This is a genomic window from Glutamicibacter arilaitensis Re117 (assembly GCF_000197735.1).
GTDB lineage: Bacteria > Actinomycetota > Actinomycetes > Actinomycetales > Micrococcaceae > Glutamicibacter > Glutamicibacter arilaitensis.
Window position 1 is genome coordinate 56,506 of sequence record NC_014550.1, and the last position, 113,957, is coordinate 170,462.

Below are 113,957 nucleotides of genomic sequence, written 5' to 3' on the forward strand. Positions count from 1 at the left end.
GGACCACGGCCAGGCCTGCGCCGCCGCCGGCGCGGATCGCGGCGGCATCGTCTTGGGTAATTGCGCCGATCGCTACGCAGGGCAGCTTGGCCAAGGCAGCGGCTCGCGCAAAGCCGTCCAGCCCCAGGGGAGCAGGATGGTCTTTTTTCGTCGGAGTGGCGCGGATGGCTCCTACACCGAGGTAGTCGATCACCGAGGCGACCTTGTTCGCCTGGGCCAATTGCTCATCGCTGGAAGCACTCAAGCCGATGATGCCCTCGCCGATGATCTGGCGAGCCAGCTGTACCGGCACATCTTTTTGCCCGATATGGATGCCGTTCACTGCTGCGCCAGCAGCCCGTGCCGCGAGGTAGACGTCAATGCGGTCATTGATCAGCAACTGGGCTTTGCCCTCGGTGAGCTTGGCAGCCGCGCAGGCCAGCTCGAAGAATTCCCGGGCGCTTTCATCCTTGGCGCGCAGCTGGATCCACCCGATCCCTCCGGCGACGGCGCCCTCGATAACTTCCAGGGTGCTGCGTGGGGTGCAGCTGGCAGTGTTGGCTACTAGATAAGCGCCGTAATTATGCATGGTTCAATTCCTCGTACTTCAAAGTCTTCAGTTCCCCGGGATCGGCAGCCGACAGCGCATCAAGGAAGGCAACTGCGAAGCTGCCCGGACCGGAGCTGCCAGCCAGGGCCTTTTCCGCGGCCAGGCCATAGAAACCGTGGGCTGCGATGGTGGCCTCGAACGGGTCATCGTGGACCGCAACCATCCCGGCGCAGACCGCGCCCAAGGCGCAGCCGCCACCTGTCATCCGGGTCAAGCCAATTCCGTTGGTATGCACCAAGACGGTACGCGTGGCGTCGATGATGGCGTCAGCCTGGCCGGAAATGGCCACTACGCAGTCGTGTTCCGTGGCCAGTTCGCGTCCCGCCGCCAAGGCGGCAGAAACCTCATCCAAGGCATCGACACCGCGCGAAGCAGATTGCCGGCCGGCCAGGGCCAGGATTTCCGAGGCGTTGCCGCGAATCAGGGTCGGGCGTTGCCGGACAATGCGCCGGGCAAACTCCGTGCGCACCGGAAGCGCTCCCACTGCCACTGGATCCAGGACCCAGGGGGTGCCTGCAGCGCTCGCCGACTGCACAGCTTCTTCCATGGCGGTCAGCTGTTCAGTGCTTGGAGTTCCCAAATTCACCAATACGGCTGAAGCTGCCTGCGCGAATGGGCCGGCCTCTCCGGGCAGATCCGTCATGGCCGGGGAAGCCCCGGATGCCAGCAAGACATTGGCGGTGAAATTGGATACGACGGTATTGGTCAGGCAAAAAACCAAAGGTGATTGTTGCCGGTATTTTTGGGCAACTGCATGCAAAGCCATGCGACATCCCTCCGCTAGCGTGAACTAGATCAGGTTCTACGGGTCTTATCTCAGTCGGTTGATCCGACACCCCGTGTCACTGCCATAGAGCGTACGCACAACCGGTTCCGAGGACAAGTTACTTACGCTCGCGCCGCGCCACCAAGGCCTTGAGCGTGGCCGCATCCACCTTCTGCGCGGCCGCCAGCGCCCAGAGGCGATCCACGGCGGCCAGCAGATCTTCCCTGGTGTCCACCGTCTGCGGCCGCTCGTTGACCACTGTGCCGGCCCGGCGCCGGGAGGTGATCAGCTCTTCGGCTTCCAGCTCCTTGTAGGCGCGCGCCACTGTACCGGCAGCGACGCCGAGGTCCGTGGCCAGCGCACGCACAGTAGGCAGCTTGCTCCCCGAGGGCAAATCTCCCAAGGAGATCAGTGAAGCAATCTGCGAGCGGATCTGCTCATAGGGCGGGGTAGCTGCTTGGAGGTCAACACTGATCTGCGTGCTCATGAAGTAGCTGCCGGCTGATGTTCCCGCACGAAGGCGCTACCGGGGCGCTCTAGGAAAATGACTGCTGGGACAACGAAGATGAGCAATGCAAAGAGTCCCAGCCCGGCCGGGAATCCGTAGCCAATGAGCAGCATGGCTACCACTGCACTGGTGTTAACACGCATTGAACGCAGTTCCAGGACCTTGCGGTACCAGATTTCTTCGGCCGACGAGACAGCCCAGGGAATAATTGCCCGGCGGGAGAACCAGACGAATCCAAGATGGGTTGCCAGCAACAGCAGGATCAAGCCTGCAACCATTGTCTTGCCTGGAGGCACGAAGCCCCACAAATAGTCCAGCGGCGGATCGAGCAGAAAATAGGTGCTGGTGGCAAACAGCAAGCCAGCGGCGATGTAGGACCACAAGGGCAGGGGCGCGTGGTACTTGGGTGCTGCAGACGCCTGCCGGGCCACGGTGCTGACGTAGCTGAGATAAAGCGCATTGAGAACGGCATAGCTCAAAGCCGCACCGGCAAAGATCATTAAGATCCACGTAGTTCGCTCATTGGTAGGCATCTGGAGCTCGTCATCCAGTGGCAAGAATGACCAGCCGATTGCAACGCTGAGCAAGGTGAGTGCTGCAGTTACGTATTGCAAGGTGAATAGTTGATCACGCAAACGCGAGAAGGCGGTCCGTTCCCTGGTGGTGGATTGAGCTGAGAATGTAGAGCGCGGTCCCCAGAAGAGCAACGTGAGGGCGACCGCAAGGGCGCCATAGCTAACGAACTCGTACTGTCCATCCGGCGAATTAGCCTGCGAGTAATTGACCACCGACACGGTGAAGGCCAGCAAGACGATGCCGATATTGCGCATCAAGCGGTTGAGCCAGACCGTGCGCAACGCTTGGTTGTCTTCGGCCGAGATGCCGGCCAAGGCAGGTCTTTTCAGGATAACTACGGTAATCACAGCCGCGGCCACGATGATCCCTGCCAGGGCCACGATGAATACCGGGAGCATCTGTGTGCCCGGCAACCGCCCATCATACGGACCCTCCGACGTGTATGAATAGATGCCGTCAAAATCAAAGGTCGTGAATTCCGAGGCCGGAACGCCAACGAGCCCTTCGACTTTGGACGCCGGCCACAGGGAGCCGACCGCGATCAGCAGCAAAAGCCCAACGAAAGCCCCTAGGGCCTTGGGAAATGGAGTTGTCAGGCTGCGGGCCTCTAATGAAGCGGTGCGCACTGGCTGGAGTTCCTTGGGCCAAGTGAACAAGCCGATGAGGTAAACCAGAAGAACCCAGATCCCCGGAGTGAGTGCTTCAGCGAGAGCCGAACCTGAATTGGGCTCGGTCATTGAAACGCGCCAGGTCTCGGACAAATCCCATGAGGTTGAAGCAAAGAATGCGATCAATGCGCACCAGAACGAGTGGGATCGGGCCCGGTCGATAGCTGGTGTTCCACGCCTGTGCGCCACCGAACGCAACCAAACGCAGATGATTGCGGCAACGAAAGCGATGGATATGGCGCTCGCCGAGAACTGGTTCATGGAAATCAATGTATCAACTATTTGATACATATTGAATCCTCCGGCGAATTAAACGATGAAAAATAGTCCCAGTGACGTACGCTCAAATCATGGGTCTGTTTACTTCCACTCCGTTGCCCGAACCGGTCGGTGATTCCGCACCTCCGGTGGACGAGCATCCATCGCGCATAGCAACAGTTCTGAGCCATTTGCGGCGTTCTGCGGACACGCGGATCACGCATCCGCGACGCTTCCGCCGGCAGCAGCTCAAGGCACTGGAGAAGATGCTGGAAGAGCATCTGGAAGACTTCGTCCAGGCCTTGGCCGAGGACTTGGGCAAGAGTGCCACCGAAGCCAAATTCTCCGAAATCGACGTGGTGCGCGCGGAAATAGATTTCGCCCAGCGCCACCTCGTTGAATGGATGGATTCCACCAGTGTCAAGGTTCCGCTGGCCTTGCAGCCAGCCATGGCCAAGGTCGAGCCGCGCCCGCTGGGGGTCATGCTGATTATCGGCGCCTGGAACTATCCGGTTCAGCTGGTGCTCGCACCGCTGGTCGCGGCCATTGCTGCCGGCAACGCTGCGGTCATCAAGCCATCCGAGCTGGCTCCTGCGACCTCAGGCGCCTTGGCCAAGTTCCTCCCGGTCTACCTCGACGAACGGGTTTACGCGGTAGTTGAAGGCGGCGTGGATACCTCCACCGAGTTGCTGGCCGCCCGCTGGGACCACATTTTCTACACCGGCGGCGAACGCGTGGCCAAGATCGTGGCTGCCGCGGCCGCGAAGCATCTGACGCCTACCACCTTGGAATTGGGCGGAAAATCGCCGGCCGTGGTGGAAAACGATTCGTTGGCTTCCGCGAAGCGCTTGGCTTACGCCAAGTTCATGAATGCCGGCCAGACCTGCGTGGCGCCGGATTACGTATTGAGCGTGGGCGACTCGTCTGAGCTCATCAGGCGCCTGGGCCAGGCCATCACCAGCTTCTACGGCAAGGAACCGCTCACCCATCCGGACTTTGGCCGCATCGTCAGCCGCAAGCACTTTGAGCGGCTGCTGTCGATGTTCGAGCAAGGCGAGGTGGTTTTCGGCGGCGAGTACGACGAGGATACCCTGCGCATAGCGCCGAGCATCATGCGCAATGTGGACCTCGAGGGAAGTTTGATGACCGAAGAGATTTTCGGTCCGATCCTGCCGGTGATCGAGGTGGAAACCTTCGAGGAAGCACTCGAATTCATTGCCCGGCGGCCGTCGCCGCTGGCCGCTTACCTGATGAGCGAAAGCCCGCGCCTGCAGTCGATTTTCTCTGACCGGGTGCGAGCCGGCTCCATTGTGCATAATGCTCCGTTGGCCCAGATGATCGTTCCAACCCTGCCTTTCGGCGGCGTGGGACCGAGTGGAATGGGGGCCTACCACGGCAAGCATGGTTTCGACAGGCTTTCGCAGATGCGCTCTGAACTCAACAAAACGACCGTCGTTGATACCTTGAGCGCAATATATCCTCCGTATTCATGGGCTAAGCGAAAGATCATTGATCGCTTACTGTAGCGCGGTTCATAGCGTTTTAGCTTGTCAGGGTGCTTGGATGGATAGGTTGGAAATTTTCAAGCATCAGGAGATGTAACGCATGACTGAGCCCGCACCGTCTCAGGACGGTCTGAAGCGTGGCCTCAAAGCACGCCATATGCAGATGATTGCCATTGGCGGCTCGATTGGTACCGGACTATTTGTCGCGTCCGGCGGCACCATTGCCCAAGCAGGACCCGGTGGGTCACTGGTGGCCTACGCACTGATCGGCATGATGGTGTTGCTCCTGATGCAGTCACTGGGTGAAATGAGCGCCCGGCTCCCGGTAGCCGGCTCGTTCCAGACCTACGCGTCGGTCTTCGTGAACCGCCACTTCGGCTTCGCGATCGGCTGGAACTACTGGTTCAACTGGGCCATCACCGTGGCCGCTGAACTGGTGGCTGCTGGCATCATCATGTCCTACTGGTTCCCCGATACACCGGGATGGATCTGGGCAGGGCTCTTCCTGATCCTGCTCACCGGATTGAACGCGCTGTCGGCCAAGGCCTTCGGCGAGGGCGAATACTGGCTGGCCGCGATCAAGGTCATCACCGTCGTGGTCTTCTTGATCTGCGGCGTCGCGATGATCTTCGGCATCTTGGGGGATTCAACCCCGGGATTCAGCAACTGGACCGATGGTGAAGCTCCCTTTGTGGGCGGCTGGCTGTCCATTGTCTCGGTCTTCATGATCGCTGGCTTCTCATTCCAGGGTACCGAGCTGATCGGCGTTGCCGCCGGTGAAGCCGAGAACCCGAAGCGCGATATCCCCAGGGCCATCAAGGCGATCTTCTGGCGCATCATGCTCTTCTACATCGGCGCGATCTTCGTCATCGGCATGCTGATCCCGTACCTGGATCCTTCGCTGCTGTCTTCCGAAGCCTCGGATATCACCACCTCGCCATTCACCCTGGTCTTCGAGCGTGCAGGCGTGGCCTTCGCTGCTGCGCTGATGAACGCCGTGATCCTCTCGGCCATCCTCTCGGCGGGCAACTCCGGACTATATGCCTCATCACGCATGCTTTATTCGATGGCGCTCGACGGCAAGGCACCAAAGATCTTTGCCCGCTTGAACAAGCGCGGCGTACCGATGCCGGCAATGCTCTTGACCGCCTCGGTAGGCCTCTTTGGTTTCCTGACCGCCATTGTCGGACAGGGTTCGGCCTACACGTGGCTGCTGAACGTATCCGGCCTTTCCGGCTTTATCGCCTGGATAGGTATCGCGGTGTGCCACTACAAGTTCCGCAAGGCGTATATCGCCAGCGGCCAAGACCTGGCGAACCTTCCGTACAAGGCGCCGCTGTTCCCATTGGGCCCGGTCCTAGCCTTCGTCATCCTGATCGTGGTGATCATCGGCCAGAACTACCAGGCGATCGTGGATGGAAACTTGCTGCAGATGGCTTCGAGCTACATCGGCCTGCCGATCTTCCTGCTGCTCTGGCTGGGCCACTGGCTGGCTACCCGCAAGCAGCCAGCCGTGGCCATCGATCCATGGACCGCGAAGCTGAACTAGCCAGCTAGCGCAGCATCAACAATCACCCGAGCTTCAGCCAGCACCTGCTGCAGATGCTCGGGTGATTTTGTTGATTCTGCATAGATCTTGTAGATGTCTTCTGTGCCCGATGGGCGCGCGGCAAACCATGCGTGCTCACTGGAGACCTTCAGTCCGCCAATGGCGAAGCCAGCAGCTTCCGTCACCTTGGCGGTAATCGTGTCGCCGGCCAGCTCGGTGGCGGCCACCATCGAGGCATCCAGCTTGGAGAGCAACGCCTTCTGCTCGCGATCAGCCGGCGCATCGAAGCGGTCATAGAAGCTTGCGCCATGGCGCTGGACCAGCTGCGCATGCAGCTGGCTTGGGCTCTTGCCGGTGACCGCACGGATCTCGGACGCCAGCAGAGCCAGCATCAACCCATCCTTATCGGTGCTGAACGCCTTGCCGGAGAAGTCCAGGAAGCTCGCCCCAGCGGACTCCTCACCGCAGAAAGCGACCATTCCTGAAGACAGCGGTTCAACGAAGTACTTGAACCCGACAGGCACCTCGCGCAGCGTCCGGCCGTGGGAGGCCACCACCTTGTCGATAAGCACCGACGAGACCAGGGTTTTGCCGAGCTGCGCATCTGCTGGCCAGTGCTCGCGATGGGTCAGCAGGTAGTCGATGGCCACGGCCAGGAAGTGGTTCGGATTCATCAGCCCTGCATCCGGGGTGACGATGCCGTGGCGGTCTGCATCCGCATCGTTGCCGGTGGCGATGTCGTACTTCTCGCGGTTGGCCACCAAGGAGGCCATGGCGTGGGCCGAGGAGCAGTCCATGCGGATCTTGCCATCTTTATCAAGGGTCATGAAGCCGAAGCGCGGGTCAACGGATTCGTTGACCACTTCCAGATTCAAGCCATAGCGGCGGCCGATTTCGCCCCAGTAATGCACCGAAGCTCCGCCCAGCGGGTCCGCTCCGATGGAAATGCCCGAGGCTGCGATGGCCTTGAAGTCGATGACTGCAGCCAAGTCGGTGATGTACAGCTCGCGGAAGTCGAACGGACGGGCGCTTGGCTCGCCTCGCTTGATCTGGCCGTTGGCCAATAGCTCATTGGCGCGGGCGGCAATGGGCCCGGTGATCTCGGATTCGGCCGGGCCGCCATGCGGTGGGTTGTACTTGATGCCGCCGTCGGCTGGCGGATTGTGCGAAGGCGTGATGATCAAGCCGTCTGCCTGCTCGCCGCCCTCGGCGTTATGCACCAGGATTGCATGGCTCACGGCAGGGGTGGGCGTCAGTCCGTCTTCAGCCAGCACCGTGACGCCGTTGCCTGCCAGCACCTCCAGCGCAGTGCGGTAGGCAGGCTCGGACAGTGCGTGGCTGTCCTTGCCCACGTACATCGGGCCGGTGATCCCAGCGCCGTTGCGGTAGTCCACCACAGCCTGGGTAATCGCCGCGATATGCGCTTCGTTGAAGGTGCCGTTCAGCGAGGAACCGCGGTGCCCTGAGGTGCCGAAGATGACCGCTTGTCCGGGGTTGCTGGCCGAAGGCGTGATGCTGCTGTAGGCATCGAGCACCTCCTGAAGATTAATCAGGTCGGATACGGTTGCTGGTTCTCCAGCTCGAAGGTGTGCCACAGATTGCCTTTCAGGTTGATGCGCGTAACGCGGATCCATAGAAGAATGGTGGGCAAATGAGCTATTACCCGTATCCGCAGAACCCCTATCAACGACCGCCAGAGTCCGCCAGCCTGTCGGTGGCTTCCCTGGTGCTGGGTATCTTGTCGTTGCTGGGCTTCTCTGTCATTATCCTTGTTCCGTTGGCAGGAGTCATCACAGGACACCTGGCTTATCGGCGCGAACCTGCTTCCCGCGGGCTATCGCTGGCCGGGCTGATCACCTCATGGGTCGGATTAGCCCTTGCCATCGTCATTTATGCCGCGGTGATCTGGTTCTTCTGGGCGGTATCCACAGGCTTCGGCTACGACTCGTATTACGACAACGTGACCTTCTCACAAGGGCTTCTTCGATAATCCCCGGGCATGAAAAAAGCGGTTGGTTCAAATGAACCAACCGCTTTTCGCATGATCGAACGCCTAGAGGATCGGGCCCATCAGCTTCTTCAGGGCCGGGGTAGCTGCCATCATGGCAACACCCAGGACGACAGCGGTGCCGCCCATGGCGATGAAGTACGGGATCTCGTTGCCCTCGGTGTAGTAGCCGGCCAGCACACCCGACAGGGTGGTGCCCAGCGAAACCGACAGGAAGAACAATGCGATCATCTGGGTGCCGAAAGAGGCCGGAGCCAGCTTGGTGGCAATGGCCTGGCCCACTGGCGAAAGCAGCAGCTCGGCAAAGGTGCACAGCAGCAAGATGCCCACCAGTGCCAGCAGCGGGGTCTTCACGAAGGATTCCAGCGGGATGAACAGCAAGAAGGCCGCACCCACAACTACCAATGCCAGGCCGAACTTCATCGAAGTGCGCGGCTGGCGCTTGCCCAGCTTGGTCCACAACGCGGCGAAGATGCCGGCGAAGATGATGATAAAGACCGGGTTGATCGAGGTGACCCAGCTCGGCGGCATTTCCCAGCTGCCCAAGTGGCGGTCGAGACGCTGGTCCGAGTAGGCAGCGATGAAGGTGAACTGCTGCTGGAACAGGGCCCAGAAGGCAGCCGAACCGATGTAGAACGGAATGAACGCCCAGACCTGCTTGCGCTCGGTGGCGTCAACCTTCTTGCTGCGCAGGATCAGTGCGAAGTAGATGATCGAAGCGGCGATGACCACGTAGGCGATGGTGCTTGCCAGGTTTTCCGGGGTCACGATCTTGGATACGAAAGCGGCGACGATCAGAACGATCACGGCAGCGAAGATGACCACGTAGCGCTTGCGCTCAGCGGCTGGCAGCGGGTTGCTTGGGATGCGTCCGGATTCCGGAAGGTTCTTGCGTCCCACCGCGTAGATGCCCAGGCCGATGCCCATGCCAACTGCTGCGGCAGCGAAGCCGATGTGGAAGCCGTAGGCAACCTGCAGCCAACCGGTGAGCAGTGGGCCAAGCAGGCCACCGATGTTCACGCCCATGTAGAACAGGGAGAAGCCGGCGTCGATGCGTGGATCGTCCTTGGAATACAGGGAACCGACCAGGGCCACGGCGTTGGCCTTCAGGCCGCCGGAGCCGACTGCTACGAAGATCAGGCCGATAACCAGTCCGGTGTAGCCAGGCAGAAGCGCCAGGCCGATGTGGCCGATCATGATCGCTATAGCGGAGAAGAACAGGACCCGTTCCGAACCGTACAGGCGGTCAGAGAGCCATGCGCCCAGAATGGTGGACAGGTAAACGGCGCCGCCGTAGGCGCCGACCAGGGACAGGGCCAGGGCCTGGTCCATTCCCAGGCCACCGTCGGTGACCGAGTAGTACATGTAGTAAGCCAGCAAGCCCTGCATGCCGTAGAAAGAGAAGCGTTCCCACATTTCCACGCTGAAGAGGCTTGCGAGCGCGCCGGGATGGCCGAAGAAGGTCTTCCCGGAAGCTTGGGTGCTCGTTGTTGCAGTAGACATACGTAACATTTTTCGCTTTTGTCCACCCGAGTACCTACTTATATGGGAAAGGTCACAGCTGTATCTGAGCGGCCAGCGCGAGCAGCAGCCCCTCGTCGGAGCGCGGGGAAATCAGCTGAATACTCATTGGTAACCCCTCCTTGGAGTGACCCACCGGGATGGTGATGGCAGCTACTGAGGCGACGTTCACCATCGAGGTATAGGGCGCGTACTGGCACTGCAACATATAATCCACATCGGCCGTGGATTGTGTATAGTGCCCGATGCTCGGTGGGATCGAAGCCATGGCAGGGGTAGCCACCACGTCGAAAGCGGACCACTGGCGCACGAAATCCGCCGCAATCTGCTTCAACCTCGATCCGGCCTGCAGGCTCTGTTCCAGCGAGCGGTCAGCGGCACGGCCGCGGAAGTCCCTGGCCAGCTCACCGAGCAGCGAATCATCGGAAACCGGAACGTGCTTCAGCCCATTGGTCCACACCGCCGCGAAGGTTTCAGGATAATCCTCGGCATAGTGCAGATCGGCTGGCTCGACGCGGTGGCGTTGCCCCAGGCGTTCAAGGCCCTGGGTAAAGGCGTCCCGGGCTTCGGGCGCCAGCGAAATCTCATAGACCGGTTCAAAAGGAGAATGGGTGCTGTACCCGATTTTCAAGTCGGACAGGCGCTCGGGATAGCTTCCCTGCAGCAGTGGCAGGTAATGGTCCTTGCCGCGCATGGCATCAAGCAGCAGGGCTGCATCCAAAGCATCATGGGCCAACGGGCCGGAGACTGCCAGTTTCGGGGCTCCCATGGGGTCGTTGTAGCCATCAAGGACATCGCTGGGAATGCGTCCCAATGAGGGCTTGAGTCCAACCAGTCCGCAGGCCGCCGCGGGGATGCGAACCGAACCGCCGCCATCGGATCCCGGTCCCAGCGGAATCATGCCGGCGGCAATGGCCGCGGCCTGCCCGCCGGAGGATCCGCCGGAAGAGCGCGTGGGATCCAGTGGATTACGTGATGGGGCAGCGACGAGGTTCTCCGAATAGCTGCTCAACCCGAACTCCGGAACCTGCGTCTTGCCCAGGATCACCACGCCTTCGGAGCGCAGCCGGGCCACCAGTGAATGGTCGCGTTCGGCTACCGTTGTCGGCATGGCCGCGGTGCCGTAGGTGGTGGGCATCCCGGCCACCTCGTTCAGGTCCTTGAAGGCGGTGGGCAGTCCGTGCAGGCGGCCGATTTCCCCGCGGGCATGCGCCGCATCGGCCGCGGCCGCTGCTTCCATGGCATTTTCTGCCACGTGCACGAAAGCGCCTAGGTCCGCCTGCTCTTCGATGCGCGCAAGGCAGTGCTCGGTGACCTCGCGGCTTGAACGCTCGCCGCGGGCCAATTCGTCTCGCAATTTCAGGGTGCTTGAGGGAAACATGTCTGCTTTCGACGCAGGAAATGACTAGTCTTATAAGCAAACACCCTATGTGAGAGGAATGCCAGCCATGAGCGATTTCGAAACTGTCTCGGTCAACGATGTCCCGAAGGACGCCTTCATCCTTGATGTGCGCGAAGACTTCGAATGGGAAGCCGGACGAGCTGCCGGGGCCACCCACGTTGTGCTTGGCACCCTGCCAGAGCGCGTGGGCGAGCTGGACCCGGATGTCGATACCTACGTGATTTGCCGTACCGGCGGGCGTTCTGCGCAGGCCGCAGCATGGCTGACCGGCATGGGCTACACCGCGTTCAACATCGCCGGCGGTTCCGACGCATGGCTTGAAGCGGGCCTGCCGATGGAAGCCGAGAACGGCCAGGAGCCAACCGTACGATGAGCTATGCCTATCTGGGACCTGCCGGCACTTTCACCGAGTCGGCCCTGCTGCAGGTTCCCGGGGCAGCCGATGCGCAGCGGATTCCCGCATCCAGCGTCAACGTGGCCCTGTCCATGGTGCGCGAAGGCAGCGTGGAAGCGGCGATGGTTCCGATCGAGAACTCGGTAGAGGGCGGCGTTTCAGCCACTCTGGATGCGATCGCGCAGGGCGAGGCCCTGCAGATCGTCGCCGAAATCCTCGTTCCGATCTCTTTCGTGCTTGCCGTGCGCCCTGGCATCGATTCGCTGGAGCAGATCAAGCGGATCTCCACCCACGGGCATGCCTGGGCGCAGTGCCGCCTCTGGGCCGAAGCCAACATCCCGCAAGCGGCCTTCACCCCGGCCTCATCCACGGCCGCCGGCGCCCTGGCGCTCGAAGAGGCCGAACCGCCGCATGATGCGGCGATCTGCTCTCCGCTGGTGGCCCAGGAACGCGGCCTGAAGGTGCTGGCACGCGGGGTCGAAGACAACCAGGGAGCGGTCACCCGCTTCATCCTGGTCACCCGCCCCGGAAAGATCCCGGCACCGACCAAGGTGGATAAATCCACGCTGATCCTGCCGCTGCCAGAGGACCGTCCCGGTGCGCTGATGGAAATCCTGGAACAGTTCACCGCTCGCGGAGTGAACCTTTCACGCATTGAATCGCGTCCTACCGGCCAAGGGTTGGGGCAGTACTTCTTCTCCGTGGACTTCGAGGGCCATGTGGCCGATGAACGCGTGGCTGCGGCCTTATCCGGCTTGCACCGGCTCTCCCCGGAACTGCGCTTCCTGGGTTCCTACCCGGCCGCCGAAGGTGTCGAGCCTTTTGTCGATGCGCACAATTCCGACGCGGCGTTCAGCGAAGCCCGCGATTGGGTCAAGTCGCTTCGCGAACGCCTGTAAGCAGGCAACGCAAAGGCCTGGCCGGTTTCCCTTGATTGAAGGGAAGCCGGCCAGGCCTTTTTGGTGCAGGTTACGGGGTGCGTAGGCGCAGGGCGCTCGGGTTCACCGAGACCTGCAGTTCGTTGACCTGGCCGGTAGGGTCCCCGTCAATCTGGGTGTTCATCGGCTCATCGCAGCGCAGCGACACCCCTGCGGTCTGGTAGAAGCTCATTACCGGAATCTTGTTCTTGGCGCGGAAGGCGGTCTTGAGCAGGATCCAGGTCCAGCCGGCGGCCGAGCGGGGCGAAAGGATCACCGCGTCCAGCACCCCGTCGTCGATCTTTGCGTCGGGCACGAAATCCAGGCCCTGCAGCTTGCCGCAGTTGGCGAAGAGCACCGAGCGGACCTTGCGGGTCTGCCAGTTCTCGTCATCTGCCAGCTTGAAGCTCACCTTCTTGCGCTGGCCGGGCAGCTGGCGCAGGCCGGCTTCGGAATAGGCCAGCCAGCCAACCTTGGACTTCAGTTCTTCATTGGTGTCGTCAAACAGGTCGGCATCAGTTCCCACCCCGGCGATCACCAAGAACGCGTGGTCTGCCTGCTCTCCGTCCAGCAGCTTCAGCTTCATATGCCCGACGTCGATGCGCCGGACCATTCCGCGCACGGCAACCAGGGCTGCGGTGTGCAGGTCATCGAGGGGAATATCCACGTTGCGGGCCAGCAGGTTGCCGGTGCCCAGCGGAAGGATTCCCAAGGAAGCATCGGTGCCTTCGAGCACTTCCGCCACGGCGCGGATGGTTCCATCGCCGCCGGCAGCCAGAATTGTGTCGCATTGCGCATCCAGCGCTTCGCGGGCCGCATCCTGGCCGGCATTCTCCTTGGTCGTCTCAATGATCAGGGGGGCTTCCAGGCCCGCTTCGGCGCAGACGCGCTCCACGGCTTCCTTTGCTTCCTCAGCCCCTGACTTGGAAGGATTGATGACAATGGCAACCTTGGTGGCGACTGCCTGTTCCGCTGCTTCGGGCTGCTTGACTAGCGGCTTGCTGTAGTGCGAAAGCTTGCGCACCGAATACCAACTGGTCGCCGCGGCGGCAGCTGCGGCAGCCACGGCAGAGAAAACGATCACACGATTTGTCTGCATAATGCTCTCATCGTACTCATGATTGCTACGCTTAAGATGTGATCGACCTTAAAATGCTCACCGAAAATCCGGATATGTACCGCGCCTCGCAACGCGCGCGCGGTGCCGACGAGTCGTTAATTGACCAGCTGCTGGCAGCTGACACGGCGCGTCGTGAAACCATTGCTACCTACGAGCGCCTGCGTGCCGAGCAGAATGCGTTCTCCAAGAAGGTCGGCAAGGCCAAGGGCGATGAACGCGCCGCCCTGCTTGCCGAGGTCAAGGAGCTCGCTGCTTCGGTCAAGTCTGCCCAGGCAGAGTCTGACGCGGCCGCTGCCAAGTGCACCGCACTGCAGCGCTCGATCCCGAACCTGATCATCGACGGCATCCCAGCCGGCGGCGAAGATGACTTCACTGTCGTCAAGCACGTAGGTACCGTTCGCGACTTCAAGGCCGAAGGGTTCGAGCCGCTGGACCACCTGCAGCTGGCTGAGAAGCTGGATGCCATCGATATGGAACGCGGCGCCAAGGTCTCCGGCTCGCGCTTCTACTTCCTCAAGGGCATCGGCGCCCGCTTGGAAATCGCGATGATGAACATGGCCCTGGACGTGGCCATGGAGCACGAGTTCATCCCGATGATTACCCCGACCCTGGTTCGCCCCGAAACCATGCAGGGCACCGGCTTCGATGTCGAGCACGACGACGAGATCTACAAGCTCGAGCGCGACAACATGTACCTGGTCGGCACCTCCGAGGTGGCCTTGGCCGGCTATCATGCCGATGAGATCATGGACCTGGCCGAAGGCTCGATCCGCTACGCCGGTTGGTCCTCCTGCTACCGTCGCGAGGCTGGTTCGGCCGGCAAGGACACCCGTGGCATCATCCGCGTGCACCAGTTCAACAAGCTGGAGATGTTCGTCTACACCAGCGTGGAGAACGCCGAGGCAGAGCACGCGAAGCTGCTGGCCATGGAAGAGGACATGCTTGGACGCATGGAACTTCCATACCGCGTGATCGACACCGCCGCCGGCGACCTGGGCATGAGCGCGGCTCGCAAGTTCGACTGCGAAGCTTGGGTTCCAACCCAGGACACCTTCCGCGAGCTGACCTCGACCTCCAACTGCACCACCTTCCAGGCCCGCCGCCTGAACATCCGCGAACGCGAGATCATCGACGGCAAGCCAGGAAAGACCCGTTCGGTGGCAACCCTGAACGGCACCTTGGCCACCACCCGCTGGATCGTCGCGATTCTGGAAAACCACCAGAACCCTGACGGCTCGGTCAACGTGCCCAAGGCCCTGCAGCCTTACCTTGGCGGGATCGAAGTCCTCAAGTAAATCAGGTTCCGCAAGTTGCCGGTCATCCATTGCTGATGGCCGGCAACTGCATTTAACCCGTTGTTAAGGTGTTCCTGTGCCGCGGGTCATCGCGAAATAGCGGCGGTGATGGTTAACTTGAGCCATGACAGTAATGACAAAGATCGGCAACGACGACCGACTCGATAAGCAGAAATTGATGATTTGCCTTGATGTTGACGGAACTATCGTCAACCACCAAGGACAGATGAGCCAGCGGGTACGCGATGCGGCCCGGGCAGTGGTGGAACGAGGCCACGAAGTGGTCATTTCCACCGGGCGTTCCCTCGGGGCCGCCTTGCCGGTGATGGAAGAGCTGGGCATCGACCACGGCTATGTGGTCGTGAGCAATGGCGGTGTGCTCGCCAAGGTCACCGGATCAGATATCGAAGTGATCCACCGCGAGGTCTTCGATCCTTCAGCAGCGCTCAAGGCGCTATGGAAGCAGCTGCCCAAAGCCAAGTACGCGCTGGAAAATGAGCGCGGCGAATTCCTTTCCAACGAGTCTTTTGGCGATGCCAGCTTTGGTGCCGAAACCAAGGTCGTGGATTTCGATGAATTGCTGGAGAACAAGGCCGTGCGCGTTGTCGTGTTCTCCACGGATAATACTGCCGAGGAGTTCGGCCATGCAGTGCAGGGCCTGGGCTTATCCGGGGTGACTTACTCGGTAGGCTGGACCGCTTGGCTGGATATCGCCGCCGACGGCACCACCAAGGCCAGCGGCCTGGAGCGACTGCGCGCCATCTTGAAGTTCGACCTGGCCGATTCCCTGGCCGTGGGCGATGGCCGCAACGACATTGAAATGCTCCAGTGGGCTGGCCACGGCGTGGCCATGGGCCAGGCGCCAGACGAGGTCAAGGACGCAGCGGATGCTGTGACCGAGGGCGTCGACGACGACGGTTTGGCGATCGTCCTCGAAGAACTGCTGCAGGACTAGCCTGCGGCGTGACGCCTTTTAGAGCTGGTCGGTGAATTCCAGCAACCGGGAGATGGCTGCCCGGGCGCCGAGCTCATCGTTGTAGCCCGATCGCACAATCGCGGCTGATACCGCTTGCGGGGTGATGCCCAAAATCTCGGCCACCGCCTTCTGCTGGCCGCGCACGCCCGGGGTGAGCAGATCCACTACGGACCATTCGGCTTCGGTGCGGGTGCGGATCCAATGGCCGAGCATGCGCAGCAGCCCCTCCAGCTCAGCATCCATTTCATCGGTGCCCGAGGAAACGCAGATCGGCACGCGTTCCCCGCGATGGCTGGCCGCCTCAAGGGCACCGAGCGCGCGGCGCATTGCCTTGCCTTCCACCAGGTCCGCCTCGGCTGGCACCGGCTCATACAGGCTGCCGATGCCCAGCCCGATATTGCAGAAATTCAACCGCGTCACCCGCATCAGCGCATCTACTGCGGCCTCGGGATCCTTGGGCACGCCCAGCAGCAATTGCCCGCTCACTGCGGTGAACGGGGCATGGGTGTCCACTTCGGAGAGCTGGTCCCACAATTGCTCGCTGGCGGCTGCAACATCGGTGACCGAGCGGGGCCGGGGGCTGAGCGCAACGACAAACATGTTTCCAGTATTGCGTGCAAGTCCGGGATTGTCTTGCAAATGGCGGAAGTGACGCGGCAGGTGGCAGCCCGATAGGCTGGTACCGGAAACTTTGAAGGAGCAGCGATGGCTGGTGTGCTGGAAAAAGTGGGCCAGCTGGATTCCGCCACCGCAACGCAGAATGCGCCAGAAGCAGCTGAATTCAGGGTTGCAGCCGACTACCTCGCGGCAGCGGCAAGCGCCGAAACCTTGCGTGAATTAGCACAGCTGGCGACCGCACGCGGCGAACAGGACCTGGCCAACCTGCTCCATCAGGCGGCAGGACTCCAGCTTGAAGTCGCTAGGCTCGCTGGGTTGATGGCAGGGTCACGATCGTGTACTTGAAGAAGAACTGCGTGGCCGGTCCAATCAGCAGCGCATAAGCCACGGTGCCCACGCCTACCGGCCCGCCCAGCAGCCAGCCGATGGCCAGCACGGACAGCTCGATGACCGTGCGGATCAGTCGGATGGATTTCCCGGTGCGCAGGTGCAATCCGGTCATCAGCCCATCACGCGGACCGGTCCGAAATGGCAGCCGATATACAGTGCTCCGCCCAGTCCGTTGATGATGATCGCGCCGAGCAGTACGGCGATCTGCCAGCCAAGTCCGTGGACATCTGGGATGGCCCACAAGAAGAAATCCAGTCCCAGTCCAATGACCAGCACATTGGCGATAGTTCCCAGGCCAGGCCACTGCTTCAGCGGAATCCACGCGAGCAGGACCGCGAAACCGACCAGGATCACGATGGTTCCCAGTGACAGCGGAATATGGTTGGCAAGACCCAGGTGCAGCACATCCCAGGGGTCCACGCCGAGCTGGGCGCGGATCAAAAGCGCCATAGCCAGCGCGAACAGCAGCAGGCCAATGAATAGATTGGTTAAGCGCAGCGAAAGTCTTCCGGCGCGCAGTTGCTCGAATGGGGTGAGGTTGTACAGGGTCATGATGATTCCAAGGCTATCTGTGAGCCGCGCGGCCGCGGGAATTGCGCTTGGATTTCTTTGTCACATTACTAGTCCCAGTTCAGCCATTGAGCCGGAATGCCTGTAGCAACCAAGGCAAAGGTGCCGATGAATAACGCACCTATGATGATCGAGAAGAAGATGAGCCATCGGGTCGGGTTGTTGTTCACTGGTGCACATCTCCAGTGTTCTCTGCGCTCGTTTCTTCTTGGATGGAACAGGCGCCGCGTATTGCCGCTTCCAAGGCCCGTGGCAGCTGTCCGACTTCTAGCTTGGAACGCTTACGTGCGCCGGGATCGGTTTCAGCGCCGACGGTAGCCTCGACACCGTGAGGACGAAGTGCGGGCACATGGATGAACAGCGAGGGGACTGGCTGGCGGTATGCCAGATAGGCCACGTGATTGCAGACGAATCGTCCGGCATCTGTGGAGAGTTCGGCTTTGAATCCCTCATTCAGCATCATTTTCACTGCGGCCGCAGGATTCAATGACGCTTCCAGGAAATCTGGACCTCGAGGGTCGATGGCCGCAGCGCGCGGCTGATCCCCATCGTTGTCCTGGATGCGGGCATCATCAAGGTTCGCACCTCGGGCTTCCGGAGTGATCGCATCGCGGCCGCCGGCTTCTCCGACGCAAATCAAAGCATCAGGTCGATGTTCTGCCAGCAGGTGGTCCAGTTCTTGGGCGGATCGCTTGAAAGACACCGGAAGGATCGCGGTAGTGATTCGATGATTGGATATTTGCCCTGGCAGCTGGCTGACGGCCTCCTGGCTGGCGTTGAATGAGTCTTTGCCGAAGGGCTCGAAGCCGGTGACCAGAATATGCATAGTTCCATTATGTCCCCAAACTGTCGGTGCCCGCTGGTAGACCTTTGGTGTCGGTGCAATCCAAGATTTTGGTGGGAGTCACATGGTTATCGCAGTATTGGTCCTTGTCATCTTAAATATTCTCGCAACGGTATGCATAGCATTGCTGCTGATCCGCCGGACTGCGGGCAGCGATGAGGCGCAGATTTCCGAAGCTGTTCGCTCCGCCAACGCGGAACTGCGCCAAGAGTTGGGAATCCAGCGCACCGAGCTGCGCCAGAGCATGGGGGAGGTCCGCACCGATATCGACTCCAAGCTCACTGCGATGGCCGAATCCAATGCCAACCGCCATCTGCAGGTCCAGGCGTTGCTCCAGCAGGAAATGGACAAGCTGCGTTCCGGCAACGAGGCCAAGCTGGAGAAGATGCGCGAGACCGTGGACGAGAAATTGCAGGGCACTTTGGAGAAGCGCCTGGGCGAATCATTCGAGCTGGTCAGCAAACGGCTGGAAATGGTCCAGCAAGGTCTGGGCGAGATGCAGTCGCTGGCCCAGGACGTCGGTGGGCTCAAGCGCGTGCTCACCAATGTGAAAAGCCGCGGATCCTGGGGAGAAGTGCAGCTCTCACGCCAGCTGGAAGACATCCTCACCGCGGAGCAGTATGAACAGAATGCCACCGTGGTGCCCGGCAGCCGCGAGAGCGTGGAATTCGCGGTGATCCTGCCCGGACGCGAAGCCGGGACCATCTACCTGCCCATCGATTCCAAGCTGCCGCAAGAAGACTATGAACGGCTGCTCGATGCCCAGGAATCCGGGGAGAAAACCGCCATCGATGCGGCGGCCAAGGCCCTGGATCGGGCAATTATCGAGCAGGCCAAGCTGATTTCCAGCAAATACATCGCCCCGCCATACAGCACCGATTTCGCAATCATGTACCTGCCCACCGAAGGGCTCTTCGCAGAAGTCGTGCGCAGCCCGGGGCTAGCCAGCAAGCTGCAGACCGAGCACCGGGTCTTGGTTACCGGGCCGACAACCCTGATGAGCCTGCTCAATTCCCTGCAGATGGGCTTCCGCACGCTGGCCATCGAAAAGCGCAGCAGCGAAGTGTGGCAGGTGCTTTCTGCGGCCAAGGAAGAGTTCCGCAAATACGGGGATGTCTGGGACAAGCTGGGCAAGCAGCTCTCGGCCGCGCAGAATACCGTCAGCGCGGCCGGCACCCGCACTCGCGTGTTGGAAAAGACGCTGAGGGACGTGCAAACCTCGGAAGTCTCCGCCCAGGAAGACGTACTGACCGGGTTGCTTCCCGAATCCTAGAAACGAGCGCCGCGCAGGACTACGCTTGGCGCAGCAAGCGGCCTCATCCAAAGGAGCAGCCATGTCCAAGTACCTCATTTCGTTCCCCAGCCCGGCCATGAAATTTCCGGAAAGCGATCTGGAAGCCGTTGCGCACGCAGCCCATGAAGTTCTGCGTGAAGCCAAAGCGGCAGGAGGCTGGATTTTCGGCGGCGGCATTGACGAAAGCATCGCTGCGGTCATGGTGGAATCAGACGGCACGCTCCGTGAGGGCACCTATCGGCAGACCGCGCATATCGAGGGCGGGTACGCGGTACTCGAACTGGCCAGCTATGAGCAGGCGGTTGCCTGGGCCGCGAAGTTTGCGGCAGCCTGCCGCTGCGCCCAAGAAGTCCGGGTCTTCCAGGACGACCCCGAAAATTAAAGCAATGGCGGCGACCCCGTTTCCGGGGTCACCGCCATTTTCAGCTTACGCCTAGTGGCTAGGCCTTGAAACGCTCGATGGAGCGAGCCAGCTCAGCTTCGGCAGCCTCGCGGCCTTCCCAGCCTTCAGCCTTGACCCACTTGCCCGGTTCCAGGTCCTTGTAGCGGGTGAAGAAGTGCTCGATCTCCTTGATCAGCCATTCATCGATGTCTTCAAGTTCCTTGATGTGGTCAAAGCGCTTGTCGGCAGGAACGCACAGCAGCTTGGCATCGCCACCGCCATCGTCGGTCATGTTGAATACGCCGATTGGGCGAGCTTCGACAACAACACCTGGGATCAGGTCAACACCTGGGATGTAAACCATGGCGTCCAATGGATCGCCATCTTCGCCCAAGGTATCGTCGAAGTAGCCGTAGTGGGTTGGGTACTGCATCGAGGTGAACAGCACGCGATCCAGGCGCAGGCGGTGGGTCTCGTGGTCGATCTCGTACTTGACGCGCGATCCGGTAGGGATCTCGATGGTAACGTCGTGGCTCATGAAAAGCACACTCCTAAACTAGTCTTAGGGATATCCGATAATAAGGGTATCGCCCCATTGCGCCTGATGGATAAAACTTCGAGAGGAATGTAACCATATGAACACTGCCGCCCGACGCGCGATTACGTTGGGGGTGGCGATTGTTGCCATGGTTGCAGTCATCGTCGCGATGTTGCTGGCCCCGCGATTCTTCACCGGAGAGCCCGAAGCTTCCTACATCCCGGCAAGCGCCCAGCTGGCCGAAGCGTCCCCAGTCGCCGTGCAGGATCTGGATCCCAACGCGGCACAGCCAGACCCTGCTGTGCTCACCGCATCCCTGGATGCCATCCTGGCTGACAAGTCTGATAAGACATCGTTCAACGCCCAGGTGGTGGACGTGGCCACCGGCAACGTCCTGTATGACAGGAACTCCGAAATAAATGGCACCCCGGCCTCCAGCCTGAAGGTTGTCACCGCCATTGCCGCCCTGGATGCCCTCGGCGGAGATACCCAGCTGTCCACCAGCGTGCTGCTCGACGGCGGCACCCTGGTCTTGCGTGGCGGGGGAGATGTGCTGCTGGGTGACCGCGAATCCGACCCAACGCACCCCAAGGGCTATGCCGGGTTGGCCACCCTGGCCAAGCAGGCCGCAGACGAACTCGACAAGCGCGGCATCGAAGAGGTCGAGCTGTGGCTGGATGATTCCCTGTTCGGCGACGCCCGCAACAACCCGGCCTGGGACAAATCGCTGTTCACCTCCAACAACATTGGCGAGGTCTACCCGATCGCGCACTACGCCGGGCGCGCCGGTGAAAGCACCAGCACCGCCTACCAGTCAGATGCCGCCCAGCAAGTGCGCAAGGTCTTCGCCAAAGCCCTGGCCGAACGGGTGAAGGTCACTGAAGGCGGCCGCGGCCCCTATGCCGGCGGGCAGCAGATCACCGAAGTGAAATCGGCTCCGCTGCGCGATGTCATCAAGCACATGCTGCTGGTCTCGGATAACTACATCGCCGAAACCATGGGCAGGCTGGTTGCCTTGAACCGCCAAATGCCTGCCGAGCAGGCCGGAGCAGCCGTAGCGGCTGTTGCCCAGGAGCATGGAGCCTCGGACCTGGCGCTTTTCGATACCAGCGGACTGGCGGCCAAGAACAAGATTTCCCCGGCGTCGCTGACCGCAGTACTGCGTTCGGCGGCCACCAGCAAGAAGCCGGAACTGCGCGAAGTGGTCTATTCGCTGCCGGTCGCCGGCTACAACGGCACCCTGATGAACCGTCTGGGCGGCTCCGAGACCCTGGGCCTGGTCAGGGCCAAGACCGGTTCGCTGACCGGGGTGGCCACGCTGACCGGCATGACCATGACCGAAGATGGCAGGCTGCTGGCCTTCTCCATTTTTGCCAACCAACCCAACGGAACACTCGCACCTCACAAGCCCACCATTGACTCTGCTGTCACCGCCATCCGCGGCTGTGGCTGCCGGGTCTAGAAGCCGCAGGAGAAGCAAATGAACCAGTTCGTCGATTGGAAGCTGGCGGCCAAGGCCGCAAAAACCCTGATGCCTGCCGGGCCGAAAATCCAGTCCCAGGATGCTGCCCGGATCGTGGAAGAACTGCGCATTGCCGCCGGCGAAGGACTGGTGGAAGCCGAGAAGGTTTCCAAGCTCTCCTCCTCCGCACCGTCGCAGACCCTGGTGGTGGATCGTGCCGGCTGGGCCAAGGCGGTCAGCCAGAATTTCAGCGCGATGCTCCCCGCGGCACGCCAGGAGGTTCCCGGGGCAGTGCCGCTGATTGCCGGCGCTGAACTGGGCGCAGTGCTCTCGGTGCTCGGCACCCGGGTGCTAGGCCAGTTCGACCCGTTCGTTGGACCGCGCCTGTTGCTCAACGCCCCGACCATCACGCAGATCCGCGGGGAACTGAACGTCAACGCCCGCGACTTCTACCTGTGGATCGCCACCCATGAGCAGACCCACCGATTGCAATTCGAGCACGCGCCATGGATCCCGGAGGTCATGAAGCAGACCCTGGCCGAGGCCTTTGAGCCGCTGGCCGGGAACACCAGCTCCATGCGCGATCTGGGCGAGCGCCTCAAATCCATGAAGTCCGAAGTCAGTGAACTGACCAGTATCATGTCCGTGCTGGAGGGCCACGCCATGGTGGTGATGAACGATGTCACCTCGATTCGCAGCATCAAGACCATCCGCCGCCGCTTCGAAGCCCGCGGTGAAAACCGTTCGGCGCTGGCGATCCTGCTGGGCAAGGTGCTGGGCCTGGATGCCAAGGCGCTGCAGTACAAGCGGGGAGCCAAGTTCGTGCGGCACATTGTCGACGAGATCGGCTACGAAGGCTTCAATGAAATCTTCACCGACCGCGAAATGTTCCCCTCGGCCGACGAGCTCGATCACCCAGAACGCTGGCGGGCGCGCACCCGATGACCCACGCCCTGCACGTTGCCCGTGCCGCCATCAGCGCCAGCAGCGCACCGGGGCTGAACCTGATCGGGATCTCCGGCGGCGCCGACTCGCTGGCCTTGGCCATTGCCGCCGCTACGCTGCCCGGCCGCTTCGGTGCTGTGATCGTGGACCACTCGCTGCAGGCAGGCAGTGCCCAGGCAGCGCAGCGCGCTGGGCAGCAGTGCCGCGAATTGGGCTTGAACCCGGTGCTGATCAGCGAAGTCGAGACCTCGCCCGACGAGGCCTCGGCACGCGACGCCAGATACCAGGCGTTTGACCAGGCCCTGGCCCAGTTCGATGCGGATACCTTGATGCTCGCCCATACCCGTGATGACCAGGCCGAGCAGGTGCTGCTGGGACTAGTGCGCGGATCCGGAACCCGGTCGCTGGCCGGAATGCCGGCCCAGCGCGGAGCATACCGGCGCCCGCTGCTTGAACTTTCCCGGGCGCAAACCGAAGAAATTTGCAGGCACGCTGGAATCGAGTACTGGGATGATCCAAGCAATGCGGATACCGGGTACAAGCGCAATTTGATCCGCCATCGCATTCTTCCCTTCCTGGAACAGGAACTTGGCACACACCTTCGGCAGGCTTTGGCGCGCACCGCCAACCTGGCTGCCGCCGATGCGCAGGCCCTTGACCATTGGGCCCAGAAAGCCAAGGATGAGCACGGTCTCCAGCTCCCGGAATTACGCAAGCTCCCGGTGGCGGTCAGCTCGCGAGTATTACGCCTGGGTGCCATGGAAGCGGGTGCGAAAAATGTGGGCCATGAGCGAACGGCCGCGCTGTGCGCGCTGGCTGGAATCGGCCAACCCATGTCCAAATCTGCTGGTCCGGTGCAGCTGGACGGCGCGATCAGCGCCCACAGGCGAAGATCGGTGATCGTTTTCACCACAACCGGCTAAACAACCTTCCGCTAAATGTGGCACTCTAGGTAAGTACCACACCTCTAGAATCAGGAGAATTCTCGTGGATTCCAATGCAGTCAAAGCTGATCTCACGCATGTTCTGTACACCAAGGAAGAAATCCAGGCCCGCGTGGAAGAACTCGCCGCGCAGATCGACAAGGATTACGAGGGCCGCGACATCCTCGTCGTAGGTGTGCTCAAGGGCGCGGTGATGATCATGGCTGACCTGGTCCGCGCGCTGGACTCCCACCTGACCATGGACTGGATGGCAGTGTCCTCCTACGGTTCGGGTACCCAGTCCTCCGGTGTGGTGCGCATCCTCAAGGACCTGGACTCGGATCTGATGGGCAAGCACGTGCTGATCGTCGAGGACATCATCGATTCGGGCCTGACCCTGTCGTGGCTGAAGTCCAACCTCGAATCCCGCGGCCCGGCATCGGTGGAAATCTGCGCCCTGCTGCGCAAGCCGGAGGCCGCCAAGGTGGAAATCGACGTGAAGTACGTCGGCATGGACATCCCGAACGAATTCGTCGTGGGCTACGGCCTGGACTACGCCGAAAAGTATCGCAACCTGGACTGCGTGGCCACCTTGGCTCCGCACATTTATCAGTAGGGAACTTTTCTCGCCACTAGGGCGTTGAGAAATATCGAAGGTGGCGTGACCCGGACGCCAGAGCAGTGCGTGAGGGGGATGCGCCAGGCGCGGGGCCTGGCGGATCAATGAAAACGAAGAAGCTTTTTAACAGCTGGATCATTTGGGTCCTGGTCGGCGTTGTCGCCGTAGTGTTGTTCCTGCCCATGGTCTTTGGCAATAATTCGGCCAAGGTGGACACCTCTGTGGGTCTGCACCAGCTGACCAGCGGCAATGTCACCGAAGCGAAGATGTTCGACGGTGACCAGCGAGTTGACCTGAAGCTGCGCGACGCCTTGAAGGTGGACGGCGTGGACAAGGGCACCTCGGTGAGCTTCTACTACTCCACCGCACGTGCCGAGCAGGTCGTTGACGAAATCAACAAGGCCAACCTGGGCAAGTTCACCGACCAGCCGGTAGAGAGCAATTGGCTGTTGTCGATGCTCGGAGTGATCATCCCGTTCCTGCTGATCGCAGGCATCTTCTGGTTCATCCTCGCCCGCTCCCAGGGCGGCGGCTCCAAGGTCATGCAGTTCGGCAAGTCAAAGGCCAAGCTGATCACCAAGGACATGCCGCAGGTGACCTTCAAGGATGTCGCCGGGGCCGATGAAGCCGTGGAAGAACTCCACGAAATCAAGGAATTCCTGCAGGAGCCTGCCAAGTTCCAAGCCGTCGGAGCGAAGATCCCCAAGGGCGTGCTGCTCTACGGTCCTCCGGGTACCGGCAAGACACTGCTCGCCAAGGCTGTCGCCGGCGAAGCCCAGGTGCCGTTCTACTCGATCTCCGGTTCTGACTTCGTCGAGATGTTCGTCGGCGTGGGCGCTTCGCGCGTGCGCGACCTGTTCGAACAGGCCAAGACCAACTCCCCAGCCATCATCTTCGTTGACGAGATCGACGCCGTAGGCCGCCATCGCGGTGCCGGCATCGGCGGCGGCAACGATGAGCGCGAGCAGACCCTGAACCAGCTGCTGGTTGAAATGGACGGCTTCGACGCCACCACCAACGTCATCCTGATCGCCGCGACCAACCGTCCGGACGTACTGGACCCGGCGCTGCTGCGTCCGGGCCGCTTCGACCGCCAGATCCCGGTGGAGGCACCGGATCTGAAGGGCCGCGAGCAGATCCTGCAGGTCCACGTCAAGGGCAAGCCGATGGATGCCACCGTGGATCTGAACGCCGTTGCGAAGAAGACCCCGGGCTACACCGGTGCCGATCTGGCCAACGTGCTCAACGAAGCCGCGCTGCTCACCGCCCGCTCCAACGCCAACCTGATTGACGACCGCGCACTGGATGAGGCCATTGACCGTGTCATGGCCGGCCCGCAGAAGCGCACCCGCCTGATGGACGAGCACGAGCGCAAGGTCACCGCCTACCACGAAGGCGGCCACGCACTGGTCGCCGCGGCGATGAACCAGACCGCACCGGTCACCAAGATCACCATCCTGCCGCGCGGCCGCGCGCTGGGCTACACCATGGTGGTTCCCGAGTCCGACAAGTACTCGGTGACCCGCAATGAGCTGCTGGACCAGATGGCCTACGCCATGGGCGGCCGCGTGGCCGAGGAGATCGTCTTCCATGATCCTTCCACCGGCGCCTCGAACGACATCGAGAAGGCGACTTCCACCGCTCGCAAGATGGTCACCCAATACGGCATGAGCGAAAAGGTCGGTGCCGTGCGCCTGGCCGGCTCGGCCGCCGAACAGGGCATGGGCACTGCTAGCCGCGACTTCTCCGACGAAATGGCCCACCTGGTGGACCAGGAGGTGCGCGAGCTGATCGAGCAGGCGCACAATGACGCCTACCAGGCGCTGACCGCCAACCGCCATGTGCTCGACCGCCTGGCCCTGGCCTTGCTGGAGCGCGAGACGCTGAACCAGAAGGAAATCGCCGAGATCTTCTCGGATCTGGTCAAGCGCGAGAAGCGTGAAGTCTGGTTGAGCAATGAGGCCCGCCCGGTGCACACCGAGGGTCCGATATTAAGCCCCAAGGAGCGCGCAGCTTCCTCGACCGACTAGGATCGTAGCGTGAGTGAACTACAAGAGATTGATCAGCCGCGGATCGCGGCAGCCGTGCGCGAGATCCTGGAGGCCATTGGCGAAGATCCGGACCGCGACGGCCTGGTAGACACCCCGAAACGGGTAGCCAAGGCCTACGCGGAATTCTTCGCCGGCCTGCACCAGGACGCGGCAGACCACCTGGCCACCACCTTCGACATCGAGCACGATGAGATGGTGCTGGTCAAGGACATCCCGTTCTACTCGACCTGCGAGCACCACCTGGTGCCGTTCTACGGTTCGGCGCATATCGGCTACATCCCGGGCAAGGGCGGCAAGGTCACTGGCCTGTCCAAGCTGGCCCGGCTGGTTGAGGTGTACGCCCGCCGTCCGCAGGTCCAAGAACGCCTGACCACTCAGATCGTCGACGCCCTGGTGGAGCACCTGAGCCCCTCCGGTGCCATTGTCGTCGTTGAATGCGAGCACATGTGCATGTCCATGCGCGGGGTACGCAAGCCCGGCGCGAAGACCGTGACCAGCGCGGTGCGCGGGCAGTTGCGTGAAACTGCCACCCGCGCCGAAGCCATGAGCCTGATCCTCGGAAAGTAGGAACCCCCATGTCGCTTGGAGCGATCCCGGGCACCGGCCCGAACACCAGCCCCTTGCCAGTAATCCGCAAGTCCAGCAAGAAGACCTTGGCAGACCTGCCCACCGGGCGCACCTTGGTCATGGGCATCTTGAACGTCACCGAGGACTCCTTCTCCGATGGCGGGAAGTACCTGTCCACCGATGCCGCGATCGACCAGGGGCTGAAGCTGCTGTACTCCGGCGCGGACATCATCGATGTGGGCGGGGAATCCACCCGTCCCGGTGCAAGGGACGTGGATCCGGCACTGGAAAGCGAACGCATCCTGCCGGTCATCGAAACGCTGGCCAAGGCCGGTGCGGTGATCTCCGTGGACACCATGCACGTGTCGACCGCGCGGGCGGCCATCGAAGCCGGCGCGCACATCATCAACGACGTCTCGGGCCTGACCTATGAAGAGGGCATGCCGGAGCTGATCGCAGAGACCGGTGTTCCCTACGTCCTGATGCACCGCCGCGGCACCGCACAGAACATGGTGTCCGAAGCGAACTACGCCGACGTTGTCGCCGAGGTAGTCCAGGAACTGCGCCAGCTGCGCGATGAATTCGTCGCCAAGGGCGTGGCACCCGAGCAGATCATCATCGACCCGGGACTGGGCTTTGCCAAGGATGCGCAGCACAACTGGGCATTGCTGGCCAACCTTTCGGCCATCGAGGAGCTGGGCCACCGCGTTCTGATCGGCACTAGCCGCAAGCGCTTCCTGGGCGAGCTGCTGGCCGAGGGCTCCAAGAGCCGCGAACCGCTGGCCCGCGATGCGGCCACCGCAGCGACTACCGCGCTGGGCGCCCGTGACAAGGTCTGGGCAGTGCGCGTGCACGATGTGGTGGGCAGCCGCGACGCCATTGAAGTCGTGCAGGCTTATGGATCGCATTAGCGTCTGCGGAATTTCGGCCACCGGCTACCATGGCGTATTCGACCATGAGAAACGCGATGGCCAGAAATTCATCATCGACGTGGTGCTGCATGTGGATATTTCACGTGCAGCAGCCAGCGACAACGTCCTTGACACCGTGCACTATGGCGAAGTCAGCGAACTGGTAGTCCAGCAGATCCAGTCAGGTCCGTGGGATCTGATCGAGAAGCTGGGCAGTGAAATCGCCGAGGCGATCCTCGCAGCCTACCCGAGCGTTTACACCATTGACGTCGTGGTGCATAAGCCGCAGGCACCCATCCCGGTACCGTTCACCGATGTCACCATTTCGCTGACCCGGCACCAGAAGCAGCACACCGCGATCATCGCGTTGGGCGCCAACCTGGGCGATCCGCAGGCCACCTTGGCCGCCGCGGTGCAGGAGCTGGGCGCCGATGTCGAGCTGCTCAAGGTTTCCCCGCTGGCCATCACCAAGCCGGTGGGCGGCCCGCCAGAACAGCCGGACTACACCAACCAGGTAGTCCAGGTGCGCACCGGGTTGAGCCCGCATGAACTGCTGGATCTGTGCCAGAGCATCGAAGCCAAGCACCACCGCACCCGCGAAGTGCGCTGGGAGGCGCGCACCCTGGATCTGGATCTGATCGCCTACGACCATCTGCGCATGGACGATGAGCGACTGACCCTGCCTCATCCGCGCGCCGCGATTCGCGGATTCGTCCTGGCTCCGTGGAGCTGGATGGATCCGGACGCCGTGCTCGATGGCCAATTGGTTTCCCGGCTGGCCGCTGAAGCCGCCGACACGAAGGACATCATCCGGCTATGACCAAGCTGAAGCTGCGCTGGTTGCTGTGGTGCGCGGTCCTCGGGGCCCTGGCCGGCTGGATTGCGCTGCGCCTGCTCACCGCGGCAGGCAAGTACGCGCCAGTTCTGGACTACTCTGCCCTGTACTCGTTGGGTGCAGTCTGCGCAGTGATCCTCTTCTTGGGGATTCGCGTCAAGCGTTCCAGCCAGGGCAAGTCGGACTTCGAGCCGATTGCCGCGGCCCGTACCCTGGTACTGGCCCAAGCCTCGGCCTATGCTGGTGCGGTGATCGCCGGGTGGCATGTTCCGGCCATCATCACCCTATGGCTGGCAAACGGGCTGACCCCCACACTGACCCGTGGCCTGGTGTTGACCGGAGCCGGGATTCTTATGGTGGTTATCGGGTATATTGTTCAGCATTTGTGCAAACTACCGCCGGAGGATACCGATGGCAACAGCGATTCCGTGGTCACCGAGTAATTTCACCCCTGCTCATCCGAACTATGTGAAGGTCAAGCTGACCACTTGGGCCATCACCTGGTCGCTGGTGCTGCTTGCCTCTCTGGTGCCGCTGCTGATGGCTGTGCTGGATTTGATCCACCCGCTATGGGTCACGCTGATTCCGGTGGTGCTCGTGCTGGCTCTTGCGCTGCTTCGGCTGCGCATCATCCGCCGGCAGGTGCGGGCTCTGGGCTATCTGGAACGCGAAGAGGACTTCATCGTGCGCTCAGGAGTGCTGTGGCGCAAGCAGGTTGTCATCCCCTACGGCCGCATGCAGTATGTCGAGGTCAACAGCGGACCGCTGGAGCGCCGCTACGGGCTGTGCAGGCTGACGCTGAATACCGCCGGCAGTGCTGCTACCGCCCACGTTTTCGGACTGCCCGAGGCTGAGGGCCAGGCATTGCGTGAACGCCTGGTGGCTGCGGGCGAAGAGAAAATGCTATGAGCCAGCCCGAAGAAGCGGCTGCTGCTGAGACCGGCGAATCCTGGCAGCGCGTGCACCCGGCCAGCCCTTTTGTCCATGGCTGGCTGGCCGTGGTCGGCCTGGCCTACATCTACTGGCAGAACACCGACGATCTGTCATGGTCTGAGCGTTTCACCGGAGACCGGCTGGTCTGGACCGTGGCAGGTGCAAGCATCGCGCTTCTCGTGGTGCTCATCTTCTATTTCCTTTCGTGGTACTTCACCCGCTACAAGCTCACCGGCACGCATGTGTACGTTAATGCGGGGATGCTTTTCCGCAGCCAGAAGCAGGCACGGATCGACAAGGTGCAGGGCATCGACATCGCCCAGCCGCTGGTGGCGAGACTGCTGGGCCTTGCAGAACTGCGATTCGACGTTGCAGATTCTTCCGAATCGGTGCTCAAGCTGGCATTCCTGCGCAAGGCCGAAGCGCACCAACTGCGCGTGGTCATCCTGGAACGCGCCCACGGCGCAGAGCCCGCGGCCGTGCAAGAACCGGCATCAGAGATCGCTGCCGCGCCAAGTGCCGCAGTAGGGCTGGCTCCAGCAGTACAGCCGCCGCTGATGGCCAAGGTCCCGGCGGGACGGCTGCTGGCCTCCTTGTTCTTGCAGCTGCCGGTCATCATCGGCATGCTTGCCTGCCTGGCGATGCTGATTATGTGGATCAGCGGGGTGGATGGAATTGTCGCCGGCCTGATTCCCGCTGTTTTGACCTTCGGCAGCTGGTTCTACAAGCAGCTGAACCAAGGGTGGAACTTCACCGCCAGCGCCTCGGATACCGGGATGCGCATCAGCTACGGGCTGGCGGACACGCGCCAGCACTCCATCCCCGCCGGACGCGTCCAGGCCATCTCGGTGACGGCTCCCTTCTTCTGGCGCATGCTCGGCTGGTACAAGGTGGAAGTCAATGTCCTTGGCACCAAGAGCGATGACATGGACAACCTCCAAGTGCTCCCGGTCGGGGACTTCGAAGCAGTCACCCGAATCATGGGCATCTTGCTGCCCCAGCTGGGCATCGAAAACCAGCGTGAGGTACTGGCCACTGCGGTCAGTACCGGATATGAGCATGGCTTCATCGGATCCCCCCAGCGGGCGAAGCCGCTCTCACCCGGAGCCTGGAAGCACCAGGGGTTCCTGGCCACCGATACGACGGTGATTTCCCGCTACGGCTGGCTCGCGCGCCAGGCCAGCTTCGTGCCGCATAATCGAGTGCAGGGCATGAGTTGGGTGCAGGGTCCATGGGAGCAACGACGTAAACTAGCCGGGGTCCGCCTGCACTGCGCTGGCGGAAGTGTCATCGGTTACCTGCATCAGCTCGATGCGGATGTTGCCGCAGGATTTACCCGGGCGCAAGCGCAGCGCCTGGTCGAAAGGTAGAAGTGGACGCACCACGTTTGGGAATCGGGATCATCTCCGCTGGCAAGGTCGGCACCGTGCTCGGCGCGGCGCTGGCAGCCAGCGGTCACCGGATTACCGGGATCCATGCAGTTTCCGAAGACTCGCGCGACCGTGCCGACGCGTTGCTGCCGGAAGTGGAGTTGCTCGACCCGCCAGAAATCCTGCGCCGCAGCGAACTGGTGATCTTCGCAGTCCCCGATGACGTGCTTGGCGAACTTGTCGCAGGGTTGGCCGAGGCCGGGCATATTGCCCCGGGTCAGCTGATTGCGCACACCGCCGGACGGTACGGCACCTCGATTCTGCAGCCGGCCATGGATGCCGGAGCTTTCGGTCTTGCCATTCACCCTGCCATGACGTTCACCGGCATGAGCATGGACCTGCAGCGCCTGACCGATTGTGTCTTTGCCGTCACCGCAGATGAAGCGATCCTTCCGGTGGCACAGGCCCTGGTCGTTGAGATGCGTGGTGAACCGGTGGTCATCGCCGAAGCAAACCGCGTCAGCTATCACGCGGCACTGGCCCATGCGGCCAACCATCTGAACACCATTACCGCGCAATCGGCCGACATCCTGCGTCGAATCGGCGTGGAAGATCCATCGAACACGTTGCGCGCCTTGATGTACGCGAGCCTGGATAATGCGTTGCGCTCCGGTGCCGGAGCCTTGACCGGGCCGGTAGCCCGAGGGGACAGCGGCACCGTAACCGCGCACCTGCAGGCACTGTCGCATGATCCGGCAGAGACCAATAATTCCTACCGGAGCCTGTCGCGCGCCACCGCGTTGCGGGCGGCCGCACGTGGCCTGATCTCGCAGCGCACGCTTGAAGAGCTGTTGCGAGTTCTAGAATAGAAGGGTGAAAACCCCGAAGATTGCCAAGACCCGTGCCGAACTCAAGGCTGCTATTGCAGAAGCCAACCCGGGATCACTGGGCTTTGTGCCCACCATGGGTGCCCTGCACAGCGGCCATGGTTCCCTGTTCAAGGCAGCCCGTGAAGAGAATGAAGTTGTAGTTATTTCCGTGTTCGTCAATGAACTGCAGTTCAACGACGCCACGGACTACGCGAACTACCCGCGCCAGCTCGAGGCAGATGTGCAGCTGGCCGCCGAGGCCGGGGTGGATATTGTTTTCGCTCCGGAAGCCGAAGAGATCTACCACGCCGGCCTGCCTCTGGTACGGCTTAATTCTGGTGCATTGGGCGATATGTATGAAGGAGCCTCACGACCGGGGCACTTCGATGGCATGCTGGCAGTCGTAGCCAAGCTGCTGCACCTGGCCGATCCGCGCCAGGGCCAGTACCGTGCCTACTTCGGGCAGAAGGATGCCCAGCAGCTGGCATTGATCCGCCGCATGGTCGCTGACCTTGATTATCCGGTGCAGTTGCGTTCGGTGCCGATCGTGCGCAGCGAGAAGGGGCTGGCCCTCTCCAGCCGCAACGCGTTGCTCAGCGAGGAGGAGAAGGAAGCAGCTCTGGTGCTGCACCGCTCGATCCAGCTCATTGCCGGCCGTGCCGCACGCAACGAACCCCTGTATGTCGAAGACGCCATCGGCATGTGCCAAATGGCTCCGCTGGTGGAACTGGACTACTTCGTCGTGGTCAATCCCGACACCTTGCAGGAACTAGCCTTCAACTGTCAGGACACCCCATTTACCGGCGAAGGCCTGATCCTGGTCGCGGCGAAGGTTGGCAAGGTCCGCCTGATCGACAACCAGCCGATCTAGGCGAACCGCGACGCGGCATCTGCAAGAACCTTGCGGAATCCGGCAAGCTCGGCCATCACTTCGGCCGCGCTCTGCACGGAGTCGATGAACTGCACTGCCTCACCGGCATAGACCGGAGCCATGGAAGTCCGTGCTTCGGCACGGGCTTCCTGCATTTCCAAGCGAAGCTGCTCATCGGGTGCCCATGTTGAGAGGTCCGCGTGGGTGTCGCTGAATTCGTTGCGCAGTGCCCGGCCGCCGAACTCCGGAGCCCAAGGCAGCTGCTGTGCGACATCGAAGGCGCGGGTATAGGTCGTGTCATCCAAGCCGGCCTGCTGTATCGCGTCCTTCACATTCTTGTGACCGGTTGCTTCGCTGGCTGCTAGGAATCGGGTTCCGACCCAAGCCGCGGAGGCCCCAGCGGCGAGAACGGCCGCCACTCCGCGGGCGGTGCCGATACCACCGGCGGCAATCACAGGTTTCTGCTGCTGTGCGGTGGCCAGCTGCAGCAGTGGCAATGTTCCTGCTTCATTACGGCCATGGCCTCCACCTTCGCCGCCTCGGGCAATGATGATGTCGATGTCATCAGCCATTGCTCGTTCCAGATCTGCCGCATTGCCTACTTGCATCGCAGTTAGAACGCCAGCCTCATGGGCCAGCGCTGCAGCTCGGCTGACGTCGCCGAAGCTCAGGGTGACCAAGGAAGGCCCGAAATCTAAGAAGGCTTCGAGTGGATACAGATCAGCTTCCAGCGCCCAGGCCATGAAACCGACACCCCACGGAGTGCTCAGGGATGCCACGTGCTGAACTTGCTGTTCAATCCACTCTGTCTTGGGTGCTGCCGGCGATCCAATCATGCCTACACCGCCAGCTTGGGAAACGGCGGCCGCCAAGGCACCACCAGCAGCACCGGCCATCGAGGCATTGAAGATGGGTTCGCGGTATCCAAGGAGTCTTTGCAGGTCGCTCATGTGCCCAGACTAGAACAACGAAGTGAATGTGACCTAGAGCTCGGTCCCTCAATTTGTGCGTATGGAAAAACGTGTGTATAGTTTTTATCTGTTGCCGGAACGGAAACAACACGGAATCTACCGATTGTTTACCCGGCAGCCAATCACTTTTCACTGAAGGTTTCCAGCCGATTTTGATCGGGCTGCGGATTCTGGTAAGTTGGAAAAGTTGCTCCGGAGCGAAGCAGTCATCGAAGGTCTGGTGGTTGTGGTGTCGAGAGTGTTTGTTGTTTGAGAACTCAATAGTGTGCCAAGTTTGTTGATACCGAATATTTATTTTATTTGGTGAATACATATTATTTGCTTGAGGCATTGCACCCCCGTGTGATGTGCTTGAGTGTTTTATTATTCGCCAGGACTTCATCGATTCTTCCCTTATTTTCCGAGGGGTTTCGGTGGCTTTTTATTTTTTTATGGAGAGTTTGATCCTGGCTCAGGATGAACGCTGGCGGCGTGCTTAACACATGCAAGTCGAACGATGAAGCCCAGCTTGCTGGGTGGATTAGTGGCGAACGGGTGAGTAACACGTGAGTAACCTGCCCCCGACTCTGGGATAAGCCCGGGAAACTGGGTCTAATACCGGATATTACCTCTTGCCGCATGGCAGGTGGTGGAAAGATTTATCGGTGGGGGATGGACTCGCGGCCTATCAGCTTGTTGGTGAGGTAATGGCTCACCAAGGCGACGACGGGTAGCCGGCCTGAGAGGGTGACCGGCCACACTGGGACTGAGACACGGCCCAGACTCCTACGGGAGGCAGCAGTGGGGAATATTGCACAATGGGCGAAAGCCTGATGCAGCGACGCCGCGTGAGGGATGACGGCCTTCGGGTTGTAAACCTCTTTCAGTAGGGAAGAAGCGAAAGTGACGGTACCTGCAGAAGAAGCGCCGGCTAACTACGTGCCAGCAGCCGCGGTAATACGTAGGGCGCAAGCGTTATCCGGATTTATTGGGCGTAAAGAGCTCGTAGGCGGTTTGTCGCGTCTGCCGTGAAAGTCCGAGGCTCAACCTCGGATCTGCGGTGGGTACGGGCAGACTAGAGTGATGTAGGGGAGACTGGAATTCCTGGTGTAGCGGTGAAATGCGCAGATATCAGGAGGAACACCGATGGCGAAGGCAGGTCTCTGGGCATTTACTGACGCTGAGGAGCGAAAGCATGGGGAGCGAACAGGATTAGATACCCTGGTAGTCCATGCCGTAAACGTTGGGCACTAGGTGTGGGGGACATTCCACGTTTTCCGCGCCGTAGCTAACGCATTAAGTGCCCCGCCTGGGGAGTACGGCCGCAAGGCTAAAACTCAAAGGAATTGACGGGGGCCCGCACAAGCGGCGGAGCATGCGGATTAATTCGATGCAACGCGAAGAACCTTACCAAGGCTTGACATGTGCCAGACCGCTTCAGAGATGGAGTTTCCCTTCGGGGCTGGTTCACAGGTGGTGCATGGTTGTCGTCAGCTCGTGTCGTGAGATGTTGGGTTAAGTCCCGCAACGAGCGCAACCCTCGTTCCATGTTGCCAGCACGTAGTGGTGGGGACTCATGGGAGACTGCCGGGGTCAACTCGGAGGAAGGTGGGGATGACGTCAAATCATCATGCCCCTTATGTCTTGGGCTTCACGCATGCTACAATGGCCGGTACAATGGGTTGCGATACTGTGAGGTGGAGCTAATCCCTAAAAGCCGGTCTCAGTTCGGATTGGGGTCTGCAACTCGACCCCATGAAGTCGGAGTCGCTAGTAATCGCAGATCAGCAACGCTGCGGTGAATACGTTCCCGGGCCTTGTACACACCGCCCGTCAAGTCACGAAAGTTGGTAACACCCGAAGCCGATGGCCTAACCACCTTGTGTGGGGGGAGTCGTCGAAGGTGGGACTGGCGATTGGGACTAAGTCGTAACAAGGTAGCCGTACCGGAAGGTGCGGCTGGATCACCTCCTTTCTAAGGAGCTAACCATTATTGGTTGCCCGTGTCTGTGCCCGAGTGTGGTGCAGGCGGGTTGCTCATGGGTGGAATATCAATGGACTCAGTACTGGAAAGCGTGCACGCTGGTGTCATCCCAATGTGGGTGGTGCGTTCGTGTGCGGGGTACTGGCTGTGGCTGCAGGGTGTTTGCGCATCTGCGAGTACGCGTTTGGGGAGTCTTTGGCTTCTTGGGTGCTGGAAAGCGGTGTGCGGGTGTTGTGCGGTTTGTATGGTTTGGCATGCTGTTGGGTTTTGAGGCAACAAGCCTCCGTGCCTGTGGGTTGGGTGTTGGTCGGGTTCTCCGCTTTGTGTGGGGGGGTTGGCTGGTGCGTGGCCTGTGGGTGGCGGGGTTCTTGGTGTTTCGGTGTTTGTCCTGTGTTTGCTGCAGGTGCGCTGGTGTGGTGGCGGTTTTGTGCTGTTGCCCGGGTGTGCTTGCGGGGGTGCGGGGTTGTTGTTTGGGAACTGTATAGTGAACGCGAGCATCTTGCAGATGAGATGAGCTTGGGGGTCCTTTTCCTTGGATCCTTGGGTGTTTGAGTCTTGTCTGCGTGATTTTGTTAGATTGTTTTATTGCTCAATTCTGAGAACTTTGATTTGTGTTGAAGTTTTTAAGGGCGCACGGTGGATGCCTTGGCATCAAGAGCCGATGAAGGACGTGGGAATCTGCGATAAGCCTGGTGGAGTCGATAACCGGACGTTGAGACCAGGATTTCCGAATGGGGGAACCCCGCACCATGTTATGTGGTGTGACCTGCAGCTGAATGTATAGGCTGTGTGGAGGGAACGCGGGGAAGTGAAACATCTCAGTACCCGCAGGAAGAGAAAACAATAGTGATTCCGTTAGTAGTGGCGAGCGAACGCGGATGGGGCTAAACCGGTTGGTGTGTGATAGCGGATAGGCGTTGCATCATCGGGGTTGTGGGGTTGACATGTACCAGCGCTATCTTGCTGGTGGGATGAGGTGCAGGCGTATAGGTGAATCGGTTGGAATGCCGGACCAGAGAGGGTGATAGTCCCGTAGGTGTAATGCGTGTCTGCCGTTCTAGTGTTGATACCCGAGTAGCACGGGGCCCGTGAAACCTTGTGTGAATCTGCCAGGACCACCTGGTAAGCCTGAATACTACTTGATGACCGATAGTGAATCAGTACCGTGAGGGAATGGTGAAAAGTACCCCGGGAGGGGAGTGAAATAGTACCTGAAACCGTGCGCTTACAATCCGTTAGAGCCTGGGACTTGTTCCTGGGTGATGGCGTGCCTTTTGAAGAATGAGCCTGCGAGTTAGTGTTACGTCGCGAGGTTAACCCGTGTGGGGAAGCCGTAGCGAAAGCGAGTCTGAATAGGGCGTTTGAGTGGCGTGATCTAGACCCGAAGCGAAGTGATCTACCCATGGCCAGGTTGAAGCGCGTGTAAGAGCGTGTGGAGGACCGAACCCACTTCAGTTGAAAATGGAGGGGATGAGCTGTGGGTAGGGGTGAAAGGCCAATCAAACTTCGTGATAGCTGGTTCTCCCCGAAATGCATTTAGGTGCAGCGTTGCGTGTTTCTTACTGGAGGTAGAGCTACTGGATAGGCGATGGGCCCTACAAGGTTACTGACCTTAGCCAAACTCCGAATGCCGGTAAGTGAGAGCGCAGCAGTGAGACTGTGGGGGATAAGCTTCATAGTCGAGAGGGAAACAGCCCAGAACGCCAACTAAGGCCCCTAAGCGTGTGCTAAGTGGAAAAGGATGTGGAGTTGCTGTGACAACCAGGAGGTTGGCTTAGAAGCAGCCACCCTTGAAAGAGTGCGTAATAGCTCACTGGTCAAGTGATTCCGCGCCGATAATGTAGCGGGGCTCAAGCACACCGCCGAAGTTGCGTCATTCAAATATTTGCCTGGCTTTTGTTGGGCGTTTGGATGGGTAGGGGAGCGTCGTATAGCGGGTGAAGTCGCGGTGGAAACCAGCGGTGGACGCTATACGAGTGAGAATGCAGGCATGAGTAGCGAATGACGGGTGAGAAACCCGTCCGCCGAATGATCAAGGGTTCCAGGGTTAAGCTAATCTGCCCTGGGTTAGTCGGGACCTAAGGCGAGGCCGACAGGCGTAGTCGATGGACAACGGGTTGATATTCCCGTACCGGCGAAGGACCGCCCATACCAAGCTGTGGATGCTAACCATGATGGATCATGGCTGTTGCGGCCTTCGGGCTGCTGGTTGTGTGATGTGGTGGGAACCGATGCAGTGAGGTCAGCGTATTAACAGGTGTGACGCAGGAAGGTAGCCGAGCCAGGCAATGGAATTGACCTGGTCCAAGGGTGTAGGAAGAGTGGTTGGCAAATCCGCCGCTCAGATATTCTGAGACCTGATAGGCGCCCGCTTTGGCGGGTGATTCGGTGATCCTATGCTGCCTAGAAAAGCATCGGCGCGAGGTCCAAGTCCGCCCGTACCCCAAACCGACACAGGTGATCAGGTAGAGAATACTAAGGCGATCGAGAGAATCATGGTTAAGGAACTCGGCAAAATGCCCCCGTAACTTCGGAAGAAGGGGGGCCTGCCTCGTGATCGGCTCTTGCAGCTGTGAGCGGGTGTGGGCCGCAGAGACCAGGGGGAAGCGACTGTTTACTAAAAACACAGGTCCGTGCGAAGTCGCAAGACGATGTATACGGACTGACTCCTGCCCGGTGCTGGAAGGTTAAGAGGACTGGTTAGCACTTTGGTGCGAAGCTGAGAATTTAAGCCCCAGTAAACGGCGGTGGTAACTATAACCATCCTAAGGTAGCGAAATTCCTTGTCGGGTAAGTTCCGACCTGCACGAATGGAGTAACGACTTCCCCGCTGTCTCAACCATGAACTCGGCGAAATTGCAGTACGAGTAAAGATGCTCGTTACGCGCAGCAGGACGGAAAGACCCCGAGACCTTTACTATAGTTTGGTATTGGTGTTCGGTGCAGCTTGTGTAGGATAGGTGGGAGACTGTGAAGCTTGGACGCTAGTTCAGGTGGAGTCATCGTTGAAATACCACTCTGGCTGTACCGGTCACCTAACTTCGGACCATGATCTGGTTCAGGGACAGTGCCTGATGGGTAGTTTAACTGGGGCGGTTGCCTCCTAAAATGTAACGGAGGCGCCCAAAGGTTCCCTCAGCCTGGTTGGCAATCAGGTGTCGAGTGTAAGTGCACAAGGGAGCTTGACTGTGAGAGTGACAGCTCGAGCAGGGACGAAAGTCGGGACTAGTGATCCGGCGGCACCTCGTGGAAGGGCCGTCGCTCAACGGATAAAAGGTACCTCGGGGATAACAGGCTGATCTTGCCCAAGAGTCCATATCGACGGCATGGTTTGGCACCTCGATGTCGGCTCGTCGCATCCTGGGGCTGGAGTAGGTCCCAAGGGTTGGGCTGTTCGCCCATTAAAGCGGTACGCGAGCTGGGTTTAGAACGTCGTGAGACAGTTCGGTCCCTATCCGCTGCGCGCGTTGGAAATTTGAGAAGGGCTGTCCTTAGTACGAGAGGACCGGGACGGACGAACCTCTGGTGTGTCAGTTGTACTGCCAAGTGCATCGCTGATTAGCTACGTTTGGAAGGGATAACCGCTGAAAGCATCTAAGCGGGAAGCCTGCTTCGAGATGAGATTTCCATGCACCTTGAGTGTGAGAGGCCCCCAGCTAGACCACTGGGTTGATAGGCAGGATGTGGAAGCAAGGACTAAAGACTTGTGGAGCTGACCTGTACTAATAGGCCGATGACTTTCAACACACAATATTCACAATATTTTACTGGCATGATCATTATGCTGTTCGCGTTCACTATACGGTTACGAGACAACAACCTCAAACCGAAAAATACATGGCTTTTGCATGACACCGGAAAACATGACCAAGATGATTGGTTTGTGTGCTTCGTGATTGTTACGGCGGTCATAGCGTGGGGGAAACGCCCGGTCCCATACCGAACCCGGAAGCTAAGGCCCACTGCGCCGATGGTACTGCACTCGTGAGGGTGTGGGAGAGTAGGTCACCGCCGGACTTAACTTGAGTTGAATGGTTTGAGGCCCTGGAACACAATGCGTGTTCCAGGGCCTCACCTGTTTAACCCGCAAGACAGGTTGCTGGGATGGCTTGCTGGTTGGTGGGGGTGGGCTATCAGTTTGCCCCTTGTTCTTGTTTAAGGGCTCAGTTCAGTGGGTTGCTTCGTCAGCGTCTATGCGTTGGGCGAGATTCGTGTCCTCGACGGTAAGCATTACTGCACTGTCTCTAGCGTTGAAGAGATGCATAGTGATTGTCCAGCCATTCCACTCCCAAATGCATGGAGGCTGCTGTTCATCTTCCCAGGGGTGCCTTGCAGGACCATAGAGGTTGCTTAGTGCGTTCTTTATCTGAAGAAAGCCTTGCCGCGTTTTGGCCGATTCAGGTTTTGTTGAAGTGTAGAGATGAAGCGTGACATCAAGGAAGTCTTTCCCGTATGTGCCCCACGTGCCGAGCACAGTGCTTCCAAGGCCAACGTCCAGGGGATTGATGCGTAGAGCGGATTGCTCATCGGGGTTGTCTTGGCTATTTCGCGAGATAAAACCAAGCTGAGCAAATAGTGCCTCCTGCTGGCTATCGTTCTTCGGCCTTCGGCTATCTACCAGCCTGTGGACTATGGAAATGACATCACTTGGGGCAGGGACCAATTCAAGAAGTTGGTTTTTCTCGGACATATTGAGAGCGTACCCGTTAGCGGGCCCGCAGAACGAGAGTCAACCCGGTAGCTGGTCTGTTTTCTGTAGGGTGCCGGTGGATGCAACTAGCACCCATCGGCAAGTCAGTTCTATTCCGGAGTGCTGTGGCGGAACCGGGATCGACGACACCAGATATTGTCGGCCCAATGGGGCTGGGTAGTTGCCCGCATGTCTTGCTAAGCGCCTCGGTATTTCTAGCCAGGTCGTATCCGTACGGCAGTATCTTGCCGTTCTAGTTCGATTCGGTTCGAGTTGCCCCACTCATCGCCGATATCGGTAATTTCTTGCCGAATCCTCTTTTGTGCTGGATGATAGAGAGCGAAATGTTGCTGATAGGCGAGATGCTGCCGGAAGGGGACTATCTATGAATTCTGTGTCGGAGCTCGGCGCCGAATTGCAGCGCGCTAGAAAGCAAAATGGTTTAACCCAGGAACAACTCGCCGACTTGGCTGGCATCTCTGAACGTACGCTGCGTTCAATAGAACGCGGTGCGGGCAACCCTTCCATAGATGCCGTGCTTTCCGTGGCCGACGTACTCGGCCTGAGAATCGTAGTGGCCAAATGACTCCGTCACTCCAAGAACTCAGGCTGGTTGCTCAGGCTGATGTCTATTGCAATGACAACTTGGCTGGGTACCTAACCCGGCAAGACGACGGAAGCATCGCCTTCACCTACGACCTTCACTATCTTCACGATGGCGGCTCCGCCATAGCCACATCCCTGCCGGTGGCCCGCGACGCGTACGTCGGGCCCGGTGGCGCGTTGCCTTCTTTCTTCTCAGGGCTATTACCCGAGGGGCATCGACTCACCGTTCTCAAAGATGCAACGAAGACCAGCCTCTCTGACGAGCTGACCCTCTTGATGGCTGTCGGGTCTGATACCCCCGGCAATGTCCGGGTCATTCCGTCCGGATCGAAGTTAGAGCAAACTCCTGTGGTCGCTGAGTTCAGCACTACGGAGGATCTCGACTTCTCGGTGCTCTCTAGGACTTTGGATCGCCATTCGATTCCAGGTGTTCAAGACAAGATCAGCGCGACCATGTTGACCACACCCGTCGAATTCAAGAACAGCGCATATCTGCTTAAGCTCGATCCCCGAGACCATCCACATCTGGTGCTAAACGAAGCCCTGCACCTCAAAGCAGCAAGGGCACTGAAACTCCCGGTGGCAAAGAATCAGCTGGTCATGGATTCGAAGAAGAATCCGGGGCTGCTTGTAGAGCGCTTTGACCGCATGGCCGTAGAGCCCGAGGGGCAACCGCAACGATTGCCGTTGGAAGACGCCATGCAGGTACTCAACCTTCCGCCGGCAAGCAAGTATGCAGTTAGCACGGAGCAGGTTATCCAAGCTCTAGCCCAACACTGCCAGGCGCCGGTACTGGCTAGACGAAATCTCTATATCCAATTCGCTTTCGCCTGGCTTACCGGCAACGGGGACTTGCACGGAAAGAATGTTTCGATCCTCGCAAACGAGCAAGGACAATTCGGCGTCGCGCCGATATACGACATACCCTGCACCTTGGTCTACGGTGATGACACCATGGCTCTAACTGTCGCGGGCAAAACGAAGAACCTGAAAAGGAAGCACTGGGCCGAACTTTCCGGTGAGCTGGGATTAGCGGACCGTGCAGCACAGTCGGCAAACCAACTCGCTTTGAAGGCTGCACTCACGGCAGACCTCGACGAGCTGCCCTTTGAGGGATCACCACTACGCGGCGCCCAACGGGAACTGAGGTTCCGGCGGATGGAGCTGGAATAGAAGAGAGCCGGGTATCGGCTGTCAGTCTACGAGCACGGAGAATGCGGGCCGCTGGGCATCTTGGCTCTTCTTCGCTTGCCCATGGAGCCCAGTGACCCATGAAGGGTAGACGCGAAAGCCGCGTTTCCCTGGAGCAGTCGCTGATGCGTAGACGCCCAGCTGCTCGAGGTGCTGCTGCGTGAAACGGAAGACTCCGAAGCGCCCTGATTGCTCGATGAAGACCAATGCGCCGTGCAGCTCTGCATTGGAAGCGTACGGTGCGGTGGCTCCGGTTTCATCGCGATGCCATATGGCTACGAAGCCGCCAGACTTCGTCGGCGTGGTCCTTGCGGTTCTTATTCGCCATAGTAGCTCGTCGATTTCAACGATGCCGGCTTGATAATCGCTCTGTTGTTCTTCGGGAATTACTTCGCCGTGTGTCTGCCCAGTGATGAGGCAGTAGCGGTCCAACGCTGTGTAGGTCATTCATGCCTTCCTGTGTGCTATCGGCGGTCGACGACGAACAGTAGTGATGTCATTGAGAACTATACGTTGGCCTGTATCTCAGCCACATCGCAATTGGCAGTAGCTGAAGGCGATACCTGCAGAGAATCTCGCGCAGGCATGAGTAGTGGAATGCCTGGCCAGTCTGACTGTCGTGCGCTCTGCTGTCCCTCAGTCGGCTGGATTATGCCTGTAGGCCACTCGCGTTCAGCGTCGATCCTCGCTGGGGTTATATCCGTTGCTCAGATGTACGACTGCGCAGGTAGGGCATCATTCATAGATGCGGGTGGGCGGCCACCGCGTTGCTTCGCGATTCAGAGAGTGGAATAAGGGGAGGCGTCGGGTGCATAGAGCAGAGTAGGGACTCCTTGAGCAACTCTAAACGTGCATTTGTACTTCGCTATTGGGTGGGCAACGGGGACCTAAACAACGATGCAGAAATTAAGTGTCGACGCTCACCCGCAAAAAGGAGCCACCCGATTTGCACGACCCCCCAAACCTGTGTATAGTTTTTCCTTGTCGCCGAGAACAAAACGGAAGAAATAACCGGATGTGAAACGGCAGCAAAACCCCAGAAAATCAAGGTTTTTCCACAGTCCTGTGGACAACATTTGAAAAGAATGGGAACTAAGAATACCGATTCAAATCACAAACAATGGATTTGACTTTCAGGAATTCGAAGTTATAGAATATGAATATAACGCTGGACGAAATTACCACCTGGAATGGTGGGTAAAGAACCGGTAAGTGTTTGTTGTTTGAGAACTCAATAGTGTGCCAAGTTTGTTGATACCGAATATTTATTTTATTTGGTGAATACATATTATTTGCTTGAGGCATTGCACCCCCGTGTGATGTGCTTGAGTGTTTTATTATTCGCCAGGACTTCATCGATTCTTCCCTTATTTTCCGAGGGGTTTCGGTGGCTTTTTATTTTTTTATGGAGAGTTTGATCCTGGCTCAGGATGAACGCTGGCGGCGTGCTTAACACATGCAAGTCGAACGATGAAGCCCAGCTTGCTGGGTGGATTAGTGGCGAACGGGTGAGTAACACGTGAGTAACCTGCCCCCGACTCTGGGATAAGCCCGGGAAACTGGGTCTAATACCGGATATTACCTCTTGCCGCATGGCAGGTGGTGGAAAGATTTATCGGTGGGGGATGGACTCGCGGCCTATCAGCTTGTTGGTGAGGTAATGGCTCACCAAGGCGACGACGGGTAGCCGGCCTGAGAGGGTGACCGGCCACACTGGGACTGAGACACGGCCCAGACTCCTACGGGAGGCAGCAGTGGGGAATATTGCACAATGGGCGAAAGCCTGATGCAGCGACGCCGCGTGAGGGATGACGGCCTTCGGGTTGTAAACCTCTTTCAGTAGGGAAGAAGCGAAAGTGACGGTACCTGCAGAAGAAGCGCCGGCTAACTACGTGCCAGCAGCCGCGGTAATACGTAGGGCGCAAGCGTTATCCGGATTTATTGGGCGTAAAGAGCTCGTAGGCGGTTTGTCGCGTCTGCCGTGAAAGTCCGAGGCTCAACCTCGGATCTGCGGTGGGTACGGGCAGACTAGAGTGATGTAGGGGAGACTGGAATTCCTGGTGTAGCGGTGAAATGCGCAGATATCAGGAGGAACACCGATGGCGAAGGCAGGTCTCTGGGCATTTACTGACGCTGAGGAGCGAAAGCATGGGGAGCGAACAGGATTAGATACCCTGGTAGTCCATGCCGTAAACGTTGGGCACTAGGTGTGGGGGACATTCCACGTTTTCCGCGCCGTAGCTAACGCATTAAGTGCCCCGCCTGGGGAGTACGGCCGCAAGGCTAAAACTCAAAGGAATTGACGGGGGCCCGCACAAGCGGCGGAGCATGCGGATTAATTCGATGCAACGCGAAGAACCTTACCAAGGCTTGACATGTGCCAGACCGCTTCAGAGATGGAGTTTCCCTTCGGGGCTGGTTCACAGGTGGTGCATGGTTGTCGTCAGCTCGTGTCGTGAGATGTTGGGTTAAGTCCCGCAACGAGCGCAACCCTCGTTCCATGTTGCCAGCACGTAGTGGTGGGGACTCATGGGAGACTGCCGGGGTCAACTCGGAGGAAGGTGGGGATGACGTCAAATCATCATGCCCCTTATGTCTTGGGCTTCACGCATGCTACAATGGCCGGTACAATGGGTTGCGATACTGTGAGGTGGAGCTAATCCCTAAAAGCCGGTCTCAGTTCGGATTGGGGTCTGCAACTCGACCCCATGAAGTCGGAGTCGCTAGTAATCGCAGATCAGCAACGCTGCGGTGAATACGTTCCCGGGCCTTGTACACACCGCCCGTCAAGTCACGAAAGTTGGTAACACCCGAAGCCGATGGCCTAACCACCTTGTGTGGGGGGAGTCGTCGAAGGTGGGACTGGCGATTGGGACTAAGTCGTAACAAGGTAGCCGTACCGGAAGGTGCGGCTGGATCACCTCCTTTCTAAGGAGCTAACCATTATTGGTTGCCCGTGTCTGTGCCCGAGTGTGGTGCAGGCGGGTTGCTCATGGGTGGAATATCAATGGACTCAGTACTGGAAAGCGTGCACGCTGGTGTCATCCCAATGTGGGTGGTGCGTTCGTGTGCGGGGTACTGGCTGTGGCTGCAGGGTGTTTGCGCATCTGCGAGTACGCGTTTGGGGGGTCTTTGGCTTCTTGGGTGCTGGAAAGCGGTGTGCGGGTGTTGTGCGGTTTGTATGGTTTGGCATGCTGTTGGGTTTTGAGGCAACAAGCCTCCGTGCCTGTGGGTTGGGTGTTGGTCGGGTTCTCCGCTTTGTGTGGGGGGGTTGGCTGGTGCGTGGCCTGTGGGTGGCGGGGTTCTTGGTGTTTCGGTGTTTGTCCTGTGTTTGCTGCAGGTGCGCTGGTGTGGTGGCGGTTTTGTGCTGTTGCCCGGGTGTGCTTGCGGGGGTGCGGGGTTGTTGTTTGGGAACTGTATAGTGAACGCGAGCATCTTGCAGATGAGATGAGCTTGGGGGTCCTTTTCCTTGGATTCTTGGGTGTTTGAGTCTTGTCTGCGTGATTTTGTTAGATTGTTTTATTGCTCAATTCTGAGAACTTTGATTTGTGTTGAAGTTTTTAAGGGCGCACGGTGGATGCCTTGGCATCAAGAGCCGATGAAGGACGTGGGAATCTGCGATAAGCCTGGTGCAGTCGATAACCGGACGTTGAGACCAGGATTTCCGAATGGGGGAACCCCGCACCATGTTATGTGGTGTGACCTGCAGCTGAATGTATAGGCTGTGTGGAGGGAACGCGGGGAAGTGAAACATCTCAGTACCCGCAGGAAGAGAAAACAATAGTGATTCCGTTAGTAGTGGCGAGCGAACGCGGATGGGGCTAAACCGGTTGGTGTGTGATAGCGGATAGGCGTTGCATCATCGGGGTTGTGGGGTTGACATGTACCAGCGCTATCTTGCTGGTGGGATGAGGTGCAGGCGTATAGGTGAATCGGTTGGAATGCCGGACCAGAGAGGGTGATAGTCCCGTAGGTGTAATGCGTGTCTGCCGTTCTAGTGTTGATACCCGAGTAGCACGGGGCCCGTGAAACCTTGTGTGAATCTGCCAGGACCACCTGGTAAGCCTGAATACTACTTGATGACCGATAGTGAATCAGTACCGTGAGGGAATGGTGAAAAGTACCCCGGGAGGGGAGTGAAATAGTACCTGAAACCGTGCGCTTACAATCCGTTAGAGCCTGGGACTTGTTCCTGGGTGATGGCGTGCCTTTTGAAGAATGAGCCTGCGAGTTAGTGTTACGTCGCGAGGTTAACCCGTGTGGGGAAGCCGTAGCGAAAGCGAGTCTGAATAGGGCGTTTGAGTGGCGTGATCTAGACCCGAAGCGAAGTGATCTACCCATGGCCAGGTTGAAGCGCGTGTAAGAGCGTGTGGAGGACCGAACCCACTTCAGTTGAAAATGGAGGGGATGAGCTGTGGGTAGGGGTGAAAGGCCAATCAAACTTCGTGATAGCTGGTTCTCCCCGAAATGCATTTAGGTGCAGCGTTGCGTGTTTCTTACTGGAGGTAGAGCTACTGGATAGGCGATGGGCCCTACAAGGTTACTGACCTTAGCCAAACTCCGAATGCCGGTAAGTGAGAGCGCAGCAGTGAGACTGTGGGGGATAAGCTTCATAGTCGAGAGGGAAACAGCCCAGAACGCCAACTAAGGCCCCTAAGCGTGTGCTAAGTGGAAAAGGATGTGGAGTTGCTGTGACAACCAGGAGGTTGGCTTAGAAGCAGCCACCCTTGAAAGAGTGCGTAATAGCTCACTGGTCAAGTGATTCCGCGCCGATAATGTAGCGGGGCTCAAGCACACCGCCGAAGTTGCGTCATTCAAATATTTGCCTGGCTTTTGTTGGGCGTTTGGATGGGTAGGGGAGCGTCGTATAGCGGGTGAAGTCGCGGTGGAAACCAGCGGTGGACGCTATACGAGTGAGAATGCAGGCATGAGTAGCGAATGACGGGTGAGAAACCCGTCCGCCGAATGATCAAGGGTTCCAGGGTTAAGCTAATCTGCCCTGGGTTAGTCGGGACCTAAGGCGAGGCCGACAGGCGTAGTCGATGGACAACGGGTTGATATTCCCGTACCGGCGAAGGACCGCCCATACCAAGCTGTGGATGCTAACCATGATGGATCATGGCTGTTGCGGCCTTCGGGCTGCTGGTTGTGTGATGTGGTGGGAACCGATGCAGTGAGGTCAGCGTATTAACAGGTGTGACGCAGGAAGGTAGCCGAGCCAGGCAATGGAATTGACCTGGTCCAAGGGTGTAGGAAGAGTGGTTGGCAAATCCGCCGCTCAGATATTCTGAGACCTGATAGGCGCCCGCTTTGGCGGGTGATTCGGTGATCCTATGCTGCCTAGAAAAGCATCGGCGCGAGGTCCAAGTCCGCCCGTACCCCAAACCGACACAGGTGATCAGGTAGAGAATACTAAGGCGATCGAGAGAATCATGGTTAAGGAACTCGGCAAAATGCCCCCGTAACTTCGGAAGAAGGGGGGCCTGCCTCGTGATCGGCTCTTGCAGCTGTGAGCGGGTGTGGGCCGCAGAGACCAGGGGGAAGCGACTGTTTACTAAAAACACAGGTCCGTGCGAAGTCGCAAGACGATGTATACGGACTGACTCCTGCCCGGTGCTGGAAGGTTAAGAGGACTGGTTAGCACTTTGGTGCGAAGCTGAGAATTTAAGCCCCAGTAAACGGCGGTGGTAACTATAACCATCCTAAGGTAGCGAAATTCCTTGTCGGGTAAGTTCCGACCTGCACGAATGGAGTAACGACTTCCCCGCTGTCTCAACCATGAACTCGGCGAAATTGCAGTACGAGTAAAGATGCTCGTTACGCGCAGCAGGACGGAAAGACCCCGAGACCTTTACTATAGTTTGGTATTGGTGTTCGGTGCAGCTTGTGTAGGATAGGTGGGAGACTGTGAAGCTTGGACGCTAGTTCAGGTGGAGTCATCGTTGAAATACCACTCTGGCTGTACCGGTCACCTAACTTCGGACCATGATCTGGTTCAGGGACAGTGCCTGATGGGTAGTTTAACTGGGGCGGTTGCCTCCTAAAATGTAACGGAGGCGCCCAAAGGTTCCCTCAGCCTGGTTGGCAATCAGGTGTCGAGTGTAAGTGCACAAGGGAGCTTGACTGTGAGAGTGACAGCTCGAGCAGGGACGAAAGTCGGGACTAGTGATCCGGCGGCACCTCGTGGAAGGGCCGTCGCTCAACGGATAAAAGGTACCTCGGGGATAACAGGCTGATCTTGCCCAAGAGTCCATATCGACGGCATGGTTTGGCACCTCGATGTCGGCTCGTCGCATCCTGGGGCTGGAGTAGGTCCCAAGGGTTGGGCTGTTCGCCCATTAAAGCGGTACGCGAGCTGGGTTTAGAACGTCGTGAGACAGTTCGGTCCCTATCCGCTGCGCGCGTTGGAAATTTGAGAAGGGCTGTCCTTAGTACGAGAGGACCGGGACGGACGAACCTCTGGTGTGTCAGTTGTACTGCCAAGTGCATCGCTGATTAGCTACGTTTGGAAGGGATAACCGCTGAAAGCATCTAAGCGGGAAGCCTGCTTCGAGATGAGATTTCCATGCACCTTGAGTGTGAGAGGCCCCCAGCTAGACCACTGGGTTGATAGGCAGGATGTGGAAGCAAGGACTAAAGACTTGTGGAGCTGACCTGTACTAATAGGCCGATGACTTTCAACACACAATATTCACAATATTTTACTGGCATGATCATTATGCTGTTCGCGTTCACTATACGGTTACGAGACAACAACCTCAAACCGAAAAATACATGGCTTTTGCATGACACCGGAAAACATGACCAAGATGATTGGTTTGTGTGCTTCGTGATTGTTACGGCGGTCATAGCGTGGGGGAAACGCCCGGTCCCATACCGAACCCGGAAGCTAAGGCCCACTGCGCCGATGGTACTGCACTCGTGAGGGTGTGGGAGAGTAGGTCACCGCCGGACTTAACTTGAGTTGAATGGTTTGAGGCCCTGGAACACAATGCGTGTTCCAGGGCCTCACCTGTTTAACCCGAGTATTTAAGCCGTGCGCGCATCGGCACCCCTCGCTCTTCTCATCCTCTTGGAAGTCGATATGGTGTGTAGTAGATATAACAAGATCTGCTACCTGAGGAGCCTTCCTTGACCACTGAGACGACTAGTCCACTGACGTACCGTGACGATTCAATTCGTCCCCAGGACGATCTCTACCGCCATAGCAATGGCAAGTGGTTCGAGACTGCCACCATCCCCGGGGATCAGGGAATCTACGGTTCCTTCATGGAGCTGCGAGACCAGGCGGAAGCCGCCGTCCACGAAATCATTACTGAAGCAGTGCAGAAACTGGATTCCGGCGTAGAAGTTGATCCAGCTACCAAGCGCATTGCCCAGCTCTACAGCTCGTTCATGAATGAAGCGGTAATCGAAGAGCGCGGCGCAGATCCGGTTGGTGTTTTCCTGAATACTATTTCGGATATCCAGAACAGCGAGCACCTGCTCGAGGTAAGCGGCTTCTTCCAGCGCAAGGGCATCAGCGGCTTCATGGATATCGGCGCGATGAACGATGCCGGAAACCCAGAGCGGAACCTGCTGACCTTCCTGCAGGGCGGCTTGGGGCTTCCTGACGAGTCCTACTATCGTGAAGAGCAATTTGCCGATACCGTAGCGGACTACCAAGAGCACCTGGGACGTTTGCTGTCCCTGGGCGGTATCGCAGATGCCCAGACTGCTGCAGAAATGGTTGTAGAGCTCGAGAAGGCCCTGGCCTCGCACCACTGGGACCGGGTCAAGGTTCGCGATGCCCAGGCTCGATACAACCTGATCTCAGGTGAAGAGCTTATCGAGCTGTTCCCAGGAGTGAAGACCTGGCTTGCCGGTGCCGGCATTGAACAGAATTACTACAGTGAAGTTGTCGTCTGGCAGCCAAGCTACCTCCAGGGCCTGGCTGAGCTGGTTAACGCACAGCCGCTGGATGCTTGGAAGAACTGGTTGCGTGTGCAGGTGCTGCGTTCCTTCGCCCCATTCCTATCCAGCGATTTCGTCAACGAAAACTTCTCCTTCTACTCCGCCAAGCTCGGCGGGGTTGAGCAGCTCAAGGACCGTTGGAAGCGCGGTGTTGCCTTCACCGAAGGTGCGGTCGGGGAAGACATTGGCCAGCTGTACGTAGCCAAGAATTTCCCAGCAGAGGCTAAGGACGCCATGGATGCGCTGGTCCAGCGCCTGATCGAGGCCTACCGCAACTCGATCAACGAACTGTCCTGGATGGGTCCGGAAACTATCGAGAAAGCGCTGGATAAGCTCTCGAAGTTCCGCCCGAAGATCGGCTACCCGAACCAGTGGATCGACTACAGCGCCATTGAGACCGATGAACTGGATGTCATCGCTAATCTTGCTTCGGCCAACGAATTCGAATTCGCTCGTGAGCTGAAGAAGATCGATGACGGTGTAGATCGCGAACTGTGGTTCATGTTCCCGCAGACCGTGAACGCCTACTACCACCCGCTGCTCAATGAAATCGCGTTCCCAGCAGCAATTCTTCGTCCGCCATTCTTCGATGTGAATCGCGATATCGCTTCGAACTTCGGCGGTATTGGTGCAGTTATCGGCCACGAGATCGGACATGGCTTCGATGACCAGGGCTCGCAGTTCGACGGTACCGGCCAGCTGACCAACTGGTGGACCGATGATGACCGCGCAGCATTCGAGAAGCTCACCGGCAAGCTGGTGGACCAGTACAACGCGCTCTCACCGACCGAAGCACCCGAGCATAACGTCAATGGCGCGCTGACCCTGGGCGAAAACATCGGTGACCTCGGCGGCCTGGGCATCGCTTACAAGGCCTACAAGCTCGAGCTGGCCGCGCGCAGCATCGAAGAAGATGAGGTAATCGATGGAATCACCGGAGACCAGCGCTTCTTCTACTCGTGGGCTGAATGCTGGCGCACCTTGATCCGCCCGGAAACTGCAGTAGTGCGGGTGACCACCGATCCGCACGCACCCGGAGAGTTCCGCTGCAACCAGGTTCCCAAGAACCTCGATGCCTTCCACCAGGCCTTTGGCACCAAGCCAGGCGATGGAATGTGGCTGGATCCAGCTGACCGCGTAGAAATCTGGTAAACCAGAAAATCGATGGCCCGGGCAGGTGCAAAGTTCGCTTTGGACCTGCCCGGGCTTTTGCCATGGGCCAAGATCACTGTGTAAGGCTGATCATGAAGGGCTTCAACTGTGCGCTATGAGACGTAGAATGGACTATTGTGACTTCCGAAAATAATTCCGCACAGGCCATTGATCCAAACGACCAGCGACAGGTACGTACTGATAAGCGTAACCAGCTGCTGGCCAAGGGCGAGGAAGCCTACCCGGTAGGCGTAGCTCGCACCCACTCGTTGCAGGCAATCCGCGACAAGTACGAGCACCTCGAAGCCGGCGAAGAAACCGAAGACGTTGTTGGCGTTGTCGGCCGCATCGTTTTCATGCGCAATACCGGCAAGCTCTGCTTCGCCACCTTGCAAGAAGGTGGCAAGAAGGGCGAAGGCGTGCGCCTGCAGGTCATGCTCTCGCTTGCAAACGTCGGTGAAGAGCGCCTGGCGCAGTGGAAGTCGCTCGTAGACTTGGGCGACCACGTTTTCGTGACGGGCAAGGTCATCTCCTCCCGCCGCGGCGAGCTGTCCATCATGGCTGACGCCTGGGAAATGGCATCCAAGGCCCTGCGCCCGCTGCCAGTGCTGCACGCAGATTTGAACGAAGAGACCCGTGTTCGCCAGCGCTACGCCGATCTGATCGTACGCAATGAAGCCCGCGAGATGGTGTACAAGCGTGCGGCGATCATCCGTGCAGTGCGCAATACCCTCGAAGGCCACGACTACGTCGAGGTCGAAACCCCCATGCTGCAGCTGGTTCACGGCGGCGCTTCGGCCCGTCCATTCAAGACCCACCTGAACGCCTTCGACCAGGAAATGACCATGCGCATTGCCCTGGAACTGTACCTCAAGCGTGCAGTGGTCGGCGGCGTGGACCGAGTCTTCGAAATCGGCCGCATCTTCCGCAACGAGGGCGTGGATTCAACGCACTCCCCGGAATTCACCATGCTTGAATGCTATGAGGCCTACGCCGACCAGTATGTAATGGCGCAGCGCATGCAGCAGATGATCTTGAACGCGGCAGATGCCATCGGCGCCGGCCGCACGATCGAGACCGCCAACGGCACCATCAACCTCGATGGCGAATGGCGCTGGCTCAGCGTCTACCCTGGCCTCTCCGAGGCTGTAGGCGTTGAAATCACCCCGGACACCGACGCTTCGGTGCTGCGCGAGATCGCGCAGAAGCACGAAGTGAAGATCGACCCAGCCTGGGGCGCCCAGAAGCTGGTTATTGAACTGTTCGGCGAAATCGTTGAGCCGACCTTGATCGACCCGACCTTCGTGTGCGACTACCCGCCGCTGGCACAGCCGCTGGCACGTCCACACCGCTCGAAGCCAGGAGTTATCGAAGCCTGGGACCTGATCATCGGCGGGATGGAACGCGGTACCGCCTTCTCCGAGCTGATCGACCCGGTCATCCAGCGTGAGCGCCTGACCGAGCAATCCCTGCTGGCTGCCGGCGGAGACCCAGAAGCCATGCAGCTTGACGAAGACTTCCTGCGTGCGCTGGAGTACGGTGCCCCGCCAATGGGTGGTATCGGTTTGGGCATCGACCGTTTGGTTATGCTTTTCAGCAACGCTGGTATTCGCGAAACCATTCTGTTCCCACTGTTAAAGCCGGAGGCATAATATGCCATATATTGAGGCAATCGTTCCGACAATCGGTCTTGCACTGCTTTTCTGGTACGTCATGAAGGCAATTACAAACGCGGATCGGAAAGAACGCCAAGCTGAAGCGGAAGCTGATGCGCTAATTCAAAATCATCCGGATTCTAATAATCCAGTAATCGAGAATTAGGCTTTCCTGAAAGAACCTTGTGAATACCGGTGATAATTAGAGTTTTGTGGCACTAATTGTATAAGCTTGTCGATTGAAATGGATTGCTGAACGAAATGTCAGTTAGTCCAGTGCATTCAAGCTCGGAGGAATTCCTAAATGGCACGTCAGGTTCAAATTGCCCTGATCGACGATATTGATGGTAGCGAAGCAACTGAATCGATTGCATTTAGCGTCGCTGGACAGCACTTTGAAATCGACCTGAACGACGAGCATGCTGCACAGTTCCACGCAGCTATTGAGCCGTATATTGAAGCGGCTCGTTCGTCGAAGCAGACTGCGGCGAGCGAAGCTCCAGCAATCCGCGCATGGGCGAAGGAAAACAATATCAAGGTTAACGCTCGCGGACGACTCAATGCAGAAGTTGTCGACGCCTACAACGCTGCAATGCGTAAGGGCGGGCGAAACCGCGCGAAGTAATTCGCAAGGTTTATATCAAGCCTCAAAATAAGAGCCGGCACACATTGAGTGCCGGCTCTTATTTTCTTGTCGGGACATTGCCATACATTCAATAGTTTCGTTGAAGGTTGCAATATTGGTGCGACAACTAATTCAAGTAATCAATTGCAAAATAAATACTGATTGCCTGCGCCAGCGGACCGCATCGGTTATCCCCGTGGCGAACAAGGGCGAATTGCTCGCGCTGGGTGCGTAGCATCGAGTTATTGGTAAGCAAGGAGTGTGCCGAAGATGTTTGAGAGATTTACCGACCGTGCCCGTCGAGTTGTCGTGCTCGCCCAAGAAGAGGCGCGCATGCTCAACCACAATTACATCGGCACCGAGCACCTGCTGCTCGGTCTAATCCACGAAGGTGACGGTGTTGCCGCAAAGGCACTCGAGTCGCTGAATATTTCGTTGGGTGCCGTGCGTGAGCAGGTTCAGGAGATTATCGGCAAGGGCCAGCAGGCGCCTTCCGGTCATATCCCGTTCACTCCTCGCGCCAAGAAAGTTTTGGAGCTCTCGCTGCGTGAAGCGCTGCAGCTGGGACATAACTACATTGGTACCGAGCACATCCTGCTCGGCCTGATCCGCGAAGGCGAAGGCGTCGCAGCCCAGGTTCTGGTGAAGCTGGGTGCTGACCTCGGTCGCGTGCGCCAGCAGGTCATCCAGCTGCTCTCGGGCTACCAGGGCGGCAAGGAAACTGCCTCCGCCGGCGTCAGCTCGGGCGGCCAGCAGGAGGGCACCCCAGCGGGTTCCGCCGTGCTGGACCAGTTCGGTCGAAACCTCACCGCAGCTGCCCGTGAAGGCAAGCTCGATCCGGTGATTGGCCGCGAGCACGAGATGGAACGCGTTATGCAGGTCCTCTCGCGCCGTACCAAGAACAACCCTGTTCTGATTGGTGAGCCTGGCGTTGGCAAGACCGCAGTCGTCGAAGGCTTGGCCCAGTCGATCGTGCGCGGCGATGTACCGGAAACCATCAAGGACAAGCAGCTGTACACCTTGGACCTCGGTTCACTGGTTGCAGGTTCGCGCTACCGCGGTGACTTCGAGGAACGCCTGAAGAAGGTCTTGAAGGAAATCCGTACCCGTGGCGACATCATCTTGTTCATCGATGAGATCCACACCCTGGTAGGTGCCGGTGCGGCCGAAGGCGCTATCGATGCTGCTTCGATCCTCAAGCCAATGCTGGCTCGTGGCGAACTGCAGACCATCGGTGCGACCACCTTGGACGAGTACCGCAAGAACATTGAGAAGGATGCAGCGCTCGAGCGCCGCTTCCAGCCAATCCAGGTCAAGGAGCCTTCGGTTGAGCTGACCACGCAGATCCTGCGTGGCCTGCGTGACCGCTACGAGGCGCACCACCGCGTGACCATCACTGATGGCGCGCTGCAGGCTGCCGCCACCTTGGCGCATCGCTATATCTCTGATCGCTTCCTGCCGGATAAGGCAGTGGACCTGATCGATGAGGCCGGTGCCCGACTGCGCATCCAGCGCATGACCGCTCCTCCTGCCCTGAAGGAAATGGACGAGGAAATCGCCACCGTGCGCTTGGAGAAGGAAGCTGCGATTGACGCGCAGGACTTCGAAGGTGCCGCATCGCTGCGTGACAAGGAATCCAAGCTCATCGAGGCTCGTAACGAGAAGGAGAAGTCCTGGCGCAATGGCGACATGGACGAGGTCTCCGAGGTGACCGAGGAACTCATCGCCGAAGTCTTGGCTAACTCCACCGGCATCCCGGTAGTGAAGCTGACCGAGGAAGAGTCCTCGCGACTGCTGAACATGGAAGATGAGCTGCACAAGCGCGTTATCGGCCAGGATTCAGCGATCAAGGCCATCTCCCAGGCGATCCGCCGTACCCGTGCAGGCCTGAAAGATCCGAACCGCCCAGGCGGCTCGTTCATCTTCGCCGGCCCAACCGGCGTAGGCAAGACTGAGCTGGCCAAGGCGCTGGCAGAGTTCCTGTTCGGTGAAGAAGAGGCACTGATCACCCTGGATATGTCCGAATACTCGGAGAAGCACACCGTTTCCCGTCTGTTCGGTGCCCCTCCGGGCTACGTCGGCTACGAAGAAGGCGGACAGCTGACCGAGAAGGTTCGCCGCCGTCCATTCTCCGTCGTGCTCTTCGATGAGGTCGAGAAGGCCCACGCTGACCTGTTCAACTCGTTGCTGCAGATCCTGGAAGACGGCCGCCTGACCGACTCCCAGGGCCGCGTGGTGGACTTCAAGAACACCATCATCATCATGACCACCAACCTCGGTACCCGCGACATCTCCAAGGGTGTGATGACCGGCTTCCAGTCGGCCGCGGATACCAAGACCGGTTATGAGCGCATGCAGGCCAAGGTCCAGGAAGAACTGCGTCAGCATTTCCGCCCTGAATTCTTGAACCGCGTTGATGACACCGTCGTCTTCCCGCAGCTGAACCAGGACGAGATCGAAGAGATCGTCGACTTGTTCGTCGCCCGTCTGGCCAAGCGCCTGAAGGATCGCGATATGACCATCGAGCTGACTCAGGCTGCACGCAGCCTGCTGGCACAGCGCGGCTACGACCCAGCCATGGGTGCCCGTCCGCTGCGCCGTACCATCCAGCGCGATATCGAAGATCAGCTCTCCGAGCGGATCCTCTTCGGGCAGATCGTTGCCGGACAGAAGATCACCGTGGACGTCGAAGGCGAAGGCGAGCTGCAGAAGTTCGTCTTCCACGCCGAGGGCGGCACCGGCCAGCTGGAAGGCGAGCCGGCACCGGCTGCGTTGGAAAGCTAGAGCGCTCGAAGCATATTCAATAGCCGTGGAACTGAAATAAAACAGTTCCACGGCTATTTGCTTTAAAACGGCCTTGTCATACGATTAATGCATGAAGATGCGAAGCGCAGGCCAGCAAGTAATAGCCGTTTCCATCCTCGCTGCCATGGCCTATTGGGCCCTGTACCTATTCCTGAGTCCACGGCTTCCCGACCAGCTGGTGCGCCACGTGGGCACCGAAGGCATCGGATACAGTCCGATGTGGCTGGTAGTGCTGATCATTGGTGCCGCAGCTGCTCTCAGTATCGCCATCGGCATCATTACCTACCGCGACTTCACTTCCTTGGGGCACTGGAACCCAGGGCCAAAAGCCATCGTGGTCTGCTTCCTAGCCGCTGGGTTCGGCATCCTGGGACTTGGCTCGGCGATGATCCTCACCGTCATCGGACAAGAAGCTGCGCAGCTGGGTGCCTTGCCCATCGGCATGGGACTGCTGGCACTGGTCACAGTCTTCGCGCTGTCTGCGGTGTTGCTGGCCAGGACCTTGCCGCGGGCAGAGCAAGAGGCCCTCGACCGCTAAGCGCAATCAAGGGCCTCTGTACAGGCGGAAATTAGCGGCCGACTGCCTTGGCCACCAGAGCCGAAACCTTTTCTTCTAGCTGTTCATCAAGTGCGGTGATCGCGAATGCTGTGGGCCAAAACGTGCCCTCATCCAGCTGTGCTCCGTCATTGAAACCGAAGGTCAGGTAACGGGTACCGAACTTCTTTGCATCCTGCATGAAGCAAAGGATCTTGCCGTCCAAGGCGTACGCCGGCATGCCATACCAGGTTTTCGGCTCCAGCTCTGGGGCCGTGGCGGTAATGATCCGGTGCAGCTTCTCGGCAAGAACCTTGTCATTGCCTTCGAAGGAAGCAATCTTCTCTTCAACTTCCTTGCGTGCCTGCTGCGCCTTCTCGGCCTTGGTCATGCGTTTCTTCGGTGCGCGGACCTCTTTGGCGCGCTCTTTCATGGCCGCTTTTTCAGCAGCCGAGAATCCGTCTTGCTCTGAATCGCTCATAGTTCGACTTCCTTATGCAGCTTGGTTGATGCGGACCATATTTCCAGAAGGGTCGCGGAACGCGCAATCGCGCGGACCCCACGGCTGATCCATAGGTTCCTGCAGGACTTCTGCACCCGAAGCGCTCAAAGACTCAAAGAGCCCGTCCAGATCCGTGGTGGAAAGCACCAGTGGACCGATAGCGCCCTTGGCGACCAACTCGGCCAGGGCCTGCGCATCGGCTTCGGACCGTCCTGCCCCCGGTGTTGAAAGCACCAAATTGGTGCCCGAGCCATCGGATCCGACCAAGGACACCCAGCGGAAGTCGCCGTTGGCGACATCCGAAACTACGGTGAAGCCCAGCCCGTCGCGGTAGAACAAGAGAGCCTGATCGACATCGAGCACGGACAGTGGAACAAAATTGATTGAAATGTTTGCCATGCCACCAGCTTAGAAAATCTGTGTGCGGCGCGCTTCTCCAAAACTGCTCAGAATCGTTCTGGGCGCAAAAGGAGCTTGGCAAGGCAGGCCGGCACCGCTTCGGTAGCCGAATGGTCCCGGTCTCGGTAGGAAGACGGAGTCTCACCGACGACTTCGGTGAAGCGGCTGCTGAAGGAACCCAGCGAGGTCCAGCCGACCTGCATGCAGGCATCGGTGACAGTTGCCCCAGCACGCAGCAGATGCATGGCCCGTTCGATCCGGCGGGTCAGCAAGTACGAATGCGGAGTTTCTCCGTATGCTCGTTTGAACTCGCGCGAGAAATGCGCAGGCGACATCGCGGCGCGCTGCGCCATGGCCGGAACATCCAAGGGCTCGGCGTAATGGCGGTCCATCAGATCCTTGGCCCGGCGCAAATGAGCCAGCGTTTTTAGCGTTTCGGAATTCACGGACTAAGCACGCTTCTTAGCTCGCACCACCAAGAAGATCCCCAAGAATGTGGAACACAGGTAGATCCCGGTGACGGTGATCCAGCCTGCGGTGAATCCACCGGCCGAACCCACCAGCAACCCCATGGCAGCCGGCCCCACGGTAAAGCCGCCAAATTGGCCTGCAGACACGATGCCGCTGGCACTGCCCAGGTTCTTGGCGGGGATTGCGCGCAGCAACGCGGCCATGAGCACTACCGAAACACCCAGTGCAGAGGCGCCGTGCAGCCCGACTGCCAGCCAGAGCAATGCCGGGGAATGCATTTGCTGTGCGCCCAGGAAGCTGAGCGCGCCAACCATTGCCAAAAGCGCCAACAGCAGCAACAATCGCGGTGCTGAAACGCCGCGTGACATCATTTTTCCCCAGCCGATACGGGCGCTGACGCCAATGATGCCAGCAACCGCAGCGGTCAGGCCGCCGGCGACCAAGGAGAAGTCCAGTTCACGAACCGCAAAGAGCGCCAGATAAACGTTAGTTGCCTGTACTCCGACGCCGTTGATGAAGCCGTAGCTGCTCAGCGCGATAATGACGAACCGTGTCGAGGGTGCGGCGGCGGGTGCCGGCCTGCTCTTATCCGGTTGAGGGCTTCGGGGTGCCGGGGCGGCAAGCATGGGAGTGGCGCTGACGATTCGCAGGGCAAGAATGGCCAGGATTGCCGCGAGCGCGGCACCTACCAACGAAGCCCCATGCCAGCCAATGACTGCGGCCAGCAGGGGGAATCCCAGGCTTCCCACAAGCTGGGAAACCTGCACGCCGGATTGCTTGATGCCCGTCCACGTGATTCGTTGGGCGCTGGGAACGCGTTGCACCAAAATGCGGTTGGTGACCCCGTTGGGGAAGGACTGGGCAAAACCGGCTAGGCCGGAAGCGATCAGGAGCAAAACGAAACCGGCCGGAATTGCAGCCAGGCCCAATGCCACCGCGGTGGTGCCAAAAATCAACAGGAGCAACCGGGTATCCGGCTGCTTGTCGGAGAATTTCCCGAAGGCCGCATTGCCCAGGGCCGCGCAGCCAAAGCAAACGGTTGCCAGCAGGCCGAACTGCGATTCGGTGATTCCCAAATCCCTGATGACAAGATCGCTGGTGGCGTTCAATCCGTAATTAAGCAGCGGGGCAATGCCCACTGCCGAAAGGAGGATGGCTAGCATCCCGAAACCGGGGCGTGCTGTTTTAGCTGGCATCCTCATCCTTGCTTCAAAGCGACTTCAAGGTTCAAGTTTATCTTGGTGAATCTGACCGTGGGGTGTTCCTCTTATGACATATCTAGCAGAATCTTCGATTCTGCAAACCCGCAGGCATAGGATTTAGAACGTGAACTCATATACCGTCCGCCCAGCCAAAACCAGTGATGTCCACGCAATCCGCAATCTTGTGCGCCCATTGGCCGAGGAACGAATCCTGCTGGACAAGGAAGCGGTGACCTATTACGAGTCCATCCAGGAATTCCTGGTGGCCGAAGACGCAGAAGGCAACGTTGTCGGCTGCGGTGGTTTGCACGTCATCTGGGAAGACATCGCAGAAATCCGTACCTTGGCGACCTCTGGCGAGCTGCGCGGCAAGGGCGTAGGCCATGTCCTGCTCTCTGGGTTGCTCAAGCGTGCCAAAGATGTCGGAGTCAGCCGGGTCTTCTGCCTGACCTTCGAAGTCGCTTTCTTCGAGCGCCAGGGCTTCAAGGTGATGGCTGATCAAAGCGCTGTGGATCCGGCGGTGTACCAAGAGCTCCTGCTGTCCAGAGATGAAGGCGTCGCTGAATTCTTGGACCTGGCACGCGTTAAGCCAAATACCCTGGGCAACACCCGCATGATCATCACGCTGAACTAAGGCATTTAGTCCATCTGGTCATAGCGTGCGCGGAACACGAGGTAAATCGCGTAGCAAACCAGGCCAACGCCGATGGCAATCAGTGCAACCGGGCCGAAGGGCTGATCCTGGATGGTCTTCAAAGCGCCATCGATCCCGTTGGCCTCTTTCGGGTCTCCCTGTACTGTGGCCACAATAAACAGTACGCCCAGCGTGCCCAGGACGACGCCCTTGGCCGGATAGCCGATCATTCCAGAAGTCTTGATCGCTCGTGAGACCTCCGAATGCCGTGAGCCGGAGAGATCTTTCAGGAATCTGCGGGTAACGCCCTTATAGATGTAATAACCGGCCATCACCAGCAGTCCGATGCCGATAGCAATCAGCAACGTCCGCCCCAAGCCCGACTTCATCATTTCTCCGCTGAAGCTGGTGGCAGTCTTTCCGGAATCGCTGGGCTTGCCCACCGCAAATCTTCCAAAGGTAAATCCGACAGCCAAGAAGGATACCGAAGTCGCTGCGTGCTTGATCCGTTCTCGCACCTTGTTTTCCGGCAAGAAGGCCTGCGCCAAAGACCAAAGTCCCAGCAGGAGCGCGCCGATTGCACAGACCCACAGCAAGACCATGCCAAAAGGCTGATCCGCTAAGGTTCGCATTGCGCCGCTTTGATCAGCTTCTGCTTTGCCACCGGTAGCGATAACTGCCGCGAGGATTCCCAAAGTAGCGTGCAGGACGCCGTTGGCGGCATATCCCAGCCGCGCTGCGCGTTCAAACCAAGGGTTCTTCGCGACTTGCCGAGCAGCTCCGGCCGGATCAACTGAGGAGTTCATGGGCTAAGCATAGGTAGGAGCCAGCAGATAAAGCTAGCCGATGCCATGATGTTTTGAGCCGGGGCTAGGAGGGCAGTCGAATGCCATCTTCGTCGGCGACGGCCAGCCCATCTTTCAGCAGCCCGGCCAGCGCACGTTCACGCTGTTCCAGAGGAGAACCCAGCTTTTCCAGCGCGAGGTACTTCGCATGCGATTCTTGGGCCAGATCGTTCAAAAATGAGCGCTCGGGTACGGCTTGCTCATGTTCGCGAAGGATCGCCATGATCGCGCCGCGAATCTGGCGGTCGGTGCCCTTCCACGATTGGCCCTTCGGAGTGTAGTGCGGAGCCGGCTGCCCAGCAGCAATCCATGCGCACTGCTCAAAGACCGGGCACTGCTCGCACTTGGGACTGCGTGCGGTGCACACCAGCGCGCCGAGCTCCATCACCGAAATGTTCCACATGTTAGCTATCTGGTGCTCTTCGGGCTGAACTTCCCTAGCGCGGGCGAATTCGCTGGCACGCGGGGTTGGTTCGGGTAAAGCCATGCCGCCAAAGAGCCTGGCGTGCACGCGGCGAATATTCGTGTCCACCACTACGGTGCGCTCGCCGAAGGCAAAGCAAGCGATGGCTGCCGCCGTGTAGTCCCCGATACCTGGCAAGGACAGAAGTTCGGCTTCGGTGCGGGGGACCTCGCCGTTGTATTCGGTGGTGATCTCCACAGCTGCGGCATGCAAGCGCTGCGCTCGTCGCGGATAGCCCAGGCGTCCCCATGCTTTCAACGCTTCAGACAGTGGTTCTGCGGCCAGGTCCTGCGGCCTTGGCCAGCGGCGCATCCATTCTTCGTAGACCGGTAGGACTCGGACGACGGGAGTCTGCTGGAGCATGAACTCGCTGACCATGACCTCCCAACCACTAACTCCTGGGCGTCGCCATGGCAGGTCGCGGGCGTTGCGTGAATACCAGCGGTTGATGCTGTTGTGGATTTGCTGCACCCCACCACTCTAAGCCAGCACGACAACCACCAAGAATCCGTGCGGCGGATTGGAAAAGGTGATTTGCCCCGGGCTTTACGCCATTACCGGTTTCAAGCCGGCAAATGAATTAGCCTTAAGCCATGAGCAACACATCAGGGGGAAAGCCGGGAGCCAGGGTCTACCGGCGCAGGCGGATCACCGTGGCAGTCATCGCCCTGGTGCTTCTCGGCGTGCTTATCTGGGGCATCGTTGCCCTGGTTGGCCTGTTTACCCCTGATGCGCAGAAAACTGCGGGCAATGAATCGCGCACTGAGCAAACCCAGCCAGCTTCTTCACCGTCGAGCGAGCAAAAAGACGATGAGGCTTCGGCGGCGATGTGCAAAGACGATGAGATTGAAATTACCGCGACTACCGATGCGAAACATTATGCATCGGATAAGAACCCGACATTGATCCTCGGCATTGAAAATGTCTCCAAACGCGAATGCGACCTGAACGTCGGAAGCAGGCAGCAGGAGTTCTTGGTTTCCAGCGGTGCAGACCGCATCTTCTCCACAATTGACTGCCTTGACCAGGCAGAGGACGTAAACCTGACTTTCAAGCCAGGCCAGAAGGAGAATTCTCGCTTTACCTGGAATCGGGAGCGTTCAGCACCCGGCTGCAAGGCGGTTAGCGTGCAGCCTCGACCGGGCACATACAAGTTCACCGCGGCAATCGGCGATTTCGTGTCGGAGCCAGTGAGTTTCGTTCTGGAATAAGAATCCTAGATGTAGCGATCCAGGAGCGAGGATTCGGCCATGCGCGCCAGGCCTTCGCGAATGGAGCGCGCACGCTGTTCGCCCACGCCTTCAATCTCCATCAGCTGGCTGGTCGACGCGGCCATGAGCAACTGCAAGTTATCGAAAGACGCCACCAGGCGATCGCCGACAAGCTTGGGCACCGTGCGGATCTGCGAAAGCAAACGGTAGCCCTTGGGGGTGAGCTGGTCATCTTGGCCAACCATTGAGTGCGGGAACAAGATCTTTATCAGTCCGTCAATATCGATGAGCTGCGCATCGGAAACTTCATGCAGCTTCTCCAGAGCCTGCTCGATATCAAGCTCTTGGCCTTCTGCATCCGAGTAGTCGCGCAGCAGCAGCTGGTTATCTACTTGGATGCCGGAGAGCAACTCAGCATGCTGGGCTGCCAGCAGGCGCCCGTCGATACCCAGCTCGAGCACGTAACGGGAGATTTCTTCGCTGGTTCGGCGCAGCATCTCTGTACGCTGCAAGACGGCCAAGACTTCTCGTGCGGTGGCGACATCTTCGATTTCCGCAGCAGATAGTGTGCTGGTGACCTGGTCCAGGCGATGGCGATAGCGTTCCAAGGTAGCAATGGCCTGGTTGCCTCGGGCCAGCAGGCGCTCTGCAGGTTCGAGCACATGGCGCTCGCCGTCTGCATAAAGGGTAATGGTCTGCATGGACTGCGAAACGGAAATGGTGGGGAACCCGGTCTGCGCGGCAACACGTTCTGCAGTGCGGTGCCGGGTGCCGGACTCCTGGGTTTCGATCTGCGCATCTGGCATCAGCTGCACGCCAGCTTGCAGGATCTGCCGGCCGGTGCCATCCAGGATGATTGCCCCGTCCATCTTGGCTAGTTCGCGGATGCGCGTAGGGGTGTATTCGGTGTTGATCCGGAAGCCCCCGGAACTGATCGACTCGACGACTTTGTCATGTCCGAGCACAATCAGTGCGCCGGTACGTCCACGCTGGATTCGTTCCAGGCCTTGGGCCAGCTCGGTACCCGGGGCGATTTGAGCCAGAACGGCAAGAAATCCGGGTGTGGGGTGCGCTTTCAACTTGCGTCCTTTCGACGGGCAGCAACACTCAAGTTTATCCTGTTGGCTTCTGCCGTTGGTTGAAGGCGATATCCAGAGCCTGGGCGATGTTCTCCACCTGAAACACCCGGATGCCCTCGGGGATGTTCTTCAATGGTTCTGGGGTGGCCGGAGCCATGGCGAAGGAGAAGCCCAAGCGCTGGGCTTCGGTAATCCGCCTGGAGATTTCGGGCACCTGCCGCACCTCGCCAGCCAGGCCCACTTCGCCGAAGGCAACGAAGTCCTGCGGCAGCGGGAATTCATTCATCGAGGAGGCCAGGGCCAACGCGCAGGCAAGGTCCGAGGCAGGTTCGGCAATCTTTACGCCGCCGACGGTTGCGATATACGAATCCATGGACGACAGATCCATATGCGCACGGGCCTGCAGCACCGCCACCACCATTTGGGCGCGGGCGGCATCCAGTCCGCTGGTAGCCCGGCGTGCGGCAGGGGCATTGCTGCGCGAGAGCAGGGTCTGCACCTCGGCAACCAGCGGGCGCCGGCCTTCCAGCGTGACAGTAATGCAGGTGCCCGGCACCGGGTTGCGGGTGCGGGTGACAAAGAGCTTGGATGGGTCGGTCAGCGATTCGATGCCGTCTTCGTTCAAATCGAAGCAGCCCACCTCATCGGTGGCTCCGTAGCGGTTCTTCAACGCACGAAGAATGCGCAACCGGGAATGCTTCTCGCCATCGAACTGGCAGACCACATCGACCAGGTGCTCGAGCAGGCGCGGGCCGGCTACCGAACCTTCCTTCGTGACGTGCCCGACCATGATGGTGGACATGGCTCGGGTTTTGGCGGCATTGATGATCGAAGCTGCGACTTCGCGGACCTGGGACACGCCACCGGCCGCACCGTCAATCTCTGCGGAGGAGAAGGTCTGCACCGAGTCAAGGATCAGCAGCTGCGGATCGATTTCCTGGATCTGGCCCAAGGCCAAAGACAGGTCGGTTTCGGCGGCCAGGTACAGGGTGTCGGCGATGGCATTGATGCGTTCAGCACGGGACTTTACCTGTGCTGCCGATTCCTCGCCGGTCAGGTAGAGCACGCGCAATCCTGTTTGCGCCGCTTTCGCAGCAACATCGAGCAGCAACGTGGATTTGCCTACCCCCGGTTCGCCAGCGAGCAGGATCGCCGCGGCAGGAACCAATCCGCCGCCGAGCACGCGGTCCAATTCGGAGACGCCGCTGGGGCGGAAGGCCGCTTCTGAGCCATCAATCTGCGCGATCGGCTTGGCCGGATGGGCGATTTTGGCGGCGGCAATGGTGCGGGCGGACACGACGCCTACTTCTTCGACGGTGCCCCATGCTTGGCATTCGCCGCAGCGTCCTACCCATTTAATCGTGGTCCATCCGCATTCAGAGCATTTGAATGATGCGGAAGACTTGCTGCGGGTGGAGGTTTTGGCCATAGCCCAATGCTATCGAGCTATGCGGACATTTTTGCTCAGGACAGCTTGGGCAGTACGTCGATGGCCTCTTGATGCTCGCGGCCGGCTGCTTCCAGCAGGTCCACCACCATGGGGCGCAGCAACAGGACCAGGCCTTCGCCCTGCAGCCCTTCAACGCCCAAAGCACGCGGATCCAGCTGAGCGGCGACACCTTCGAGCTGCAGCTGCGCGGACTTCTCGTATTTGCGTTGGCCAGCCACGGTTGTCTCGCGCACCGAGTGCGCCATGGTGTTGACCGCTTCGGACAATTCGCGCATCAGCGGGGCCAGGGTCTGTGCGCCTTCGGGCGTCAGCGCGCTATTACTGAGCACCGATGCCAGTCGCCGGGCAAATACCCGGGAGTTGCGGGCCGCCCAGTCGTAGTGGTTGAACCGCTTGGATAGCCGGTTCAATTCATGGCGGTGGCGTCGCCCGGTGGGTGAAATCATCGCGATTTCCTTGGAAGCACGGAAAGCCGCAGGCAGCATATCCAAGTGCTTCTGGGTGCCACGGGTCTTGATCAGTGCGTGGAAGGCGGCGCGCCGGTCATCGTCGCGGATGGCCCAGGCGCACTCCAGAAGGGCTTCGGAGAGTTCCTTGAACAGGTCCGAGAGTGCCGAAACCGGGCTGCGTCGCGGGTCGGTGGGCCAGAAAACTATGACCAGCAGGGCAAGCAGGGAACCGGTCAGCGCGTCAATAGATCGGGCAAACGGCCCGTCAACGCTGATGGGCAGCAGCACCACCAGCGCCGATTGCATGCCCAACTGGGTGGAAAAGATGGCTCCGGAATCCAAATAGCGGGCAACGACCAGGCTGAGCGACATCACCAGTGCGGCCTGCCAGATTCCCTGGCCGAACCAGTGCATGAGGATATCGCCCAGAGCCACGCCCAGCGTGCATCCCAGGGCGACCTCCGCGGTCTTGCGTACCGTAGTGGAGGCCCCGAAGCCCAGCGAAACAAGTGCGCTGGTGGCCGCGAAAATCGGCTGGGAATGCCCCCAGATGCTTTCGGCGATCCAGAATGCACCGATGGCTCCCAGCGTCATGCGCAAAATCCTCGGCAGGGAGCTACGCGCACGGATCAGCCCGGCGCGGTTGCGCTGGGATAAGAAGCCGAATACATGCGCTGGCATGCGCTTGGCCTTCCGTGTAGTTGCCATGGCTTCAGTCTTCCATGCGTTCGGTCCCAGATGGCAGAAGCTGCCGGCATTTTGCATTGGTGAGCAGGATCACGAGCCTGTGGACAACTTGTTAACCTTCTGTTCACCTTCGCTGGGGGAGCTGGTTACCTTTGATCCTTAACGTCGTAGATGAAGCGGGAAGAAGCCGCTGAAGATTTTACATCGATCTACCAACATGGGGAGTAAATCTCGTGAAGCTCAATCGCATTGGCAGCGCAGCTGCCGTTCTTTCCGTAGCGGCACTCGCGCTGACCGCTTGCGGTTCGGATAGCCCAACCGCTGCAGCCGGCTCCGAAGGCGCCGAGACCTCGGCGGCATCGGGTGTAACCGGTACCCTGACCGGCATCGGTGCTTCGAGCCAGAACTCGGCCATGGAAGCATGGAGCACCGGCTTCAAGGCAGCTAACCCTGACGCCAACGTCCAGTACTCGCCAGATGGCTCCGGCGCTGGCCGTGAAGCATTCCTGGCAGGCGGCGCACAGTTCGCTGGCTCCGATGCTTACCTGAAGGAAGACGAAGCAGCCAAGGCCAAGGAAGTTTGCGGCCCAGAAGGCGCCTTCAACATCCCAGCCTATGTTTCGCCGATCGCCATCGCTTTCAACCTTGAAGGCGTTGAAGAGATCAACATGGATGCAGCCACCATCGCCAAGGTGTTCAAGAAGGAAATCACCAAGTGGAACGATGAGGCTATCGCCAAGCAGAACCCGGATGTGGAACTGCCGGACACCGCCATCACCGTGGTGCACCGCAACGATGAGTCCGGCACCACCGAGAACTTCGTCGAGTACCTGAAGGCCGCGGCCGCCGATGTCTGGACCTACGACGTATCGGGCGACTGGCCAAGCGACATCCAGTCGGAGAACGCCAAGGGCACCTCCGGCGTGGTTTCCACCACCACCTCGACCGATGGTGCCATCACCTACGCTGACTTCTCCGCAGTGGGCAACCTGTCCACCGTGAACGTCAAGGTCGGCGAGGACTACACCAAGATTTCTGCTGAAGCAGCAGCCAAGGCGCTTGAGACCGCAACTCCAGTTGAGGGTGCAGCCGAGAACGACCTGGCTCTGGATCTGGAGCGCGACACCAGCGAATCGGGCACCTACCCAATCGTTCTGGTTTCGTACCACATCTTCTGCAGCAGCTACAAGGACCAGGCAACTGCTGACCTGGTCAAGGCCTTCGGCAACTACGTCATCTCCGAAGATGGACAGAAGACCGCACAGGCTTCGGCCGGCAACGCGCCGATCTCGGCTGCGATTGCCGAAAAGGCCAAGAAGTCCATCGACGGCATCACTGTCGCCGAGTAATATCCCGCCGGGCAACCGGCACCAGGTGCGGGTGGATGCACTCACCCACCCGCACCAGCAGTACCCCTCCACCCCCGCAGTGAAAACTGCAACACCCCCGTTTCGTAAAGGCTCTAGCCATGACTGCAAATGCTTTGACAAGCAAGTCATCGACCTCCGGCCGCGCTGGTGACAAGATCTTCTCTGGTGCCGCTCTGGGCGCCGGTGTCCTGATCCTGATCACGCTCTTCGCGGTCGCGGTCTTCTTGCTGATCCAAGCCCTGCCGACGTTCTTTGCTGATCCAGCAGAGATTTCCGGCGGCGAAGGATTCTTCGCGTATATCTGGCCGATTGTTATCGGCACGGTTATCGCAGCAGCTATCGCGCTGCTCATCGCTACCCCGATTGGCATCGGCGTAGCACTGTTCATCTCGCACTTCGCTCCCCGCAAGGTCGCAGGCCCGCTGGGCTACCTGATCGACCTGCTCGCCGCGATCCCTTCGGTGATCTACGGGGCCTGGGGCTACATGGTGCTCGCTCCGGCTCTGGTGCCCGGCTACGAATGGCTGGCCAAGAACCTGGGCTTCATCCCGATTTTCGAGGGCCCGGCCAGCCAGACCGGCAAGACCATGCTCACCGCCGGCATCGTACTGGCCGTGATGGTATTGCCGATCATCACCTCGCTGAGCCGCGAAATCTTCTTGCAGACTCCGAAGCTGCATGAGGAAGCCGCTCTGGCGCTGGGCGCCACCCGCTGGGAAATGATCACCACTGCGGTGATCCCATTCGCCCGTCCGGGCATCATCTCAGCTGTCATGCTGGGTCTGGGCCGCGCCTTGGGCGAGACCATGGCAGTTGCCCTGGTGCTCTCCACCGGAAACTTGATCCCATCGTTGATCAAGACCGGCAACCAGACGATCGCCGCGGAAATCGCGTTGAACTTCCCAGAGGCCTTCGGTCTGCGCCTGGCAGAGCTGATCGCCGCCGGCCTGGTCCTGTTCCTGATCACCTTGGTCGTGAACATGATCGCCCGCGGAATCATCGCCCGCCACAAGGAATTCTCGGGAGCTAACTGATGAGCACCATGACGACTAATCAGAGCAATATGGCTGGCCGGCCGACTCCGCCGGTACGCAAGCGCAACTCGCTGGCCAAGGGCAAGCTTCCGAAGTGGGCTATCTGGGCCATCGCCGCAGGCGCCATCATCATCGGCGCCGCAGCCTCGACGCTCACCGGCTTCAACGTTGCTTCCTTCGCAATCTACTCGGCGCTCATCTTCCTGGTGGCCGCTTCGGTGATCACCAGCGCAGTGGAGGGCAAGCGCCGCGGCAAGAACGCGATGTGGACCTACCTGATCTATGCAGCGTTCATCGTCGCGGTAATTCCACTGGTATCCGTGCTCTACACGGTGCTGGAAAAGGGCATGCCGGGCATGAACGCCCACTTCCTGTTCAACTCCATGAACGGCGTGACTGGTGCGGTGGACAATGAATCCGTCGCCAATGGCGCCCCGGTAGTCGGTGGCGCGTACCACGCGGTGGTAGGCACCTTGCTGATCACCCTGTGGGCCACCTTGATCTCCGTTCCAGTGGGCATGCTGACCGCCGTCTATCTGGTGGAATACGGCCAGGGCAAGGCGTTGTCCAAGGCGATCACCTTCTTCGTCGACGTGATGACCGGCATCCCTTCGATCGTTGCCGGTCTGTTCGCAGCCGCGTTCTTCGGCATGATCCTGGGCCCGAACGCCCGCATGGGAATCGTCGCAGCGGTCGCATTGAGCGTGCTGATGATCCCAACGGTGGTCCGTTCCACCGAGGAAATGCTCAAGATCGTTCCCAACGAACTGCGTGAAGCATCCTTTGCACTGGGCGTGCGCCGCTGGCGCACCATCTTGAAGGTGGTCATCCCGACCGCGATCTCCGGCATTGCCTCGGGTGTCACCTTGGCCATCGCCCGAGTCATCGGCGAAACCGCTCCGATCCTGGTGACCGCCGGCATCGCAAGCCAGATCAACATGAATGTGTTCGCAAACTGGATGTCCACGCTGCCAACCTTCATCTATTACCAGATCCTGACCCCGACCAGCCCGACGAACATCGATCCGTCGGTACAGCGAGCCTGGGCCGCGGCCCTGCTGCTGATCTTCATGGTGATGGCGTTGAACCTCCTCGCCCGCCTGGTCGCCTCGATCTTCGCCCCAAAGAAGGGCCGTTGAGCTAAGGCTCCGGTCCGGACAACCCAAACTTTCCAAGGATTACATCATGGCAAAACGCATTGACGTCAACGACCTGAACGTCTACTACTCCAAGTTCCTCGCCGTTGAAGGCGTCTCGATCAACATCGAGCCGAAGTCCGTCACCGCTTTCATCGGCCCATCGGGCTGCGGCAAGTCCACCTTCCTGCGCACCCTGAACCGCATGCACGAAGTCATCCCCGGCGGCCGCGTCGAGGGCCAGGTGCTGCTGGACGGCGATGACCTGTATGGTGCCGGCGTTGACCCGGTGACCGTACGCAGCCAGATCGGCATGGTCTTCCAGCGTCCGAACCCGTTCCCGACCATGTCCATCAAGGACAACGTACTCGCCGGCGTGAAGCTGAACGGCCAGAAGATCTCCAAGTCCGATGCCGACTCCCTGGTTGAGAAGTCGCTGCGCGGCGCGAACCTGTGGAACGAAGTCAAGGACCGTCTGGACAAGCCAGGCTCGGGCCTTTCTGGCGGCCAGCAGCAGCGCCTGTGCATCGCCCGCACCATTGCGGTCAAGCCGGACGTGATCTTGATGGACGAGCCTTGCTCGGCACTGGACCCGATTTCCACGCTGGCAATCGAGGACCTGATCAACGAACTGAAGAACGACTACACCGTGGTGATCGTGACCCACAATATGCAGCAGGCCGCACGCGTCAGCGACCGCACCGCCTTCTTCAACATTGCGGGCACCGGCAAGCCGGGCAAGCTCATCGAGTTCAACGACACCGCAGCCATCTTCTCCAACCCGGAGCAGAAGGCCACCGAAGATTACGTCTCCGGGCGCTTCGGATAAAGATTTCGTATGCCGCCGCTCCTTGAGCTGGCGGTAGACGGACCGGAAGGGGGGTCTTCCGGGGATCCTGGAGGGGATCACCGCCAGCGGCGCACCGATTACGGTGCGCCGCTGCACTTTAACTACTAATGTAAAGCACCCTTGACTGTAAAGCAAGCTTGTCAGTATGGTGGGGTGAGCATCAGATCGTTTCAGAGAAAAGGCGTGGACATGACAACAGCAACTCAAAGCAAATGGGAGCGTACGCGTTTTGGCGGATCGCCAGCGCTGCTGATTGTGCTCTCAGTGCTGGGCGGCCTGATCCTCTCGGCCGCAATTGCGTGGCTGATCTGGCAGTTCGGTCCGGACGCGGTGGTGCAGCGCAAGGCCCTGGCAGCTGTAGTCGCCGGGCTGGTCATGCTGCCGGCAACTTTCGCCCTGTGCTGGGTAATCATGCTCGACCGGGACACTCTTGCCGGAGCCGTGAAAGATCCCGATTCCTCTATCGAGGGAAAGTGGTACGACAAAGCGGCATTCGGTGCATTCCATGACTTGATCGCCGTTTGCGGACTGGGAGCCATGGCGTTGTTCCTGCTGCCCATCGACGTCGACCCTGCCATGGTGCTCTGCGGTGTCGTGATGTTCGCCGCGGTGGACACCACCGTGCGCTATCTGCTGATCAAGAAGGTTGAGGGCTGATGGGCAACCGAGGAATCGAACCGCGCACCCTGGCGCTGGGCCGCTCCCGTTTCGGCGGGGGTAAGGCGTTGATGATCACACTGGTCCTGGGAAGCGGCCTGCTTGCCACCGTCGTGCTGAGCACCCTGATCAGCCTGCTGGTGGACTTCGATGAAGGGTTCTGGCCAGCGTGGATCAACTTGGCATTCACCTTCTGGCTGGTGGCCAGCGCAATTGCGTGGTTCGTCTTCGTTGACCGAAGCGCTCTGCCCAAACCAGCGGTGAACCCGGAGCAAACTGTCGAGCAGAACTGGCGTACCCGCGCTCAGGCAGGCGTTTACCGGGACCTGGTCATTTTCCTGGGGCTCGGTTGCGTCGCGGCCTCGCTGTGCTCGCTGTTGGCAGACCAGCCGCTTTCCGTGCCGGTAGCATTGGTGTTTGCGGGAGTGGTCTGGATCGCCCTGCTCGATTACATGATCAGGTACCAATTGATTAAGCGAGCCGAAAGCTAGTGCAGAACAACCTCAGCGAATACCGCAAGGAACACGGGTTCTCCCAACAGGCGTTGGCGGACCTGCTTGGCGTCTCGCGGCAGACGATTATCTCGCTGGAAAAGGGCCGTTACGACCCGTCCTTGCCGCTGGCCTTCAAGCTTTCAGCGGTCTTCGGGTGCAAGATCGAAGACCTCTTCATTCCAGGTGAAGACTAGGCGTTGCCCAGCAGCGGGTGCACCGCCAAGGTCAGGATCGCGCCACCGGCAACGCAGATGGCCGGGGTCAGCACCCAGTGCACCAGCACCTTGCTGACATTGCGCCAGACCACCGATTCAAAGGCCTGGTTATTGCCGGCACCGACGATGCCGCTGGTGACCGCCTGCGTGGTGGACAGCGGCAAATGCAAGACCAGCGAGCCGAGGAACAGCATGGTTGCGGCCACGCCCTGGGCGATCATTCCGCGCAGCGGATCGAAGTTCACCAGCCGTCGACTGAGCGTGTAGGTGATGCGCCATCCGCCCAGCAGCACTCCCAGGCTCAGCGCCGCACCTGCGGCCAGCTGGATCGCCCAGGTCATCGGCCCCGGATCCATCGCATGCCCGGTGATCAGCACCAGGGCGATCATCGCACCGGTACGCTGGCCGTCTTGCAGTCCCAATCCCAGGGCCACGGCGCAAGCGGCGATGGCCTGGCCTGCGCGCGACCCGTTGTTGACCGACTGCGAGGTGTTGTGGCGCATCAGCCAGGTTGCTGGAATCACCAGCAGATAAGACAGGATGTAGGCGATTACCGGGGTGACCAGCAAGGGCAGGAGCACCGAGCCCAGCAACAGGCCCCAGGCGCCGGACATCGACATATCGCCCATGAAGGCCGAGGCGCCGCTGGCGCCTACCAGGCCGGAGAACAGCGCGTGGGTGGAACTGACCGGCAGTCCGCGCCACCAGCAGTAAAGGCCCCAGGCCCCGGCGGTCAGCAGACCGCAGATCAGCAGCTTCAGGCCGACCACGCCATCGGGAACGTTGAAGTTCAGCTTGTCCACCAGGGCCACGCTCAGTCCCGTGGTCGCCAAGGTGCCCAGGAAGGCGAATAGGGCGGCCACTGAGACCGCAACAGCAGGACGCAGCGCCCTGGTGCGGATCGAGGCCGCGACGGCGGTGGAGGCATCCCTGAAGCCGTTGAGCACGCCATAGCCCAGGGTGAGGACGATCGCGATTCCGGTGAGGACCGAAAGGATGGCCATTTACCTAGGACTCCTTCACCAGCACGCGACCGAGGTGGTCGGCGAACTGGCGCAGGGTGTTGGCGGTGAGCATCAGGTGATCGGCCACCCGCTGGTGGCGGTGGATGGTTCCCGGCTTGGCGAATTTGGAAATCTCATTGACCCACACCAGGTGGGTTCGGGCCGCGCGCTTGGAGAACTGCAGCATCTGCAGCCAGTTGTCTTCCAGATCATCGAGGTTATGCAGGCGCTGTACCGAATCGGAAGCCAGCTCGGCCAGCTGCGAAATGAGCTCGAGCTGCTCCGAGGAACGTTCGGACAGCGGAGTGGAGCCGACATTCATGATCAGTTCGCCGGTGCCGCGCAGATGCTCCATGGTTTCGTGCAGCAAGCGCGAAAGCGTGTACATGTCTTCGCGGGGAAGCGGGCTGATATAGCTGGTTCGCAGGTGGGTGAGCACTGCGTGCACCAGATCGGAGGCCTCGGCTTCTGCTGAGGCCAAATCGCGCAGCTGATCCGCACGGGTGTCGGGGGAGCCGATCATCTCGGACACATTGGCAACGGACGTGCGAATGGTCGTCGTCAACCCGCACAGCAACTCGATGCCACGCGAGGTGGAGGGAAAGATCTGGAACTTCACTTTACGGCGCACCATTCGATTCGACAGCTAATTGGTACCAACGCAGAACAGTTTACGACGTGGAAGTTAACGAATCGTATTTGAAGGTGCCGGACCGGGAACGCCTCTCGGCGGAAGGCCGCTCGAAGCGGCAGAATTTTGGAGCCCGGGGTTACCAGCGGCCCGGCACCGATACCTAGTGTTCTCGCCCGGCACCGGTGCTGTCAACCGCAGACCGCCACCCGTGCGTTTTCTCACGCTAGCGGCGCACGCTCTTCTCGGCTCCGCTCAGGCAGAGCAGGGAGCAGCAGAACCAGATCGCGCACGCCGGCCCCAAACCGGCAGCCACGGTACTTGAAATAATCGGCAAAGCTACTTGTCCGACCCGGTTTCCCATGAGTCTCACCGCCAATGCGGCACCGCGATCCACCGCCGGAACCGACGTGGAAATCATGGTCATGGTCATCGGCTGGCCCAGGCCCAGGAAGAATCCGCCAATCAGCAGCGCGGCTCCCGAGGCCCATAAGTTGTCGATGAATACCGGTGCCAGCGCAATGGCAATTGTCCTCTCTCAGAACATCGCTTACACCCTGACTCACAACATCGCTTACAGGATGTATCAGCACATCGCTGACAGGTAGCAAGACATGCTGGCAGGCCCCTTCTGGTCAGCGATCAATTTGATAATTAAACGTGTCAAATTCATTATCGGCGTCGATACGCCGCCAAATCATCGAGTTCGATCCGGGCCTGCCAGACTCCTTGAGTATCTCGCAGTTCTGCAAGGAACTGGGAATCAGCAGACCCTCCTACTACAAAGTCAAAGAGCGATTCGTTGCCGAAGGGAACAAAGCACTCAACCCGCACTCCAGAGCCCCGAAAACAGACCGGCGCATCTACAGCGACCAAACCAAAACCACGGTCCTACGCATCCGCAAGCGACTGGCCAAGGACGGGTGGGACAACGGGCCCTTATCTATCTGGTTCGAAAGCCTTGATACTCAGGAGTTCGGTGAGCTACGCCCCTCGGTGGCCACGATCGGCAGGATCCTTGCCGAGGCCGGAGCTACCAAGCGAAACCCGCGCAAACGCCCCCGTAAATCATGGCTGCGCTTCGCCCGTTCGCATCCGATGGAAATGTGGCAGATCGACGGACTGGAATATCGATTGTTCGACCAGGACGCGACCAAGGCGATGATCTATCAGCTCATTGATGACGGCTCCCGATTCGACGTGGGTACGCGGTGCTTTGAGCAAATGGAGAACGCGCAAGATGCGATGGAAACGCTCAAGGCAGCGTTCGCGGAGTATGGGGTGCCGCAACAACTTCTCAGCGACAATGGTGGTGCTTTCAATCTTTCTCGGCAGGGCCTGGTGAACCAGACTGAAATATTCTTGGCTAGCGTGGGCTGCGAAGCGATTACGGGCCGGTTCAGTCATCCGCAAACGCAAGGCAAGAACGAACGCAGCCATAATACGTTGACCCGGTTCCTCGACGCGCATGCACCACATAACCTGGCGGAGCTTTCCACGTTGTTGGAGCAGTATCGGAATCACTATAACCACCGTCGGCGCCACCAGGCGCTGAAAGTGGGGCACACGTATCTGACGCCTGCTCAAGCGTGGGAAGCCGGTGATCATCGTGGTTCGGATGGCGTGGCCATCGATATTGCCCGGATACAGGCCAAAGCCCAGTCGTACTTGGACAAGGCTCTGGCCGTGAAAGCCGATTTGGTTCCGGAGGGCGTAGTGGATGATGGGCTTCAGGTGTTGGGACGTACGAAGGTTGAAAACTACACCGGTAGCCCCAGCGTACTGACGGATCAACGCGATGATGTGATCCAGATTCGACGGACGAATCCGCAGATCTATTTTCGTGGCCGTGTTTTCAAGGTGCCAGCTCACCTGATCGGTGAATACCAGCTGGTCTTGAGCAAGGATGCTTATACGCTTTACAGCACTGTTGATGGTGAGCAATCACTGTCATTTCCGTTACCGGTCAGGCTGCATTCCAGTGCGCGTTTGGTGCCGTTGTGGCAGGTGTATGGAGCCCGGATCAGGGATCCGAAGCCGGCCTGGACTCAGAAGCGGATCGAGTATGAGGACATCTACTATTCGCCTGACGTCGCCGTTTCCTAGCTAAGGAGATTCGTTGCGCACGGTGTCAGCGATGTTGTGAGTTTGGTTGTCAGCGATGTGCTGATGCCGCGTGTCTACGATGTCCTGAGTTTGGTTGTAAGCGATGTGGTGAGTTCGTGTGTAAACAAACTACCGAGTGATTACACAGCGCAATGGCAATGCCCGAAATGTACAAACTGGTAACCAGCAGGTGGTTGCGTTCAAAGTGGGCCGAGAGCTTGGGGATGAACAGCCGTGATACCACCGAGGCGAGGCCTCTAATGGCCAAAAGCACACCAACATCTTCCGGTGTGACACCATGTTTCTCCGCGACCAGCGGCAAGAACGCCGTGAGGATGTCCAGCATGGCCAGCAGGGTCATCGAGGCGAACATGTGCGAAGCCATGCGATTGACGCGCAAAACAGAGGCAAGGGAAGCCTTGGACTTCTGCGGGCGAGTATTCGACTTGGTTTTGGAGATCCGCGGCTGCCAGCTCGGAAGCAAGAAGGGGATGGCCAGCAATGAGCATCCGGCGGCAATCCACAAGGACAGGCTGATATCGGCAATGCGTTCCGGGGAAGTGGCATCGGTGCCGGAGCCGAGCACCAAGCCGCCGATCAGCGGTCCGGCGAATTGCCCGGCCGCATAGGCTGCGGTGAACCAGCCGAATCCCTTGTCCAGATCGCTGTCGGGGAAGAACCGGGCTATGGAAGATTGCCCGCCAATGGTGAACATCAGATGCCCAAGTCCCAGCATGGCACTGGCCAGGGCCACCGTCAACGCGTTGGGCGAGAAGTTGATGCCGATGCCGCCCGCGGCCAGCAAGGCCACGCCAGCGACCATCAAGAACCGCACCCTGCGGATCCGCGAACTGATGCGGCCCAGCATCATCGCGGTGAACAGCGGGAGGATGGCATAGGCCGCGGTTACCACGCCGACGGTGAACTCGCCGGAGCCAAAAGAGATGAGCTTATAGGTGGTCACCGGGCGGATGAGGTTCAGCGCCGTTTGCGAAAGCAGCGCCGTTGCGATCAAGATCAGCAACCAGCGCACGAGTCCTGAAGAGTTGGTCCTCGATGCTGCGCCCACACCCACCTGCCAAAGATTGAGGGGTAACTTCCCCAGTCCATCCTAGAGGGGCGGGGCCGGTTTTCAGTCCAATGCGTCTTGGCGCCAAAGGCGGGCGCAGACTTCCAAGTCCGCTGCGGTGCCGTCCAGTGCCCGCGCTTGCTGGGTCAGTTTGGTGCCGCGATCGCTGTTGGAGAAATCTGCCGCATCGGCATGCTCGGTCATGCCCAAGGCCAATACCCGGCAATAGGCGGCGGTGCGTTCCAAGGCATGGGCGAAGTCGCCGTTGAAGGCGCCGGAGAGGATTGACCCGGTCATCTTCTTCATTTCCTCGGCGGTCGGCGGCTCAGCTACTCCGGCAACGACGCGTTCCACTTCGGCGCGATGGGCTCCGGCCATGAATCGCGCCGAATGCACCTCGGGCTTGCTCATGGTGGCCGCACGCACCGCATACAAGCGCCACAGGGCACCTGGCAGGGAATGGGCCGGCGCTTCGCTCCACAGCTGTGCGAGCACCTCCAGTCCCTCGTCTTCAGCCACCGCGATCAGCCGGCGGGATACTTCGGGATTGTTATTGGCGATGCCGCGCCGCACGAAAGCCTGTGCGGATAAGTGGGCTGCTTCCGATACCCGCGCCGGATCCGCGCCACCCTCGTATGGCTCGAATTCTGCCGGGGCGAAGGGGCGTGGTTTGTGATGGCGGAATCCCGCATCCTGGGCAACTCTTGATCCTGCGCGTGCACCTCTCATGCGCTCCAGAATACTCGCTGATCCTGAGTTCTCCGCTAACAAGTGATTTAGCTTGCAATCCCCAAGATCCAGCGAAAATTACCGGGTGCAGATTCCTGAAAAGCGTCGATTAATACTCATGCCGATCAATCAGGTAGTATGGATTCTGGCCTTGTGCCGTGCGCCTTTAGCTCAGCTGGTAGAGCACTGGACTTTTAATCCATTGGTCGCGGGTTCGATCCCCGCAGGGCGCACGAAATGAAACCGGACCCGGCTTGCTAGCGCAAGCCGGGTCCGGTTTTTTCGATTTATTGTCCGGCATGGAACCAGCGGACTGCCCTCGTGCTAGACGTAGGGCTGAAGGAACTTGACCATGCGTTCCATCACCAACGCGCGAGCTTCTGGATCATGCGAGCGAAGCGAGCTGTCGGTGAACAGGTGCTGCTTGCCAGGGTAGGTGAAGAGCTGGGCGATATCGCCGCCCTCTGCTTCAACGAAGCGCTGAGCTGCCTCCAGGTCGCCTTCCTTCGCGAAGAACGGGTCTTGGTCCATGCCATGGATCTGCACCGGGACATTTTCCGGCCACGGCCCGAAGCTCCAGTCGGCGTCCAGATCCACGAAGGATTCGAGCAGGATCGCGGCGATGGCGCCGGGACGTTGCTGCGCGCACTGCTGGGCCAGGGCCGCGCCCCAGGAAGTGCCGATGTAGACCAGCTCTTCGGGCAGTTTGCCAAATAGCTTGTCGACGCGTTCCTGGATCTTGTCCTCGGTCAGCTTGCCGGCCATGCGCATCCCGGCATCGAAGTCCTTGGGAAGCTTGCCCGCATACAAGTCCAGAGCGTGCACGGTGTGCCCGGCTGCACGCAATTCTGCGGCCATAGCCTGCACTCCGGGGGTGAGACCCTGGACGTGGTGGAAGAGAACGATCGTAGCCATGGGTGCTCCTAGTGGTGTCTAGCGCTCGTCGACAAGGTTTTCAATGCGCTGCGTCAGGTGTTCAATGGCCAAATCCCAGCCGGGCATCTGGCTGTTGATTTCCACGCTGTACCCCTCAACGAGCATGAATTCAGCGCAGGTCAGTGCTTCCTGGCCGGAACCGGTTTCATAGATGAAGGCACGTTTGATGTCTTGCCAGAGCAGGGTTGCGGACTGGTCGATGACCAGACCGGTCTTAACGACTTCGACGGTACGCTGGGGATAGGACATATTCAACTTGCTTTCTCGGTCCTCGGCGGTGTGCTTTGAACAAGTCTAGACCGCCAGCACACTGCCTGAAGGCAATCAAACCGGATTCGGGTAGGTCTTCGCCAAGGTCCCGCGAGGGCCGACTTCCAGCAAATAGTCCAGATCCAGCTGCGCTAGGAAATGCTGATCGTGGCTGACTACCAGCAACGCTCCCTTATAGGTGCCCAGTGCTTCACTGAGCTGGCGCACGCTGTCCATATCCAGATTATTGGTGGGCTCATCGAGGATGAGCAACTGCGCGGCTGGTTCTGCCAGCAGCAGCGTCGCCAGATAGACCCGGAAACGCTCGCCGCCGGAAAGCACCGCCAATGGCCGGTCGGCGCTGTCACCGCGCAGCAGCAACCGGGCAAGCATCTTGCGCACGTCGTTCGCGGTTGCCGCTGGCGCCACCGATGCCACGTTCTGCATGGCGCTCAGTTCCCCATCCAGGCCGTCCAGGCGCTGGGGCAGATACCCAACCCGGTCAAGGAAGAGCTGTCCGCCCAGTCCGGGGCCGGGAGCTTCGCCCGCGAGCATCTGCTTGAGCAGAGTGGTTTTCCCGGAACCGTTGGGGCCGACAAGGCCCACGCGTTCGGGTCCCTGGATGATGAACTGGTGATCCGCTGGACCCAGCGCCGCGACCTGCTTGCCCGAGGGCAGCCGCGGATCGGGCAACTCGATGTTGATGTGCTCGGCCTGCCGAACCCGCTGATCAGCATCATCGAGCCGGGCCTGTGCCGAATCGACCTTGCCATCCAGGTTGGAACGCATCTTCCCGGCGTTTGCCTCGGATTTCTGGCGAAGGTGGTTGGCCAGGATCTTCGGCATGCCTCCGGAAAGCTGGGTGGCCCGCCCCTTGCGCTTGGCCCGCGCCAACTTCGTTTCGGCTTCTACCCGTTGGCGCTTTTCCACTTTCAGGGAGGCCTGGGCAGTTCTGGCTGCCTGCTCGGCCGCCTGCTGCTCGGTTTCAAGCTGCTCGCGGTAAGCGCTGTAGGGCCCTCCGAAAACGCTGAGCTTCCCGCCGTAAAGCTCCACCGTATGCTCCATGAGCTCGAGCAGCTCGATATCGTGGCTCACCACAACCAGCGTGCCCTTCCAGGCACGTACAAGGTCGTAGAGCAATTCACGGGCAGGGCGATCGAGGTTATTCGTCGGCTCGTCGAGCAGGGTGATGGGCGAATCGGCGATGCGCAAGCCGAGCACTGCCAGCAGCATTGCTTCCCCGCCCGATAGCGTGGCTACCTTGCGGCCCAGATCCAGCCCGTCGAAGCCCAGCGGCGCCAGTTCAGCTCGAACCCGGGCTTCGGCATCCCAGCTCGCGCCCACCGCATCGAGATCCGCTGGGTCGACACTGCCGGACTCGATAGCTTCCAAAGCCGCCAGGACCCGATGCACCCCCAGCAGCTGGGCGACGGTCGTGTCCTGTTCCAAAGCCAGCGTTTGCGGAAGGTAGCTCAGCGGCGCGCTCGTTTCTGCCGTTCCGCTGGTTGGGTGCAGCTGCCCGGCGATCAGCTTGAGCAGCGTCGATTTGCCGCTCCCGTTGGCGCCGATCAACCCCGTCCGTCCGGATGGAAACGTACCGTCCAGATTGGCCAGGGCGCGTTCTCCCGAGGGCCAGGCGAAGCTGAGGTTATTCAGGGTAATTGGTGGTGTCAAAGACATGCAGGTTCCTCCCGCAATTGCGAAGGGGCTGCCGGCTTGGGGGATCGCAGAATTGGCTCAACCCCGCAGGGGAGCCGGAAAGGAAAAGGATACCGAAGCCGGTAGCCGAAATGAACAAGATGCACCGGTCGGAATCGGTGCGGGGTCATTGGCTGGCTCAGTAGGTATCCATGCCAACGAGTGTAGCAGGGGGGAATTGGGGTGTTAACCCCCTCAGTACAAGAAGACCGGGAGCCATTCCCGGTTGTGCGCGTGGACCAGCGCGAGGAACAGGACAAGGTCGAAGATCAGGTGCACGCCTACTACGTAGGACAGGGACTTCGTCAGCTTGAAGGTATACCCCTGCAGCAGGGCGAAGGGGAAGGTCAGCAATGGCCCCCAGGATTGGTAGCCGATCTCCCAAAGGAATGACGAGAAGATCACCGCTTGCAGGATGTTGGCCTGCCAGTCCGGGAAGTGCTGGCGCAGCAATGCGAATGCCGTGCAGATGAAGAACAGCTCGTCCCAGATGCCCACCGAATTAACTCCGAGGAAGAGCCGCCAGAAGATGGCTGGGTCCGAGGCGTCCGGCCAGTTCTGGTAGGCACCGGTGCTGATCAGGTACACCGGGAGGATGAAGAAGCCCAGGGCCACCACCCCCAGCAAGTACAGCTTCGCCGCCAGCGGCCACTTGCGGCCGGTATTCACCGGGAACTTGATGATCTGCTCGCGCAAGGCGAAGCGCGAGATCAGCCAGGGCAGCAGGACTGCCGCGGCCAGCGCGCCACCCATTAATGCCATATGCCCTAGGCTCAGGTCGGCATTCAATGGAACCAGGCTGATGACCACCAAACCGGTTGCGATGAGTCCCAGATGCCGCGCAAGCCTGCGGTCGATGAACCCCGCGCACAGCAGGCTCAGCGCCAGCAGGCCGTAGCCCGCCGGGTCGTTGCCGACGCCGAAAAGCAGCACTGCGGAACCCGAGAGCAGGGAAGCCGGCAGCAGCTTCCAGCTCATCGCGGGGCGGTGCGATTCGGTTGGTATCTGCCTCACGGACACAAGCATGCCAGCTGGGCCGGCAGAAAGACACAGCCCGCCGCCGCGGAACCGGTGCTTTAAAGCTTCTGGCCCGCATCCGTCATTTCGGCTGCGGGCCAGAAGGAAAATTCTGGAGAAGTGCTACTTCCAGGCGCGGTGGACGGCGACGATGCCACCGGTCAGGTTGCGGTATTCCACGTTCTTCCAGCCAACGTTGACGAACTTGGCACCCAGCTCGTCCTGGTCTGGCCAAGCCGCAATGGATTCAGCCAAGTAGGCGTAAGCAGTCGGGTTAGGGGAAACCAGATAGCCCAGCGCAGGAATGGCGCGCGGCAAGAACTGCTTGTAGGCCGTCTTGATCGGGGCGACGGTCGGAGTGGAGAACTCGGCGACGACGATCCGTCCGCCGGGCTTGGCCACGCGGCGCATTTCGGACAGGGCCTTCTCGGTATCCGCGATATTGCGCAGACCGTAGGAGATGGTCACTGCATCGAAGGTGTTGTCTTCGAACGGCAGGTCGGTTCCGTCTCCGTAGACGAAGTTCAGCTGCGGGTAGCGCTTGCGCCCTTCATCCAGCATGCCGTGGGACATATCGCAGGCGGTGACGTCAGCGCCGGCTTCCGCGAGCGGGACCGAGGAGGTGCCGGTGCCTGCGGCGAGGTCGAGAATGCGCTCGCCGGGCTTTGGCGCGATCGCTTCGGTGGTGATCTTGCGCCAGTAGTTCACGATGCCGCCGGTCATCAAGGTATTGAGCAAGTCGTAGCGAGGAGCCAGCTTGTCAAACATTTCCTGAACCTGATCGGCCTTCTTATCCAGGCCTGCGCGCGCATTCTGAGAACTCATGGGTCTAAGTCTTTCATATTTGCGCGCGCGAAGGCACCGGATGTGGGGCGAATCGCCCTTAGAGAATCGATTCGAGCCGGGCGTAGCTGGCCTCCATTCCGTCGGTCATTCCGGTGGAGAGCACCATGTCGCGGGTTTGCGCGTCTGGGTAGGTGATCAGGATCGTCAGCAGGGTGCCGCCCTGGTTCGATGTCAGCGTTAATTCATTCACCGTGGCCGGGTACTCGGTGCCAATCATTTGCTCCGTGGTCCGCTCGTAGGACTGGGGCAACGTTTCAAGCACGGTTCCAGTGAAACCGAAACCGGAGCCGTCATCGGCAGATAGCGGTTCCCACCAGTACCGGTAGGTCTCGCCGGGCTCTTGCGCCGTCACGCATTCAGCCAACTGCCATCCGTCGGGGCCGAGCATCCAACGCTTCATGAGCCGCTGGTCATGGTGGGCCTTCCAGACTTGCGCCACTGACCCGCGAACCAAGCGGGTAATGCGCACCTGGGTGTCCGACAGGATCTGTGCGTCGGTGATGAAATCTTCGGCATAATTGCGCAGGTCGATGAGGACTTGCTCGATCTGGCTCATGGCCGAACGGGTGCCGTCGATCATGCCCATTGCTACGACCTGCTCCAGGTCCTCGGCGGAGTCGAAGGTGGAGGTGATGGCCAATTTCGTTCCCCCGGATGTCGGATCGAAGGTGAAGACTATGCGATTGGACGGCAAGTCGGTATTGGGCGTGCCGTCGGCGTGCGCAAAGCCGTCACTGACCTCGAAGAATTTGTGCTCGACGACTTCGTTCCAGATCCAGTATCCGTGGAATTCTTCGCCTTCGGGAGAAGTCATGTGGTAATTCGAACGGCCACCAGGGGCGGCATCGTGCCGGGTGAAAGTTGCCGGGTATTCCACCGGCCCCCAGAACTTTTCAAGTTGCCCGGCGTCCAGGTAGGCATCCCACAGGCGGGAAACTTTGACCGGGAACTCTGCATGGACAGTCAGTGAGAGCGCTTCGGAATCTTTGACAACGGATGTGACAGGCATGGGAATGCTCCTTAGGGAGCCTCGTCGGCGAGGAAATCATCGAGCCGGCTGATGCGTTGGCGCCAGATATCCTCGAGGGAAGTAAGTAGTTCTTGCGCATGCCGGATGGTATCCGGCTGCCCGCGAACGATGCGTTCGCGGCCACGTGCGATTTTCCTGACCAGGCCTGCGGCTTCCAGAGCTGCAACATGCTTCTGCACTGCGGCAAAAGACATGTCGTAGCTTGACGCCAGATCCGTGATGCTGACCTCGGCGTGAAGCGTCCGCCGCACGATGTCCCTTCGTGTGGCATCTGCCAAGGCGCGGAAGACCTTGTTCACCTGTTCTTCGCTCAACTCATGTACAACCATTTGGTTGTACATTACTCTCTTCACTGCAACCGGTAAAGGGGAATTTCGGAAATTGCCGAAGATAATTTTCTAGTCAACTTATCGCCTGATTTCTGACGTAATTACGTTGATTTATCACCTAATCGGATTTGCGGGGCAAGGCGGGCTCTTCTCAAAGCCCGGCCCTTCGCCTAGGCTTGTGGGAACTGCGGAGAATAAGCCTTGCTAGCGAGGGGATTGCATGAGTGGGTTCGCCATTGATTGGCCTGGCGCATCGCGTCGCGCTCAGCATGCCCATGAGCTTTTGGGGTCCAGTGGCGCCGGTGTTACCGACCTCCCCTTGCGCAATGACGTGCGTGAATCCTGGAAGCGGTCACTGCAGAATTCTGCTGATCTCCGCGTTCCGTCGGTACTGAGCGATGACCACCTGCGTCTCGCCCGCGAGCGCAGCGAGCTCCAGCGAATCTGGCCCGTTTTCGAAAAGCTCCTGGTCCCGGCTGCCGCGGATGCCAATCTCTTGGTGGCTCTTGCGGATGCTGGCGGTACCTTGCTGTGGGTGGCGGGTGGAAATGGCGCAATGAGCCAAGCCGAGCACGTGGGCTTCATGGCAGGTGCCGACTGGGCAGAAAAGAGTGTTGGCACATCCGCGCCGGGCATGGCGCTGGCAACCGGGACCGGCTCGCAGGTCTCCGGGGCTGAGCACCTCTACGAGCAAGCCCACCGCTACAGCTGCTCGGCGGTACCGATTCGCGATCCGCGCACGGGGCAGGTGATTGGCGCAATAGACCTGACCGGTGGATCGGAAGCCATAGCCACGCACTCCCTGCCGTTGCTGCAGGCGGCGGTCATGGCTGCGGAAACGCAGCTGCTTTTGCCAGGTGCCGGAGTCGTCGCCGACCCCGACTACCTGGACTTGGGGCGCTCTGACGGGGCACATCTGGGATCCGCGCCGATTTCCCTCCGCCATGCAGAGATCCTGACCCTCCTGGCGCATTACCGGGAGGGCTTGAGCACTGCTCAGCTGGTGGAAGAGCTGTTCGAACGTCCTGATGCTGCGGCCGAAGGCACGGTCCGCGCCGAAATTGTCAGGCTGCGCAAGGTGCTCGCAGGCCCAGGCGGGCGTGCCTTGACTTCACGCCCATACCGCCTTCAGTGGGACCTGCATACGACCCTTGGCCGCCTATGGCATGCCCTGGAGCAGGGTGATCTCGATACGGCCCTGCCGCTGTACTCGCCGGGCCTGCTGGCCCGCTCCCAGGCGCCAGGGATCGTTGCGCTGCTGTATCGGACCGAAGCTGCGCTGCGTGAAATGGTGCTGGATCGAGGAACTGCGCATCAGCTGCTGAACCTGGGCCGCCAGCTTGCCGACCCGGGCCTGTTGCGTGCGGCCTTGCGGGAATTGCCCGCGCAATCCCCAGCGCGCTCACTTGTCGTCGCCGAAGTCCAGGCCATCGAGAACTAGGTTCCCGGGCATTGCCGATCCACCCGCTAGGCCTGGAGTTGCCGCTACGGGCATCATGCACGTCCGTTGCAACCTGCCTGCAACCTTCATGTGACTAGAGTCACATGCAAGGTGCTGCGATGATCTGATCGCGGCCAGGAAGTCCGAACAAGGAGTCGTGGAGCAATGGCGGTTTACGCAAACCCGAACACCGATGGCGCGCTGGTTAATTTCAAGGAGCGCTACGAGAACTACATTGGCGGCCAATGGGTCGCCCCGACCAAGGGCATGTATTTCGAGAACGTCACCCCGGTGACCGGCAAGGTCTTCTGCGAGGTGGCCCGTTCCACCGCCGAAGATATCGAGACTGCCCTGGATGCAGCCCATGCGGCCGCTCCTGCTTGGGGCAAGACCAGCCCTGCCGAGCGGGCTGTCATCCTGAACAAGATCGCGGACCGCATCGAGGAAAACCTCGAAATGATGGCCGTGGCCGAAACCTGGGACAACGGCAAGGCCATCCGCGAGTGCCTGAACGCCGACCTGCCGCTGGCAGTTGACCACTTCCGCTACTTCGCCGGAGCAATCCGCGCCCAGGAAGGTAGCCTCTCCCAGCTCGACGACGACACCACCGCATACCACTACCACGAGCCGCTGGGCGTGGTCGGGCAGATCATCCCGTGGAACTTCCCGATCCTCATGGCCGTCTGGAAGCTCGCCCCGGCGCTGGCTGCCGGCAACGCGATCGTGCTCAAGCCCGCCGAGCAGACCCCGGTCTCGATCCTGGTGCTCATGGAGCTGATCGGCGACCTGCTGCCAGCCGGCGTGCTGAACGTGGTCAACGGCTTCGGCGTGGAAGCGGGCAAGCCGCTGGCATCGAACAAGCGCATCCGCAAGATCGCCTTCACCGGCGAGACCACCACCGGCCGGCTGATCATGCAGTACGCGTCGGAAAACCTGATTCCGGTCACTCTGGAGCTGGGCGGCAAGTCCCCGAACATCTTCTTCGAGGACATTGCCTCCAAGGACGATGCCTTCTACGACAAGGCCCAGGAAGGTTTCACCCTGTTCGCGCTGAACCAGGGCGAGGTCTGCACCTGCCCATCGCGTGCACTGATCCAGGAAAGCATCTACGAGAAGTTCATGGGCGATGTCGTGGCCCGCACCAAGGCCATCAAGCAGGGCCACCCGCTGGATACCGAGACCATGATGGGTGCCCAGGCCTCCAATGACCAGCTGGAGAAGATCCTGTCCTACATGGACATCGGCAAGTCCGAGGGCGCCAAGGTGCTGCTCGGCGGGGGACGTGCGGATCTGGGCGGGGAACTGTCCGGCGGCTTCTACGTGCAGCCGACCATCTTCGAGGGCACTAATGACATGCGCATCTTCCAGGAGGAGATCTTCGGTCCGGTGGTCGCGGTGACCAAGTTCAAGGACTACGACGACGCGATCTCCATCGCCAACGACACCCTGTACGGACTGGGTTCGGGCGTGTGGAGCCGCAATGGCAACGTCGCCTACCGTGCGGGCCGTGCCATCCAGGCCGGACGCGTGTGGGTCAACCAGTACCACGCCTACCCGGCGCACTCGGCCTTCGGCGGATACAAGTCCTCGGGTATCGGCCGCGAGAACCACCTGATGATGCTGGACCACTACCAGCAGACCAAGAACCTGCTGGTTTCCTACTCGGAAGACAAGCTGGGCTTCTTCTAGGAGCAGTAGCTGCCACGAGCAGCATGAGATGACAACAGACCTCGAAGGTGCGGGGCCAGCCGGGACAGCGTCCGGGGATCGATTGGCCTCATCCCCCGCATGCCAGCCGGCACCCCGCACCTTCGAATGCCATGCAAAGGACAAAGTACATGAGCAAGATGAAAGCTGCAATAGTCGAAGGCTTCGGCGAAGAGTTCCAGGTGAAGGACGCCGAGATCCCTGAGCCCGGCCCCGGCCAGGTGCTGGTGAAGCTGATCGCCTCGGGCGTCTGCCACACCGACCTGCACGCCGCCGAGGGCGATTGGCCGGTCAAGCCGAAGCTTCCGCTGATTCCCGGGCATGAAGGCGTGGGCATCGTGGAAAAGCTCGGCGAAGGAGTCACCGAGGTCGCGCTCGGGGACATGATCGGCAACGCGTGGCTGGCCAGCGCCTGCGGGCACTGCCAGTACTGCCGCACCGGCTGGGAGACGCTGTGCGAAGCCCAGTCCAATGGCGGATACTCCGTGGACGGTTCCTTCGGCCAGTACATGCTGGTGGATTCCCGCTATGCCGCGCACATCCCGGAGGGCTCGGATCCCCATGAAATCGCGCCGGTGCTGTGCGCGGGAGTGACTGTCTACAAGGGCCTGAAGATGACTGAGGTCAAGCCCGGCCAGTGGGTGGCTATTTCGGGTATCGGCGGACTGGGCCATATCGCGGTGCAGTACGCGGTGGCCATGGGCATGCGGGTGATCGCCATTGACGTGGCCGATGACAAGCTGGCGCTGGCCTCGAAGCATGGAGCGGAAATCACCGTCAATGCCTTCGCCCAGGACCCGGCCGAGATCATCCAGCAGAAGGTTGGCGGAACGCACGGCGTGCTGGTTACGGCGGTGCATCCAAAGGCGTTCGGGCAAGCGATCGGCATGACCCGGCGCGGCGGAACGATCGTGTTCAACGGGCTGCCCGCCGGTGATTTCCCCGCACCCATTTTCGACATCGTGCTCAAGGGCCTGACCATCCGCGGATCGATCGTGGGAACACGGCAGGACATGATCGAGGCGCTGGAATTCTATGCGGCAGGGAAGATCAAGCCGACCTTCCATACCCGCCCGCTGGAAGACATCAACGCCGTATTCGACGAAATGCGCCATGGCAAGATCGATGGGCGCGTTGTCATCGACTATGCCGGCAGGGCGTAGCCGGATCCGCAACGGTTGATGGCACAGTACCGGATGCGGCTTTTCGAAGCGGCATCCGGTACCGGTGCCCTGGCCGCCCTGGCTGAGCGATAGACGGTGCGGCCCAAAAAGAGGACACTGGCCACAACGAGATAAATCCGGACGTGGACAACGAGGCAGGAGCAGGACATGAGCACCGTAACCGAAACGCGCGCCGCAATCGAGGGCGAAGAGTTCTCGCGGGTGGCCTTCACCTCCGAAGCCCTGGACCTGCTGCGCAAGCTGTGGGGGATCCACGGCCCGCTGATGTTCCACCAGTCCGGAGGGTGCTGCGACGGGTCCTCGCCGATGTGCTACCCGGCCGGCGAGTTCCGCACCGGGGGATCGGACATCCGGCTCGGCGTGCTTTCCCTGGACGGCGCTGATGGCACCGCTCTGGGCGACATCGATTTCTGGATGTCCAAGGAGCAATTCGAATACTGGAAGCATACCAAGCTCACCGTGGACGTGGTCAACGGGCGGGGATCCGGTTTCTCCGTCGAAGCCCCGGAGGGCAAGCGCTTCTTGATCCGCAGCGAGATCATCGAGTTCCCGGCTGGCCCGAACCCCGACTAGGCTTAGCCCATGCGACTGTGGTCCCTGCACCCCTCATTGCTCGACGCCAAAGGGCTCGTTGCCTGCTGGCGTGAAACACTGCTGGCCCAGAAGGTGCTCGCAGGCCAGACCAAGGGCTATACCGGGCACCCGCAGCTTCTCCGGTTCAAGGAGCAGCCCGCCCCGCTGGTGCATATGGGCGGCTACCTGCAGGGCTTGTGGGACGAAGCGGCTGTCCGGGGGTATCGCTTCGACGCCGCGAAGATCCTGCATCCGGCAGCCGCCGCGCAGCTGGAAAAGATCCCGGTCACCCAGGGGCAGGTGCACTTCGAGCGCGAGCACCTGCTGCGCAAGCTCTCCGTCCGGGATCCCGCGCGCATCGCCCGCTTGGAACCGGCAGGGCAGGTGGCCCTGCATCCGCTGTTCGTGCAGGTCCCGGGGCCAGTGGAGGCCTGGGAGAAGGATGCGCTCGCCAGCGGATGAGCTGCTGGCCCGGCAAAATCCTAGAGCAGCTCCGCGCGCAACTGTGCGGGGGACTTCGGCGAAAGCAGGCCCGGTGCCACGTCGTACACGGTCTGCGCGCCGGTGATGCCCGACTGGTTCATCCGGTAGGCCGCCCGGGCGTAGGCCACCAGCACGCTGGAGGTGAATTCCGGGTTGGAGCCAAGGGCCAGCGAATACTCGATGACCTGCTTCTGCTCGTCGCTGGTATTGCCCGAACGGATCACGAACCCGCCGTGGGGCATATTCGAATGCTCGGCGGCCAAGGTCTGCTCGTCGATGAACTCGACGGTGGTGTCGTACTGGTCGAAGTAGTGCTCCATGCCCACGATCGCTTCGCGCACCGCCTGCGCATCGGCACCGTCTTCGAGCACCACGAAGCATTCGCGCTGGTGCTTCTCGCGGGTGCTCAGCGAAGGCCGCTGCCCAGCGCGGACCCGGTCGATGGCCTCTTGGCTTGGGATGGTGTACTGCACGCCGGCGGCGACACCCGGCACGCGGCGGATCGCATCCGAGTGGCCCTGGCTCAGGCCGCGGCCCCAGAAGGTGTACGTCTGCCCGTCGGGCAGCAGTGCTTCGCCGAAGACGCGGTTGATCGAGAACATGCCCGGATCCCAGCCCACGGAGATCAACGCGGTCTTGCCCGCAGCTTTCGCCGGGGCATCCACGCTCTGGAAGTACTCCGGGATGCGGGCGTGGGTGTCGAAGCTGTCCACGGTATTGAACAGGGCCGCGAACTTCGGGCCCTGTTCTGGCAGGTCCGAACGCGAACCGCCGCACAGGATCAGCACGTCGATGCCGCCCGCGTGCTGCTCAAGCTCGTCCATGGCGAAGCGCGGGGCAGGCTGGGCCAGATCCAGGGTGCCAGGGTCGCGACGGGTGTAGACACCCACCAGTTCCATATCCGGATTCTTCGCGATCGCGCTCTGCACGCCGCGTCCCAGATTTCCGTAGCCTGCAATGCCGATGCGGATCTTTGAAGTCATGCCAGCCGTTTCCTTGGGGTTGAAGTTTGCGCAGCCGCTCAGGGGCTAAATACTTCGGATTATGCCAATGAAACAGCGGGCGGGGAAACCTTAGGCGGAGTATGACCTCGGACTTAGCCGAACAGGCGCTTGAAGAAGCCCTTCTTCGGCTCCGCTTCGTGGCCCTGGCAGCGATCCTTGTTCGGGACGTTGCGCATGGTTGCTTCGACGTGCTGGCCGCAGCCAGCCCAGGTGGTCTTCTTGCAGGTCTTGCATTGAACCTGACGGCACATGGGGTTCCTTAGGGGGTTGTGTTGCGGTTAGGACAGGGAGAGGAACAGCTTTTCGAGTTCTTCGACGCTCAAGCCGTCTTCTTCCTCGGAAGCCTTTTCGGGATCGGCAATGCAGTACTGCATTGCGGAGGAGACAATGGCGAATCCGGCGCGGTCCAGTGCGGTGGAGACGGCAGCCAGCTGGGTGACGACCTCCTTGCATGAACCGTCGGTTTCCACGGCATTGATGACCGCATCGAGCTGGCCGCGGGCGCGCTTGAGTCGGTTGAGGATTCGCTTGCGGGTTGCTTCATCAGCAGTGCGCATCATTCTCTCCTTGGTAGGGATGGTGGATCAACGGGCTTTTGCAGCTTCATGAGAAGCGGCTCCAAAGCAGCGGCTTTCAATGCTCCAGGTTTCGAATGTACAAGTATCCCATTCTTGAACGCCACGAGCGTCGGGATGGACGCAATCTGCATTGTTCGTGCCAGCTCCGGCTGGGTTTCGGTATTCACCTTGGCGAACGCGATGCCCTCATGGGCCTCGGCGGCCAGCTCGAAGACCGGGGCAAATCTCTTGCAGGGGCCGCACCACGGTGCCCAGAAGTCAACGAGCACCATTTGGTTATTCCCAATGAACCGCTCGAAGTTCGCGGCGGATAATTCCAGCGGTTTCATCAGGCACCGGATTTCATGGCTAGCGGACAGCGTGCGTGCAACGCCGGAACCTTGCGGCACAGCAGCATCAGCAAGCCCGCGAACACGGCGATTAGCGCAATGGCCAGCCCGCCGGGAGCCGGCACCTCCTGGCTGAGCACGAATACGCCCATGGCCAAAACGAAGTAGCCGAATCCCTTGCGCAGGCGGTGCTCAGCAATCCGATGCGAGAGCCGTGCGCCAAGCAGCGAGCCGAGGATCGCGGTGACAGCCAAGGACATGGCCAGCGGCCAATGCAGCGCCACCGAATTCAGCTGTCCGGCCAGCGCCGCCGCCGAATTCAAGGTGATCACCAGCAAGGAGGTGCCCACCGCCTGCGCCATGGACAGCCCGGCCAGCAAGGCCAGTGCCGGGACGATCAGGAAGCCACCGCCAGCGCCCACCAGGCCGGTGACCGCCCCGATGCCCAGGCCAACCGGCGCGAAGAGCCATACTGGCAGCGAAGCGCCGCCGGGGTTCTTGCGACCGCGGATCATCCCGCGGGCACTGGCCAGCATAATGAGCGCAAAGCCGAGCATCAGCAGCTGGGCTGGGATGCTCTCAGCTAGCAGCCCGCCACCGAAGGCGCCGAGCATGCTGGTGGTCGCGAAGACCAGCCCCTGTGCCCAGCGCACATGCCCCTTGCGGGCATGCGGAATCAGGCTGGCCGCCGAGGTCGATCCCACCACCAGCAGGGAGGTGGCGATCGCTTCCTTGCCCGGCATGCCCGCGACATAGCTGAGCAGCGGAACCATCAGGATTGAACCGCCGCCACCAAACAGCCCCAGGGTGAGCCCGACGACGCCTGCCAGCGCAACGGCCAGAATCAGCAGCGGTCCTATTTCCATGGTTTACTTCGCCACCTTGTTCCAGGGCATCTTGCCCAGGGCGCTGATCATCGGGCAGGAATCGCGCACTGCCGAGAACACCAGTCCGCCGCCGATTCCGGCCGAGAGGTAGGCGAACTTCGGGGAGATGAACTTTGCGCCCAGCAGGCCGGCGAGCACCAGCGAACCTGCGGTCATGCGCATCTGGCGATCCAGTGCCCAGCGCTGCACCCCGCGCACCATTGTTCCGCCGGCGTTTTCGTAGGCGGTGACGCCGCCGATCAGTACGGTGCTGTGCCCGAGCTGCTGCTCGTTCAGGGCGCGCTGCGCCTTGGAGGCGCGGTTGCCGCTGTGACAGATCAAGACCGGAGTGCCCGGGATCTTGGCCAGCACTTCGGCGGCGTTCGCGGTGAATTCTTCCAGCGGTACGTTGTACGAGCCGGGAATGTGGACGGTCTCGAATTCGCCCGCGGTGCGCACATCGATCAAGGCGAGGTCGGCGTCGGGGGCGTCTACCAGGCACTTGAGCGCTGCGGCGTCCATGGTGTTCAAAGCGCTAGTCATTGGTGGAGTTCAGCTTTCGTTGCAGGGGTGGTTAGTTGGCGAAGACGGACCAGCCGAGGTAGCTGCCCTGAAGCTCGATTATCTCGAAGCCGGCATCGCGCAGGGCGCTGGCGGCCACGGCATTGCGCATGCCGCTTTGGCAGTAGGTCACGATGGCGCCGCTGGTTGGCAACTGATCCTGGTTCCACAGCACGCGTCCGCCGGACAGCTGCGTTGCGCCCGGGATGTGCCCGGCGGCGAACTCGGTCTTGTTGCGCACATCCAGCAGCATTGCGTAGTCGAAACCTTCCAGCTGGGCCGGGGTGATCGACTTCGGCTTCACGAGGGTCAAGCCTTCGAGGCTGGTGGTGAAGCCCTTGACCGCGTCGATTCCCACGCGCATCAGGTGGGCGCGGATCTGGGCGGCATGCTCGACGGAGTCGGCGAGCACGATCAGATCGCGTTCATCCTTTTCCGGGTCGTAGGCCCAAGCGCCGAAGCTTGCGGTCTTCGCCGTGCCCGGGATGGACAGGGCCCCGGCTACAGTGCCTTCGGCGATCTGGGTGGGCCCGCGGGTGTCGACGAATGCCGAGGCGCCCGAGCGAATCTGCTCCACGATTCGCGCTGCCGGTACTTCTTCCAGTGCTTCGAGCTCGCCGAGGACCGCTGGGCCCAGGCGGTTCTGGCGCTTCATGCGGCCAAAGTACGCGTGAGCGTCGGGCTGGCCGTTGAGCAGTTCGGCAATGAAGCCTTCCTGGTCGTCGTTGGCCAGGTAGGTGCTCCACCATGCGAATTCGCGCTCGTAGCCCAGGGTGGTGGAAGGGACCGCGCCCAGCGCCTTGCCGCAGGCGCTGCCCGAGCCGTGGCCAGGGTGGATCTGGATGTAGTCGGGCAGTTCGGCCAGGGTTTTCTTCAGCGAGGCGTAGAGGTCACGGGCGCCTTGGAAGCGGGTGTCCACTCCGCCGGCTGCCTCATCGAGCAGGTCTGGTCGGCCCAGGTCGCCGGCGAAGATGAAGTCGCCGGAGAGCAGGTAGCCCGGGGTCTTGCTGAAGGCGCCGTCGGTGACGGCGTAGGCCAGGTGTTCTGGGGTGTGGCCGGGGGTGTGGCGGGCGGTGATGCGCAAGTTGCCCAGCACGATGGCGTCGCCATCCATCAGGCGCTCGGCTTCGAAGCCGTACTGCCAGTCCTTGCCGCCTTCGCCCGAGACATAGCTGGTGGCGCCGGTGGCGGCGGCCAACTCGCGGGTTCCGGAGAGGTAGTCGGCGTGGATGTGGGTTTCGGCTACGGCAGTGATGCGCATGCCGTGCTTGGCCGCCAATGCCAGGTAGTCGGAAATGTCGCGGCGTGCGTCAACTACCAGGGCTTCGCCCTTGGCCTGGCAGCCGATGAAGTAGCTGGCCTGTGCGAGGTCTTCGTCGTAGAGGCGTTCAAGCAGCATGGTTGGTTCCTTTCAAAGATGAATTGAAACCACCATACGTGATACCCCCGGGGGTATGTCAAAAATACGGGTGGGGGTATACGTTGAACTGTCGAAAATCACTTCTGGGGGAGGGTGGTTCTAGCCTTGTGCGAACTGGCGCAACCAGCTGTGCAGCTGTTTCTGCTCGAGAGGATCCAATGAACCTAGCAACTGCAGTTCCCCGTCGCTGGAGGGATGCAGGATGCCGAGGTGATCTGCGGGAAGGTGCGCCATTGCCGCGCCGGCATCGGAGTCGGCGGATGCGCTCGCCGGAGCGGAGATGAATATTTCCGCAGGAGAATCCGGCCACCCTTCGAGGATTGAAATCGTGCCCTCTAATAGGCGCAAAGTTTCATGCGCGCTGAGCCATGCGGTGACCGTGCCGATGCCCAGTTCCAGACCCGCCTCGGGGGTGTTTTTGCGCATTCCCTTGGTGAGAATCTGGGTTTTCACGTTGAACTTGTCCGTTGCCATTGGCTTCGCCCGGGCCAGGCGCTGTTCCATGCGCGCGAAATCCTGCTCGATGCTTTTACGGCTTGCGAAGATACCCATGCAAGTAACTTTGCCTGCTTCGGTGGACGCTGTCGAGCTATTTGCCGGTTGCAGCCGAAAGTACCGAAGTGAAAGCCGACTTCAGCGACTGCGCCAGATCTGCAGATTCTGCCAAATAGCCATTGACCATTGCTCCGTCGCGCAGCATCATGAACTGGCGTGCAGCGGTTAGTGGATCCTTGACTCCGGCATCGGAGGCGATGTCGGCGAATTTTTCGAGCATCCACTGGCGGTGCGTGCCGATGATTTCGCGTACCGGGTCTGCCGGATCTGAATACTCGGCCGCCGCGTTAATGAATGCGCAACCGCGGAATCCCGGGTTGCAGCTGGACGCGCCAATGCCTTCTGCGATCGCGCCGAGTGAAGCGGCCGGGTCTGAGGGGTCGTGCACGCTTTGGAGCCACTCGCGTTCCTTTTCGCCCAGCTCGCCGAGGTAGGCGACGACCAGGTCGCTTTTGCTGCGGAAGTGGCGGTAGAAGGTGACCTTGGTGATTCCTACTTCTTCAATGATCTTGTCGGCGCTCGTTGCGCGGATGCCTTGGGTGTAGAACAGGCGGCTGGTTGCCTCCAGGATGCGCTCGCGAGTGGCACCGGCCGAGCGGGTTCGGGTGGATTTGGCCGCTGCTTCTGATTGCACGAGTGCCTCCAAGTAGAAAAAAGTTCTTGCGCAGGTATACGAAGTAGTCTACCTTAGTAAATGTAGACGAACTAGTAACTCTACTAGTTCCGGATTTTGAGGAGACGCAACATGTCAGCACCCCTGTAAAGCACCACCGCAACCGCAACCGGCAATGGCCGTTCCCAGGCCCGCGCTGTCAGCGACGATGGCTTGCTCGATGTCACGCTGGAAACCCCGACCTCCATGGGCGGCCCGGGCGGTGCAACCAATCCCGAGCAGCTTTTTGCCGCCGGCTGGGCCTCTTGCTTCCATTCCGCTCTGAAGCTCGTCGCCGCGAAGCGCAGGGTCAAGATCGCGGACTCCACCGTCACCGCAGAAGTTTCCCTGCGTAAGACCCCGGAAGGCGGGTTCGGATTGGAAGCGGCACTGCAGGTGAACTTCGCTGCGGGCCTGAACAAGGAAATGGCTGACGAGCTAGTTGACGCCGCGCACGCCGTCTGCCCCTACTCCAACGCCACTCGCGGCAATATTCCGGTGACGCTGACCAGCGTCGTAGCTTGAGCACCGCCATGAGCATCACGTCCAGCGATTACAGCCGCAAGTTGCGCAACCTTTATTTCGCCCGCTTCGCCGTGGTAATCATCTGGGTTGGCCTCGTGCTTGCAGCGGCCGCCCGGGCTACTGAACCGAGCATCTTGCTGACAGCGCTGCTGGTAATTTTTCCAGCATTCGATGCAGGCGCCGTGCTGTGGCAAATGCGAGCGGATCCCGCGGGGCGGGGCTCCTGGGCGGTACAGAAGGCAGCGATTGCCTTGAGTTCAGTGGTTTGGGGATCGCCTCTTCGATCTCGCTGCCGGCGGCCGTTGCTGTCTGGGGAGTGTGGGCGATTGCCTCCGGTGTCCCGCAGTTGCTGACCGTGATTCGCAACCGAGGTGCCGGCGGCCAAATTGCGCAGGTGCTATCGGGAGGTATCTCGGTGCTCGCCGGTGGCGGTTTCCTCTACCAAGGGCTCCTGGGACGCGCAATGATGGCCGGGGTAGCGGGCTATGCGACCCTCGGGGCGGTCTTTTTCCTCGTCTCGGCCATCGTCTTGAGCGCAAAACTGCGCAAGGTCAGCGTCTAGGCCAAGCTGTCGAGGTGCTTGGCCAATCGTGCGCTGGCGTTGGCCAGATGCTGGGCCAATACCTCGGCGGCACCGTGGGCATCACCGGCTTCAATGCACTGAAGCAGGCGTTCGTGCTCGTCGGCAATATCTGCGGTGTTGAGCAAGGTCGCATCCTGCACATGGGTCATGCACAAGCGGATTTCATCGCTGAGCTGGTCGTAGATGGAGCTGGTCCGCTGCGACTGGAGGGCTTGGACCAGGGCGGAGTGGAACTGGACATCTGGGTCCACGATGTCGATCGGGGACGCATCGCGCAGGGCAGTGATTTCCGCATTGGCTTGGCGAGCGGCTTCTGGGACTTGGCCGGTGCTCGCCAGCAGTCGGACCGCCTCGGCTTCGATGATGGCTCGGGTGCGGTAGATGTCGCGAGCGTCGGCCGAAGTCAGCAGCGTGACTTTAGCGCTCTGATGCGCGTTGCGCGTCAGTAAGCCGCTGGCAACGAGGTTTTCCAAAGCGGCTTTTGCTGTTGGCCGGGCCACCTCATAGTGCGCAGCAACGTCGACCTCGCCCAGCGGCGTGCCGGGGGCCAGTTCTCCGCTGAAAATTCTGGCACGCAAAGATTTTACGATGGTCTGAACCACGGAAACCACACCTAAACGGGCTGCCACATGGATCCTTTCGCCCTGCTGGAAAACAACCTAACAAGTATCCCACGAATCGTACTACTATGACATGAGTACTTGTTAGACAATTTTCGTATTCGGCAAGCGGCGCTTGCCAACCGCACAGGAGCGCACCATGGCTTTGAGCACGCCAGCACTCGGCGAAACAACCGTTTCGTCCACGATCCTTGACCTCGTCGGGGACCAAGACCGCGTTAAAACCCGATCCATCGACCGCGTTGCCTACGCTTCGGATGCCTCGCACTACCTGTACACCCCGCAGGCAGTGGTGCTGGCCAAGGATGCTGCCGAAGTATCGGCGTTGCTGACGGCCGCCGCCGCCAAGGGCCAGCCGGTCACCCTGCGCTCCGGCGGCACCTCGCTGGCCGGACAGGCCAGTGGCGACGGGCTGATGATCGATGTGCGCCGCAACTTCCGCGGGATTACCGTGCTCGATAAGGGAGCACGCGTGCGCGTGCAGCCCGGAGCAACCGTGCGCCAGGTCAACGCCCGTTTGGCGGTCTACGGAACGAAGCTGGGCCCGGACCCGGCCAGCGAGGCCGCATGCACCATCGGCGGCGTGATCGCCAACAACTCCTCGGGCATGGCCTGCGGCACCGAATTCAACACCTACCGGACCCTGGAATCGATGACCTTCGTGCTGCCATCGGGAACTATGATAGATACCGCGGATCCCGAGGCTGACCGCAAGCTGGCCGCCGCCGAGCCGCGGCTGGTTGCCACTTTGGACAAACTGCTCAAGCGCGTGCGCAGCAATCCTGCTTCGGTCGCGAAGATCGAAAAGCACTTCGCGTTGAAGAACACCATGGGCTACGGCATCAACGCCTTCCTGGACTTCGATACGCCTGCCGAGCTGATGGCACACCTGATCATCGGTTCCGAGGGAACCCTGGCGTTCGTCGCAGAGGCCGTCTTCCGCACTGTGCCGATCCGCAAGCTGGCTGTCGCCACCTTGGCCGTATTCGACAACCTGGATCTGGCCACCCGCGCGCTGCCTGAGCTCGTGGAATCCGGTGCAGCCACCCTGGAGCTGATGGACTCCACCTCGCTGCGCGTCGGCCAGTCCTTGCCTGGCGTGCCCGATGCCATCATGGGCTTCGACGTCGAGCAGCAGGCCGCCTTGCTGGTGGAGTACCACGCGGACACCGAAGAGGAGCTGGCTGGGCTGCGATCCGCAGGCCAGTCGCTGCTCGATGCTTCGGCATTGCGTGCTCCAGCCATCTTGTCCCCGGATGCCAAGAACCGCCAGGCCGCCTGGAAGTTCCGCAAGGGCCTGTATGCTTCGGTGGCCGGCGCCCGCGTTTCGGGTACCACCGCGCTGCTGGAAGACGTCGTCGTCCCGGTTGAGACCCTGGCCGAAACCTGCGACAGCCTGCAGGAGCTATTCACCGAGTACGGCTACGAGGATTCGGTGATCTTCGGCCACGCCAAGGACGGCAACATCCACTTCATGCTCACCGACCGCTTCGAGGGCGATGTGGCGCTGAACCGCTACAACTCCTTCAACGACAAGATGGTGCAGCTGATCCTGGACAAGGACGGCAACCTGAAGGCGGAGCACGGCACCGGCCGCGCTATGGCGCCATTCGTTCGCGCGCAGTACGGCGATGAGCTCTACGAGGTGCACCTGGAACTGAAGGCCGCCTGCGACCCCCGCCTGATGATGAACCCGGGCGTGATCATCGATGAGGACCATGCCGCGCACATCCGCAACATCAAGCTCAACGAGACCATCGAGGTTGAAGCGGACCACTGCGTGGAATGCGGCTACTGCGAACCGGTTTGCCCGTCCAAGGACCTGACCCTGACCCCGCGCCAGCGCATCGTGGTGCGCCGCGCCATTGCCAAGGCCGAAGCCGAGGGGAACACCGCCCTGGTGGCCGAACTCGAGCGCGACTACGAGTACAACGGCGTGCAGACCTGTGCCGTTGACGGCATGTGCGTCACCGCATGTCCTGTGGGCATCAATACCGGACTGCTGGTCAAGCGCCTGCGCCGCGAAGATGCACATCCTGTGCTGGAAGCCGGTTTCAAGGCCGCTGCCAAGGGCTGGGGTGGTGCGACCCGAGCTGGTTCGCTGGCGCTGAGCGTTGCCGACAAGTTCCCGACCGCAGTGGTCCGCGGCGCTACCGACTTGGTTCGCAAGGTGGTCAGTGAGGATCTCATGCCACGCTACGATGCTGACCTGCCAGGTGGCGGCGAAGCCCGCAAGCCAATGGCCGGGAACTTAGGTGCCGTTGGCACCGAGCCTCTGGCGATCTACCTGCCAGCCTGCGTGAATTCGATGTTTGGCCCGGCTGGAGATGGCGAGGGTGTTGCCCCGGCATTCACCAAGCTGCTGCACGCTGCCGGCGTCTCCGTATACGTCCCAGAAGGCATTGAATCCACCTGCTGCGGCACCCCTTGGACTTCCAAGGGCTACGAGCAGGGCCACGAAGTCATGGGCCAGCGTGTGCTGGAGGAAATCCGAGCTGCCATGCCGGGCAAGAACTTGCCGATTATCTCGGATGCTTCGAGCTGCACGGAAGGCTATGAGCACACCCTGGCCGAGCACGGTTACGAGGTAGTGGATCTGTTGGCATTCACTTCGCAACACCTGCTCGACAAGCTGCCCGAAATGCAGAAAATCTCCTCGGTGACCCTGCACCCGACCTGCTCATCCACGCAGATGGGCTTGAACCCGGATATGCAGAAGATTGCCGAGGCAGTCGCTGACACCGTGAACACCCCGGTCAATTGGGGTTGCTGTGGTTTTGCCGGCGATCGCGGCATGCTGCACCCTGAGCTGACCGAGTCGGCAACTGCCCGGGAAGCGGCCGAGGTTCGTGAATTGGATGCGCAGGAACATGCTTCGTGCAACCGTACCTGCGAACTGGGCATGACTCGTGCGACCGGCAAGGAATACCGCCACATCGTTGAATTGCTGGCAGAGGCTGCTGGCAAGTAGCACCCAGGACAAAGCCGCTTGAAAGGCAACTTTCAGGCGGCTTTGCCGCAGGGTGATGCTTAGAGCTGGTACTTGCCGAGGATCAGGCCGCGAGATCTTCGGGGCCGTCATGCGGTTTCAGTCGTTCCTTGAGTTTCTGCATCCATTTCGAATCGCATCTCAATTGAGGGAACGGTTTGTGCGCGTATCCGGTGGCCGGTGGTGCGGTGGACTTGTACGACATTGCTGATCCTGGGCAAACCATGATGGGATGGCCGTTGCCGAATGCAATGTATTCGTACCAACCGACGGCTTCCTTGGCTTTGTTGCAGGCAGCGCACCGGCCATCGCCGTTGAAAACAGTGGTCTTGCCGCCACGGGCGTATTGCTTGACGTGGTCTATTTCCTCGACGATTCCGTCGCAGAATGGCGTGCGGCAGTGTCTGTCGCGGACCGCGATGAACTTCTTGAGCTTTTCCGGGAAAATCCGGGCTTTAGAATCCATGGTGATCAGGTCCTGGTCACCGGGCGCCGTGTAGAAGCGGGCGAGTTCGGTGCGCACTTCGAGCTGTTCGATGAGTTCTTGGTCAGGTTTGGCATCGATCTGCTCGGGGGTCAGGTCATTTGGGATCTGATGCCCGCTAATCCATTCACGCACGCTCTGGGCAGGAATGAATCCGTAACCTTCCAAATAGGCTGGTTCGCGTTCGCCGGCGAAGAGGGCTCGGTCGGTCATGATCACACCGACGTGCAGCGCGATGGGCATCTTGGAAGGTTCACCAATCATCATGTAGCTGAAGAGCAGGTCGGCACGAATCTGGGCGCGAGAGCGCTTGTCGCCTTTTTTGCGCAGGGCTTTTGACTCATCGTCCAAGTAGTTCTTCAGGCACATGCCCTGCAGCAGGGGGTATTCGCCGTTGATCATGATGCGGCCGCGCTGATGGTCGATTTTCAGGCTGAGTTTGCGTTGTTCTTCAACGGTTTTCTGCTCGATTGATTCCTGGTCTGAGGTGTAGGACAGGACGAACTTATGGACCGTTTCCTTGATCTGGTTAGTGCCCATGGACTCGAACATGTCCGGGTTCTGGGCGAAGAACTGGTCGAACTCGGTGCGACGCAGGGGTTTGAGGGCTTGCAACGGAGTCAGGATGGCTTGGGCTTGTGCCTCGGTGAATTCTCCGCGTGCGCAGGCTGCCGCGAGGTGAGGGGTGTCTTCGAAGAGGATGCGGCAATTGACCAAGTAATTGCGCATTCCGTGCGGAGATTGCCTGCGGGCCAGAGCGACGCTGGCGGCTGCGCCGCGCGTTTGGTCATCCATGTGGATGCCACGTTCTTCATGGTCTCGAACGAATTCCTTCTCGAGTTGGTGGCCGAGGGCGGCCTGCTTGAAGCGCAATGTGGAGATGAAAGACTCCAGTAATTCGATGCCTTGGGCGCACTCGGTTTTGCTGCCATGTTCTTCAATAGCAGACAGGTCGTCTTGCACCATTTGCATGTGGAGGTCGAAGTCCTCATGTGGTGCTGGTGGGGTGAGGCTGCTTCCGTGCGCCTTTGCTTCGGACATGTTCTAATTATACTTCTTTAGATAGAACATGTCTTCTAATAATGTGGAAAACTTCGGAATCTGCGCTGCGTGCATACTTATGCAAATCCTGTAATGATATCCATCTCAAAATCTCGATGGCCCGCACGGCGCAATATCGTTGAATGCCCAAGTAAAAGGGCGTAAATGCGGAAAAATCGCTGGTTTCCAAGAGATTCTGGCCCGGTGGGAGCATGACATGATGTTCCAGTTCAGGACTTCCATTTGCAGCGCACGGCCGCATCCAAGGCCGGATCGAGGCAGCAATAACACCCCCATTGAGGACCAGCGATGAACCGCAAGCCATCCATGAGCTCGAGCCAGGCCACCATGCTCGGTGCCCAGCTGCGTCGTCGCAAGTCGATCGCGAACATGATCACCGAGTCGCAGACCAATGCGGGAGCGGGCCAGCTGCGACGAACCTTGGGCATGTGGCAGCTGACCATGATCAGCGTCGGCGCCACGATGGGCACGGGCATCCTGGTAATCCTCGGCGATACGGTGCCGGTCGCAGGCCCGGCCATCTGGATCTCTTTCGTGATCGCGGGCATCACCGCCCTGCTCTCTGCGGTGTCCTATGCGGAAATGGCCGGCATGGTTCCGGTATCCGGCTCCAGCTACTCCTATTCTTACGCGACCATGGGCGAAGGCATCGCCTGGATCTGCGGCTGGTGCCTGGTGCTCGAATATGCGGTATCGGTGGCTGCGGTGGCCGTAGGTGCGGGCCAGTACGTGAACGAAACGCTGCGGACCTTCGGCATGGAACTGCCCCAGATGCTTGCCGGGGGACCTGCTGAAGGCGGCGTGGTGAACTTGCCGGCACTGATCGTCATCGCGCTGGCCACCTTGCTGCTGGTGCGCGGGGCGCGCGAATCGGCCATCGTGAACTCGATTGTTGTGGCCATCAAGGCCGGAATCCTCATCTTCTTCTCGATCGTCGCCTTCAGCGCCTTCGATGCGGGCAACTTCGAACCGCTGCTGCCAATGGGCGCCGCCGGCGTGACCGCCGCGGCCTCAAGCGTGTTCTTCTCCTACATCGGTTTCGATGCCGCCTCCACCGCCGGCGAGGAAGCGAAGAACCCGAAGCGCGATTTGCCGCGTGCCATCATGCTCTCGATGCTGATCGTGACCATCAGCTATGTGCTGGTAGCCGTTTCGGCCATCGGTGCGCGCGAATGGAACTGGTTCGAAGGTGCGCAGGCGCCGCTGGTGCAGATCGTTGGCGAGCTGACCGGCCGGCCGGTCTTCGTGCTGATCTTCGCGGTGGCTGCCGTGCTGGCCATCGCCTCGGTGGTGCTGACCGTGCTCTACGGCCAGACCCGCATCCTGCTGGCCATGTCCCGCGATGGACTGGTGCCGCCGGTGTTCGGCAAGGTTTCGGCGCGCACCGGAACCCCGGTTGCCGGAACCTGGATCACCGGCATCCTGGTCGCGATCACAGCTGGGTTCATCCCGCTAGGCGCGCTGGCTGACGCCACCAGCATCGGCACCCTCTTCGCCTTCGCGCTGGTGGGCGCATCGGTGATGTACCTGCGCAAAACCCAGCCGAAGGCCGAACGCACCTTCCGCGTGCCGCTGTACCCGATTACCCCGATCCTGGGCATCCTCGCCTGCTTGTTCCTGATGAGCCAACTCGGCTGGCATACCTGGGCGGTGTTCATCATCTGGATGATCGTCGGTGCTGCCGTCTACCTGGGCTATGGCCGGCGTCGTTCGCGCCTGGGCCAGATGACCAAGCAGGAATACGCCGCCACTCTCGCCGACGAGAAGTAGGAACGCCAGGTGCTGCAGGAGAAAGAGGTTCGGTGGAAGGTGTGAATTCCATGGTATTCATCGGTGCTATTCGGCTCGTGCTTGCGATACGCGTAGGGTGGGAATCACTCGAATGAGCAGGAGTTTGCAATGAGCACCACAGGCCGCAGGGATATCCATCTTTCGTTGACCGCCGACCAGGCCGACGACCTGATCAGCGCGCTGGAAGCGCACCGCGGAAGCTTCGAACGCCTGGAGAAGGAGGCGGGCCATGGTTTCGGGCTTCCTGCGGCGTATTGGACTGGCCGGGTTCAAGAGGTCCAAGAGCTGCTTGATGCGGTGCGCAGGCAGGAACCCGGCGATGATACCGGGCTGCAAGGCGAGGGCGGAGCTGGCCGGGAGCTTGGGCAAGCGGACTAGCCAGCTGGGCTCTGTCGCCGGATCAGTCCTGGTGCTTGTCGCTCTGGGAGTCCGATAAGTCCAGATGCTCGGAGGACTCTGCTCCGGGAGCGCTCTGGGTCCTGATCGAAAACGGAATCTCATGGATCGCGGCACTGTGGGCCCAGTACCCGACGCGGAAGGTGGCGAGCCGAGACTCGCTGTTCCGTCGGCACAGGTCGCCCATCGTGGATTCTGCCGGGAGCGCGGGAACTTCGGGGAAGATGGGGCTGGGCACGGTCACGTGCCAAATCTGCAAGTTATCAGGTTCTCCTCCGCACAGCACCAGCAGGACCGCGCGGCCTTGGGTGGAGATGAATCCCATGACGTCTTTAACCAGTTCATGGGGTTCGGTGATGACTACCGGCATGCCCTCTGTCCAGCCGTAAGTGGACAGGTGCCGTCGTGCTGCGTGTGAGTTGAGCAGTTCGGTGATGCGCCGGGTGGCGTTTGAGCGCAGGTTTGAGTGGTTCAAGGAATCCTCCGTTGATGGCAGCTCGCCGTTAGGTGAATGCCCACGAAATCAGGGTGTGACGGATCACAGCTTGAATCCCCGGGTTTCGCCTCAGGCGCTCGGTGAACATCGTGGAGTTATTTTCCTAGAATATGCGAATTCCTCGAAAAAATGTACTAGGAGCGAAATGCTCCGGAACACAGAACCGGTGGCTGTCGAATCGCCATGGCATGGGATCGTGAACCTAAGCAGGGTGGCGCGCGCATGGCGAGCCTGGAGAGAACGCAACCCGGGGCCCCAGCCTGCGAATGCAGGCTGGGGCCCCGGGTGCTGTATCGGCTAGTAGCTCAGGCCGAAACCGTAGTCGAAGAGCGCGCCGTCGGAGGTCTCAGCGTAGCCGGGCAGATCGCTGAACTGCTCGGTGATTGCCTCGCGTGTACCAGCCAACGCGAACGGCATGCGGCCTTGCGGAGAGAACTTGCCGGAGAGCACGTCCATCAGCGCGGTGTCGGTCATGCCGAAGCCGGCCACGATGGCGCCCGCCTCGCGCAGCCCGCTGGTCTCGTCCATGACGAATGGCTGGCGGAAGTACACGTGCATGACGACCTTGCTGGGGTCCTCGACCTCGCTCATCACCTGCTTGATGGTGTCCAGCGACGGGCTGATTTCCCAGGACTGCGACTCGGCCATGCCGGTGAAGTCCAAGATGCTGGATTCCCAAGGCAGCGACCCGCCGAAGCGCAGGCCGTTATCCGTGCAGGATTCGGCGCCCTGGGTCACACAGGCATCGGCTGCGCCGAATGGGCTGGCTCCGTCAAGGCCTTCAATGCCGTCCATGGTGATCGGGCTGATGTGCTCCGGGTTCATGCCCGATTCCGGATCATCGGACTTGTAGGAACTGGTGTTCTTGTTGTTCACCGATACCGAGAACTTTCCGCATTGTGGTCATGGGTGTTTCAGGCTGTGGAAAATCTACGGTGGGCGAGTTGCTCGGTGGCCAGATCAAAGCAGAGTTCCTCGATGGAGACTCCATGCATCCGAAGGCGAACATCGACAAAATGGCTTCGGAAAAGCCGTTGGATGATGCCGATCGCGAGCCCTGGCTCGGTGAAATCGGGCGTCTGCTGGCGGCAGCCGGAGAACGTGAGCCATTGATCATTGCGTGTTCGGCACTCAAGCGGAAGTACCGCGATCAGATCCGCGAGCAGGCGCCTGCAACGGTGTTCATTCACCTGCACGGGAGTCTTGAGCTGCTGACCGAACGCATGGGCGAGCGTGCTGGGCACTTCATGCCAGTCGGATTGCTGAAGTCCCAGTTCGAAACGTTGGAAGAGCTTGAGCCAGATGAACGCGGACTGGTGCTCGATATTTCAGCATCGCCGCAACAACTGGCCAGTCAGGCAGCCAGTTGGTTGGGTAACCATTAAGTAGGGCTGGCGCAACCCGAGGCAGGTACGGACAAATCCGTGCGTGCCTCGGGTTTTGCGTTTGGTCCCCGAGGTTCCGCCGGCGAGGCCTGGTGCATTCCACTTTCGGCCAGCAGCATGCCAGCGTCAGGGAAGCCAGGCGCAGCAACAGCTCCGAGGTGCAGCTGGAGGTGCCGTCCTCGCTGAAGGAGGACTCGCTGAGGAATCCCTTGATTTCGGCGCCTTGCCTCGGGCACTCGTTCTGCAAGACGCCGTAGCGAGGGTCGCACGTTCGACTGTCTGCAGATCATCTTCGGAGCTGCTCGAATTCTGTGCAACTGTCGTGGCAAAAGTTTGCCATAGGGCACCGGAGTCCAGGATCTATGGCCATTTTCCTGAGGTGTGCCTTATTATTTAGAAGTCAGGAATCCAGCTCAAGCAGGTTCCGGCGCTCTCAAAAGGGGCGATACCCGTTGCGGCCCAGCAACCGGTAACGGCAGACATATATGGAATTTCTTCAGCACGATTTCTTGAAAAGAGTCCATAATGTCTAGCGTTTCAGCTGCCATTTCCCATGCCCTCAAGCCCATCGCCCCGCAAATCTTCGGATTAATGGGCAACGGCAACGCCCACTTCCTGGATGCCGCCGTCCGCGCGGGATTCGACTACACCGCCGTGCGCCACGAATCCGCCGCTGTTTCCGCGGCCGACGCGTACTTCCGCATCTCCAACAAGCTGGCCATTGCCTCGACCACCTACGGAGCCGGGTACACCAACACCATCACCGCCTTGGCCGAAGCCGCCGCAGCACGCACCCCGCTGCTGTTCATCACCGGCGATGCCCCAACCACCGGCCTGCGCGGTTGGGATGTCGACCAGGCTGCGATCGATGCCGGCGTGCGGGCAGCGCGCTACGTCGTGGACCGCCATACCCCGGGTGCCACCGCGATGGAAGCGGCCGCCCATGCGCTGCGCGAACGCCTGCCGGTGGTCTTGGCCATTCCCTATGATTTGGCGGCAGCGGATTCCCTCGAAGAACAGCTTCCTGATTTCGCATCGCTGCGCAGCACCCCGCCGGCGCCGCAGCTGAACTCCACCCAGCTGGAGCAGATCGCGCAAAAGCTCAATGCGTCCGAGCGCACCCACATCCTCTACGGCCGTGGCGCGATAGATGCCGCAACCCACGTCAAGGACTTGGCGCAGAAGCTGGATGCCACCACCTCGGGCACTCTGCTGGCCCGCGACCTGCTGGACTACGAGTTCGATCTGGGCATCACCGGCGGCTTCTCCACCGAGGCCAACGCCCGCATCATCGCCCAGGCCGACACGGTGCTGGTGCTGGGCGCTTCGCTGAACCAGTTCACCATGCGCTTTGGCGATCTCATCGCCGCCGATGCAACCTTGATCCAGGTCGATCTGGGAAGCACCGCCACCAACCCGCGCGTAGACTACTTTGCCACCGCAGATTCGGCTCTGGCCGCGGCAGATCTGCTCGAAGCGGTTGATCCGGCAGCCGGCGGATGGCGTTCGAGCCTGGATCTGTCGAACCTGCGCAGCCGCCCGGCCGGTGACGAGCAGGCCGCCGACGGGCAGCTTGATCCGCGCCGCGTGGCCAGCGAGCTGGAGCAAATCCTGCCGGCCAACCGGCTGCTGGTGCAGGACGGCGGCCACTTCATCGGCTGGGGACCGATGTACTGGTCGACCACCGGGGCGCGCTCCGTGAGCTGCGTGGGCACCGCCTACCAGTCCATCGGCCTGGGCATCGCTTCGATGGTCGGTGCCGCCCCTGCGGCGGATGGCCGCACGGTAGTGCTGGCCGCCGGCGATGGCGGCTTCCTGATGGGGCTGGCGGATCTGGAATCGATCGTACGCACTGTGGAAAGTGGCGTAATCGTCATCTACAACGACTCCGCCTACGGAGCGGAAATCCACCAGTACGGATCCATTGGCCTGCATGAGGACCCGATGCTGATCCCGACCGTCGATTTTGCCGGCATTGCCAACGCCATGGGTGCCACCGGAATCCGCCTTGACACGCTCGAAGACCTTGCTGGGGTGCGGCAGTGGGTCCAGGCTGGAGCGCGAGGGGTGTGCCTGGTCGATGCCCGCGTATCAACGCATGTGCGCGCCCCTTATATGGAAGAAGTCCTGGCTGCGAACAAGAAAGCAGCGGCGGCTTCGGGATTACAATCCGGTAAAGGCGCTGGAAAGCGATAGCTGAACGTCGTAGGGTGGTTAAGTGCGCAAGTTATTAGTTGGAACCGCAAGTCTGGGTCTAGGGGCACTTTTGATGTTCCCTGCGGCTGCCGCATTTGCCGTCCCATCTGGAACTGGTGATGAAACGGGAGCCAGCTCAGCACAGCTTTCCGAGACCTCCCTACGCGTGGCAACCATCCAGGCAAACCTCAGCGGCGAAACCCCTGAGCAGCTTCCGGCGGATCTGCTGCGTGGCTCTGACCGCCAAGCGGGGCAGGTTGCTGACAAGATCAGCCGAGCCAACGCCGATGTCGTAGTGCTCACCGAGATGGATGCCACCCAGGAAGCCGTGGATGCATTCAACGACCAGTACCTGCAGAACCCGGACGATGGCCGCGCGGATGTGGAATACGAGTATTCCTATCTCGCAGTGGGTTCCAAGGGCCTGCAGAGCGGTGCTGATCTGAATGCAGACGGCGTAATTGGCAGCGCCGAGGATGCATGGGGCCAGGGCGCCTTTGCCGAGCAGGGTTCCATCGTGGTGCTTTCGAAGTACCCGATCGCTCAAGACCAGGTCACCGGCGTATCCCAGCTCCGGTGGCAAGAGGTCGCACATGACATGATGCACCACACCGACTTCTCCGGCGTGCTTGCTGCTTCCATCCCGGTGATGAGCACCGGTTTGTGGGACATCCCGATCCAGTACCGCGGCGAGCCGGTGCATGTGCTGGCCACCCAAACCCAGCCAGATGCACAGGACCAGGAATTCGCTGACGCCCGTCTGGCCGATGAGCTGAAGGTCATCAACGGCTACCTGGCCGGCGAGGACTACATTCGCACCGATGAGGGCCGGCAAGCCGAAGGAGTTGGCGAAGACCGCTACGTCATCGCAGGAGCCCTGGGCCTGCAAGAAGGCGCGGCCGATCGCGTGGAGCCATTCCTTGCGGGACTGGACCGCGAGAACGCATTGCATGATTCGGGCAGTTACCTGGTTCCAAGCCAAGCCTGGCAGGTACTAGGCCAGGGCCGCATCCAGGAACACCAGCCGAGCATTTCCCAGCCGATTTCCGGTACTGTGCCTAATCTGGTTGAGGAATCAACGCCACTGCTCTGGACCGATATCCAGTTCTAAGCGCCAAGCAGCTCACGAAGATACGGGTTGAGGAATAGTCCCTGCGGATCGAGAGTTTCGCGCAACCTGGTGAAGTCGCTGAATTTCGGAAAGAGCTGAGCCAGCTCTGCTGCCTGCAGGGAATGCTCCTTGCCCCAGTGGGGCCGGCCGCCCAAAGACCGGAAGATCTCTTCCATGGCCGCAAAGTATCCCGGAGCCTGATCGCGGATATAGCGGTGCACGGCAATATACACGCTGTCCCTTCCGGTAGCCGTACCCAGCCACGTGGAATCCGCGGCGGCAGTTCGCACCTCGATGGGGAAGAACACCTCAACCCCGTTGCGCTCGAAGTATCCGCGCACCCGGGTGAAGGCTTCGGCGAAAGCATCCAGCGGCAACGCATATTCCATTTCGGTGAAACGCACCCGCCGGGGGCTGGTGAAAGCTTCGTTCCAAGGTGCGATGGAGCTGCGGTCAGATAAGGCAGCGCAAGCTACCGCATTCAACTTGGCCGTGCTGCCGGGCACTGCCGCGCTCACCGAGCTGAGCAGCTGCAACGCACCATTGGAAAGCAGCTCATCGTTGAGCCACTGGGCCACCGGATTCGGCTTCTTTGCAGGGCTCTGCCCATCGAGCCGGGTATTGATCTTCACCTGGGCTTTGCTGGTGCCCGGGAACCAGAAGAATTCCAGATGGTCTTCGTGCCGGGCCCGGTCCATGAAGCTTTCTGCGATCTGCCCAATTGGTTCGATGCTTTCGGCCGCATGGATCATGAAGTGTGGGACGCAGCGCATGCGCACATGGGTGAGGACCCCCAGCGCGCCCAAGCCGAGACGGGATGCTTCAAAAAGTTCGGGATTCTCCTGCGAACTGGCACGCACATGCGAGCCGTCGGCCAGCATGATCTGCACGCCGGTAACCGCCGCGCTCAATCCGGTGAATTTCAGGCCCGTACCGTGGGTACCGGTGCTGATTGCCCCCGCGATCGATTGCCTGTCGATATCTCCCATATTTTCCAACGCGAGGTGGAATGGCTTGAGCAGCGCGGGGACTTGCCAAAGCCGGGTTCCAGCGCGGAAGAGCACCTCGTGGGTGAACGCGTCGACTTCTTCTATTCCCTGGAAACCATCCAGGTTCAGCAGCACCCCGTCGGTATGTACCAGCGGGGTAAAGGAATGCCCGGCGCCGACGGTGCGCACCGGCTGATGCCGGGCAGCGGCCTGCTGGAGATACTGGGATAATTCGGTGACGCTGCGCGGACGGTTGATTGCTGCGGGATGAGCGTGGACAGTCCGTGCGAAATTCTTGAAGGTGCTCACAAGAATGCTTTCCCTTCACCGCGGTAGGTAGGCCATTGCTCGATGATCTTGCCTTGGCCGTAGACCGCTACCTTATTAACCCGTTCGGCTGGTTCGCCCGCTTTGGCATGGCGCAGCCACACCCGTTCGCCGATGGCGATGCGATGCGCTGCCGGTCCGGTCAGCGGGGTCTGCACTTCACCGGCTCCTTCCAGTGCCAGAAGGCGCAGCTTCTTAGGATGTTCGATCTTGGGCAAGCGGTCCTTGCCGGATGGACCCGATGCCACCCATCCGCCGCCGAGGATGGTTACCGTCTGCTCATCGGGGCGGCGGACCACAGGGAAGCCCAAGAACAGTGCAGGGGCAGGGCGGAATGCGCGGAAGGAATCGAATAGCGCAGGGGCGAATAGTCCCGAGCCCGCAGCTATTTCGGTTACTGCCGGCTCCTGTACGGTACTTTCCACCGAGCCGGTCCCACCGGCATTCACAAATCGAAGGTCACCAAGGTTGCGTACCAGCTCCACGGTTTCTGCACGGCGCTGGGCCAATTCGGCAGCGCTGCGCTGCCGCAGTTTTCGGGAGACCAGGGCCTTGGGGCTGAAACCGCCATCGGGGACCGAAGCGATTTGGGACTCGTAGCCCATCAGCCCATCCAGGATGAAATTAGGCCGGCGGTGCACTTCGGCGGCCAGCTCGGCGACCTGGGCCGGACGGGTCAGTGGAGAGCGTGCAGCACCGATGCGCCAATTGCTGCTGGGGTAGTATGCAGCATCGAGTTCCAAGGCGACCTTTAACGGTCCGTGCTTCGGGGCAATCCGATCGATCAGGTCCAGTTGCTCTTCGGTGTCCACCATCAGCGTCACTTCTTCACGGGCCTGCTCGCTGGCAGCCCAGCGGCTGATCGCCTCAGCGTCGGTTTGCGGGTAGGCGACCACCAGATCCCTCAACCCATGGCTAGCCAGCCAAAGCGCTTCGGCCAGGGTGAAGCAGAGAACTCCGCGAAATCCGGGTTCATCCAGTGCCCGTTCCAGTGCCTTGCGGACGCGCAGCGATTTGGAAGCGACACGAATCGGCACCCCTGAGGCACGTTCGCGTAGGGCGATCAGATTGGAATCAAAGGCATCCAGGTCCAGCAGAGCCACTGGATGCTCTGAAATGCCGGCACTTTTCAAGGCGTGGTTATACCGTTTGGCCTGTGCGTTCTTCATAGGCCAACTCTTTCACCAGGTTCATGGAGTATCAAGGAATTTTTCAAGGTGCATGTGCTCAAGCTGAAAGCTCAAGGAAACTCTCAGGGTCTTGCGGTTAGGCTGGAGCCATCATGAAAAACGATCCAATTTCAATGACCCTGCTTGGCAAGGACGGAAAGCCGCGCTCGGGCGTGCAAGATGCCATCATGAAGGGCATTGGCGTGCAGCGTCCGCTGGTACTTGCGTACATCAAGCGTCTGCGTAAAAAGCACCCCGAAGCCACTACTGCTCAGCTGGCAGCAATCGCCGAACGCGATTACCTGCGCGTAGTAACCGGTAGCGGCGCGGCCGTTGGCGGAACCGCAGCAGTTCCAGCAGTTGGTACCGGTGCAGCGCTGGGTCTGTCTGTCGCAGCGACGCTGGGCTTCCTCGAAGCTTCGGCGTTGTATGCGCAGAGCTTGGCGGAGTTGCACGGTATTGCCATCGATGATCCGGATCGTTCCCGAGTACTGGTCATGGGCATCATGATGGGCGAGGAAGGCAGCTCGATGATTTCCGGATTGACTTCCCAGGTTGCCGGGCGTGGTGGCGGACCTATCCAGGGATGGGCGAGGTCCTTCGGAGTTGGCAAGTCCAAGACTGTCTACTCCTCGGTGCAGCGTGCCTTGCAGAAGAAGTTCCTGCGCAAGATCATCGGAACCCAGGCTGCTAGCACCTTGGGACGCTTGGTTCCGTTTGGTGTTGGCGCAGCGATCGGTGGCGTAGGCAACCGGTATATGGCAAAACGAGTCATCGAGAATGCTGGTGTTGCTTTCGCCGGTATCCCGACGATTGCTCCGAGTTCGTTGCCTTTGGACGACCCGCGGGTCATTGAAGCGGAGATTGTCGAAGACTAGCAGCACGGCAAAGTGCGTTTTCAACCGTCTCCTTAATATGTTTCACGGATTTTTACGCACGTCGATCCGCATGAATACGGGCTTTAATCGACGATCGAAAATTAAGTGTGCACGGTCACCGCTGAAAAAGACTCCGCCGATTTGCAGACCCCCCCAAACCTGTGTATAGTTTTTCCTTGTCGCCGAGAACAAAACGGAAGAAATAACCGGATGTGAAACGGCAGCAAAACCCCAGAAAATCAAGGTTTTTCCACAGTCCTGTGGACAACATTTGAAAAGAATGGGAACTAAGAATACCGATTCAAATCACAAACAATGGATTTGACTTTCAGGAATTCGAAGTTATAGAATATGAATATAACGCTGGACGAAATTACCGCCTGGAATGGTGGGTAAAGAACCGGTAAGTGTTTGTTGTTTGAGAACTCAATAGTGTGCCAAGTTTGTTGATACCGAATATTTATTTTATTTGGTGAATACATATTATTTGCTTGAGGCATTGCACCCCCGTGTGATGTGCTTGAGTGTTTTATTATTCGCCAGGACTTCATCGATTCTTCCCTTATTTTCCGAGGGGTTTCGGTGGCTTTTTATTTTTTATGGAGAGTTTGATCCTGGCTCAGGATGAACGCTGGCGGCGTGCTTAACACATGCAAGTCGAACGATGAAGCCCAGCTTGCTGGGTGGATTAGTGGCGAACGGGTGAGTAACACGTGAGTAACCTGCCCCCGACTCTGGGATAAGCCCGGGAAACTGGGTCTAATACCGGATATTACCTCTTGCCGCATGGCAGGTGGTGGAAAGATTTATCGGTGGGGGATGGACTCGCGGCCTATCAGCTTGTTGGTGAGGTAATGGCTCACCAAGGCGACGACGGGTAGCCGGCCTGAGAGGGTGACCGGCCACACTGGGACTGAGACACGGCCCAGACTCCTACGGGAGGCAGCAGTGGGGAATATTGCACAATGGGCGAAAGCCTGATGCAGCGACGCCGCGTGAGGGATGACGGCCTTCGGGTTGTAAACCTCTTTCAGTAGGGAAGAAGCGAAAGTGACGGTACCTGCAGAAGAAGCGCCGGCTAACTACGTGCCAGCAGCCGCGGTAATACGTAGGGCGCAAGCGTTATCCGGATTTATTGGGCGTAAAGAGCTCGTAGGCGGTTTGTCGCGTCTGCCGTGAAAGTCCGAGGCTCAACCTCGGATCTGCGGTGGGTACGGGCAGACTAGAGTGATGTAGGGGAGACTGGAATTCCTGGTGTAGCGGTGAAATGCGCAGATATCAGGAGGAACACCGATGGCGAAGGCAGGTCTCTGGGCATTTACTGACGCTGAGGAGCGAAAGCATGGGGAGCGAACAGGATTAGATACCCTGGTAGTCCATGCCGTAAACGTTGGGCACTAGGTGTGGGGGACATTCCACGTTTTCCGCGCCGTAGCTAACGCATTAAGTGCCCCGCCTGGGGAGTACGGCCGCAAGGCTAAAACTCAAAGGAATTGACGGGGGCCCGCACAAGCGGCGGAGCATGCGGATTAATTCGATGCAACGCGAAGAACCTTACCAAGGCTTGACATGTGCCAGACCGCTTCAGAGATGGAGTTTCCCTTCGGGGCTGGTTCACAGG

106 protein-coding genes, 1 tRNA gene, 7 rRNA genes, 2 pseudogenes and 1 riboswitch (2 of these 117 only partly in view) are annotated in these 113,957 nt (G+C 60.0%); of the genes and pseudogenes, 65 read left to right on the forward strand and 51 right to left on the reverse strand.

Going from position 1 to position 113,957, the window contains the following annotated elements:
* The 4 genes from thiE to AARI_RS00625 all read right to left on the reverse strand — a co-directional run.
* On the reverse strand, window positions 1-568 hold the 5' portion of the coding sequence (gene thiE / locus AARI_RS00610) for a thiamine phosphate synthase (protein WP_013347454.1). 74 nt of this gene lie to the left of the window's left edge; only the first 568 of its 642 coding nucleotides appear in the window; the start codon lies at window positions 566-568; its stop codon lies beyond the left edge, outside the window.
* Window positions 561-1,355: a hydroxyethylthiazole kinase gene (thiM, locus tag AARI_RS00615; protein ID WP_013347455.1), complete on the reverse strand. Its 795-nt coding sequence runs from the start codon at window positions 1,353-1,355 to the stop codon at window positions 561-563. The genes thiE and thiM overlap by 8 nt, the downstream gene beginning before the upstream one ends.
* Window positions 1,345-1,439: riboswitch (TPP riboswitch) on the reverse strand. It overlaps the preceding gene by 11 nt.
* Window positions 1,440-1,473: 34 nt before the next feature.
* Window positions 1,474-1,842, reverse strand: a complete 369-nt coding sequence (locus AARI_RS00620) for a GntR family transcriptional regulator (protein ID WP_013347456.1) — start codon at window positions 1,840-1,842, stop codon at window positions 1,474-1,476.
* The gene (locus AARI_RS00625) at window positions 1,839-3,176 is read right to left on the reverse strand and encodes a hypothetical protein (RefSeq protein ID WP_041648256.1); all 1,338 of its coding nucleotides are present in this window, start codon (window positions 3,174-3,176) and stop codon (window positions 1,839-1,841) included. The genes AARI_RS00620 and AARI_RS00625 overlap by 4 nt, the downstream gene beginning before the upstream one ends.
* Here AARI_RS00625 and AARI_RS00630 point away from each other — a divergent pair.
* From AARI_RS00630 to AARI_RS00640, 3 genes are all read left to right on the forward strand, one after another.
* Window positions 3,163-3,393, forward strand: coding sequence for a hypothetical protein (locus AARI_RS00630; RefSeq protein ID WP_041648259.1), 231 nt, complete (start codon window positions 3,163-3,165; stop codon window positions 3,391-3,393). The genes AARI_RS00625 and AARI_RS00630 overlap by 14 nt on opposite strands.
* Before the next feature lie 46 nt (window positions 3,394-3,439).
* Window positions 3,440-4,891, forward strand: a complete 1,452-nt coding sequence (locus AARI_RS00635) for an aldehyde dehydrogenase family protein (RefSeq protein ID WP_231849417.1) — start codon at window positions 3,440-3,442, stop codon at window positions 4,889-4,891.
* A gap of 79 nt (window positions 4,892-4,970) precedes the next feature.
* Window positions 4,971-6,419: an amino acid permease gene (locus AARI_RS00640; RefSeq protein ID WP_013347459.1), complete on the forward strand. Its 1,449-nt coding sequence runs from the start codon at window positions 4,971-4,973 to the stop codon at window positions 6,417-6,419.
* Here the strand turns inward: AARI_RS00640 and pgm are convergent.
* A complete protein-coding gene (pgm, locus tag AARI_RS00645; RefSeq protein ID WP_013347460.1) occupies window positions 6,416-8,014 on the reverse strand; it encodes a phosphoglucomutase (alpha-D-glucose-1,6-bisphosphate-dependent) in 1,599 nt (532 codons plus the stop codon). The two genes, AARI_RS00640 and pgm, sit on opposite strands and share 4 nt — an antisense overlap.
* 56 nt (window positions 8,015-8,070) lie before the next feature.
* Between pgm and AARI_RS18335 the strand changes: the two genes are divergently transcribed.
* Window positions 8,071-8,409, forward strand: a complete 339-nt coding sequence (locus tag AARI_RS18335; RefSeq protein ID WP_049862521.1) for a DUF4190 domain-containing protein — start codon at window positions 8,071-8,073, stop codon at window positions 8,407-8,409.
* A gap of 63 nt (window positions 8,410-8,472) precedes the next feature.
* Here AARI_RS18335 and AARI_RS00655 read toward each other — a convergent pair whose 3' ends face one another.
* Entirely contained in the window at window positions 8,473-9,930 is a 1,458-nt protein-coding gene (locus AARI_RS00655) for a peptide MFS transporter (protein ID WP_013347461.1), read from the reverse strand.
* Window positions 9,931-9,982: 52 nt separating this feature from the next.
* Window positions 9,983-11,329 carry an amidase gene (locus tag AARI_RS00660; RefSeq protein ID WP_013347462.1) on the reverse strand — a complete coding sequence of 449 codons (1,347 nt, stop codon included), beginning with the start codon at window positions 11,327-11,329 and terminating at the stop codon, window positions 9,983-9,985.
* 67 nt (window positions 11,330-11,396) lie between these two features.
* Between AARI_RS00660 and AARI_RS00665 the strand changes: the two genes are divergently transcribed.
* A complete protein-coding gene (locus AARI_RS00665; RefSeq protein WP_013347463.1) occupies window positions 11,397-11,723 on the forward strand; it encodes a rhodanese-like domain-containing protein in 327 nt (108 codons plus the stop codon).
* Window positions 11,720-12,643, forward strand: coding sequence for a prephenate dehydratase (gene pheA, locus AARI_RS00670; protein WP_013347464.1), 924 nt, complete (start codon window positions 11,720-11,722; stop codon window positions 12,641-12,643). Before AARI_RS00665 ends, pheA begins: the two co-directional genes overlap by 4 nt.
* Window positions 12,644-12,713: 70 nt before the next feature.
* Here pheA and AARI_RS00675 read toward each other — a convergent pair whose 3' ends face one another.
* Window positions 12,714-13,760, reverse strand: a complete 1,047-nt coding sequence (locus AARI_RS00675; RefSeq protein WP_013347465.1) for a diacylglycerol/lipid kinase family protein — start codon at window positions 13,758-13,760, stop codon at window positions 12,714-12,716.
* Window positions 13,761-13,798: 38 nt separating this feature from the next.
* On the opposite strand from AARI_RS00675, the gene serS reads away from it, so the two are divergent.
* Both serS and AARI_RS00685 read left to right on the forward strand, forming a co-directional pair.
* Window positions 13,799-15,076 carry a serine--tRNA ligase gene (serS, locus tag AARI_RS00680; RefSeq protein WP_013347466.1) on the forward strand — a complete coding sequence of 426 codons (1,278 nt, stop codon included), beginning with the start codon at window positions 13,799-13,801 and terminating at the stop codon, window positions 15,074-15,076.
* 124 nt (window positions 15,077-15,200) lie between these two features.
* On the forward strand, window positions 15,201-16,031 hold the full coding sequence (locus tag AARI_RS00685) for a Cof-type HAD-IIB family hydrolase (RefSeq protein ID WP_013347467.1): 831 nt from the start codon (window positions 15,201-15,203) through the stop codon (window positions 16,029-16,031).
* 18 nt (window positions 16,032-16,049) lie between these two features.
* On the opposite strand, the gene AARI_RS00690 is transcribed toward AARI_RS00685, so the two are convergent.
* Window positions 16,050-16,652 carry a hypothetical protein gene (locus AARI_RS00690; protein WP_013347468.1) on the reverse strand — a complete coding sequence of 201 codons (603 nt, stop codon included), beginning with the start codon at window positions 16,650-16,652 and terminating at the stop codon, window positions 16,050-16,052.
* Window positions 16,653-16,757: 105 nt separating this feature from the next.
* Here AARI_RS00690 and AARI_RS00695 point away from each other — a divergent pair, with 105 nt between their 5' ends.
* A complete protein-coding gene (locus AARI_RS00695; RefSeq protein ID WP_041648263.1) occupies window positions 16,758-17,015 on the forward strand; it encodes a hypothetical protein in 258 nt (85 codons plus the stop codon).
* Here AARI_RS00695 and AARI_RS20000 read toward each other — a convergent pair.
* The 3 genes from AARI_RS20000 to AARI_RS00705 all read right to left on the reverse strand — a co-directional run bounded on the left by AARI_RS20000 (window position 16,972) and on the right by AARI_RS00705 (window position 18,456).
* A complete protein-coding gene (locus tag AARI_RS20000) occupies window positions 16,972-17,172 on the reverse strand; it encodes a hypothetical protein (RefSeq protein WP_231849418.1) in 201 nt (66 codons plus the stop codon). The genes AARI_RS00695 and AARI_RS20000 overlap by 44 nt on opposite strands.
* Window positions 17,172-17,612: a YczE/YyaS/YitT family protein gene (locus AARI_RS00700; RefSeq protein ID WP_231849419.1), complete on the reverse strand. Its 441-nt coding sequence runs from the start codon at window positions 17,610-17,612 to the stop codon at window positions 17,172-17,174. The genes AARI_RS20000 and AARI_RS00700 overlap by 1 nt, the downstream gene beginning before the upstream one ends.
* Window positions 17,613-17,796: 184 nt before the next feature.
* Window positions 17,797-18,456: a pyroglutamyl-peptidase I family protein gene (locus AARI_RS00705; protein ID WP_013347469.1), complete on the reverse strand. Its 660-nt coding sequence runs from the start codon at window positions 18,454-18,456 to the stop codon at window positions 17,797-17,799.
* Window positions 18,457-18,538: 82 nt separating this feature from the next.
* On the opposite strand from AARI_RS00705, the gene AARI_RS00710 reads away from it, so the two are divergent.
* Both AARI_RS00710 and AARI_RS00715 read left to right on the forward strand, forming a co-directional pair.
* On the forward strand, window positions 18,539-19,747 hold the full coding sequence (locus AARI_RS00710; RefSeq protein WP_013347470.1) for a DNA recombination protein RmuC: 1,209 nt from the start codon (window positions 18,539-18,541) through the stop codon (window positions 19,745-19,747).
* A gap of 61 nt (window positions 19,748-19,808) precedes the next feature.
* Window positions 19,809-20,150, forward strand: coding sequence for a YciI family protein (locus AARI_RS00715; protein ID WP_013347471.1), 342 nt, complete (start codon window positions 19,809-19,811; stop codon window positions 20,148-20,150).
* Between the two features lie 58 nt (window positions 20,151-20,208).
* Here AARI_RS00715 and AARI_RS00720 read toward each other — a convergent pair whose 3' ends face one another.
* Window positions 20,209-20,688, reverse strand: a complete 480-nt coding sequence (locus AARI_RS00720) for an inorganic diphosphatase (RefSeq protein WP_013347472.1) — start codon at window positions 20,686-20,688, stop codon at window positions 20,209-20,211.
* Window positions 20,689-20,785: 97 nt separating this feature from the next.
* On the opposite strand from AARI_RS00720, the gene dacB reads away from it, so the two are divergent.
* The 13 genes from dacB (at window position 20,786) to panC (ending at window position 33,044) form a co-directional block, all read left to right on the forward strand.
* Window positions 20,786-22,150, forward strand: a complete 1,365-nt coding sequence (gene dacB, locus AARI_RS00725; protein WP_013347473.1) for a D-alanyl-D-alanine carboxypeptidase/D-alanyl-D-alanine endopeptidase — start codon at window positions 20,786-20,788, stop codon at window positions 22,148-22,150.
* An 18-nt stretch (window positions 22,151-22,168) separates the two neighbouring features.
* Entirely contained in the window at window positions 22,169-23,095 is a 927-nt protein-coding gene (locus AARI_RS00730; protein WP_013347474.1) for a zinc-dependent metalloprotease, read from the forward strand.
* Window positions 23,092-24,018 carry a tRNA lysidine(34) synthetase TilS gene (gene tilS, locus AARI_RS00735; RefSeq protein ID WP_013347475.1) on the forward strand — a complete coding sequence of 309 codons (927 nt, stop codon included), beginning with the start codon at window positions 23,092-23,094 and terminating at the stop codon, window positions 24,016-24,018. The genes AARI_RS00730 and tilS overlap by 4 nt, the downstream gene beginning before the upstream one ends.
* Window positions 24,019-24,082: 64 nt before the next feature.
* Window positions 24,083-24,634, forward strand: coding sequence for a hypoxanthine phosphoribosyltransferase (hpt, locus tag AARI_RS00740; RefSeq protein ID WP_013347476.1), 552 nt, complete (start codon window positions 24,083-24,085; stop codon window positions 24,632-24,634).
* Window positions 24,635-24,741: 107 nt separating this feature from the next.
* On the forward strand, window positions 24,742-26,667 hold the full coding sequence (ftsH, locus tag AARI_RS00745) for an ATP-dependent zinc metalloprotease FtsH (protein WP_013347477.1): 1,926 nt from the start codon (window positions 24,742-24,744) through the stop codon (window positions 26,665-26,667).
* Window positions 26,668-26,676: 9 nt separating this feature from the next.
* Complete coding sequence (gene folE, locus AARI_RS00750; protein WP_013347478.1) at window positions 26,677-27,255, forward strand: GTP cyclohydrolase I FolE; 579 nt, start codon at window positions 26,677-26,679, stop codon at window positions 27,253-27,255.
* Between the two features lie 8 nt (window positions 27,256-27,263).
* A complete protein-coding gene (folP, locus tag AARI_RS00755) occupies window positions 27,264-28,166 on the forward strand; it encodes a dihydropteroate synthase (RefSeq protein WP_013347479.1) in 903 nt (300 codons plus the stop codon).
* Window positions 28,153-28,986, forward strand: coding sequence for a 2-amino-4-hydroxy-6-hydroxymethyldihydropteridine diphosphokinase (gene folK / locus AARI_RS00760; protein WP_013347480.1), 834 nt, complete (start codon window positions 28,153-28,155; stop codon window positions 28,984-28,986). The genes folP and folK overlap by 14 nt, the downstream gene beginning before the upstream one ends.
* Window positions 28,983-29,444 (forward strand): DUF3180 domain-containing protein, encoded by a 462-nt coding sequence (locus AARI_RS00765; RefSeq protein WP_013347481.1) that lies wholly within the window; start codon window positions 28,983-28,985, stop codon window positions 29,442-29,444. The genes folK and AARI_RS00765 overlap by 4 nt, the downstream gene beginning before the upstream one ends.
* A complete protein-coding gene (locus AARI_RS00770; protein ID WP_041648266.1) occupies window positions 29,413-29,910 on the forward strand; it encodes a PH domain-containing protein in 498 nt (165 codons plus the stop codon). The genes AARI_RS00765 and AARI_RS00770 overlap by 32 nt, the downstream gene beginning before the upstream one ends.
* Window positions 29,907-31,304: a PH domain-containing protein gene (locus AARI_RS00775; RefSeq protein ID WP_013347483.1), complete on the forward strand. Its 1,398-nt coding sequence runs from the start codon at window positions 29,907-29,909 to the stop codon at window positions 31,302-31,304. Before AARI_RS00770 ends, AARI_RS00775 begins: the two co-directional genes overlap by 4 nt.
* Before the next feature lie 2 nt (window positions 31,305-31,306).
* Window positions 31,307-32,173, forward strand: a complete 867-nt coding sequence (locus AARI_RS00780) for a Rossmann-like and DUF2520 domain-containing protein (protein WP_013347484.1) — start codon at window positions 31,307-31,309, stop codon at window positions 32,171-32,173.
* 4 nt (window positions 32,174-32,177) lie between these two features.
* Window positions 32,178-33,044, forward strand: coding sequence for a pantoate--beta-alanine ligase (panC, locus tag AARI_RS00785; protein WP_013347485.1), 867 nt, complete (start codon window positions 32,178-32,180; stop codon window positions 33,042-33,044).
* On the opposite strand, the gene AARI_RS00790 is transcribed toward panC, so the two are convergent.
* Window positions 33,041-33,994, reverse strand: a complete 954-nt coding sequence (locus AARI_RS00790; protein WP_013347486.1) for an NAD(P)H-dependent flavin oxidoreductase — start codon at window positions 33,992-33,994, stop codon at window positions 33,041-33,043. The genes panC and AARI_RS00790 overlap by 4 nt on opposite strands.
* Window positions 33,995-34,443: 449 nt before the next feature.
* Here AARI_RS00790 and AARI_RS00795 point away from each other — a divergent pair.
* The 3 genes from AARI_RS00795 (at window position 34,444) to rrf (AARI_RS00805) (ending at window position 39,995) form a co-directional block, all read left to right on the forward strand.
* Window positions 34,444-35,969: ribosomal RNA gene (locus tag AARI_RS00795) — 16S ribosomal RNA — on the forward strand.
* Between the two features lie 622 nt (window positions 35,970-36,591).
* A 23S ribosomal RNA gene (locus tag AARI_RS00800) occupies window positions 36,592-39,725 on the forward strand.
* A gap of 153 nt (window positions 39,726-39,878) precedes the next feature.
* A 5S ribosomal RNA gene (gene rrf, locus AARI_RS00805) occupies window positions 39,879-39,995 on the forward strand.
* The 16S, 23S and 5S rRNA genes sit together here, the layout of an rRNA operon.
* Window positions 39,996-40,146: 151 nt before the next feature.
* On the opposite strand, the gene AARI_RS00810 is transcribed toward rrf (AARI_RS00805), so the two are convergent.
* Entirely contained in the window at window positions 40,147-40,668 is a 522-nt protein-coding gene (locus AARI_RS00810) for a hypothetical protein (protein ID WP_157867059.1), read from the reverse strand.
* A 385-nt stretch (window positions 40,669-41,053) separates the two neighbouring features.
* On the opposite strand from AARI_RS00810, the gene AARI_RS00815 reads away from it, so the two are divergent.
* Window positions 41,054-41,254 carry a helix-turn-helix transcriptional regulator gene (locus tag AARI_RS00815; RefSeq protein WP_013347488.1) on the forward strand — a complete coding sequence of 67 codons (201 nt, stop codon included), beginning with the start codon at window positions 41,054-41,056 and terminating at the stop codon, window positions 41,252-41,254.
* The gene (locus AARI_RS00820) at window positions 41,251-42,447 is read left to right on the forward strand and encodes a type II toxin-antitoxin system HipA family toxin (protein WP_013347489.1); all 1,197 of its coding nucleotides are present in this window, start codon (window positions 41,251-41,253) and stop codon (window positions 42,445-42,447) included. Before AARI_RS00815 ends, AARI_RS00820 begins: the two co-directional genes overlap by 4 nt.
* A 21-nt stretch (window positions 42,448-42,468) precedes the next feature.
* Here the strand turns inward: AARI_RS00820 and AARI_RS00825 are convergent, their stop codons facing one another.
* Window positions 42,469-42,912 carry a MepB family protein gene (locus AARI_RS00825; protein ID WP_013347490.1) on the reverse strand — a complete coding sequence of 148 codons (444 nt, stop codon included), beginning with the start codon at window positions 42,910-42,912 and terminating at the stop codon, window positions 42,469-42,471.
* A gap of 955 nt (window positions 42,913-43,867) precedes the next feature.
* Between AARI_RS00825 and AARI_RS00830 the strand changes: the two genes are divergently transcribed.
* From AARI_RS00830 to AARI_RS00865, 9 genes are all read left to right on the forward strand, one after another.
* Window positions 43,868-45,393: ribosomal RNA gene (locus AARI_RS00830) — 16S ribosomal RNA — on the forward strand.
* 622 nt (window positions 45,394-46,015) lie between these two features.
* Window positions 46,016-49,149, forward strand: a 23S ribosomal RNA gene (locus AARI_RS00835).
* Between the two features lie 153 nt (window positions 49,150-49,302).
* A 5S ribosomal RNA gene (rrf, locus tag AARI_RS00840) occupies window positions 49,303-49,419 on the forward strand.
* Window positions 49,420-49,596: 177 nt separating this feature from the next.
* On the forward strand, window positions 49,597-51,570 hold the full coding sequence (locus AARI_RS00845; protein WP_013347491.1) for a M13 family metallopeptidase: 1,974 nt from the start codon (window positions 49,597-49,599) through the stop codon (window positions 51,568-51,570).
* A gap of 137 nt (window positions 51,571-51,707) precedes the next feature.
* Window positions 51,708-53,222, forward strand: a complete 1,515-nt coding sequence (lysS, locus tag AARI_RS00850; RefSeq protein WP_013347492.1) for a lysine--tRNA ligase — start codon at window positions 51,708-51,710, stop codon at window positions 53,220-53,222.
* 1 nt (window position 53,223) lies between these two features.
* Window positions 53,224-53,391 (forward strand): hypothetical protein, encoded by a 168-nt coding sequence (locus tag AARI_RS19875; RefSeq protein WP_013347493.1) that lies wholly within the window; start codon window positions 53,224-53,226, stop codon window positions 53,389-53,391.
* Between the two features lie 138 nt (window positions 53,392-53,529).
* Complete coding sequence (locus AARI_RS00855; RefSeq protein ID WP_013347494.1) at window positions 53,530-53,850, forward strand: histone-like nucleoid-structuring protein Lsr2; 321 nt, start codon at window positions 53,530-53,532, stop codon at window positions 53,848-53,850.
* A 270-nt stretch (window positions 53,851-54,120) separates the two neighbouring features.
* Window positions 54,121-56,634 (forward strand): ATP-dependent Clp protease ATP-binding subunit, encoded by a 2,514-nt coding sequence (locus AARI_RS00860; RefSeq protein WP_041648271.1) that lies wholly within the window; start codon window positions 54,121-54,123, stop codon window positions 56,632-56,634.
* Between the two features lie 91 nt (window positions 56,635-56,725).
* Window positions 56,726-57,193 carry a hypothetical protein gene (locus tag AARI_RS00865; RefSeq protein ID WP_013347496.1) on the forward strand — a complete coding sequence of 156 codons (468 nt, stop codon included), beginning with the start codon at window positions 56,726-56,728 and terminating at the stop codon, window positions 57,191-57,193.
* Between the two features lie 31 nt (window positions 57,194-57,224).
* On the opposite strand, the gene AARI_RS00870 is transcribed toward AARI_RS00865, so the two are convergent.
* Genes AARI_RS00870 through AARI_RS00885 form a run of 4 tightly spaced genes read right to left on the reverse strand, consistent with a single transcriptional unit; the run spans window position 57,225 to window position 59,758 of the window.
* Window positions 57,225-57,671: an iron chaperone gene (locus AARI_RS00870; RefSeq protein WP_013347497.1), complete on the reverse strand. Its 447-nt coding sequence runs from the start codon at window positions 57,669-57,671 to the stop codon at window positions 57,225-57,227.
* Window positions 57,672-57,683: 12 nt separating this feature from the next.
* The gene (locus tag AARI_RS00875) at window positions 57,684-58,091 is read right to left on the reverse strand and encodes a VOC family protein (RefSeq protein ID WP_013347498.1); all 408 of its coding nucleotides are present in this window, start codon (window positions 58,089-58,091) and stop codon (window positions 57,684-57,686) included.
* Window positions 58,092-58,138: 47 nt separating this feature from the next.
* The gene (locus tag AARI_RS00880; protein WP_173362800.1) at window positions 58,139-58,483 is read right to left on the reverse strand and encodes a helix-turn-helix transcriptional regulator; all 345 of its coding nucleotides are present in this window, start codon (window positions 58,481-58,483) and stop codon (window positions 58,139-58,141) included.
* 57 nt (window positions 58,484-58,540) lie between these two features.
* Window positions 58,541-59,758: an MFS transporter gene (locus tag AARI_RS00885; RefSeq protein WP_041648273.1), complete on the reverse strand. Its 1,218-nt coding sequence runs from the start codon at window positions 59,756-59,758 to the stop codon at window positions 58,541-58,543.
* A 130-nt stretch (window positions 59,759-59,888) separates the two neighbouring features.
* Here AARI_RS00885 and AARI_RS00890 point away from each other — a divergent pair, with 130 nt between their 5' ends.
* On the forward strand, window positions 59,889-60,398 hold the full coding sequence (locus tag AARI_RS00890; RefSeq protein ID WP_013347501.1) for an amino-acid N-acetyltransferase: 510 nt from the start codon (window positions 59,889-59,891) through the stop codon (window positions 60,396-60,398).
* Window positions 60,399-60,403: 5 nt separating this feature from the next.
* On the opposite strand, the gene AARI_RS00895 is transcribed toward AARI_RS00890, so the two are convergent.
* Complete coding sequence (locus AARI_RS00895; protein WP_013347502.1) at window positions 60,404-61,204, reverse strand: DUF1206 domain-containing protein; 801 nt, start codon at window positions 61,202-61,204, stop codon at window positions 60,404-60,406.
* Window positions 61,205-61,268: 64 nt separating this feature from the next.
* Complete coding sequence (locus tag AARI_RS00900; RefSeq protein WP_013347503.1) at window positions 61,269-62,177, reverse strand: HhH-GPD family protein; 909 nt, start codon at window positions 62,175-62,177, stop codon at window positions 61,269-61,271.
* 122 nt (window positions 62,178-62,299) lie between these two features.
* Here AARI_RS00900 and AARI_RS00905 point away from each other — a divergent pair, with 122 nt between their 5' ends.
* Window positions 62,300-62,917, forward strand: coding sequence for a hypothetical protein (locus AARI_RS00905; protein WP_013347504.1), 618 nt, complete (start codon window positions 62,300-62,302; stop codon window positions 62,915-62,917).
* Between the two features lie 5 nt (window positions 62,918-62,922).
* On the opposite strand, the gene disA is transcribed toward AARI_RS00905, so the two are convergent.
* From disA to AARI_RS00920, 3 genes are read right to left on the reverse strand one after another with little or no spacing between them, the layout of a single operon-like run.
* The gene (disA, locus tag AARI_RS00910) at window positions 62,923-63,996 is read right to left on the reverse strand and encodes a DNA integrity scanning diadenylate cyclase DisA (RefSeq protein ID WP_013347505.1); all 1,074 of its coding nucleotides are present in this window, start codon (window positions 63,994-63,996) and stop codon (window positions 62,923-62,925) included.
* Between the two features lie 34 nt (window positions 63,997-64,030).
* Complete coding sequence (radA, locus tag AARI_RS00915) at window positions 64,031-65,425, reverse strand: DNA repair protein RadA (protein ID WP_013347506.1); 1,395 nt, start codon at window positions 65,423-65,425, stop codon at window positions 64,031-64,033.
* A 35-nt stretch (window positions 65,426-65,460) separates the two neighbouring features.
* Window positions 65,461-66,603, reverse strand: a complete 1,143-nt coding sequence (locus AARI_RS00920; protein ID WP_013347507.1) for an FUSC family protein — start codon at window positions 66,601-66,603, stop codon at window positions 65,461-65,463.
* 212 nt (window positions 66,604-66,815) lie between these two features.
* Here AARI_RS00920 and pstS point away from each other — a divergent pair, with 212 nt between their 5' ends.
* From pstS to AARI_RS00955, 7 genes are all read left to right on the forward strand, one after another.
* On the forward strand, window positions 66,816-67,931 hold the full coding sequence (gene pstS / locus AARI_RS00925; RefSeq protein ID WP_013347508.1) for a phosphate ABC transporter substrate-binding protein PstS: 1,116 nt from the start codon (window positions 66,816-66,818) through the stop codon (window positions 67,929-67,931).
* A 119-nt stretch (window positions 67,932-68,050) separates the two neighbouring features.
* Window positions 68,051-68,986: a phosphate ABC transporter permease subunit PstC gene (gene pstC / locus AARI_RS00930; RefSeq protein ID WP_013347509.1), complete on the forward strand. Its 936-nt coding sequence runs from the start codon at window positions 68,051-68,053 to the stop codon at window positions 68,984-68,986.
* Window positions 68,986-70,125 carry a phosphate ABC transporter permease PstA gene (gene pstA / locus AARI_RS00935; protein ID WP_013347510.1) on the forward strand — a complete coding sequence of 380 codons (1,140 nt, stop codon included), beginning with the start codon at window positions 68,986-68,988 and terminating at the stop codon, window positions 70,123-70,125. The genes pstC and pstA overlap by 1 nt, the downstream gene beginning before the upstream one ends.
* 46 nt (window positions 70,126-70,171) lie before the next feature.
* Complete coding sequence (pstB, locus tag AARI_RS00940; protein ID WP_013347511.1) at window positions 70,172-70,951, forward strand: phosphate ABC transporter ATP-binding protein PstB; 780 nt, start codon at window positions 70,172-70,174, stop codon at window positions 70,949-70,951.
* A 210-nt stretch (window positions 70,952-71,161) separates the two neighbouring features.
* Complete coding sequence (locus tag AARI_RS18340) at window positions 71,162-71,629, forward strand: hypothetical protein (RefSeq protein WP_013347513.1); 468 nt, start codon at window positions 71,162-71,164, stop codon at window positions 71,627-71,629.
* Window positions 71,629-72,120: a hypothetical protein gene (locus AARI_RS00950; protein WP_013347514.1), complete on the forward strand. Its 492-nt coding sequence runs from the start codon at window positions 71,629-71,631 to the stop codon at window positions 72,118-72,120. Before AARI_RS18340 ends, AARI_RS00950 begins: the two co-directional genes overlap by 1 nt.
* On the forward strand, window positions 72,120-72,317 hold the full coding sequence (locus AARI_RS00955) for a helix-turn-helix transcriptional regulator (protein WP_013347515.1): 198 nt from the start codon (window positions 72,120-72,122) through the stop codon (window positions 72,315-72,317). Before AARI_RS00950 ends, AARI_RS00955 begins: the two co-directional genes overlap by 1 nt.
* Here AARI_RS00955 and AARI_RS00960 read toward each other — a convergent pair.
* Window positions 72,314-73,342, reverse strand: coding sequence for an inorganic phosphate transporter (locus AARI_RS00960; RefSeq protein WP_013347516.1), 1,029 nt, complete (start codon window positions 73,340-73,342; stop codon window positions 72,314-72,316). The genes AARI_RS00955 and AARI_RS00960 overlap by 4 nt on opposite strands.
* Before the next feature lie 4 nt (window positions 73,343-73,346).
* On the reverse strand, window positions 73,347-73,961 hold the full coding sequence (locus tag AARI_RS00965) for a hypothetical protein (RefSeq protein WP_041649201.1): 615 nt from the start codon (window positions 73,959-73,961) through the stop codon (window positions 73,347-73,349).
* 374 nt (window positions 73,962-74,335) lie between these two features.
* Between AARI_RS00965 and AARI_RS00970 the strand changes: the two genes are divergently transcribed.
* Both AARI_RS00970 and AARI_RS00975 read left to right on the forward strand, forming a co-directional pair.
* On the forward strand, window positions 74,336-74,581 hold the full coding sequence (locus tag AARI_RS00970; RefSeq protein WP_013347519.1) for a hypothetical protein: 246 nt from the start codon (window positions 74,336-74,338) through the stop codon (window positions 74,579-74,581).
* A gap of 52 nt (window positions 74,582-74,633) precedes the next feature.
* Window positions 74,634-76,079 carry an IS481-like element ISAar22 family transposase gene (locus AARI_RS00975; RefSeq protein WP_013347520.1) on the forward strand — a complete coding sequence of 482 codons (1,446 nt, stop codon included), beginning with the start codon at window positions 74,634-74,636 and terminating at the stop codon, window positions 76,077-76,079.
* Between the two features lie 49 nt (window positions 76,080-76,128).
* Here AARI_RS00975 and AARI_RS00980 read toward each other — a convergent pair whose 3' ends face one another.
* Window positions 76,129-77,148: an MFS transporter gene (locus AARI_RS00980; protein WP_157867060.1), complete on the reverse strand. Its 1,020-nt coding sequence runs from the start codon at window positions 77,146-77,148 to the stop codon at window positions 76,129-76,131.
* 63 nt (window positions 77,149-77,211) lie between these two features.
* Window positions 77,212-77,877, reverse strand: coding sequence for a hypothetical protein (locus AARI_RS00985; RefSeq protein ID WP_013347521.1), 666 nt, complete (start codon window positions 77,875-77,877; stop codon window positions 77,212-77,214).
* A 160-nt stretch (window positions 77,878-78,037) separates the two neighbouring features.
* Here AARI_RS00985 and AARI_RS00990 point away from each other — a divergent pair.
* Window positions 78,038-78,110 (forward strand) — tRNA-Lys (locus tag AARI_RS00990).
* A gap of 91 nt (window positions 78,111-78,201) precedes the next feature.
* Here AARI_RS00990 and AARI_RS00995 read toward each other — a convergent pair.
* From AARI_RS00995 to AARI_RS01025, 7 genes and pseudogenes are all read right to left on the reverse strand, one after another.
* A pseudogene (locus AARI_RS00995) lies at window positions 78,202-78,795 on the reverse strand (dienelactone hydrolase family protein); the annotation flags it as partial.
* Window positions 78,796-78,810: 15 nt separating this feature from the next.
* Window positions 78,811-79,062: a hypothetical protein gene (locus AARI_RS01000; RefSeq protein WP_013347523.1), complete on the reverse strand. Its 252-nt coding sequence runs from the start codon at window positions 79,060-79,062 to the stop codon at window positions 78,811-78,813.
* 75 nt (window positions 79,063-79,137) lie between these two features.
* Window positions 79,138-80,742, reverse strand: a complete 1,605-nt coding sequence (locus tag AARI_RS01005) for an ABC-F family ATP-binding cassette domain-containing protein (RefSeq protein ID WP_013347524.1) — start codon at window positions 80,740-80,742, stop codon at window positions 79,138-79,140.
* 213 nt (window positions 80,743-80,955) lie between these two features.
* Window positions 80,956-81,738, reverse strand: a complete 783-nt coding sequence (locus AARI_RS01010; protein WP_013347525.1) for a CPBP family intramembrane glutamic endopeptidase — start codon at window positions 81,736-81,738, stop codon at window positions 80,956-80,958.
* A 162-nt stretch (window positions 81,739-81,900) separates the two neighbouring features.
* A complete protein-coding gene (locus tag AARI_RS01015; RefSeq protein WP_013347526.1) occupies window positions 81,901-82,602 on the reverse strand; it encodes a demethylmenaquinone methyltransferase in 702 nt (233 codons plus the stop codon).
* Between the two features lie 58 nt (window positions 82,603-82,660).
* The gene (locus AARI_RS01020; protein WP_013347527.1) at window positions 82,661-83,632 is read right to left on the reverse strand and encodes an SRPBCC family protein; all 972 of its coding nucleotides are present in this window, start codon (window positions 83,630-83,632) and stop codon (window positions 82,661-82,663) included.
* A gap of 11 nt (window positions 83,633-83,643) precedes the next feature.
* A complete protein-coding gene (locus AARI_RS01025; RefSeq protein WP_013347528.1) occupies window positions 83,644-83,982 on the reverse strand; it encodes an ArsR/SmtB family transcription factor in 339 nt (112 codons plus the stop codon).
* Between the two features lie 220 nt (window positions 83,983-84,202).
* On the opposite strand from AARI_RS01025, the gene AARI_RS01030 reads away from it, so the two are divergent.
* The 5 genes from AARI_RS01030 (at window position 84,203) to AARI_RS01050 (ending at window position 89,349) form a co-directional block, all read left to right on the forward strand.
* Window positions 84,203-85,423: a GAF domain-containing protein gene (locus tag AARI_RS01030; RefSeq protein WP_013347529.1), complete on the forward strand. Its 1,221-nt coding sequence runs from the start codon at window positions 84,203-84,205 to the stop codon at window positions 85,421-85,423.
* Between the two features lie 165 nt (window positions 85,424-85,588).
* Window positions 85,589-87,112, forward strand: coding sequence for an aldehyde dehydrogenase (gene adh, locus AARI_RS01035; RefSeq protein WP_013347530.1), 1,524 nt, complete (start codon window positions 85,589-85,591; stop codon window positions 87,110-87,112).
* A gap of 149 nt (window positions 87,113-87,261) precedes the next feature.
* Complete coding sequence (gene adhP, locus AARI_RS01040) at window positions 87,262-88,293, forward strand: alcohol dehydrogenase AdhP (RefSeq protein ID WP_013347531.1); 1,032 nt, start codon at window positions 87,262-87,264, stop codon at window positions 88,291-88,293.
* Window positions 88,294-88,461: 168 nt separating this feature from the next.
* Window positions 88,462-88,887, forward strand: coding sequence for a DUF779 domain-containing protein (locus tag AARI_RS01045; protein WP_013347532.1), 426 nt, complete (start codon window positions 88,462-88,464; stop codon window positions 88,885-88,887).
* Window positions 88,888-88,896: 9 nt separating this feature from the next.
* A complete protein-coding gene (locus AARI_RS01050; protein WP_013347533.1) occupies window positions 88,897-89,349 on the forward strand; it encodes a pyrimidine dimer DNA glycosylase/endonuclease V in 453 nt (150 codons plus the stop codon).
* Window positions 89,350-89,369: 20 nt separating this feature from the next.
* Here the strand turns inward: AARI_RS01050 and AARI_RS01055 are convergent, their stop codons facing one another.
* From AARI_RS01055 to AARI_RS01090, 9 genes are all read right to left on the reverse strand, one after another.
* Window positions 89,370-90,353: a diaminopimelate dehydrogenase gene (locus AARI_RS01055; RefSeq protein ID WP_013347534.1), complete on the reverse strand. Its 984-nt coding sequence runs from the start codon at window positions 90,351-90,353 to the stop codon at window positions 89,370-89,372.
* 113 nt (window positions 90,354-90,466) lie between these two features.
* Window positions 90,467-90,625, reverse strand: coding sequence for a hypothetical protein (locus tag AARI_RS19880; RefSeq protein ID WP_013347535.1), 159 nt, complete (start codon window positions 90,623-90,625; stop codon window positions 90,467-90,469).
* Window positions 90,626-90,652: 27 nt separating this feature from the next.
* Window positions 90,653-90,931: a metal-sensitive transcriptional regulator gene (locus tag AARI_RS01060; RefSeq protein WP_041648278.1), complete on the reverse strand. Its 279-nt coding sequence runs from the start codon at window positions 90,929-90,931 to the stop codon at window positions 90,653-90,655.
* Window positions 90,931-91,281 carry a thioredoxin gene (gene trxA, locus AARI_RS01065; RefSeq protein WP_013347537.1) on the reverse strand — a complete coding sequence of 117 codons (351 nt, stop codon included), beginning with the start codon at window positions 91,279-91,281 and terminating at the stop codon, window positions 90,931-90,933. Before trxA ends, AARI_RS01060 begins: the two co-directional genes overlap by 1 nt.
* Window positions 91,281-92,147 carry a sulfite exporter TauE/SafE family protein gene (locus AARI_RS01070; RefSeq protein WP_013347538.1) on the reverse strand — a complete coding sequence of 289 codons (867 nt, stop codon included), beginning with the start codon at window positions 92,145-92,147 and terminating at the stop codon, window positions 91,281-91,283. Before AARI_RS01070 ends, trxA begins: the two co-directional genes overlap by 1 nt.
* A 3-nt stretch (window positions 92,148-92,150) precedes the next feature.
* Window positions 92,151-92,690, reverse strand: coding sequence for a rhodanese-like domain-containing protein (locus AARI_RS01075; protein WP_013347539.1), 540 nt, complete (start codon window positions 92,688-92,690; stop codon window positions 92,151-92,153).
* A 31-nt stretch (window positions 92,691-92,721) separates the two neighbouring features.
* A complete protein-coding gene (locus AARI_RS01080; protein WP_013347540.1) occupies window positions 92,722-94,107 on the reverse strand; it encodes an MBL fold metallo-hydrolase in 1,386 nt (461 codons plus the stop codon).
* 120 nt (window positions 94,108-94,227) lie between these two features.
* Window positions 94,228-94,680 (reverse strand): hypothetical protein, encoded by a 453-nt coding sequence (locus AARI_RS01085; RefSeq protein ID WP_013347541.1) that lies wholly within the window; start codon window positions 94,678-94,680, stop codon window positions 94,228-94,230.
* 37 nt (window positions 94,681-94,717) lie between these two features.
* Window positions 94,718-95,317 (reverse strand): TetR/AcrR family transcriptional regulator, encoded by a 600-nt coding sequence (locus tag AARI_RS01090; RefSeq protein ID WP_013347542.1) that lies wholly within the window; start codon window positions 95,315-95,317, stop codon window positions 94,718-94,720.
* Window positions 95,318-95,455: 138 nt separating this feature from the next.
* On the opposite strand from AARI_RS01090, the pseudogene AARI_RS01095 reads away from it, so the two are divergent.
* Both AARI_RS01095 and AARI_RS19050 read left to right on the forward strand, forming a co-directional pair.
* Window positions 95,456-95,860: pseudogene (locus AARI_RS01095) on the forward strand (organic hydroperoxide resistance protein); the annotation flags it as partial.
* A gap of 187 nt (window positions 95,861-96,047) precedes the next feature.
* Window positions 96,048-96,422, forward strand: a complete 375-nt coding sequence (locus AARI_RS19050) for a hypothetical protein (protein ID WP_157867061.1) — start codon at window positions 96,048-96,050, stop codon at window positions 96,420-96,422.
* On the opposite strand, the gene AARI_RS01105 is transcribed toward AARI_RS19050, so the two are convergent.
* Window positions 96,419-97,072, reverse strand: a complete 654-nt coding sequence (locus tag AARI_RS01105; protein WP_013347544.1) for a GntR family transcriptional regulator — start codon at window positions 97,070-97,072, stop codon at window positions 96,419-96,421. The genes AARI_RS19050 and AARI_RS01105 overlap by 4 nt on opposite strands.
* A gap of 130 nt (window positions 97,073-97,202) precedes the next feature.
* Here AARI_RS01105 and AARI_RS01110 point away from each other — a divergent pair, with 130 nt between their 5' ends.
* Complete coding sequence (locus AARI_RS01110) at window positions 97,203-100,034, forward strand: FAD-binding and (Fe-S)-binding domain-containing protein (protein ID WP_013347545.1); 2,832 nt, start codon at window positions 97,203-97,205, stop codon at window positions 100,032-100,034.
* An 82-nt stretch (window positions 100,035-100,116) separates the two neighbouring features.
* On the opposite strand, the gene AARI_RS18350 is transcribed toward AARI_RS01110, so the two are convergent.
* A complete protein-coding gene (locus AARI_RS18350) occupies window positions 100,117-101,577 on the reverse strand; it encodes an HNH endonuclease (RefSeq protein ID WP_013347546.1) in 1,461 nt (486 codons plus the stop codon).
* 309 nt (window positions 101,578-101,886) lie between these two features.
* On the opposite strand from AARI_RS18350, the gene AARI_RS01120 reads away from it, so the two are divergent.
* Window positions 101,887-103,368 carry an amino acid permease gene (locus AARI_RS01120; RefSeq protein WP_013347547.1) on the forward strand — a complete coding sequence of 494 codons (1,482 nt, stop codon included), beginning with the start codon at window positions 101,887-101,889 and terminating at the stop codon, window positions 103,366-103,368.
* Window positions 103,369-103,497: 129 nt separating this feature from the next.
* The gene (locus AARI_RS01125; RefSeq protein WP_013347548.1) at window positions 103,498-103,767 is read left to right on the forward strand and encodes a hypothetical protein; all 270 of its coding nucleotides are present in this window, start codon (window positions 103,498-103,500) and stop codon (window positions 103,765-103,767) included.
* A 22-nt stretch (window positions 103,768-103,789) separates the two neighbouring features.
* Here AARI_RS01125 and AARI_RS01130 read toward each other — a convergent pair whose 3' ends face one another.
* Together AARI_RS01130 and AARI_RS01135 are read right to left on the reverse strand one after the other, a co-directional pair.
* Window positions 103,790-104,260, reverse strand: coding sequence for a hypothetical protein (locus tag AARI_RS01130; RefSeq protein WP_013347549.1), 471 nt, complete (start codon window positions 104,258-104,260; stop codon window positions 103,790-103,792).
* Between the two features lie 318 nt (window positions 104,261-104,578).
* Entirely contained in the window at window positions 104,579-105,157 is a 579-nt protein-coding gene (locus AARI_RS01135) for a glycoside hydrolase family 3 C-terminal domain-containing protein (protein ID WP_041648280.1), read from the reverse strand.
* Window positions 105,158-105,186: 29 nt separating this feature from the next.
* Here AARI_RS01135 and AARI_RS01140 point away from each other — a divergent pair, with 29 nt between their 5' ends.
* From AARI_RS01140 to AARI_RS01150, 3 genes are all read left to right on the forward strand, one after another.
* Window positions 105,187-105,666, forward strand: a complete 480-nt coding sequence (locus AARI_RS01140) for a gluconokinase (protein ID WP_041648282.1) — start codon at window positions 105,187-105,189, stop codon at window positions 105,664-105,666.
* A gap of 525 nt (window positions 105,667-106,191) precedes the next feature.
* Window positions 106,192-107,862 (forward strand): thiamine pyrophosphate-binding protein, encoded by a 1,671-nt coding sequence (locus AARI_RS01145; RefSeq protein ID WP_013347552.1) that lies wholly within the window; start codon window positions 106,192-106,194, stop codon window positions 107,860-107,862.
* A gap of 73 nt (window positions 107,863-107,935) precedes the next feature.
* Window positions 107,936-108,973 (forward strand): endonuclease/exonuclease/phosphatase family protein, encoded by a 1,038-nt coding sequence (locus AARI_RS01150; protein WP_041648284.1) that lies wholly within the window; start codon window positions 107,936-107,938, stop codon window positions 108,971-108,973.
* On the opposite strand, the gene AARI_RS01155 is transcribed toward AARI_RS01150, so the two are convergent.
* Both AARI_RS01155 and AARI_RS01160 read right to left on the reverse strand, forming a co-directional pair.
* Window positions 108,970-110,271: a D-arabinono-1,4-lactone oxidase gene (locus tag AARI_RS01155; protein ID WP_013347554.1), complete on the reverse strand. Its 1,302-nt coding sequence runs from the start codon at window positions 110,269-110,271 to the stop codon at window positions 108,970-108,972. The two genes, AARI_RS01150 and AARI_RS01155, sit on opposite strands and share 4 nt — an antisense overlap.
* Window positions 110,268-111,458, reverse strand: coding sequence for an alanine racemase (locus AARI_RS01160; protein WP_013347555.1), 1,191 nt, complete (start codon window positions 111,456-111,458; stop codon window positions 110,268-110,270). Before AARI_RS01160 ends, AARI_RS01155 begins: the two co-directional genes overlap by 4 nt.
* A 113-nt stretch (window positions 111,459-111,571) precedes the next feature.
* On the opposite strand from AARI_RS01160, the gene AARI_RS01165 reads away from it, so the two are divergent.
* Together AARI_RS01165 and AARI_RS01170 are read left to right on the forward strand one after the other, a co-directional pair.
* Window positions 111,572-112,336: a hypothetical protein gene (locus AARI_RS01165; RefSeq protein ID WP_013347556.1), complete on the forward strand. Its 765-nt coding sequence runs from the start codon at window positions 111,572-111,574 to the stop codon at window positions 112,334-112,336.
* Window positions 112,337-112,932: 596 nt separating this feature from the next.
* Window positions 112,933-113,957, forward strand: a 16S ribosomal RNA gene (locus tag AARI_RS01170) (it continues 501 nt past the right edge of the window).

Coding starts and splice junctions, on each gene's coding strand:
- AARI_RS00870 (WP_013347497.1), bottom strand. CDS start 57,671: ATGAGCGATTCAGAGCAAGACGGATTCTCGGCTGCTGAAAAAGCGGCC.
- AARI_RS00960 (WP_013347516.1), bottom strand. CDS start 73,342: ATGGCCATCCTTTCGGTCCTCACCGGAATCGCGATCGTCCTCACCCTG.
- AARI_RS00655 (WP_013347461.1), bottom strand. CDS start 9,930: ATGTCTACTGCAACAACGAGCACCCAAGCTTCCGGGAAGACCTTCTTC.
- AARI_RS00810 (WP_157867059.1), bottom strand. CDS start 40,668: ATGTCCGAGAAAAACCAACTTCTTGAATTGGTCCCTGCCCCAAGTGAT.
- folP (WP_013347479.1), top strand. CDS start 27,264: ATGTCGCTTGGAGCGATCCCGGGCACCGGCCCGAACACCAGCCCCTTG.
- AARI_RS00620 (WP_013347456.1), bottom strand. CDS start 1,842: ATGAGCACGCAGATCAGTGTTGACCTCCAAGCAGCTACCCCGCCCTAT.
- AARI_RS19875 (WP_013347493.1), top strand. CDS start 53,224: ATGCCATATATTGAGGCAATCGTTCCGACAATCGGTCTTGCACTGCTT.
- AARI_RS00730 (WP_013347474.1), top strand. CDS start 22,169: ATGAACCAGTTCGTCGATTGGAAGCTGGCGGCCAAGGCCGCAAAAACC.
- AARI_RS01055 (WP_013347534.1), bottom strand. CDS start 90,353: ATGACTTCAAAGATCCGCATCGGCATTGCAGGCTACGGAAATCTGGGA.
- AARI_RS00705 (WP_013347469.1), bottom strand. CDS start 18,456: ATGCATATTCTGGTCACCGGCTTCGAGCCCTTCGGCAAAGACTCATTC.
- AARI_RS00695 (WP_041648263.1), top strand. CDS start 16,758: ATGGCTGGTGTGCTGGAAAAAGTGGGCCAGCTGGATTCCGCCACCGCA.
- AARI_RS01145 (WP_013347552.1), top strand. CDS start 106,192: ATGTCTAGCGTTTCAGCTGCCATTTCCCATGCCCTCAAGCCCATCGCC.
- AARI_RS01025 (WP_013347528.1), bottom strand. CDS start 83,982: ATGGTTGTACATGAGTTGAGCGAAGAACAGGTGAACAAGGTCTTCCGC.
- AARI_RS00720 (WP_013347472.1), bottom strand. CDS start 20,688: ATGAGCCACGACGTTACCATCGAGATCCCTACCGGATCGCGCGTCAAG.
- AARI_RS01125 (WP_013347548.1), top strand. CDS start 103,498: ATGAGCACCACAGGCCGCAGGGATATCCATCTTTCGTTGACCGCCGAC.
- AARI_RS01070 (WP_013347538.1), bottom strand. CDS start 92,147: ATGGAAATAGGACCGCTGCTGATTCTGGCCGTTGCGCTGGCAGGCGTC.
- AARI_RS18335 (WP_049862521.1), top strand. CDS start 8,071: ATGAGCTATTACCCGTATCCGCAGAACCCCTATCAACGACCGCCAGAG.
- AARI_RS01140 (WP_041648282.1), top strand. CDS start 105,187: ATGGGTGTTTCAGGCTGTGGAAAATCTACGGTGGGCGAGTTGCTCGGT.
- tilS (WP_013347475.1), top strand. CDS start 23,092: ATGACCCACGCCCTGCACGTTGCCCGTGCCGCCATCAGCGCCAGCAGC.
- pstA (WP_013347510.1), top strand. CDS start 68,986: ATGAGCACCATGACGACTAATCAGAGCAATATGGCTGGCCGGCCGACT.
- AARI_RS00690 (WP_013347468.1), bottom strand. CDS start 16,652: ATGTTTGTCGTTGCGCTCAGCCCCCGGCCCCGCTCGGTCACCGATGTT.
- AARI_RS01110 (WP_013347545.1), top strand. CDS start 97,203: ATGGCTTTGAGCACGCCAGCACTCGGCGAAACAACCGTTTCGTCCACG.
- AARI_RS01015 (WP_013347526.1), bottom strand. CDS start 82,602: ATGAGTTCTCAGAATGCGCGCGCAGGCCTGGATAAGAAGGCCGATCAG.
- adh (WP_013347530.1), top strand. CDS start 85,589: ATGGCGGTTTACGCAAACCCGAACACCGATGGCGCGCTGGTTAATTTC.
- AARI_RS00765 (WP_013347481.1), top strand. CDS start 28,983: ATGACCAAGCTGAAGCTGCGCTGGTTGCTGTGGTGCGCGGTCCTCGGG.
- AARI_RS00950 (WP_013347514.1), top strand. CDS start 71,629: ATGGGCAACCGAGGAATCGAACCGCGCACCCTGGCGCTGGGCCGCTCC.
- AARI_RS01045 (WP_013347532.1), top strand. CDS start 88,462: ATGAGCACCGTAACCGAAACGCGCGCCGCAATCGAGGGCGAAGAGTTC.
- dacB (WP_013347473.1), top strand. CDS start 20,786: ATGAACACTGCCGCCCGACGCGCGATTACGTTGGGGGTGGCGATTGTT.
- trxA (WP_013347537.1), bottom strand. CDS start 91,281: ATGAAACCGCTGGAATTATCCGCCGCGAACTTCGAGCGGTTCATTGGG.
- AARI_RS00885 (WP_041648273.1), bottom strand. CDS start 59,758: ATGCCAGCTAAAACAGCACGCCCCGGTTTCGGGATGCTAGCCATCCTC.
- AARI_RS00685 (WP_013347467.1), top strand. CDS start 15,201: ATGACAGTAATGACAAAGATCGGCAACGACGACCGACTCGATAAGCAG.
- AARI_RS00970 (WP_013347519.1), top strand. CDS start 74,336: ATGAGTCTCACCGCCAATGCGGCACCGCGATCCACCGCCGGAACCGAC.
- AARI_RS00625 (WP_041648256.1), bottom strand. CDS start 3,176: ATGACCGAGCCCAATTCAGGTTCGGCTCTCGCTGAAGCACTCACTCCG.
- AARI_RS00865 (WP_013347496.1), top strand. CDS start 56,726: ATGAAGATGCGAAGCGCAGGCCAGCAAGTAATAGCCGTTTCCATCCTC.
- AARI_RS00675 (WP_013347465.1), bottom strand. CDS start 13,760: ATGCAGACAAATCGTGTGATCGTTTTCTCTGCCGTGGCTGCCGCAGCT.
- AARI_RS01050 (WP_013347533.1), top strand. CDS start 88,897: ATGCGACTGTGGTCCCTGCACCCCTCATTGCTCGACGCCAAAGGGCTC.
- AARI_RS01120 (WP_013347547.1), top strand. CDS start 101,887: ATGAACCGCAAGCCATCCATGAGCTCGAGCCAGGCCACCATGCTCGGT.
- ftsH (WP_013347477.1), top strand. CDS start 24,742: ATGAAAACGAAGAAGCTTTTTAACAGCTGGATCATTTGGGTCCTGGTC.
- AARI_RS00770 (WP_041648266.1), top strand. CDS start 29,413: ATGGCAACAGCGATTCCGTGGTCACCGAGTAATTTCACCCCTGCTCAT.
- AARI_RS00985 (WP_013347521.1), bottom strand. CDS start 77,877: ATGAGAGGTGCACGCGCAGGATCAAGAGTTGCCCAGGATGCGGGATTC.
- AARI_RS00860 (WP_041648271.1), top strand. CDS start 54,121: ATGTTTGAGAGATTTACCGACCGTGCCCGTCGAGTTGTCGTGCTCGCC.
- AARI_RS01060 (WP_041648278.1), bottom strand. CDS start 90,931: ATGCGCACTGCTGATGAAGCAACCCGCAAGCGAATCCTCAACCGACTC.
- AARI_RS01075 (WP_013347539.1), bottom strand. CDS start 92,690: ATGACTAGCGCTTTGAACACCATGGACGCCGCAGCGCTCAAGTGCCTG.
- AARI_RS01150 (WP_041648284.1), top strand. CDS start 107,936: ATGTTCCCTGCGGCTGCCGCATTTGCCGTCCCATCTGGAACTGGTGAT.
- thiM (WP_013347455.1), bottom strand. CDS start 1,355: ATGGCTTTGCATGCAGTTGCCCAAAAATACCGGCAACAATCACCTTTG.
- AARI_RS00660 (WP_013347462.1), bottom strand. CDS start 11,329: ATGTTTCCCTCAAGCACCCTGAAATTGCGAGACGAATTGGCCCGCGGC.
- AARI_RS00715 (WP_013347471.1), top strand. CDS start 19,809: ATGTCCAAGTACCTCATTTCGTTCCCCAGCCCGGCCATGAAATTTCCG.
- pstB (WP_013347511.1), top strand. CDS start 70,172: ATGGCAAAACGCATTGACGTCAACGACCTGAACGTCTACTACTCCAAG.
- radA (WP_013347506.1), bottom strand. CDS start 65,425: ATGGCCAAAACCTCCACCCGCAGCAAGTCTTCCGCATCATTCAAATGC.
- AARI_RS00640 (WP_013347459.1), top strand. CDS start 4,971: ATGACTGAGCCCGCACCGTCTCAGGACGGTCTGAAGCGTGGCCTCAAA.
- AARI_RS00905 (WP_013347504.1), top strand. CDS start 62,300: ATGAGCAACACATCAGGGGGAAAGCCGGGAGCCAGGGTCTACCGGCGC.
- AARI_RS00880 (WP_173362800.1), bottom strand. CDS start 58,483: ATGGACCGCCATTACGCCGAGCCCTTGGATGTTCCGGCCATGGCGCAG.
- AARI_RS00820 (WP_013347489.1), top strand. CDS start 41,251: ATGACTCCGTCACTCCAAGAACTCAGGCTGGTTGCTCAGGCTGATGTC.
- AARI_RS20000 (WP_231849418.1), bottom strand. CDS start 17,172: ATGACCGGATTGCACCTGCGCACCGGGAAATCCATCCGACTGATCCGC.
- AARI_RS00710 (WP_013347470.1), top strand. CDS start 18,539: ATGGTTATCGCAGTATTGGTCCTTGTCATCTTAAATATTCTCGCAACG.
- AARI_RS00700 (WP_231849419.1), bottom strand. CDS start 17,612: ATGACCCTGTACAACCTCACCCCATTCGAGCAACTGCGCGCCGGAAGA.
- AARI_RS01160 (WP_013347555.1), bottom strand. CDS start 111,458: ATGAAGAACGCACAGGCCAAACGGTATAACCACGCCTTGAAAAGTGCC.
- AARI_RS01000 (WP_013347523.1), bottom strand. CDS start 79,062: ATGTCCTATCCCCAGCGTACCGTCGAAGTCGTTAAGACCGGTCTGGTC.
- pstC (WP_013347509.1), top strand. CDS start 68,051: ATGACTGCAAATGCTTTGACAAGCAAGTCATCGACCTCCGGCCGCGCT.
- AARI_RS01080 (WP_013347540.1), bottom strand. CDS start 94,107: ATGCTGCTTGAACGCCTCTACGACGAAGACCTCGCACAGGCCAGCTAC.
- AARI_RS00790 (WP_013347486.1), bottom strand. CDS start 33,994: ATGAGCGACCTGCAAAGACTCCTTGGATACCGCGAACCCATCTTCAAT.
- AARI_RS01030 (WP_013347529.1), top strand. CDS start 84,203: ATGAGTGGGTTCGCCATTGATTGGCCTGGCGCATCGCGTCGCGCTCAG.
- AARI_RS18350 (WP_013347546.1), bottom strand. CDS start 101,577: ATGTCCGAAGCAAAGGCGCACGGAAGCAGCCTCACCCCACCAGCACCA.
- AARI_RS00815 (WP_013347488.1), top strand. CDS start 41,054: ATGAATTCTGTGTCGGAGCTCGGCGCCGAATTGCAGCGCGCTAGAAAG.
- AARI_RS00775 (WP_013347483.1), top strand. CDS start 29,907: ATGAGCCAGCCCGAAGAAGCGGCTGCTGCTGAGACCGGCGAATCCTGG.
- AARI_RS00920 (WP_013347507.1), bottom strand. CDS start 66,603: ATGGCAACTACACGGAAGGCCAAGCGCATGCCAGCGCATGTATTCGGC.
- AARI_RS00825 (WP_013347490.1), bottom strand. CDS start 42,912: ATGACCTACACAGCGTTGGACCGCTACTGCCTCATCACTGGGCAGACA.
- AARI_RS00895 (WP_013347502.1), bottom strand. CDS start 61,204: ATGAACTCCTCAGTTGATCCGGCCGGAGCTGCTCGGCAAGTCGCGAAG.
- AARI_RS00665 (WP_013347463.1), top strand. CDS start 11,397: ATGAGCGATTTCGAAACTGTCTCGGTCAACGATGTCCCGAAGGACGCC.
- AARI_RS01005 (WP_013347524.1), bottom strand. CDS start 80,742: ATGTCTTTGACACCACCAATTACCCTGAATAACCTCAGCTTCGCCTGG.
- AARI_RS01020 (WP_013347527.1), bottom strand. CDS start 83,632: ATGCCTGTCACATCCGTTGTCAAAGATTCCGAAGCGCTCTCACTGACT.
- AARI_RS01085 (WP_013347541.1), bottom strand. CDS start 94,680: ATGGGTATCTTCGCAAGCCGTAAAAGCATCGAGCAGGATTTCGCGCGC.
- AARI_RS00855 (WP_013347494.1), top strand. CDS start 53,530: ATGGCACGTCAGGTTCAAATTGCCCTGATCGACGATATTGATGGTAGC.
- pheA (WP_013347464.1), top strand. CDS start 11,720: ATGAGCTATGCCTATCTGGGACCTGCCGGCACTTTCACCGAGTCGGCC.
- AARI_RS19880 (WP_013347535.1), bottom strand. CDS start 90,625: ATGTGCCGTCAGGTTCAATGCAAGACCTGCAAGAAGACCACCTGGGCT.
- AARI_RS01010 (WP_013347525.1), bottom strand. CDS start 81,738: ATGAGCTGGAAGCTGCTGCCGGCTTCCCTGCTCTCGGGTTCCGCAGTG.
- folK (WP_013347480.1), top strand. CDS start 28,153: ATGGATCGCATTAGCGTCTGCGGAATTTCGGCCACCGGCTACCATGGC.
- AARI_RS18340 (WP_013347513.1), top strand. CDS start 71,162: ATGACAACAGCAACTCAAAGCAAATGGGAGCGTACGCGTTTTGGCGGA.
- AARI_RS00875 (WP_013347498.1), bottom strand. CDS start 58,091: ATGGCAAACATTTCAATCAATTTTGTTCCACTGTCCGTGCTCGATGTC.
- AARI_RS01165 (WP_013347556.1), top strand. CDS start 111,572: ATGAAAAACGATCCAATTTCAATGACCCTGCTTGGCAAGGACGGAAAG.
- adhP (WP_013347531.1), top strand. CDS start 87,262: ATGAGCAAGATGAAAGCTGCAATAGTCGAAGGCTTCGGCGAAGAGTTC.